Consider the following 115,343-nt stretch of genomic DNA (forward strand, 5'->3'; position numbering starts at 1 on the left):
CCATCTACAACGAGGCGGCCGAAGCCATCATCGCGCATCGCGACGGCAAGCCTGCCCCCGAAGGCGTCATCTATCCCGGCATCGAAGAGGGCCTGGCAGGCGTCGCCTTCGTCACCGCCTGCGTCGAATCTTCCAAACGCGGCGGCGCATGGGTCAAGTTCGGAAATTATATGAAGCGGTAGCAGCACGTACGCAACAGCGAAGCGGGCGGCGATTCCATTCTTCCCGGGACCGGTCTTTGTCGGGATGTACCGCGGCAGCTCTATAACGGATGCCACGGCAAGGGCTTTGCAAGACGGGTTTCAAGCCCATTGCCGCCCCGCTCGCTCGGGGCGGGATTCAGTCTGACGGCTTGCATGGCCCGGGTGCGTAGGAGCGGATGTTCCGATTGAACTCCTATGTCGAGGCAATTCGAAGGGCTCCCACCGCCAGTCTTGTTCTCTGGCCTTATCCCCGTGGGTTCAAGGTGCCTGTTCCTTCATGAAACCGTCGAAGAAGGCTGCCAGTTGGTCATGGGCATCGAGCGGCAGGACATGGGCGACATACTGGTCGGGGCGCACGATCACCAGGCATCCCTCGCTTCTGTCGATGCCGCGCATATCGAAGATGTTCGGGCCCTGCTTGAGATCGGGGCAGAACATCTTCTCGTAATCGACAAGGCCGAGGCTGCCCTTTTGCGGCTTGAGAAAGGCCGGCAGCGCTTCAAGCGCAAGCTCGTGCGTGCCCTGCTGGAAGATCGCGCGGACATCGAACACCGCATCGATATCCTGGTCCGGGCGGGTGAAGCGGCGCACTGGCGATGCGGGATCTTCAGACAGGAAGCGGCACAGCCGGGCAATCGCCGAACCGGCCGATGACGGATCCTCATTGGGACAAAAGGCAAAGAGCCGCCAGCGCGCGTCCGCGTGGACGACATGGCCGAGTTGAACCGGCTTGGCGTCGGCGAGGCGGACGACGGGGGCGGAATGGAACCGCGTGCCGATCTCGAAGCCGGTGGCAAGCGATTGCCACCGGTCGCCGCCGGTCAGCCGCGATTCCCCGTACCTGACCGACATGCCGGCGGTGTAACGGCCATGCTGGATAAAGTAGCGCTGGAACCGCGGCGCCTCGCCGTTGTCGCCGTCGCCGGCTTCTGGTGGCTCGCTCATGATGCGCGACCACTCCCGGTCGAAGTCGATCAGGTCCTGCGCCACTGCCTGCCGCTCGGCGGAATAGCTGTGCAGGATGTCCGCGGGACAGAGACCCCGCAACACCGAGGCCAGTTTCCAACCGAGATTGAACCCGTCGCCCATCGACACATTCATGCCCTGACCCGCCTTCGGGCTATGGGTGTGGCAGGCGTCACCGCAGATGAAGACACGCGGCAGGCGGGAGCCAGCTTCGCTTTCGGGAACATCGTCAAACTTGTCGGTCAGGCGCTGGCCGATCTCGTAGACCGACCACCAGACCACTTGCTTCACGTCGATCGAATAGGGCCGGAAGATGCGTTGCGCAGCGGCGACCAGATGGTCGACGGTGATGTTGCGGCTTGCCACGCGTTCATCGGATTTAAGCTTGTCGAGCTCGATGTAGAGCCGGATCAGATATCCACCCTCGCGGGGGATGATGATGATGTTGCCCTCGCTGGCTGACTGGATCAGCGTCTTGCAGCGGATATCGGGGAAGTCCGTGACCGCCAGCACATCCATGACACCCCAGGCCTGGTTGGCCGAATCGCCTTCAAGCTTGCGGCCGATCGCCTTGCGCACGGCGCTGCGCGCGCCGTCGCAGCCCACGACGTAGCGCGCCTTGAGCTCGACCGTCTCGCCTTCACGGCCGGGATCGAGCCTTTCGAGCGTGGCCGTCACCGGGAAGTCGCCAGCCGCCGGATCGACGGTCAGTCCGGCAAGCTGGAGGGAATAATCGGGCTCGAGCCGGGAGGGCGAATTGCGCATGACCTCAAGATACATGTCGTGCACGCGGGCCTGGTTGAGAATCATGTGCGGCATTTCCGAGAGGCCGTCCTCGACGTCCTGGATGCGGCCATTGCGGACGATCTGTTCTGGCGCCCGGGGATCGGGTTTCCAGAACGTCGTCTCGTTGACCCAGTAGCCCTGTTTGAGGATCTTTTCGGCAAAGCCGAAGGCATTGAACATTTCCATCGAGCGGCAGGAAATCCCGTCAGCCTGTCCCTTGTCCATTGGACCGGACCTGCGCTCGACAATCCGTGTCGTGATTTCCGGGAAGGCGGCGAGCTGGGCGGCAAGCGTCAGCCCCGCAGGTCCGGAGCCGACGATCAGGACATCGACAGGCGCGTCAAAATCCGGATCGGAAACCGGCCGGCCCGCAGCGGCATCGGACACTTCGGGGTCCCCGGGGCGAAATCCGTCGAGATGGTACTGCATGAACGCTCCTCCAAATTAATATGTAGACTTACTATTATCCCGAAAATGCCCGCAAGGCAAATAGTATGTGTAATTATCAATTTGGGGTAAGCTGGCGCCGGGCGCGCCGGTGCCGATGCCGCGTTCCGATGTTATGCGAAGAAACGGAGAGACGATGACACATGTATCGAGAATGCCCGGACACCTGATCCGGCGGCTGCATCAGATCTCGACCCATGTCTTCATGACCCGCACCAGGGAGGCGGGGTTCGACCTTACGCCGGTGCAGTTTGCCGCTCTCGATGCGATCCGCGAGAGCCCCGGGATCGACCAGGCCGGACTGGCCGATGCGGTGGCCAAGGACCGGGCAACAATCGGCGCCGTGGCCGACCGTCTGGAGCAGAAAGGTCTGGTCAGCCGGAAGGTGAATGCGCAGGACAAGCGCGCGCGCATCCTGGCACTGACGGACGAGGGAGAAGCCCTGGTCGCGGCGCTCAAGCCGCTGGTGGAGGAGCTCCAGACCGACATTCTCCCCGGCCTCGACGAGACCGAATACCAGCTGTTCGTCGAGCTTGCCGCCAAGGCGGCCAGAACCGCCGGCAGTGTCGGGTAGGGTGTTTCGCCAGCCTACCGGAACATCGCCGAGGGGATCGTCAGCGCGATCTGCGGAAAGACGATGACCGCCAGCAGGCAGACGGCCATTGCGACCCAGAACGGTATCACGCCGCGGAAGATCGTGGCCATCGGCACGTCCTGGGCGACGCTCTTGACCACGAAGACATTCAGCCCGACCGGGGGCGTGATCATGCCCATCTCGATGACGATGACCGCAACCACGCCGAACCAGATCGGATCGAACCCAAGGCCGGTGATGATCGGAAAGAAGATCGGGATCGTGACGACCAGCATGGCCAGGCCGTCCATGAACATGCCGAGCACCAGATAGGCGATGATGATCAGCAACAGGACGCCGTAAGGGCCGAGACCCGCCGATGTCATGGCTTCGCCCAGCATGGCCGGTACGTGGGTCAGCGCCAGGAACGGGTTGAGCACGCTCGCGCCGATGACGATGAGATAGAGCATGGCCGTGGTGCCAACGGTGTCACTGACGGCCTGCTGGAGCATGCGCCAATCGAGCTTGCGCATGCCGATTGCCATCAGGATGACCAGCCCGGCACCGATACCGGCAGCTTCGACGGGTGTGAAGACACCGAGATAGATGCCGCCGATGGAAACGATGATCACCGTGACCAGCGGCAGGGCGCGCATCAGGGCACGCATCCGCATCGATATCGACACCCATTCCCCGCGTGGACCGGCTTCAGGGTCTTTCAGCGTGACCAGCGCCACGGCTGCCATGAACAGCGCGGTGAGCAAGAGCCCGGGCAATATGCCTGCCATGAAGAGCTGGCCGATGCTTTCCTCGGTCAGGATCGCGTAGAGCACGAAACCGGTGGATGGCGGGATGAGAAAGCCGAGAGTGCCGCCCGCGGCAATGGCGCCCGTCGCCAGCGCGTCGGAGTATCTGAAGCGCTTCATTTCGGGCAACGCAACCTTGCCGATGGTCACGGCTGTCGCCACGGACGAGCCGCTGACCGCCGCGAAAGCGGCACATCCGATGATCGATGCCGAGGCCAGTCCGCCGCGCAGAAAACCGACCCAGGCAAAGGCTGCCTCATACAGACGGCTGCTGAATCCGGCGACGGAGGCGATGTTTCCCATCAGGATGAACAGCGGAATCACAGTCAGACTGTAGTTTGAAGCGGCCGAGAAGGTTTCCGTAACGAGCAGCGCGTTGGCCGACCGGGCGCCGCTGATCAGGACGGTTCCGAAATAGCCGGCGGCCAGCATGGCCATTCCCACCGGCATGCGGAACACCATGAGGGCGAACATCATCGCAAGGCCACCGAGCCCGATCACCAAATCACTCACTGCGGGCCACTCCTGACCGGATGATGTCCACGAGCTGGATTGCCAGCACGAGGGCGTAGAGGGCCGCTCCGAGGACCAGCAGTCCGTAGAAGGGCCAAAGCGGGATGCTGAGCATGTTGGTGGCGTCGCCATATTCGGCGGCGTCGGCAAGCTTTCCCCAGGAGCGCCAGCCCAGCAGCGCCAGCAGGTAGATCGAGATGCCGCGCGCCAGGATGTCGCCGGCAAACCGGCCGAAGGCGCCGATCATGCCGTCAAACACATCGACGCGGATATGCAATTCCTTCTGTGCCGCGCTCGGCATCGCCAGCATCACCAGCACGACCGAAGCCATCTCGATGATTTCGTTGTTGCCGAGGATGGGAGCATTGAAGGCATAGCGCATGACGACACCGGCAAACGTCACCACCAGAAGCACGGCCAGCGCCAGCGACGATGCAAGGGTGAGCACGCGGACAGTCCATTCGACGGATGTCGAATGGACCAGGTCGGTTCGCGCGTTTTTCACGACTTGCTCACATGCTCTTCAGGGCGTCGACAAATGCCTTGGCCTTGATGCCCGCGGCCTCGGCCTCGCCGATCACCGTGTCGACAACCGGCGCCGATGCGGCGTTGAACTTCGCCGCCTCGTCGGCGGAAAGCGTGATCACTTCCTTGCCGTCTGCAGACGCGAAGCCGGCAAGCGCCTTGTCGGCGATGCCGAGCCAGGCCTGGTTGCCGTTTACGGAGGCTTCACGGCCGGCTTCCAGCACGACTTTCTGCTGGTCTTCGCTCAGATCGCCGAAGCTGTCGCGGTTCATGATCAGGAAGAAGCTCGAGATCGTGGTTTCCATGCCGGTGGTGATGAACTGCGTCACTTCGGCGAGCTTGAACGCGCCGAGCGTGGTGGCGTCGGTCATGGCGCCGTCGATGACGCCGGTCTGCATCGCGTTGTAGATGTCGGGAGCCGGCATCGATACCGGGGTTGCGCCCCAGCCTTCAACCACGAGGCCGGCATTGCGCGACGGGACCCTGATCTTGAGACCCTTGAGGTCTTCAAGCGTGCGGACCGGCTTTGATGCCGTGAAGATGACATTCGGCGCATTGTTCCAGATGCCCACCAGCGCCACGCGCTTGTACTCATCCGACAGCATGTCGATGTTCTTGAGGATCTGCGCCGTGCCCGTGTCTGCGGAAATCACGCCGGGAAGCTCCGTCAGCAGCGTCTGGGGGAAGTTCGATGCGGTGTAGCCGGGCAGGCCGAAGGCGATGTCGGTGACGCCGTCGACGGCACGATTGTACTGCTCTCTCGGGCCCGGGCCGAGTTCGCCGCCCATGAAGACGCTGACCGTCACTTCGCCATTGGTTTCCTTTGCGATCTTTTCCGCAAACGGCTTGTAGACCTTGTCGACGACGAAGTGGGTGGGCGGCTGAAAATCAGCCAGTTTCAACTCGGCCGCCGAGACGGCTCCGGTGATGATGCCCAGTACAGCGACGGCACCGGTGATGGTTCTGGAAACAGACATTGCATTCCTCCCTGAGAGACATCCAGCCATTGACCCGGCTGCTCGAAATGTCTCCGATTTCTACAAGTCCGCCGGGAGTGAAACCATTTCAAAGACGTGCGGAGGCCATAATTAATGGCTATAGCGAAGGTCTGTAGTTACTGACCAGATCGATCAGCGTGGCTTGCGAAGCCGTTGGTTTCCAGCCGCGGCGGGTGGTTATTCCGATCGCCCGCGCGGTGTCCGGCAATTCAAAATCGATCCGTGCAATTCTGCCGGCTTCTATCTCGGCCTCTGCCTGGAGGGCGGAAACGCAGCCGAGGTGGTCGCTGTTTAACAGCAATTCGCGAATGAGAATGTGCGACGCGGTTTCGACAATCCGATCGGGCACCGTGTGGCCGGTACCGGTGAACATGTCCTCAAAATGCTTGCGCGTCGGTGTGCCCGCGGCGGCCACAGCCCATGGATAGTCGAGCAGGTCGCCGACACCGATGGATGATCGCCCCACAAGCGGATGGGCGGGACCGGCAACGATTGCGAGCGTGTCGTCAAACAGCGGCGTCTGCTCGATGTCGCCAATCGGGGCCGGATCGCGCAAGGCGCCGATCAGGAAATCGACTTCGCCGTTGCGCAAGCCGGAAATCATTTCGTCGTAGGGCCCGTCAAGTATGCGCAGCGGCAGTCTCGGCCATGCCTGCCTGAACCGGGCGATGACCTTTGGCAGGAGATAGGCCCTGGACAGAGGCATGGCGCCGACCACGATGCGGCCGGTTTCACGGCCGAGCGCTTCGGCGATTTCCATGTCCGCCTGCATCAGTTCCGCATCCATCAACCGCGCTGCACTGGCAAGCAACTGCCCGGCCCGCGTAGCGACAATGCCTGTGGACGTTCGCTCGAAAAGCGGCCGCACCGCTTCTTTTTCGAGCTGGCTGACGGCCCGGTGAACGGTTGGCTGGGCGATCCCAAGCCGCCTGGCAGCAAGAGTGAAGTTGCCGGTTTCGCGAACCGCAATCAGGGCTTCGAGCTGCGACGCCGTCGCCGTAACCCGCAATCGCGGCGCAACCGATGCGAACGCCTCGTCGATGAGGGACAAGGCCCGGCCGATGCGCTCCGCGTGGAGCCTGCCCAACGCGGTGGCGAAGACGCCCTGTGGCGTGCGGTCGAACAGCGCCGCATCGAGTTCCGCCTCGATCTTGTTGATCGCCTGGGTGACCGCCGGCTGGGACAGGCCGCAATCGCGGGCGGCCTTGCTGATCGACGCCAGGTTCGAGACCGCCAGGAAGATCCGCAAGTGGCGAATATTGTGCTTCATGGCACAGGCTTGTCCGAAAGAATGGCATTCAGGATGCGGTCGGCACGCTCACCGACATCGGCGCTGCCACCGGCCAGCCCGAGACCGGCGATCTCGGCCTGCCAATCGGTGATCGCGTCCGACATGCGCGACGGCAAACCCTGCTCGGTGACGGTGCGGGCCACTTCCCGCATTTCCGCGGCCCGGCGTTCGCCATGAACCATCATGCGCTCGAGATTGTAGGCCGACCGTTTTGCCCAGTCGATGCCCGGATCGGACGCCTGCAGGGAGTGTAGCACTTCGGCTTCGACACCGGCCCGCCGCGCCGCAAGCAGGCATTCTGCTGTCAGGGCCTCAAACCCCTTGATCATGACCGAACGAAACATCTTGATCGCCGAGGCCTGCCCCACCGCGTCGCCGGCATGTCGCGGCTGCATGTCCAGCGCCTCGAGCAACAGCATGGCATCGACCGCCCCGGGGCCGGAGACCAGCAGCGGCGTCCGGTGCCGTTTGGGATGAACCGGCGCCATCACGGCGACATCGACATAGATGCCTCCCGCTGCCTCAATCACCTCTGCTGCCTGCCGCTTCGTTCCCGGCGAACAGGAATTGCAATCAAACCAAACCGTGCCGGCGGGGATGTGCGGCGCACAGTCTTGCGCCGCCACCAGGGCCTGGTCGGCTGTAACCAGGCTGAAAACCGCCTGGGCGCCCGCGAGCGCTTCGGCTTGCGAGCCGCAGATCCTGACGCCCAGCCTGTCTGCCCTGAGCTTTAGTGTGTCCCGCTCTCCCGGCTTGCCGATTTTCAGATCGTAGCAGGAGATCGCGCCATCGTTTCTCTCGCGCCAGCCGGACACAAAGGCTTCCGCAGCCTCCCCGAATCCGATGATCGCCACTCCGCTGCCGAGATTTGCCATGGTTCCGCTCTCTTGCCTTTCAGTGGCCGGAAGTCTGGCAGAACGCCTGCGGCCAATCCACCCACTATAGCAATTTCTTATGTGATGCGCGCCGCATTGAAATTGCCCAAGACAGCGTGAATGCGCAAAATTCGCGCAACCGGATTGGAGAAAACCCGATGTCAATGAAGAAGACCGCGCTGGTCATCAGCGCTCACGCGGCCGATTTCGTCTGGCGCTGCGGCGGCGCCATCGCCGCGCATGCCGAGCTTGGATACGACGTCACCGTGCTCTGCCTGTCGTTTGGCGAACGCGGCGAGAGCGCCAAACTCTGGAAACAGCCGGGCATGACCCTGCAGGCGGTGAAAGACGCCCGCCGCAAGGAAGCCGAAGAGGCGGCGAAGGCGCTGGGCGTGCATGAGCTGGTGTGCCTCGATCTCGGCGATTATCCGCTGGAGCTTTCCCGCGACGACAAGAACCAGGTGGTCGACGTCATCCGCAAGGTCCAGCCGGCCTTCATGCTGTCGCACTCGAAATACGACCCGTACAACACCGATCACAGCTACACGACACAGGTGGCGCTCGAGTGCCGGATGATCGCCCAGGCCTGGGGACACAATCCGGGCGAGAAGGTGCTTGGCGCGCCGCAGCTCTACCTGTTCGAGCCGCACCAGACCGAGCAGATGGGATGGAAGCCGGACACGTTTCTGGACATCACCCCGGTGTGGGAGAAAAAGCGCGCGGCGATCGAGTGCATGCAGGGCCAGGAGCATCTCTGGGAGTATTACACCCGCGTGGCGCAACAACGCGCCAATCATTTCAAGCGCAATTCCGGCGGTCAGTCCGGTGGCCGCGACTGCAAATATGCCGAAGGGTTTGAATCGATCTTCCCGCGCACGGTGGACGAGCTTTGATGTCAGGATTTCGCGGCGGACCTGAAATCACTGGAGTATCCCATGTCTGAACCCTGCTTCGACATCGCACACCTGGCCCATGTCGAGATGTACACGGACAGGTTCGAGGAAAGCCTCGACTTCTTCACACGGGTCTACGGCCTGACCGTTTCGGGCCAGGACGAGACCTCGGCCTATCTGAGGGCCTGGGATGATTACGAGTTTCACAGCCTGAAACTGACACGGCATCACACCACTGGTGTCGGGCATATCGCCTATCGCGCCTCTTCGCCCGAAGCCCTCAAGCGGCGGGTCGTCGCCATCGAGGCAAGCCGCTTCAAGAGCCTCGGATGGGTGGATGGCGATCTCGGTCACGGCCGGGCCTACCGCTTCGAGGATCCGTTCGGCCATGTGTTCGAGATCTACTGGGACACCGTCAGGTACCGGCCGGATGCAGCGCATAAGCCGGCGCTCAAGAATATGGCAAGCCGGTTTCACGCCACCGGCGCCTGTCCGCGCCGCATCGACCATCTCAACCTGCTGGCGACCGATGTGTCCGAGTTCCGGGAGTTCATGGAAACATGCCTGGGCTCGCGTGTGACCGAGATCATCCAGCTCGACAATGGCCGCCTTGGCGGCTGCTGGTTCACCATCAACAACAAGACCTATGACCTGGCCTGCACCGAAGAGCATGGCGGCGGCAGCGGGCGCCTTCACCACGTCACCTACGCCACCGATTCCCGCGAGGACATATTGCGCGCCGCCGACATCTTTCTCGAGAACGGCGTTCACATCGAAACGGGACCGCACAAGCACGCCGTCCAGGGCACGTTCTTTCTCTATGTCTGGGAGCCCGCGGGCAACCGCGTCGAACTGGCGAACTCCGGCGCCCGGCTGATCCTGCAGCCCGATTGGGAACCGGTGGTCTGGACCGAGGCCGACCGCAGGAAGGGCCAGGCCTGGGGCCTGAAGACAATCGAGAGTTTCCACACCCACGGAACCCCTCCGGTCAAGAAGGATCATTGAAGTGCCAGTTGTCAGACAGACTATCGATCGCGCCGACGCCGAGCTCATCAGGCGGCTGGGCGAAGCCGGCGTCGCCACCGTGCACGAGGCGCAGGGCCGCACCGGGCTGATGAAGCCGAACATGCGCCCGATCCAGCAGGATCTCGCCATCGCCGGATCGGCGGTGACAATCTCCGCCGCACCCGGCGACAACTGGATGATCCATGTGGCCATCGAGCAATTGCAGGAGGGCGACATCATGGTGCTGGCGCCGACCGCCCCCTGCGACATGGGCTATTTCGGCGACCTGCTGGCAACCTCCGCCATGGCCCGCGGCTGCAGAGCCCTCATCATTGATGCCGGCGTACGCGACACGCGGGATCTTCGCAGGATGGGGTTTGGCGTCTGGTCGACGGCGGTTTCGGCGCAGGGCACGGTCAAGGAGACATTGGGCAGCGTGAATGTGCCACTCGTGTGCGCCGGCGCCCTGGTCAATCCGGGCGATATCATCATCGCAGACGATGACGGGGCCTGCGTTGTTCCCCGTGCCAATGCCGAAACCGTCATGGCCGCCACCGCGAAGCGGCTCGATGCCGAGGAGGCAAAACGCGCGCGGCTTGCCGCGGGCGAACTCGGCCTCGACATCTACGACATGCGTCCGCGGCTTGCCGAAAAGGGCCTGAAATATGTCTGACGGCATTGCCTGCCTGTGGATGCGCGGCGGCACCTCGAAAGGTGCCTATTTTCTCAAGCGCGACCTTCCCGACACTCCGGCCGAGCGGGATGCGCTGCTGCTCAGGATCATGGGTTCACCGGATCCGCGCCAGATCGACGGCATTGGCGGGGCTGATCCGCTGACCTCGAAGGTCGCCATTCTGTCGCCCTCCACGCGCGCGGATGCTGATGTCGACTACCTGTTTCTCCAGGTCTTTGTCGATCAGGCGCTGGTGTCCGATGCGCAGGGCTGCGGCAATATCCTGGCGGCGGTCGGCCCGGCAGCGATAGAGCGAGGCCTCGTCGCGGTTTCCGGCGAGACCACGCCGGTGCGCATCCACATGCTCAACACGGGTGAGGTCGCCACCGCCCAGATTTCGACACCCGGCGGCAAGGTGAGCTACGAGGGGAGTGCCGCCATCGACGGGGTTCCCGGCACCCATGCGCCGGTTCCGCTGATGTTTAACAACATTGCCGGATCGATGTGCGGGACCCTGCTGCCGACCGGCAACAATGTCGATGTCATCGACGGCATCGAGTGCACGCTGATCGACAACGGAATGCCCTGCGTAATCATGCGGGCCTCCGATCTGGGTGTCACGGGCGGCGAGACGAGAGAGGAACTCGACGGCAATGCAACTCTGAAGGCCCGACTTGAGGCGATCCGGCTTGTCGCCGGCCCGCTGATGAACCTGGGGGACGTCAAGGACAAGTCCGTGCCGAAGATGACCCTGGTCTCTGAAGCCCGCTCCGGCGGCGCGATCAGCACCCGTAGTTTCATTCCGCATAGGTGCCATGCCACGATCGGCGTCTTCGCCGCCGTCAGCGTCGCAACCGCGTGCCTGCTCCACGGATCTCCGGCTCACGCGTGCGCGTCCATTCCGTCCGACGGGCGATACGCAATCGAACATCCGACAGGTGTGACAGAAGTCCTGATAGAGCAGGACGCAACGGGCGGCGTATCCGGTGCAGGCATATTGCGGACGGCGCGCAAGCTCATGGATGGTCGGGTCTACCAGGTATGAGCAATTAACAGCTTGTGCTCATTCTGGCGGAGGCGACTGATGCATTGCGCGGATGCGGACGCAAGGCTACGCGTCAACCGGGAATGTCTGGGGCAGGGGCCGGGGGCGGCTGTCTGCCAGGCACTGTCATCCTTGCGCCGAACAGGCCTTCTGGATGTAGTCGCGCAACCAGCGATGAGCCGGATCATGGGTGAAGCGTCGATGCCAGACGATCTCATGCGAGATCGGCGCGATTTCCAGCGGTATGGGGATCACTGCCAGCTCGTAGTTCTCGGCAAAGTAATCCGCGGTTCGCTTGGTGAAGACACCCACTTGATTGCTGTCGCGCAGAAGATGCGGTACCAGGGTGAAGTTGGTCAAGGCCGTCTGCACGTGCCGCGCATGGCCGAAGCGGGACAGAATCGCATCAAAGGCCGCGTGACGTCCGCCGCCCGAGCGGACCACCAGATGCGGATAGGACAGAAGCGACTGGAAATCGGCGGCCCCTTCTGCGCGCAGGATCGGGTGTCCCTTTCGGCACAGGCAGACCAGGTCCTCGGAAAACGCAACCGAGCGCAACATGCTCGTCGGCAGATCATCGAACCAGCCCAGGGCAAGATCGATTTCTCCACTGGCCAGCAGGCGGATCGAAACATCCCGGTCGGACGTTCGCAGATCAAGCCGCATGTTCGGGGCGATTGCGTGCATCGTGCGCATGACCGGCAGGAAGATTGGCAGGCTCAGCCGATCAGGAGCGCCGATCACGAAATGCGAACTGTCGGTTGCCAGATCGATTTCTGTTTCCTGCCGGAGGCAAAGCTCGACCCGCCTGACGATCTGCTCGACTTCGGGTGCCATGGCTTCCGCCCGCGGGGTCGGTACAAGACCGGCGCCTTCACGCACAAACAGCGGATCGTCCAGCGCATCCCGCAGACGCTTGAGGGAATTCGAGATCGCCGACTGTGTGCGGCCAAGCCGCTCTCCGGTCCTTGTCACACTGCGCTCTTCCATCAGCGTGTTGAAGACCAGCAGCAGGTTCATGTCGAAGGTTCTCAGCATGGCATGCCACGTCCACTATCATTTGAAATGATGATAATAACATACAACAAAAATTTGCCAAATGTACACTTGAAACCTACGGTTCCATGATCCTTGCTGAGGAGGCAAGGCGTCGCCCACGGGTGACATTGAGGAGGAGTATAGATGATGCATTACCTGCACGGCCGGTTTGCATGAGTGTTTCTGATTTGGGGGCTGCAGGTTATCTGTCCTATTGCGCCACTCCAAAGCGTCCCGATTTCCGGGTGCCCGAGGGCGCGGTCGATGCGCATTGCCACGTATTCGGACCGGCAACGCGCTTTCCCTTCGCGCCCGAGCGGAAGTATACACCGGTCGACGCTCCCAAGGAGCAACTGTTCCGGCTGCGCGATTATCTCGGTTTTTCACGCAACGTGATTGTTCAGGCCACATGCCATGGCCGCAACAATGACGCTCTCGTCGACGCGCTTGCCACCTCCGATGGACGGGCCCGCGGTGTCGCCGTTGTCGGCGCCGACGTCACCGATCCGGAACTCGATGCCCTTGACCGGGCCGGCGTACGCGGCGTGCGGTTCAACTTCCTCAAGCGGCTGGTCGATGATACGCCGCACGCGGTGTTTGAACGGATCGCGCAAAGAGTTCAGCCGCTCGGCTGGCATGTCGTGGTCTATTTTGAGGCGCAAGACCTCGCAACCGTCGCACCGCTTCTGGGCCGGTTGCCGGGCAGGATTGTCGTCGACCACATGGGACGCCCCGATGTCACAAAGGGCGCCGACGGTCCCGAGTTTGCCCGTTTCATTGAACTCATGGAGCGCAATCAGCAGATCTGGGTCAAGGTTTCCTGTCCGGAACGGCTTACCGTATCCGGTCCACCCTATGACGATGTCGTGCCCTTCGCCCATCGCCTGGTGACAACGTTCCCCGACCGCGTCCTCTGGGGCACCGACTGGCCTCATCCGAACATGGAAACGCACATGCCGGACGACGGGGTCCTGACCGATCTCATTCCGCGCATCGCTCCCACGGAGTCCCTGCAACAGGCCCTGCTTGTCACCAACCCGATGCGGCTCTACTGGCCCGAGGAGATGCAGCCTTGACCCCCGGTGCACAGGCCTCTTCGTTGAACCGGATTCTCGTCGCTGGCCTGGCGAGCACAATGATCGTCGCCTGCATCCTTTGGAACATCAAGGCCCCGACACGTCTGGGTCTGGCGATCCTCCCGCAGCAGTACATGGCCTTCCAGCTCGGCATTGCGCTGGCGGTCGCCTATCTGCGTTTCGGGTTCAATGGACAGGACAAGACGCGGGTTGGCTGGGTCGACGGCACCATTGCCGCGATCGCCTTTGTCACGCTGATGTATGCCGCCTGGGACTTTGCCTGGCTGCTGCAGGAACAGGCCTACCGGCCCTGGCAGATCACTGTGATCGGCACCGTCGTTACCCTTGCCGTTCTGGAAGGCGTGCGCCGCCGTGCGGGACTTATGCTGTTTTCGATTGTCAGCCTTTTTCTTGTCTATGCGCTCGTTGCCGACAAGGTGCCGGGACGGCTGATCGGCAAGGAACTGAGCCCGGAGCGGCTGGTCCAGTATGCGGGCTTCGATCCCAACGCGGTTTTCTCCACACCGCTGGCGGTCGGCACGATCGTGGTGATGCTCTTTGTCTTCTTCGGCCAGTTGCTCTTAGCGGCGGGCGGCGGAAATTTTTTTACCGACCTGGCGATGGCTGCTACCGGGCGGACGCGCGGCGGAAGCGCCAAGATCTCGGTCGTCGGGTCAGCGCTGTTCGGCTCGATCTCAGGCTCGGCGGTCGCAAATGTCGTCACCACCGGCGTCGTCACCATCCCGCTGATGAACCGGGGCGGCTATTCCAAGCGCGATGCCGGCGCGATCGAGGCCGTCGCCTCGACTGGCGGCCAGCTGACGCCGCCGATCATGGGAGCCGCCGCGTTCCTGATGGCCGAGTTTCTCGATATCCCATACCTGGCCGTGGCCGGCGCAGCCCTGCTGCCGGCCGCACTCTACTATCTCGCTGTTTTCACCCAGGTGGATCTGATAGCCGCGCGTGACAAGATTGCCTCCGCGGATACTGATGGGCTCACACCCCGGCAGGTGCTGCGCGAGGGCTGGCATTTCATCCTGCCCTTCGCCGTATTGCTGCTGGCATTGTTCGTCTGGCGAATGGATCCCGAGGAGTCCGCTCTGCTCTCCTCCGTCGCGATTGTCGGCGTCGGTTTCCTGCGGGGTTATCGCGGCGAGCGGCTCACACTGCGCACGCTGGGTCGGGTCTTCGTCGACACCGGTATCGCCATGATCAACCTGATCCTCGTCGTTGCCGCCGCGGGCTTCGTCATCGGGGTTCTCAACATCACCGGCCTCGGCTTTGCGCTGACCCTGGTTCTTGTCGACACGGTGGGGTCCAATCTGAGCCTGCTGCTCATCGCATCGGCAGCGATCTGCATCATACTCGGCATGGGCATGCCGACCTCGGGGGTCTACGTGCTTCTGGCCGCGCTGGTCGCACCTTCGCTGGTCCAGGCCGGAATCACGCCGATGGCCGCGCATCTGTTCATTCTGTATTTCGGGATGCTGTCGATGATCACGCCGCCGGTTGCGCTGGCTGCTTTCGCGGCGGCGACGATTACCAGGGACGACCCGCTTCTGACCGGCGTTGCCTCGATGCGCATCGGCTGGGCAGCTTTCATCATCCCTTTCCTATTCGTGGCCACGCCGGAACTGCTGATGGAGGGGGAGACGGCACGGATGGGGCTGATGATGGCGCTCTCCGTCATCGGCATCATCGCCGTCACGAGCGGGATCGTCGGCTACTGGAGCGGGCCATTGAACCTGCCGTTGCGCGGGCTTGTTGTGGTGCTCGGTCTCTGCACCCTGCCACTCGGCTTCCTGCCGGCCGGCGACATCTTTCACGAAATAGCAGCCGGGCTCTGTCTCGTCCTTGCCCTGCTGCTCGCCTTACGGGGCAGGTTCCATCATGAAAACACCAAGGGAGGAATTCAATCATGACCAAGTTCGTTAGCCTGATTGCCGCAGGCGCCATCAGCATCGGCCTCGCCAGTGCTGCCAGCGCACAGGTGGTGACCATCGCCTCGGGCGCACAGGGCACACTGGCCTACAACACCGGGCAGGCGGTCGCCAAGGTCGCCAACGATGCTGGAATTACCGGTCGCACCCAGCCGCTTGTCGGCTATCTGCCGCTGATCAGCAATGGCGAGGTCGACTTCGGCTTCTCAAACCTCATCGAAACCGAATACGCGGTCACCGGGACCGGGAATTACGACCGGGCCAGCCCCGACATTCAGCTTGTCGGCACCATGTTCAACCTGGTCACCGGCATGATGGCGCCTTGTGATCTTGGGCTCGCCACCATCGCCGATGTCAAGGCACGGGCCGCCGATCTGCGGATTGCGTCGGAATACACGTCCTCGACGATCATCAAGTTCTACATCGCCGGCGGGCTGGCGAATGGCGGGATGAGCTATGACGACTTCCAGCAGGTACCGGTGGCGAGTTTCGTCGCCGGCATCGACGCGCTGGGCGACGGGCTCGTCGACATCGCCCTTGTGTCGCTCAATGCGGGCGCGGGGCAACAGGCTTCGGTCAAGCTGCAGGACCGGGGCGGGCTGTGCTACATCTCCCAGGATTCATCCGAAGCAGGTACGGCCGCATTCAAGGAATACCTCCCTGCCGGCAAGCTCGTGTCCCGCGAGCAGAACGAAAAGGTCAACGGTTTGCAGAACCACCCGGCCAACCTGATGAGCATTCCCTGGGTGCTGATGACAAACAACAAGGTGGACGAGGATCTCGTCTACCGTCTGACCAAGGCGATCGCCGAGAACAAGGAAGCCTTGAAGGCATCGTTCGGCGCCTTCGGGGGCTTTGACCCCAAGACGATGGCGCCGGCGTCTTCCGTGCCCTATCACGCAGGCGCCCTGCGCTATTTTGCGGAAGCCGGGATTTCTGTCGGCAAATGACACCGTGGTGTGCGCCCTCTCTTGCGAGGGGGCGCAAATTCTTGAGAAGGACCGACTGATGATGACGCAAACAAAGGCTGCAGACGGCCATCTTTTCGATTGCTGGATCGAACCCGCAAAAAGCGAACGCAAGGGAGGAATCGTCATCCTCCAGGAGATCTTCGGCGTGACCGACCAGCTCAAGGGTGTGGCCGCCATTTATGCCGCGCTCGGCTATGAAGTGGCGATCCCGGCATTGTTCGACCGCCAGGAACGCGGTGTTGTCGTGCCTTTTGACAAGGGGCCGAAGGGACGCGATCTGATGCTGGCCGCCAAGCTCGACGAGACCATGGTGGACGTCGCCGCAGCCGTCGCCGCGCTCGCGAAAAATGGCGGCAAGGTCGGCGTGATCGGCTTTTGCTGGGGCGGCGGCCTGGCCATCCGGGCGGCCCAGACGCTGGATATCGCCGCTGCGGTCGCCTTCTACGGCACCCGGCTGCCGCAATACCTGGATCGTCCGCTCAAGGCGCCGATGCAGGGCCATTGGGGTACTCAGGACGATCATGTCCCCGCCGAGATGCTGGCAGAGGCCCAAGCCTATCTGCCCCAGATGGAGGTCCATACCTACACGGCAGGGCATGCCTTCGCCAATGATGCGCGCCCATCCTACGTTCCCGACGTGGCGGCGAAAGCCCACGCTCGAACCCAGGCCTTCCTGCAGAAGCACCTCGGTTGAGCATGGTTTGAGGCATGTCTTCGCCAACCCGTTTGTTGAACGGTTGTCGAAGACTTAAACAAGATCCGCTGTGCCGGGTATTTAGACACCAGCACGGCGCACGCACCAATGACGTCTGTGTTTCCTTGCCACGAACCCGCGTGCCACACTTTTCATGACCGGCCTTGGGCCAGGAACACTCGAATCCGGCACCCTCCATGCTGTACGGCTCGTCCTCGGTCACACAAAACCCAAAGCACTTTGCGCTGTCTTGGTCTGGATGATGAGAACACCCGCGTGAAGACGGGAAGCCAACGCGGCTTGTCTCAAGAACCAGCCGACGCGAAAATGCTTTGTTTGCTATCCGGTGCGCATGCTGAGGATCCATAGATCTGGAATACAAGGAGGAGATCTCTGCAAGTGGGTGGCTGCGTGGAGGCGTTGCGACTTTCAAGCCGTAAGACATCAAGCTCACATTTCGTCGCTTTGGCCCAACAGGCATCTGCACCGCAAAAAGGTGGGCACAACGGATGCGGGTTATCTTTCTGAAAAGGAGCGTTTGGCCGAGGGACTGCGCGTTTTAAGCATATGCACTTGATGTGCCGTGATCTCTTCCCTGATTGTACCCACGCATAGGTAGTCCGACGCGGTCTGGCTCTTGTTCGGTCTGCCGCATCCAGCGGAGCGCATCGGTGCGTGTTTGAAAGTGTTTGCAGCGGGGATCATGGCCAGTGCGTCGAACATGTGCCTGCCACTTGTCATTGCGTTTTCGTAGGAATGCCACGTCGGCAATTCCTGTCAGTGTGATCAGATTGTGACCGGTGACAAAACAGGACTGTTCCAGGGCTTGCTCGTCCGTGCACAACCCATTGTGTTCGTTAGGTTGTGAAATGGCGCACCCGACAGGATTCGAACCTGTGACCTCTGCCTTCGGAGGGCGCAGGAATGGTGTTGTTTGCCGTTCTTCTGGGTTTCTGCGTCTTTCCTAGCTATTGAAAATAAAGCATTATTACATAAATGTATTTTACTGTGGCTGCTTCGGTTTGCCTCAGATTACCAATATGGTGTTAGCCCGGTGTTAGCCTGAGGGGAATTGCATGGAAAACTTCAAACTCACGAAATCCTTAGTTGATGCGTTGAAGCCTCAGACCGAGCCTGCGAAGGACTACATCGCATGGTGCGGCGAACTGCGTGGCTTTGGGTGCCGTGTACGCAGGACAGGTGCTAAAAGCTTCGTCGCCATGTACCGTGTTAAAGGTGCAGGTCGCAGCGGCAAGCCGAGGATGGTAACCATTTGCAAGGTTGGTGAACTGACACCAGATCAAGCTAGGAAGAGGGCCAAGGAAACACTTGCGAGAGCAGCACTTGGCGAAGACGAAGCGGTCGAAAAGGCACGAAAAAGGGCGGAACTAACTGTAACCCAACTTTGCGATGAATACCTTGCTGAAGGCTGCGACGCGAAGAAGGCGTCCACGGTTGCAACCGATCGTGGCCGTATTGCGCGTCACATAAAGCCTCTTATGGGCAAAATGCGCATAGGCCAAGTTAGGCGCGGTGATATCGAACGCTTCATGCGCGACGTTGCCACTGGGAAGACTGCGGTGGTGGAGAACGGACGCGCCGTCGTAACTGGCGGCAAGGGAACCGCCGCTCGGACAGTGCGTTTGCTTGGTGGCATCTTCAGCTATGCGGTGGCGCGTGGATACATCGAAACTAACCCGCGTTTCGGCGTGAAGGTTTATGCTGACGGCAAGGGCGAGCGCTTTTTAACCAAGGAAGAAATGCAGCGTTTGGGCGAAACGCTTCGTGAAGCTGAATTTGTCGGTCTACCTTGGAATCTTAATGAAGAAAAAGATGCCAAGCATTTGCCCACAAAAGATGAAGACCGGCGTGAAATCGTTTCACCGTATGCCGTCGCCGGGATCCGCCTTCTAATGCTCACAGGGTGCCGCGTGGGTGAAATCTTGGGATTGCGCTGGTCAGATGTCGATTTCGAACGCGGCGTTTTTAACCTGGCGGATTCCAAGACAGGTGCAAAGAAAGTTCTGCTTGGAGCGTCTGCGCTTGAAGTGCTGGCGGAACTCCCGCGAACAGGGGAGTACGTGATTGCCGGTGCCTTGCCCAATAAACCGCGTTCGGACCTCAAGCGCCCGTGGGAACGTATTAAGCGACACGCCGGGCTTGAAAGCTTGCGATTACATGACCTTAGGCATTCGTTCGCGTCGGTTGGTGCAGGCGCGGGAATGGGGCTTGCGATCGTAGGCAAGTTGCTTGGTCACGAATCGCCCTCTACAACGGCTCGTTACGCCCACTTGGCTGACGATCCTTTGCGCCGTGCATCGGAGAGCATATCAGGCATGATTGCAACGGCAATGAGTGGAAGCGATCAGGGCGCGGCTACACCAATAAAGAAACTCGGAGATTGACCATTGTGGGCAAGATGTCGTGGGAACAAACATTTAGAGATACGGTTGAGGGGCGTCCAGGACTTTTCACAGCAGAAATCTCCGCTGATAACGGTCTCCTTGGGGTAAACAAACCAATTTCCAAGGGCGCAAAACCACAGCCACATTTGGTTGTGGAACTGCTGCGCAGCGATATTCCGCTAACAAAAGAACTGCGAGCGATTATCGCGGACTTTCTGGACCCGAACGCCCAAACAGCATTTTGGTTCAAGCCTTTTGGTCGCCGAAACAAAGGACGTCATCCGGATTGGAAGACCTGGCACATGGACGCGGCGATCTTTGTCGAAAAGAATTCCGAGGATCGGGGTACTTTTGAGGCTGCAGTTCAAGGTGCAATGCAAAAATACGGCTTGCAGAGATCCCAAGTGACAGACGCATGCAAAATACTAAAAGAAGTGAGAAAATATGAGCGCAGCCTTCGCGAGGAAGACCTGTAGTCCGGCTAATTCGGCCCATTAGGTGGACCGTTAAGATTTTGTATTAAAATCGTAAATGTGAATATTGATTGCCATTCCGTGCGTTTGACATGGTTGATTTAGGATGGCATCAATGACCCAATCGACATTCCTTCGCCGCGACAAAGCGGCTGCGTACCTTCAAGAGCGCTTCGGCGCATACACTACCAACACACTTGCAAAGCTTGCCTGTGTTGGAGGCGGGCCGAGATTTCGCAAGCTTGGGCCGTTTCCCGTTTACTTGTCCGAAGACCTTGACGAGTGGGCGAAGTCACGCATGTCGCGCTCTGTTTCCAGCACATCGGAATTTGGTGCAAGCGACAGGCGGGAAACCGAATGAAACGGTTGCAGTACGACAATTCAGTTGCAAACTTACACAACGCTTACGAGGTATTGTCGTGAGCGCTGGGGGTGAAACGAGCGGGGCTGGCGATAGAGGGCACGGTGGCACCTCTCACCTCCATAGGGCTAGGCCAATTCATGAACCGGGAATGCTTTCGCAGATTCAGCGTGGCGTTCGCGATGCTTTCCGGCTTGCATGCGTTCAAAATGGCTGGAGTCCGGTCCCGCTGCGGGCGTCAAGCCCCTTGGACAACGAAGGCACTTGGGCGCACGGAAGTAAGCTTCCATCGATTGTAGGCTGGCAAGCTGTCAGGCGTGTCACCGAAGATGACGTCAATGAATGGCTGTCGGATGAATATTCGGCTGGGCTTGGGACGGGGGTAAGAACCGGGCTGCAAGTTTGCGACGATGGGAGCAACGTTTGGGTTCACACCATCGACGTAGATGTGGACGGAATGCTTGGTTCCTTGAGAGGTGCACGGCTTGACGAGGCCGAAAAGAAATACGCGATTGTAAACAATGTGGTATTTCTCGCTCGGCAATTTCTGGGTGAGGACGTGATGATCCGGGAGGGCCGCTTTGGCCGCGTTACTATTGTTGCTATCAGTCGTGGCCTAGTCGATTTTGGAAATGCTCTTCACTTTGGGTTGGACAGCGAAGGCCACCATGATCACATCGATTTCCGGTGTGCCGATGGACAGCAGATCGCCTGTCAGGGTGTCCACCCATTTGTATATCCCGATGGAACCCAACACTGCTACGCATGGATCGGCGATAGATCACCGGCAACGGTCAAGCTGACCGACGTTTGTTGTATTACGCAACAGCAGGCTACCGCGTTTGTAGATGCGCTAGCGGATCGGCTCAAGCCGTTTGGAATTACAAGGTCGCCGCCCCCCGGAACCGCCAACACCCAAACAGGTGACGCTATAGAGACGGGCGGCTCATACGATCCAATAATCAGTGCTAATAGCGGACTGATTACAGGGCGGCGCGATCTCTATATCCATAGAATCGCGGGTCAAAGTCTTTTCGTGTTGAGCATACAGCAGAGCAACCCGCCAAGCGCTGCGGATACGCCCCTCATTGACAGGGCAGCGAACGAGGCCTTTGCGAAGATTTCGACAAACTGCGAGATGGCGGACGCGGGCGGCAAGACCATAACGCTGGAACGTGTTCGAAAGGCCGTCGTGAAGGCTATCCCCAGAACCGTGCGCGACTGGAAGGCAAGGAAGGCATCCAGCGCCGATGGGGCCAGGATCTATCAGCAGAGCCAAAATGCACAGGCGGCAAAGTTGGCTGAACACGCAAAGCAGAAAGGATCCGAGGGGCAGTCGAGCGCATTCGATTATGTTCCACTGCCTCCTGCTGAAACACGCTCTCTCGCAGAATTGAGAAGTGTGCTCCATGACGGCATCAGCGGATTTATCATTCCGACCTTGGCCAACATGTATCTCACCTACGGGTTGGCAGAACGCAGGCTTCGTATTGCCCGCGCGCAAGCTGGGATTGGGAAAACGCACGCAACAATCGAAATTCTACCTAAGGCCATTGTGGCTGACAGGGCGTTGGTTGCAGGGAGCCTTAAACGCTGGGAAAGTTGGCGGCTCCGTAGGGAGATTTTCAGAGCAGGGAACCCAGACGTCCGGTTTGAAGAAGCTGAACCAGATCGGGACATGCAACCCATGCGGTTCCTGTTCACAGCGCCGCCGCACAAGCTCTTAATGCAGACGGAAGACGGTCTGCTGAAATCCCTCAAGGAAGCCGGTGTCGATGCGTCTGTGCTGCGCTGGGTTTCGCAAGTCCACAAAGACCCGGTGAACCGTGACGGTGTGACCTACCACCCATGCAGGATTCCTGAGGTGGTCATAAAGGTCAAGGAGCGTGGGGATTCGCCACTGCAAGCCTGCATGTCGAAGCAGTTTTTAAGCAAGGAGCAGTATGCTTGGTTTGTCGCCAACAAGGAAGCGGATCGGCAAAAAGCTCTTTATATGAAACTGGTGAGAATCGCAGCCGATAAAACCCGAGATCATGCGGAGAAGGTCTCGGAATTGCGTGGGGCCAATGTTCAACTTGAGAAGGCTCAGCGCGACGGCGATGTTGATGCAATCAAAGACGCGAAAGCAGAGGTCCGGAGGTGCACGGGCCCGTTTGAGCGAAGCAAGAATACCAAAGACCGGCTGGATAGACGCGTTCGCCAGACGCTGAAGAATCAGAGGATTGTGAAACGGCAAATGGCCATCCATGGCGCACACAGCCAGGAATTTCATCCGTCGCTTGAGGATCGGATCAAAGGGCAAAAGGCCGTGCCGCCTCCTGTGGATGTCTTCGCTGGAAAGAAGCCACCGACTGGGACCATTTGCAACTGCCCATACGCGAAGACTTGCGCCTATGGCTCGCAATTGGCAATCGGGCGTGATGGGAAGCCAGGTCTGGAACTTGGCGAAATCCTAATCAACAAGCGCGACCCGGACATTTTGCTGGCCACCCACAACATGACCACGAAGCCCGGAGGGCATCTGATTGAGGCGCGAAAGCGCGGCATGAATATCGTAGATGAGAGCCTTTTAGATGTCAGCGTCAGCGGCGATCCGACAACCGTTGATATGGGGCAGCTTTCGCTCGTCGCGCCTCACTTGGCAGGGGCAATTCACCTCTATCTGCGTGCGTGCGGTGGCGAGCTAGGGGATAATTTTGGAAATATTAACGTGCCTTTTCATCGTGATCTTTTGCACGCATCCTATGATTGTCAGGATATGCACGTCGCAGGCGGGCCGCCAGAGAAAATATCGAGAAGCCGTGTCATATCAGAAATCCAAGACGGGTTGAAACGGTGCAATGAGATTCTGAAGTCGCGGCCTTCATTCATCAAGGCACCCAACTGGAGTAATGAGATCCAAGACGCATCCGATTTGGCGTCTTTCGAAAGTGGAATGCTCCAGAGGCTCGCCCGTGTTCTTGTCGAGTTATTACGGTTCGCCGGAGGGAAACAACAGTTGTCAGCGGGTTTGACCATTGCGCGAAAATCCGGAGAAACTGGCGTCGCCTTAGAATTTCGAAGTCTCATGAGACTGCATCCAAGCTGGTCTGCTCGCACCACCACAAAGGGCGAAGACACAATCACGCACTGGTTTCCGATTTTGATGCTCTCCGCGACACCCGGAGAAGAACGACATCTGAGTGCCGCCACTGGAATAGCCGATATAGAGACGATAATTGACTTGCCGGATATCCCATTCAAGCAGGGAACGCGTGTTGTTTGTGTGTCTGGTGTTGGCGACAATCGAACCAAAATCCGCGAAGAGATTTCCGACAATTTCGAATTTCCTCGAAACGCAAAACATGAGTGGTTTCGCAAGTTTATGGAGCGCGATTTGAAGGCTCACGGGAAAACTTACGACCCGGCCAAAGCTGGCTTGGTGACGACACTAGATGCGCTCCCCAAGATCAGAGACCATTACCTGGTGGAAGGCAGCGAGAACTATGTCACCTACGGCGGCGCTATCGGGAGCAACAAGCTTGAGGACGTGCCGGTGCTGGTCATATATGGACGCCACGGGCCGCGCGACGATGACATTATACGCCTGTCAGAGCTGATATTCGGTAAGCGCGTCGAGGAGCCACTGACTGCGCTAGAGTTGTCGATGCTTCCCGCCGTTGATGAAAACGGCAACACGATTGGGCGTCCTGAGCCATATGTTGTGCGTGACGAATACGTAGACCTGAACAATGTGGATGTGATTGCTGAACTTACTGCCCTTGGGGCCACCCGGTCTGGTCGTATGTTTTTTCAGCGGTTCCAAGTTAAGCATGAAACACGGGGCGGTATCGTTTCCCCATATGTGCGAGAACACCATGATCCCGAAATAGCTGCTATATCTATTCACTTTTTTGAGGACGCAACCCATCAAGATGCGATTTATCGTGCCCGCCTCGGCAATCGAAAAGATGGTCACGAATGTACGGTTTACGCCTTCACGGACATGTATCTCCCGCAAGCAACAGAACTTCACAAGCTTGATGATTTGAAGACGCAGGATGACCTAACCCGCACGGGGGTATTCTGCATATATTGGCGCTGGCTGGTTGCAACAAGACCTGATCAGTTCAAGGACAAAAAGAGCGTCGATGCGAAGTTAGACACGCGGTGGCACGCTGTGCCGTCTGCTCCAGACGGCTGGGTAAGGCACAACATCTGTTTTGATGGGAGCAGCGAGCCATTTGAGGTTTACGTTGACCCGTCAATCGACGACCACGAAGCTGCAATTCGGGCGGAAGTAGCAGAATTATATGTGATATTCACAAGCCGAACCAAGCGCGGCGCGAAGCTCAATGTGCCCTTTGAATAATATTCGGGGCTGCGTGTCTCAACTCCCTAGCCGTGATCATGATAAAGGGGCTATATATCGTGGGCACGGCTAGGGAGTGACATTTGCCCTTTTCGTTAGAGTTTTTTGTCCGCTGCAATGACGAGAGCGCCAGTTAAAGGAGACAGGGCCGAACAACACCGAAGTTGTGTTGTTCGTGACGGGATCGAACCACAATGAGTGCACACGTTGGCGCGGTGCAGGGTAAGATCCGGTGGGCTCATGGAATGGGCGAGCGTTGAAGTGGTTTGGAGGCCATTCACTCGGCCATTTCAAATTGCTCAATAAAGAAATCTACCTTCGCCTGTTCGCGCAGCTTGCACATGATGTTCAACCATGGAGTAGCGCGCGCTCATGCGGCCTCCTCTGCCTCGTCTGGCGGGTATAGGTCTGCGAGTCTCTGGTGGAGTGATTGGACCGCACCGAAGCCGATCTCGTCACAGACATCCCGAATGTCGTAGTCGCGGCAAAAGGCGATGTCGCTGGCCGACATATAGAACTCTTTCACCAGCACCTCTTCGATCTGCTGGGCATCGTCGGTGTATTCGCGTTCCTCGGCATCTTGCGAGGCGATCAGGAAAGCCTTGTAGCCCTCGCCGATGGTCGGGGCGCTGTGGCGCTGGATTTCCTCTACCGTGCGAAAGACGTCGCGCACCTTCCGGGCCAGTTCGTCTTCGGAGTTGAAAAAGATGTTGCCGTTGGCGTGGGCGGTGTCGTTGCGTTCGTCCACCAGCTTGGCATAGGTGCCGATCTTGGCGTTGTCGCACTGGATCAGCTTGAGGAACCGTAACACCGACCGCTCATTCACCGCGCTGAACACGAAGGGCGAGGTCGCATCCATCAGGTTTTTCTCAACATCCTTGCTGAACCCAACCATTGCTGTCTCGAAGGGGCCAGGGCGGATCAGCCTGATCTGCCAGATGTTGAAATAGACAAAGCTCATCACCAGCATGTGGTAAGCGAGGAAGGCGAACTGGTATTTGCCATGCTCGACATTGGTGTCGAAGGCCTCCCAGAGGAAGCGGACATAATCGCGCTCCTTGGTCGTGCGATAGGACAGCGGCAGATAGGTTTCCAGCTGGGCGGCCTCTTCAATCATGTGGCCCTCTCACCCTTGGCCACGCCCCAGACCCGGGCGATAGCGGCATCGATCTTTTTCTCGAAGCGAGCGATCAGGTCACGATTGCCATTGACAAGGGCTTGCTCGGCTTCGATTTCGGCAACGATGGCACTTTGCATGTCAATGGATGGCAGAGGGACTCGAAACTCTCTCAGGGCTTTAAGGGAAACTGTCTTCTGCGCCACGCCAGTTGCGGCTTCATCTCCCTGTTTCTTCCCCGCCGGTGAGCGTAGGTAATGCAACAGATAGCCGCTCATAACTTGGTTCGAAGGACGCAAGAGTGCGATGTGGCGTTGGAAGCAGAACTCGCGGCTGCCAATCACTGGAACGACGACACCGTATGAACCAGTAACGGAATATAGCAAGTCGCCAGCAATCGGCCGCCGCGTCTCCTTCAGCGCGTTGAAATATTCACGAGGGACGAAGAATGTCTTTTCGAATTTAACGCCATCGGTTTCGTGCAGATTGGAAATCGTCACGAATGGTATGCCCTCGTCTGCTTTAGGCGGAGGCTGGTGGTCGCCGTCTGTGATGGATGTGCAGATGTCGCCCATCGCAGCCACAGGCCAGTCAGGGTCAACAGGGATGTGTGGGCGGTAGTTGTCGATGACGGCTCGGGCACCGTCGATGACACGCTGATAGCCCTCGATCTCGGCCACTATCTCGCGCTGCACCTCAATCGGTGGGAGGGGAATTTCAAAGCCTTCGACGAATGAACGGGGAACCCGTTGCAGTCCCCCGGTTCCCGTCATTTGTGGAATAGCTTTGGCGCGGAAGACTTCGTGCGTCACGCAGCGATAAACCCATTCGGCAAGCACGTTTTCACAGGGCCGCAGTACGTAAAATTCGCTGGACCCGAAGCCGACGCCGTTGCGCAAATTGCGCGCGATGCCCGCCTTCCCATTCTCAAAGCATGGAGTGACCTTCGCCAAAAGAACATCACCGTTAGCGAAATAGGTATAGCTCGCGCCGACCTCAGCCAGCGTCTTGACCTCTTTGGCTTCAAAGCCGATACGCCACTCGTTCAAGTCAGCCATAGGTACAAAAGAAACTTCGGTTTCAGGCAGGAGGTCCGAGAGTTCCTTCTTGGGAGGGTTTAACGTGCACACCTCGGCGATACGGACACGTGGGATTTCGTGCTCTTCTGCCGTCGCAAGTTTATAACGTTCGCCACTCAGGTTGTAGTCGCCACCTTCTGCAAGCTCTTCCCGAGAAACGGCAAACCCAAGTTCACTTTCCAGCTCCTCACCGACGCCAGCCCGTGCCGCCAACAACCACGCCCCGAGCGCGGCTTTTACCTGCGCCAGTTGCGATCCCTTCACCGCCTTGCGCTGTGCGCCAAGGGCGAAGCCGTCATTCTCGATCTTGAAGAAGGCGACGTGCTGACTGGCCTTGGCCACCGCCCGGTCGAGGATCAGGATAGACGTCTTGACGCCCGAATAGGGATTGAACACGCCTGCGGGCAGCGAGATGACGGCAGCAAGGTAGCCATCCACGAGCATCTTGCGCAGCGCCACATAGGCGCTCTGGCTTTGGAAGATGATGCCCTCGGGCACAATGATGGCGGCGCGACCCTGTGGCGTCAGGTGCTCGGCCATGTAGTCGACAAACAACACTTCGCTGCGCTTCGACTGCACCTGAAACCGGGTGTGCGGCTTGATCCCGCCCTTTGGCGACATGAAAGGCGGATTAGCAAGGATGACATCGGCCATCTCCGTCCATTTCTCCTCGCTGGTCAACGTGTCGTATTCCTCGACCTTCGGATCAGCGAAACCGTGCAGATAGAGGTTCACAAGGCTGAGGCGCACCATGTCGGGCGAAATATCGTAGCCCTTGATGTTGCGCGCCAGTTGTTTGCGCTCTTCGGGCGTCAGCAGATCACCGGGATAGCGCAGCGGGCTTTCCAGCGCCTGCTCGGCGGCATCCGTTTCCTGCCCCTTGCCGTTGCCGTTTGCCACATGAGACGAGTTGGCCTTGAGGATATGCTTGTAGGCCGAAATCAGAAAACCCGCCGTGCCACAAGCCGGGTCCATGATGATTTCGGACTTCTTCGGGTCGATGATCTCGACCATGAAATCGATGATGTGGCGCGGCGTGCGGAATTGGCCTGCGTCGCCTTGGCTGCCGAGAACCGACAGCAGGTATTCAAACGCATCACCGAGCTTTTCGCTGTGGTCATAGGTGAAGTGGTTGATCTCGCGTAGGAAGCTTCGCAACGTCTCGGGGTCGCGATAAGGCAGATAGGCGTTGCGAAAGATCGACCGGAACAGCTCTGGCAACTGGTCGTTCTCTACCATCTTGGTCAGTGCTTCGGAGTAGGAGTTGAGCATTTCCTGACCCGACACGCCCGGCGCGACCAGCCTTGCCCAGCGGTAGCGTTCATAGTCTTTGGTGAAGAATTTCCGTTCGCCGCCCAGCTCCTCGGACTCGAGGTCCATGTCGTCCATGAATTTGTAGATCAATGCGACCGTGATCTGTTCGACCTGGCTTTTCGGGTCGGGAACCTTGCCCACGAGGATATCGCGGCAGGTGTCGATACGGCGCTTGGTGTCAGTGTCGAGCATGCGGGTCTTTCATCAAAGGAACGGGTTCAGGGACACATAGTCCTTGATATATTCGGGGATGCGCCTGCGCCATGCGGCTGGCACCTCCTTGAGGTCGCGAGTCGTGAAGGTCGGGTTTACATTGAGGTCTCCGAAATGTCCCGCGTCAACCAAGGCGCGGACCTTGGCGTCACGGATATAGGCTTCGAAGAAATAGCGCATCTGGGCAACGCGGTCGGCTTCCTCGGGCTTTTGGTCAAGCAGAAACTTCTGGAATTCATCGTCGATCAGTTCGGCCTTGCTCTTGAATTTGGGAATGAAGCCGAACGCCTTTTCGATCAATTCGCGGATCGTGATGCGACGATCAACACCAGCCGCGCGGCGCAGGCGTTCCAGGTTGAAATATTCATCGGGCTTGTCGAACAGTTCCTCAATGACATGCCGGGTCGCCGTCTCCCAATTCTGCTGTTCAACCAGTTCGGCAAGCCGCTTGTCGGACCGCGCCATGTCCTCGAATTTCTTGAAAAGCTCCCGGTCGACGCGCATTCCCTCCGGCCCGATCTGCTGCTCGAACTGGTAGACAACCTGATCGGGCTCGAGGAACTCGTAAAAAGCCGCGGCGGTGGTCGTTGTCGTTGTTGTGTCGCCTCCGGAAGTCAGCGGCATTGCGGCGGGCTTGGGAAGCTTGAGCTCTTGATCGTACTGAAATTCCTCTTCGAAAAATTCGCAGTTGGCGAAGAAATCGAACAGGCGGTAGGCCGTTTTCTGAACATCGCCAAGCGCTGTCTTCTGCGCCGGATCGAACATTTCCTCGGAGAAATTGTGCTTGCGGGTGCCACGGCCCTTCATCTGGACAAAATCAGACGGTGAGAAAATCGGCCGCATCAGCGCAAGGTTCAACAGATCGGGGCAATCGTAGCCTGTGGTCATCATGCCAACCGTCACGCACACCCGCGCCTTGCTGGTGCGGTAATTCTCCAATCCGTCACTGTGGCCAGCCAGATTGTTGTTGGCAAAGTTGATTGTCATCTTCTGTGCATGGGTGACGTCGCTGGTCACCTGCATGGCGAAATCGGATTGGTAGCGGCCCGGCCAGAGCTGATCGGCCAATGTGTTCAGGATCTGTGTGATCTTTGCAGCATGATTTTGGCTGACGGCAAAGGCAATGGTCTTGCCGAACTCGCCCGAGATCGGATCCCGCATGCCATGTTCAAGCAACGCCCGGCAGAAGACTTGATTGGTCGCCTCCGCAAAGAAGCGCTTCTCGAAATCGCGGCCAGCGAAGGCTTCCTTCAGCTCGGTTCCGTCCTCGGCGGTCGTTTCGACCGTGAACCCCTCTTCTGACAGCAGTTGGGTGGTGACGCCTGTTCGCGCATCGACGACATAAGGATTGATCAGGAAGCCATCACGCACGCCATCCAGCAGCGAATAGCGATAGGTTGGATCGCCAGACTCGCAGCCGAAGGTCTTGTAGGTATCCAGCATCATCCGCCGTTCGGACTCGCGCGGATCTCTTTCGGAGGTTTTTCCTTTCACGGATTGCTTGAGATAATCCTTGGGCGTTGCGGTGAGCCCCAGCTTGTAGCCGATGAAATATTCAAAGACCGCGCGCGCGTTGCCGCCAATCGACCTGTGGGCTTCATCCGAGATTACCAGATCGAAATCTGTCGGTGAAAACAAACGGCGGTACTTGTCGTTGAAGAGAAGGGACTGGACCGTGGTGACAACAATGTCCGCCTTGCGCCAGTCGTCTCTTTGTTCCTTGTAGATGATCGAGGTGAAATCATTCTTGAGAAGCGCCTTGAATGCCTTGTCCGCCTGGGTTTCTAGCTCCAGCCGGTCGACAAGAAACAGAACTCGCTTGGCATTGCGCGTTTTTAGAAAGAGCTTGACCACAGCGGCTGACGTGAGCGTTTTTCCGGTTCCGGTCGCCATCTCGAAAAGGAAACGGGTGGCGCCTTTTTTCGCTTCCTCTTGGATACGTTCAATTGCGCGCTGCTGGTACTTGCGGAGAAACCGCAGCTTCTGCTTTTCGATGAATGCCGGTCGCTCGGCTTCGTTCTTCCAGGCCGCCTCATTGGCATAACCGGGCATCTGCGTAAGGGCGATAAAGTCCAGCCCTACCGGCTCAGCCGACAATCTGCCTGCATTGGGCTCGAAGGCGTAGTGGTTCTTGATGTCATCGGGACCCGGGAATTTCGAAATGACGCTGGGATTGCCCTGCTCAAGATCCCAAAGAAAATGCATGATGCCATTGCTGAGGATCACGAAACGGGCGTTCTGCGAACGCGCATATTTGCGGGCCTGCTCTTTGGCAGAGAGCGGATGCTTTTCCTCAGATTTTGCTTCCAGAACGATGAGCGGTTTGCCGTCCGCGTCCAGCAACAGGAAATCGATAAAGCCATTTTTGGCTTTCTCGAAATTTGTCCCGAGCGCTTCAATGTCGGTGTTTTTTAGCTTCACGTTCGGTTCAAGAACGATATTCGCCGGACCGCGCTCGCTTTCGAAAAACCGCCAGCCTGCTTCCTCGAGCAACTTGTTGATCTTGATCCGTGCGGTCGCTTCTTTGTGGGCCGACAAAGCTCGTCCTCTGCTCAAACCGGGCGTGAAATCAATACCCTAGAGTTGCATAGAGGATTTGGACCGAGTTGTGTAGGTGGTGTTAAGCGAATGCGGCGATATGGGGTGTGTCGAGAGTGCTTCGGCGGTGATCCCGAACCAACAAATCCTTGGCGTTTCCTGCCTCAAAGCAACTGGTCGGTTGGTGTTGATTGGCCTGCTTTGGGTGGCGACAGGCATCCGGTATTCTGAAGGGTAAAGCCTATGCGTATAGGTCGGCACAGTGAAGCGGTGGTTGAACCATGCAAGGGGTATGCAGCCCAAATTCCTGGTCATCAGGCGCTACGGGAGGGCTGGGCGGCGCATAGGTCACCGGGCAAGGGCGGCGCGTGTCAATCGGCAGGAAATTGAACAGCTGGGCAAGGCGGCTGGTCGCTATGATCTGGTCAAAATGAGGTGGGCAATGGTGGCAGAAGCTCATTCGGACAAGCATTGACATGGCTTTGAGCCTATTAGCCTCCTTCGGTATATGGCTTGTCATGGTGTTTTTGGTCCATAGTCGACCTTTGTGGGGACTGTGCAATGAATGAAGCACAGCGCCCTCTGGGAGATAGACAAAGTACCCTGCCTTGTTGCATTCGTCACATCACTACCTCTAATAGCCATAACTCTTCAGGAGACTTCATGATTGCCAACCAACGCCTTTTTCCCAAAATCATCAATGGAGCATCCCAGTTTGTAATTCCTGTTTTCCAACGTGACTATAGCTGGTCCGAAGAGAACTGCCGGCAGCTTTGGAAGGACATCGTCACGGTCGCTGAAGCCCCCGTGGAACGCGGCCATTTCATCGGATCGGTCGTTTATATCCAGACAGGGGATAGCTCAGCGGGCTTTACCCGGTGGTTGTTAATTGACGGCCAGCAGCGAGTCACGACGCTTACCTTGCTGCTTACCGCGCTGCGCGACCAAATTCGCGAGACTGGGTGGACGGGGAGCGAGGATGGACCGACCGCAAAGCGGATCGAGGCGTATTTTCTGCGTAATTTGCAGGAGGAGGGTGAGCGCGAAATCAAGCTTAAGCTTCGCCGTCATGACGACGCCACCCTTCAGGCGTTGATCGCCGGGGATAGCCATCCGGCAAATCCTTCGCCGCGGATTCGCGACAATTACGAGCTGTTCCGGGACCTTCTACAAGATTCTGACCCCGAGTTGATCTATCGAGGCATCAACCGCCTTCTCCTTGTTGATGTGACTCTCGAGCGCGGTATCGATGATCCCCAATTGATTTTTGAAAGCCTCAATTCGACTGGAGTTGATCTTAGCCCTTCTGATCTGATTCGAAATTTCATCCTTATGAGTTTGCCAGAGAAGGATCAGACCCGCCTTTACAATACTTATTGGGACCAAATAGAGGTCCTATTCCGCGGCAGTGAGCGCGTTTTCGACAACTTTATCCGTGATTTCCTTGCTCTACGCTCCCGATCAACCAAACTTGAACGGTCCGACAGAGTCTATGCGGCCTTCCGCCGTGTATTCAGTAATATCGGGGACAACACCGAAAAACTGGAGGATTTGCTAAAGGAACTCCTTAGGCGCGCGCGCCAATACGCTGCTTTCGCTATCGGCGGCGGAACCGATGAATTGGCAAGGGCTTTTGCTGACCTTCGACGCCTTGGTGACGTACCGGCCATTCTGATAATGCGTCTTCTCGAGGTGCACGAAACTTCGAGAACCTTGAGCGCAGCAGAGCTTTTGGAGGCGACCCGACTTTTGGAAAGCTATCTTTTGCGCCGTGCCGTCATCGGGGCACAGACACGGGGCTATGGGCTCGAATTTGCCAAACTGGCCTATCGGATCGACGAAAACCATCCGCTTCCTTCGCTGAAGGCTGCGTTAACGCGGCTGCCTACGTCATATGCCTTCCCAGAAAATTTGGCTTTCGAACATGCGCTTCTTGAAGGAGATATTTATCATAAGAGAGTCTGCTCCCATCTCCTTGAGGCGCTCGAAAACCGTGGCAGCAGGGAGCAAAGTGACACGAGTGACTATAGCATCGAGCATATTCTGCCCCAAAATGAAAATCTAAATGAGGCATGGCGGACGATGCTCGGTGATGACTGGCGGCAGGTCCAAAAGACCTGGTTGCATCGACTCGGAAACCTAACCCTCACCGGGTACAACAGTACCTACAGTGATAAAGCCCTCCACACGAAGCAGACTATCCCCAAGGGATTCAAAGAGAGTTCAGTCCGCCTCAATCAAGATGTTCGAGATGCGTCCTGCTGGACTTCACATGAGATCCGGGAACGTGGTCAGCGGCTCGCCAAACGAGCTTTGGAAATATGGCCACGTTTAAATGCAGACCCTACCATGATTAGGGCCATGGAGACGGCAGAACTCCAAGCTCGAGCTGCTCGACGGAGCGTCGATGAGGTGCCGATGACTGAAGAGGCGATGGAAATGTTTAAGGTCCTACAGTCCCGGCTTCGAGCTGCCTTTCCTGACGCCATCGAGATGGCCGAAACTCGATCGATCAGCTATCACGACCCAGAGTTCTTTCTCGAGGTGATCCCACGCAAACGCGGCCTCGGCCTCCTCATAGCCATCGATTACAACGAGGTCGGGGAATTAGAGGGGGCCGCACAAGACACATCTGACTACACTTTCATTGTCAATGCCTCATATCAGGGCGGCGTGCTGATCAATGTGCGCGATGAAGCACTGATCGACAGAGCGGTCGTAATTGCAAGTCGGGCGCGGAACCTTCTTTCTTCAGGATAAATAATTGATAATATTATCATATTTATGTTCGTGCGTATTGTCCTCCACTGCAGGAGGTGGTGGGCTGTTGTTGCCTCAACTCCTTAGCCGTGATCACGATAAAGGGGCTATATATCGTGGGCACGGCTAGGGAGTGACAATTGGCCTTTTCGTCGAGGCTTTTATTTTTTTGCCATTTCAATGACGAGCGCGCTCAGCAACCGAGATGAAGCCGCACAACATCGATGCTGAGGTGATCAGCGGCGAAGCTTATTGATCGGCGATGAACTTAATGCGCGCATAAATGGTGAAATAATAGCGACGACCCGTTCGGCCTGCTAATACATGGACGGCGCGCTGGCCACCACTTAGTTGTTCCGTTTGGTCCATAGTTCGGCCATGTCTATACCCGGAAGCGCGTCCTGCATTCGGCGCAGAGCATTGTCTGAGAAACACGGAATTTTCTGCGCACCGAATTCGAAAATGTGGCAGCAGTCAGCATCATCGTCAATGCCGAGATGAGCGCGTAGCACCTTCGCCTTTGGTGCGCTGAGGCCAATCTTCTCAGCAAGTTCCGTCCGCTGCATATGGAACTTCTTCCGCAGGTCGACCTCTCGGACAGCCGCTGAAGCTGTGGGATCATCGCCACCGACGTAGTGGACCGGAGCGCCTTGCTTTTTCGTGAAGTGAACAACCAAGTTGACGCCTTCACCCTCCGTAGTCGTTCCTACCATAGCGAGGCGCGGGAAAACTGCGGTGAACTCGGTGCCGCCCCGCATTGCTCTCTCAATACGGTCTATGTCGCGCTCTGATATCTCAACCTCATCGGTTACAATCGCTTCCATCGCAAGCATTGTACGAATCCTCGCGCGTGCCTCGTCGCGAGCGCGACGTCCTGGCTGGAGTAACTCATTGATGTAGGTGAACTCCTCGTTCACGAGGAACTCGAAGTCGCCCGGCGGCTTGGTTGAGATCGGCAGTACGCGTGGCGGGATGTATTCATGCAGCGTAACGCCCAGCTTGCGGTTTAAGTAGGCGTCAAAAGCGGTGATGAGAGCCCGCATCTGCATGTAGAGCAGATCCTCGGAAACGTAGACAAACCAATGTTGGGCGGCGTCGCGCTGGGCGTCGATCGCACGCATGATGCCAGCCTCCTCAGCGGTTAGCTGATGATGCGCGAAACACAAGCCGAGGCAGCGCTCGAAGCCGATCGCCCTACCGGTCCCCTTGTCGAAGACCTTTGCTCTGCCCTGCACGAGCACAGCCTTAAGCAGCATCTCACAGGCGTGCTGGGAATGCATCAAAACCATCGTGACGCGACCGGCGTCGTCGTAGCTGTTGAAGGCCGCCATGGCCGTCCGAAGGGACTCGATGGCTTTTGTCTTAAGCGTTCGAGCATCGCGTATCAGTTTCATCTCGCCCCCCAATTGTTCAATTCAGGGTTATGTTAACCCAATACACTTGCCTCTGGTAGCATGAGACAGAGCCGGGTAGTGTCTACTCGATCAATGACCGCCTTGCGCCTTCAGTTGGGACACCCAGTCAAGCCTTGTTTTCACCCAAACGTCGAAGTTTCATTAGATACCCGCTTTAAGGAGTTCGGGCGTGAAGATTCAGCAATGGGTTAGGATCGGAGTACGGCTTCGATCTTCTTCCATTCAGGAATCTTGTCGAACTGGTATTTTCGTAGTCCCGGCAGTTTAGTGAAAATGTCGAAAGCGTGTAGCACCCTCAAGATCATCAGGGGCGCGTTGTACGATGCCATTACGATGCCTTGAAGGGCTTGCTTCCGCTCCGCTATCATAGCGTCCAGAACTGCTCTCTCTTGAAGAGGGTCCACAATCCAAGCATCGTTGTCAGGAACGAAGGTCACCCTCACAGATTCTGCTGCGGGATGAACGATCTCACAGAGATCTGCGTAAAACGCTTTTACGCCTACGATCTTCATCCGCTCGACCATGTTAATGTATTGGAAGGCCTGCATCGCCTTATGGCTGTCTGGGGCCGTCTCGGTCTTGCCGACCTTCCTAGCGTGCGTAAAATGAATGAACGAGTTCTCAAGGTCCTCGGAGAGGATCATTGTCTCTCCTGCCTTGCCTGAAATCTCCGCCTTGACGGCATCTTTTATTCCAGCAAGTGTAAGCGCGACGGGATTTAGGCTGTGACCGATGTCGCCTGCAGATTCGATAAGGCTTCTGCAGGCTGAGGCGCAACCATAGAGGCTCCCCGCGTCATGCTCGCGGATTGCAACCTGGATCCATCTCGTCGTTCGGAATATGGATGCAACAGATGACATATGGGCCCGGCATAGCATCTCGGTCCAGTACACCCGCCCGGTGTATTCCCGGCCTGTATGCTCATCACGAGACTTCCGTTCGAACTCCGAGATGTCTTCGAACGTATATCGCTCTTTGATCAGATCATGCGCGATGTCGTTGACAATGCGACCGTATATTTCCGTGCTTTTGCCGAATAATGCGGACATTTTTTTAGTGTCCAGCTCAAGTGGGGAGTCCGAAGACGAGCTAGCGGCCATGTTGCTATCTATACCTTTCACAAGTTTCGAGCGGCTGATCAGACTACCCTAGCAGATCGCTTTGTGAAGGTGGTCAGACGGCTGATCTAGAACCAGGTGCTTTCGCCCATTTCGGTCATTTATGTCCGACGCAGCGAACTTCCACTCCGCCCGAAGCGGAGTTCGTTTCATGTGACCGATTATGGAGGCAGGCTTTGATGCGGTACCGCTGATCGCGCTGACCTTGGCGTGTTGTTTGCCTCAAGACGAGTAGAAGGGTCAACGGTGTTTGGCGATCGGCGGCGGTGACTATTCGGTGTCAGGTATTTTCGACCAGCCAGAAGTGGTTCGATCTGCTCGCCCGCATCATGCGAGGGAATTTGAGTATTCACTTAAAGGCGATATGAGCCACAACGCGCTGTACGGCTGCGCATGACAGGTGGTGCGGTAGTATTATGCCGCACACGACTTGAGACAGAAAATTTGCGAAAATTCCATGTATACCTGACGTCTTGAGCAGAAAATGGAACAAAACTGAACCCATTTTCGCGATCTTTCGCAATCTACCAAAATGTTTCAAATTTCTAGCACCTTCCTCAAAAGACACCGGAGACAAGCGACCCAAAATGGTGCAGCGCTCAGGGCACTGGTGTCGCGCTTGAAAATTCAGATCGAGTCACGGCGCAGAGTCACAACCATCAAACGCCGAGAAATAGCCATGGAACTACCATCCGATCCAACTGACAACGCCGAACCGTCTGCCCCTGCTGGCATGAGCGGTATCCCTGACCACTTGGTTTCCGGCCTTGCAGGTGGCGGCATGTTCACAGTCAAGCCGTCCGACCGCACCATCCAACTTAAGATTCTGGCTGACCGTCGCCGCCTCGCTGAACAGTCCCAATGGACCGCCGATCAAATCGCGGCGGTGACCGGGCCGAACGGCGATCCAACGGCACTTGGCGCTGCGAAGGCAGGTCGCTTGCAAGCACTCGAAGCTCAACGGATAAAACTCGAAGCTGAGAACTACCGCCTGACCTGTCTTGACCTGCAAACACGGGCCGGTGACCAGGAACGCGAACGGCGCAGCGAAGCGAAGAACAAAGCCAATGTCGTCATGCACGGTCTCGTGGATAATGCTCTTGCCACCATCGCAGCCATCTCGATCAACCCGATGGCGTCGGCATCACAGTTGGCGGCAAACCGCCTGATCTTGAGCATCGCCGTTGGCGAAGAATTTGCCGCAACCATATCGCACATGGTCGATTTCTCGCATTGCGAAACGACGGCGCAACGCATGTCTTATGTGACTGACCTTTATTCGCGTGGCCTGATCTCAGCTGATGAGCATTCTGTGTTGTTCAAGGGCCTTGCGGCAGAGTCGGGCGTGATCAAAGCAGAATTGGCTGACAGATTGGCTCAGTTGGAGCTATCCGAAAGCGAAATGAATGCCGCCGACAGAGCCCGCACGATCGAGCATCGTGTCTGAGATACTGCCCCGGCATCCCCTGCCGGGTGCCAACTACTCAACGGAGAACGCTCATGTCGAATGCCACCATGCTCAAGCGTATATCGGCGTTGGAATCTCGTAAAGCTGAACGGGCGAAGAAGGCCGCTGGGTCGGGTGTCGTTGATTATGAAATCTGGCAGCTAAACGATGAGGAAATTCACCCAACGGCCAGGTGTGTTTTACCGCCAGAAGGGACAGCCCACGCCCATCACGTTGTCATGCAGTCCATACCTTCGAACCGCTATATTGATCCGGGCAAGTCCATACTCCCATTCTGGTGTCGTTCCAGCGTGATCGATGATCAAGCCATGATTGACGACCCTGCTTGTCCGGTGGTGGGCAGCTTTCAATTCTGTGCCAGAGGCCCGAATCTGGTCCCGCTGAGAGGCCCGCTCACAACGCTTGAAATCAACAACGGTGGTCGACAGGTTGGCAGCCATGAGGATATGACACCAGCGGCCAGATTGGCTGCTCTTGAGCCGGGACATGACGATGTATCCGATGTTGAGGCGGCTACGCCGTTGGTTGAAAGTGATGAGGTTCGGGCTGATCAGTTTACGCGGCAAAAGCGGATGATGGACGAGTTGATCCGGCTTCAATCTCACGGGTGCGAAGTGATAATCGACCTTGCAGTTTTGGGCGGTCGGTCCCTGTCAGACCCTGATGGTTTTGCCGATGCGGTCACTGTTTCCGGTAGCTCCCGTGCTCCTGCCGTGACGCTGGTGTCTGACCAGGTTGACGACACCACGGGCGACAATGCCAAGGGTGAGGCAGCGCAGGCAGCTGACGGGGCGGCTAAAGGCTGGGAGGGCGATGGAGACCAGTGGTCGAGCGACGACTTGGCGCGTGCCCTTGGTTTCGAGCAAGACGATAGGTCACATTCGACATCGGACGATGAAATGACCGCTGGCGTCGAAGAGCATCTGGCCAGCCTCAGGGCCAAGCCCACCGACCAGACAGGCACTGTATCCACCAGACCTACCCCCTATGGCACAGCCAACCGCTTCGATGACAGATGAAAAATGGCCTGAACTGACCAAGGCGGAAGCTCCGGAGCTGCATTGATGGGGTAATCTTAAGGCTTGATGGAAATCTCGACAAATAGAGCATATTCGTGAGCGGTGTTAGCCCGGTGTTAGCCTAGCGTTTTCGTGGTGGCTTATGAAGAATCTAATTATTTGAAATTATTGGCGCACCCGACAGGATTCGAACCTGTGACCTCTGCCTTCGGAGGGCAGCACTCTATCCAGCTGAGCTACGGGTGCATCCGTGGCGCCTGGCGGGCCGGTTCAGCCCCGAGGGGCCCGAACATTGCGTCGCGAGGCAGCTGATATCCGGTCTTCTAGCCGATCACGCTCGGCGCATCAACGTCGAAAATGCGTTCCCGTGAGGGAAACGACGGTGGCGGGAAGGGGTCTGGCAAGCCGCTCGGCACGATATGGTCTGTGCCGCGGCTTTGCGCCGCTCACTGGGGCTGAAATCCTTTGCGCAATCCCGCGCCGTGGGGCATCAGGCGACCTTGCGCCAGGGTTCCTCGCGGACGAATGCCATCAGCTGTTCCGAGGTCATGGGACGCGCCAGCGCATAGCCCTGCAACGTGTCGCAGCCGATATCGCGCAGGATGCCGGCATGCTCCATGGTCTCCACACCTTCGGCCACCACCTTGATGCCGAGCGACTGGCCGATATCGATGATCGACGCCACCAGGTTGCGCTGGCTGGGAGATGAAACCAGCGGCGAGATCAGCTGCCGGTCAATCTTCAGCCGTGTCGGCTTGACCTGCACGAGGCTGACGATCGAAGCAAAGCCGGTGCCGAAATCATCGATCTCGATATCGATGCCCAGGGATTTGAGGTGGGCGATGTTGGCGACGATGGTTTCGTTCTTGTCATCGAGAAAGATCGATTCGAGCAGCTCGAACGACAGCGTGCCGCGCTCGAAGCTGAGCCCGTTGAGGCTTTCGATGAGATCGTCGTCATAAAGCCGGCCGGCGGAAACATTGACTGACATCTTGGGAATCGAGATCCCGGCGGCCTTCCAGCGCGTTGACTGCCACAAGGTTTGTTCCAGGATGGCGCGGTCGATCAGCGGAACCACGTTGAGTTCCCCCGCGGTCTTCAGGAATGCATCCGGCGAAAGCACGCCTTCGCTCGGATGGATCCAGCGGGCGAGCGCTTCCACGCCAATGATATCGAGTGTCCTGGCGTCGAATTGCGGCTGGAAAAAGGGCACGAACTCGCTGCGGTCCAGGCCGTTGAGAATGTCGTCGGCGACCCGCTTGTTGCGGATGATCTCGGCCTTGAGCGAACTGTTGAAGAACTCGCACCTGTTCCGGCCGTTGCTCTTGGCACGGTAGAGAGCGATGTCCGCGTCAATCAGCAATCTCTTGCCGCAATGCTTGTTGCCTGGTTCCGCCATGGCAACGCCAATGCTGACCCCGAAGCGGCATTCATGGCCCTCATAGGGAACCGGTTCGCGCATCTTGGTGATGATCCGGTTGGCGAGCGATTCGAGTTCCGCCTCGCCGGCCTCGGAAGTCGTGGCGATGATGAATTCGTCGCCGCCGATGCGGGCAACGAAATCGTTGGCGCGTGTGCTCGCCGACAGCACCGATGCGGCATGGACCAGCATCGCGTCACCGGCTGCATGTCCCAGCGTGTCGTTGATCTGCTTGAACCGGTCGAGATCGATATGCAGCAACGCGGTGACCCTGTTTCCGGCTGCGCCATCGTTCAGCATTTCATCGAGAAAGCGCCGGTTGGGCAGACCGGTCAGGCTGTCGTGAAGGGAGTTGCGCTCCATCTGGGCGCGTGCCTCTTCCAGTTCCTGGTTGCGCGCCTCGGCGCTTTGCTTGGCCGCCAGCAGGCTGGCGTTGAGTTCGACATCCGCGGACACGTCCCAGACCACACCGATCAGGAATCGTGATCCGTTTCCATCAGCGTGGACCGCTCCGATGGAGCGTACCCATCGGGTTGTGCCGTCAAGCGAGCGGATCCGGAAATTCGAGTTGTAGTCGCCGCCCGTTGATACCGCGTCTTCAAACTCTTCAGTGGCCTTTGCAAGGTCATCGGGATGGACCGCATTGGCCCAGGTTTCCTTTGTAATCCGCTTGATGTCATCGGTGAGACCGAAAAGCTCCCGGATCCGTGTGTCCCAGTTGATTTCCCAGGTGTCGAGGTTGACTTCCAGAACGCCTATTTTCGATGTTTCCAGCGCAAGCTTGTGCCTCTGCGACAATCGCTGGAGCTGACCTTGCCGGCGGTTGATCTCCTGAATGTGCGTCTGGCGAATATCGTTGAGATAGCCCGCGATCAGGATGGGCAGTATGACCAGCAAGCCGGCAAGCAGGATCACCGACCGGATCTGCCAGGCATTGTCAGGGGTTGTCGACCATCCGCCAGCGGGGACGGCCGCGATCTGCCAGCTGCCGCTCGGCAGGGAGACCTGCGAAGTGACCGGCTCGTCGCCGAAAATGCCTGGGTCGCCGAAGAACACGGCTCCGGTCTCGCCCGTGGCGTCTTGACCGCGAATGGCTATCTTCAGAGGCAGGTTGAGGTCCGACAGGCCACTGGCCGCATAGAGCCGTTCAGTGTCAACCACCGCTGCAACCAGGCCCCAGAGATGCCGGTCACCGGACTGGTTCTCGACAAACACCGGAAAACGCCCGACAAATCCTTGGCCGCCCTGCAGCAGGTTGACCGGTCCGGCCAGCACCATCTGCTTGGATGCGACCGCGCGCAGCGCTGCTTCCCGTTGCATTTCGTTCCTGCGATAGTCGAGGCCGATGGCCTTCTCGTTGCCTTCGACCGGGTACATCAGGCTGATGACCATTCCCGGAGCACCGGCGATGTTGCGCAGTTGCGAATGTTCGCCCACAAGCCCGGCTGCGATCTTGCTGAACTGGACCTGGTCCATAGCCGGTTGCGTGGCGATAACCGAGACAAGCCCCCGGACCAGCTGGATATTGCTGGTGATGTTGCCTTCCAGTTTCGCCCGCACAAGGCCGAGTTGCTCGCTGACCTTTACCCTGGCACCCTGATGATGGACGATGCGGTTCTGGTACTCGGCGAACACGCCGGTTGCCACCGTGACCGCAAGCGCAATCCCGGCAGCAAGAACAGTTGGCCGTGACAGCAGGTGCGGGCGCCTGGGTTTGGGGTTTGAATTGCCTGGCATTGCTGTCTACTTGTCGCTGTTCTCGAGGTCTGTAAGTTCTGCGACGGCATGAGGCCGCCGCCGTGCTTCAAAAAGAATGCTAATTCAGAAGTGTGTAATAAATGCCTAAGGCCGTATTGCTTCCGATATCGGTTTGAAGTTTTGTTCTTGTTAAGCTTTCGTGGGAGCAACACTGGTTCTTGTCGACTGCGATGTCGGGCAAACAGGGCCGTAGAAGGTCATGTCCTGCGACAAGCTTGCAGAGCTTGTTAATGGGTAACACCGCTGCTTGAGCTGACTGCGTCGGTTTTTCCCGAACGCGCATGACAAACCATTTCCCAGATGATTTAATGAGTTCGCCGGCGTGCAACCGATCAGGGAGAAGGATCGGAAGTGGAGGTCGCCGGCACCACGGGGCGCGCCGATGAAAGCGCTTCCATTTTGGAATTTTCGGGAGGAAAGAATGCTTAGATTGAAATCCGTAAAGACGTTGGTGATTGCTTCCGCGGTCTCGCTTGCCGCGGCGACTGGCGCTCTGGCGTTTCCGGACAAGGCGATCGAATACATCATCCCGTTCGGCCCGGGCGGTGAATCCGATATTTCCGCCCGCTTTCAGCAGCCCTTCTTCAAGGACAAGTTCGGCCAGGATCTGGTGGTTTCCTACAAGCCGGGCGGCGGCGGTGCCGTCGGCTGGGCACAGCTCAACTCGATGGCCGGCGATGGCTATACCATCATGGGCATCAACCTGCCGCATATTGTCATCCAGCCCGCCCAGAAGGATGTCGGCTACACGACGGAAGACATCAACGCCTTCTACATGTTTCACTACACACCCGATGCGATCGTCGTGACTGCTGACAGTCCTTACCAGGCGCTTGAGGACCTGATCGCCGACGCCAAGGCCAATCCTGGCGCGCTGACCATGTCCGGCTCGGGCAAGGCCACCGCCAATCACCTGGCGCAAATCCGCTTTGACAAGATGGCCGGCATCAAGACCACCTATGTGCCTTTCAAGGGCACCGGCGCGTCGACCACCGCCAACCTCGGCAAGCAGGTCAAGGCGCAGTGGGGTTACACCACCGTTGGTGCGGCCCAGGGCGACGCGGTCCGGATGTTGGCGGTGGCCATGGAAGAACGCCATCCGCTGTTCCCCGATGTGCCGACCTTCAAGGAACTTGGCTTCGAGATGGTTGGCGGTGCCTATCGCGGCATGGCCGTCCCCAAGGACACGCCGGCTGATACTGTCAAGGCATTGTCCGACATGTTCGGCGAAATCAACGCCGACGAGGCATTCCGCAAGCAGATGCTCGACGGCGGGTTTGCCCTGCTCGATGTCGGTGCCGACGGCATGGCGGAGTTCATGAAGGCCCGCAAGGACGAATATGTCGAGGCGGCAACGGAAGCGGGCCTGCTCAACTGATCCATCGCCTTGCGCCCGGGCCGGGATGGCCCGGGTGTTTCTTGCGGGCAGTGTGACACGAGCCAAAGAGGCGACCGCTCGCCATAGGGCAGTATCCTTGGGCGCTCGCACTCGAGCTGAATGGACAATCCGACATGGATTTTGAACATCTGGCCAATGCGCTGACATTGACCAATCTGGCGCTTGCGCTGTTCGGCGTTGTCGCAGGCACGGTCATCGGATCGATCCCGGGCCTTTCTGCCACCATGGCGGTCGCGGTGCTGGTGCCGATCACCTTTGCCATGACACCGGCTTCGGCGCTGATCCTTCTCGGCGCGATCTACACCGGCGCAATCTATGGCGGCGCCTATTCCGCCATCCTGCTCAATACGCCCGGCACGCCATCGGCCATCGGCACCACCTTTGACGGCTATCCCATGGCCAAGCGCGGTGATGGTGACCTGGCCGTCGCCATCGCCTGCTATGCCAGTGTTTTCGGCGGCATGATCGGGGCACTGGCGCTGCTGCTGCTGGCGCCGCCGCTGTCCTCGGTCGCGCTTGCGTTCGGGCCGGTCGAGTATCTCTGGCTCTCGATCTTCGGCCTGTCGCTGATCGCTTCGCTGTCGACCGGCAATGTGCTCAAGGGGCTGGCGGGCGGCGCTTTCGGCCTGCTGCTGTCCTGCGTCGGGGTTGCCGAGATTTCCGCCGACATCCGGCTGACCTTCGGCAGTCCCACCATGATCGGCGGCATCGAAGTTGTCGGCGCGCTGATCGGACTTTACTGCATACCGGTGCTGATTGATCTTGTCGCAACGCCGGAGCGCCATCTCAAGGTCGACAAGGGCGGCCGGGCGGTCCGGTTCCGCGAAGGCGCGATCATAGCCTGGCGCTCGAGGTTCAACCTGTTGCGGTCCTCGATCATCGGAACGCTGATCGGGATTCTTCCGGGAGCGGGCGGTTCCGTCGCAGGCCTCGTTGCCTATTCCGAAGCCAAGCGTACCGCCAGACCCGACCAGAAATTCGGCGAGGGCGAACCCGATGGCATCATGGCGACGGAAGCCGCCAACAACGCCACCGTCGGCGGCGGTTTCATCCCCACGCTGGTGCTCGGCATTCCAGGCACGCCGCCGGATGCGGTCATCCTGGGCGCGCTGCTGGTGCAGGGGGTTCGGACCGGGCCGACACTGTTCGAGGGCGGCGGATCGATCGTCTACACCTTCATTTTCGGCCTGTTCATAGCCACCATCCTGATGCTGCCCACGGGCCTCTTGATCGGCCGCTATGCCTACAAGACGATCGTGACCATCCCCAAGACCATCCTGGTTCCGTCGGTTGGCTTCATGACCATCATCGGCACCTTCGCCATCCGCAATTCGATTTCCGATGTTATCATCATGATCGTGCTGGGGACGGTCGGCTGGGTTCTGTCGCGCTTCGGCTTTGCCGCGTCCCCGATCGTGCTGGGGCTGATCCTTGGTCCGATCGCAGAGCAGGGCTTCGTCCAGGCCTGGATCATCGGCGAAGCCACCGGCAATCTCGCGGGCATGTTCTTTGGCCGGCCGATCTCGCTGGCGATCATCGCCTTCACCATCCTGTCGCTGCTCTACCCGGTCATTCAGGGCAGGCGGGCCAGGAAACTTCTCGATATGCAGGCGGGTTCTAATGCCAAGACAGACGATTGAGTTATCATCCAGAACCGGCAGGAAAGACATCGGGACACTGATCGTCGCGAGTGTGTTCATCTGCCTGGGTCTGATAACGCTCTACGACGTGACGACCTATTCGGACACCGATTCCGTGGTTTTCCCGACCTTTGTCGCCTATGCCCTGATCTTCTGTTCGGTGCTGGTGATTATCGCGTCCTGGCTCAGGCCGAGCCAAAGCAACGGGTTCGGAAGCGGCGACTGGTGGCGCAGGCTGCTGCTGGTGGCAACCATGCTGGTTGCCTGCCTCATCATGCCGGTCAGCGGTTTTCTGCCGGCAACGGCAATCGCTTTCGCCGGTGGGCTGTTCGCCGCGCGCCACGAGGGTTGGGATACCCGGAGCGCGGTGGTTTTCGCGGCGTCGGGCATCGCGATCATGGCTGGTTTCTATGCCCTCTTCCGCTTTGCACTGGGCGTGCCGCTGCCGTGATCCGGCGCGCGTGGCTTCTCGGCCTCACGTCACATGTTTGCGCCAGTCGTGCTCTTCCTTGAAGCCCAGCATCTCGCGGATCTTGCGGTTTGAATAAAGCGCTTCATGCTCGCCCATCTCGCGGGTCAGCGGCACGCCAGGGAAGAACCGCTCGGCGATCTCGGCGGTCGGCATGTCGACCGAATTGGTGTCGTTGCCGGCGTTGAACACCTGGTAGCCGAGGCCGTCGGTCTTCAGGCAGCGGTCGACGATCTGGCCGAGATCACGCGCGTCGATATAGCAGAAGATGTTGCGGCGGCGGACGCCCGGATCGGCGAAGAAACCGGGGAACCGGTCATACTCATGCGGCTCCATCACATTGCCGATCCTTAACGCATAGATATCGAAGCCTGAGCGGCGCTGGAAGCTGCGTGCCGTTTGTTCATTGACGACCTTGGACAGTCCATACGAGTCCATCGGGTTGACGTCCATGTCCTCTTCGACCGGCAACGACGCCGGGCTGACTTCGCCATCGGCGAAGCAGACGCCGTAAGTGGTTTCAGAGGAGGCGATGATGATCTTGCGGATGCCGAGCTTCACCGCAGCCTCGATGACGTTGTAGGTGCCGACCGTGTTGACGCGGAAGGTCTCATTGTCTGGACGGATGAGAATTCGCGGCACGGCGGCGAAGTGGACGACGGCGTCGAACTTCGGAACGCCTGTTCCGGGCTCCAGCTCATCGAAATTGGCGTAGCTGGTCAGGACGTTGAACATCTGCCCGGAATCGGTGATGTCGGCGGTGAGATTGTCGACGCCGGGATGGTTGAGAGGCGTCAGGTCGACATTGACCACCCGGTGCCCCTGGTCGAGAAGATAGGGAACCACATGTTTTCCGGCCTTGCCGGAGCCTCCGGTGAACAATATGCGCATCGTTGTCTCCTCCATCTTTCATGCTCTTGATGCAGCGCGTCAGACGCTGCGTCCGGCGGCGGCCCCGGAGGACCACGCCCATTGAAAATTGTGCCCGCCGAGGTGGCCGGTCACGTCCATCACTTCGCCGATGAAGTGCAGACCGGGAACCAGCCGGCTTTCCATGGTCTTCTGGTTTAGCTGGTTTGTATCGACCCCGCCAAGGGTGACCTCGGCTGTCCTGTAGCCCTCGGTGCCGCCGGGCACGATGCCGAAATTCCGGATGCCGGCGACGATCTCTTCTATCGCGCTGTTGCTCAGGTCCGCCAGCCGCGGCGGTGTTGTGTCGGCCTCGCTGCCCAGTTGCTGCGCCAGCCGCTTGGTCAGAACGTCGCCGAGAACCGTCCAGACCGATGCCTTGGGTCGCGTCGTCCGTCCGGCCTTGATATGGGACGCCAGGTCCAGACCGGGCGCAAGATCGATCGTGACCGTGTCACCCTCGCGCCAGTAGGAGGATACCTGCAGCATCGCAGGGCCCGAGAGCCCCCGATGGGTGAACAGCATGGCTTCGTCAAACGCGGTGCCATTGCACGATGCATGGACATCAAGCGCGACGCCCGAAAGGCTGCCCCAGCTCTCATGCATGTTGGAGGCCCAGGTGAACGGCACCAGCCCGGCCCTGGTCTCGGTCACATCATGACCGAATTGCCGGGCGAGTTCGTAGCCAAGCCCTGTGGCGCCCATCTTGGGGATGGACTTGCCGCCAGTAGCCACGACCAGTGAACGTGACTGCCATGTGCCGGCGCTGGTGCGTGTCTCAAAGCCGCCGTCCACCTGCGTGACCTTGGTGATGTCCGTCGCCAGTTCCAGCCGGGCCCCGGCCTCGCGCATGTCACTGGTCAGCATGGCGATGATCTCGCGCGCCGACCCGTCGCAGAACAATTGCCCCAGTGTCTTTTCGTGAAACGCGATGCCGCGGGTTTTCACGCGGTCGATGAAATCATGCTGGGTGAAGGATTTGAGCGCAGAGATGGCGAAATGCGGGTTGTTGGAAATGAAATTTTTCGGCGTGCAGTGCAGATTGGTGAAGTTGCAGCGTCCGCCGCCGGATATGCGGATCTTCTCGCCCGGCGCCTTGGCATGGTCGATCACCACGACCGAGCGGCCGCGCTGCCCGGCTTCGATGGCGCACATCATGCCCGCGGCACCCGCGCCCAGAACGACGACATCCGTTTTGGTGATGGCTGACATTGAGGCTCCGGATTGTGGCTGCCCGGCAAGACCGGCAGCCTGGGCATGAGATCGATCCCAATACCAGACCGTTCGGCCGCGACAAACCCCGCAGATCCGAGAATTCCGCCCCAGTCTCGGCAGTTGCCAGCAGCGCATCGCTGCCTGTAGGTAGATTCAGGACTTCAGCGGGATTGACCATGGCCACTTACTCCTTCGACCTCGATCCCGTTTCCGTGAGCATCGACCTGAGCGTCGGCCATATCGCCGAACTGAAGATCCGCGATGGAAACCGCATATTGTCCCCGCTTCACCGGGCCCCGTGGGTCGATGACCCGGAAGCGGACTTTCCGCCCGACACGCCGGCCAACGTCCGAAGGTTGTCGGGCGATTTCTTCTGTGCCCCCTTTGGCCGCAACGATATAGAGGAAGGACCTCCGCACGGCTGGAGCGCTAACAGCGCCTGGGATCACATCGAAACCACCCGGCAGGAGAACCGGTTGACGGCTGTCTTCCGGCTGCAGCGGAAGGTTATGGGAGCGATCGTTGAAAAGCGGATTTCGCTGATCGCCGGGCATCCGTTCATCTATCAGGAGCACAGCCTCACGGGCGGAGAAGGGGCAGTCTCGGTTGCCCATCATGTGATGGTTCACATGGCAGGTGGAGGAGATCTGGCGATCTCGCCGAAACGGCTGGCGCAAACGCTGCCGGAACCTCTGGAGACAGATCCCGCACGCGGCCGCTCTCTCCTGGCAGCCGGGACCGAGACGGCCGACCTCGCATGTTTTCCGCTCGCCGATGGGGGGGGGGCGGACCTGACCGCGTACCCGTTGGGCGATGCGCATGAGGATTTTGCCGCGCTGGTTGAACGACCAGGTCATTCGCTGGGCTGGAGCGTTGTAAGCCGCAAGCTTGAGTGCGACCGGGTCATTGTGCTCAAGCGTCCCGACACGCTGCCGCTCACCATGCTCTGGATGAGCAATGGCGGACGCCACTATGCGCCGTGGTCCAGCCGTCATACCGGTGTCCTGGGCATCGAGGACGCACGGGCGTCACCACTTGGTCACGCCGATTCGTGCCGGGAGAACAGCTTGAACCAGAGAGGCATTGCAACGGCATTTCAACTTGAAGAGGGAATGGCGACAACAGTTCGCCAGATCATCGGAGCCTGCGCGTCCGGGAAGGATGGCGATTCGATTCGCGATGTAACGGCGGAGACAGACCGATTGATTTTGAGGTCACAGGATGGTCGGGTCGGCACCCTAGCCTATGATCCGGCTTTTCTGTCTGCGTGAAAATGATCGGGATGAAGTTGATCGGGCATCTGTTCATCTGCGGTCGGGAATAACGGGCCGAACCAGTTTCCGGTGATTCGATCATGGCACCGGAGAGAATACGCAGCCTCCCTCATCAGAAAGGAGGCTGCGCGAGGTGTTACAAGCCTTGGCCTGATCAGCAGGGCGCTTCGTAGACGCGGCCATAGGCGTCGCGATAGCGGCACATGCCGGGAGTGGTTGCTGCACCGATGAGAGCCCCGGCGGCACCGCCAATCAGGGCGCCGCCTGCGACATTGTTGCCCGTCGCTGCGGCGATCAGGGCGCCGGTGCCGGCTCCGACAGCCGCGCCGCCTGCGGCACGCTTTTCGGTGGTGGTGCAGCCGGCGGCGGCCAGAAGGGATACCGCGGCGAGGGTGGAAAGAACGAGTCTGGTCATCAAAGGCTCCATCTTGATGCATGAACTACAAACGGACGCAAACTCACTCGAACGAGGATTGATGCTTCCGGGCCACGGTCTCATTGTACAGGATAACGATGGCTGACACCATCATGGCGATGCTCATCGCAAGTGCAAGCGTTGAAATCAACATGGTCAGTCCTTTCGGGTCATCTTTCATTCGTTTCGTCTAGTAAACGCTGATGAACCGGATTTGGTTGCATTGCTCCTCAAGATATTTTGCGCCGGGTCCTTTCTGGCGGAATCCGCGAGGGCAGGGGTCTGGTGGAACAGATCCCGGCAACACGCCCATCCATGATTTTGAGAGCCCACCACGCGTGGTCCTTCGGGATGCAGCCTGAAACGGATGATTGCCTTGGTGTATCGAGGCGGGCCTACTGGCGGTTCATGCCCGAGCGATGTGCCCATCCGGTCATGCGCATCTCGAGCCATGCCATAAGCGCGTACATGACGATGCCTTCGATGGCGAGCATCACCAGTCCGGCAAACACCAGCGGCACGTTGAATTGGCTCTGGGCTGCCAGCATCATGTGCCCCAGGCCGGAATTTGCCGCCACGGTCTCGGAAATCACCGAGCCGACGAAGGCAAGTGTGATGGCGATCTTCAGCGAGCCGAAGAAATAGGGCATCGACCGCGGGATGCCGACCTTGAGCATGATGTCGAGCTTCTTGGCGCCAAGCGCCCGCAGCACGTCTTCCATCTCAGGCTCGATGGTGGCAAGGCCGGTTGCGACATTGACCACGATCGGGAAGAAGGCGATCAGAAACGCGGTCAGGATGGCCGGCACCGTGCCGATGCCGAACCAGATCACCAGGATCGGCACGACCGCGACCTTGGGAACGGCGTTGAAGCCGATCATCAGCGGATAGAGGCCCTTGTAGATAAAGCGCGACCAGCCGACGAGCAGTCCGAGCGCCAGTCCGCCGGCGACCGCCAGGGCAAACCCCACAAGGGTGGTGTAGAGCGTTTGCAGCGAATTCTTCCAGATTGCCGGCCAGTAGTCGACGATCGACTGGGCGACAACCGACGGCGCCGGGAGGATGTAGACCGGCAGGCTGAGGCCGCGCGATGCAGCTTCCCAGAGTGCAAACAGCGTGATGGTATAGATCCACGGCGCAAGGTCGGTGAAATCACGTTTGGGTCGGGCCTCGGCCATCAGACTGCCTCCGCCTGTTGCGCCCGTGCCGTGGCGATATGGCCGCGCAGATCGTGGACGACATCGGTAAACTCGGCTTCGAACATGATTTCCAGATCCCGGGGGCGCGGGAAATGCACCTCGCGTTCAGTGATGATCTTGCCCGGACGGGCGCTCATTACGAAGATCCGGTCCGCCAGGAACACCGCTTCGCGCAGATCGTGGGTGACAAGCACCACGGTGACATCGGTTGAAAAATGCAGGTCCCGGATCACGCACCAGAGTTCTTCGCGGGTAAAGGCGTCGAGCGCCCCGAACGGCTCGTCCAGCATCAAGAGGTCCGGCTCGTGGATCAGCGCCCGGCATAGGCTGGCGCGCTGCTGCATGCCGCCCGAAAGCTGCCAGGGATACTTCGAGCCGAAGCCCTTCAGCCCCACGGTCTCAAGCAGGTGCTCGGCCTTTTCGGCATATTCCTTGCGGTGGGTGCGGATCCGGCCGCGATGCTTTTCCACGATCTCGAGCGGCAGCAGGATGTTGTCGAGTGTCGTCCGCCACGGCAGCATTGTCGGGTTCTGAAACGCCATGCCGACGATCGAGACCGGCTCGGTGACCCGCTCTCCAGCCACGCTGACGGTGCCTGTCTGGGGAATGTAGAGACCGGTGACCAGTTTCATGAGAGTAGACTTGCCGCACCCTGACGGTCCGACGACGGCTGCGAATTCACCCTTTTTCACGGCCATTGTCAGGCCTGAAACCGCCAGCGTTCCTTCAGCGCCGCCGTAACGCATGTCGACATTTTCAATGCCGACCATCGGCACGGCAGAAGGATTGGTCATGGTCTGGTCCCGCCTGGCCCGCTGCTGTCAACGCGCCATTGTCCTGTGCAGCGGGTCCCGGTCACGGGACCCGCGGTTGAAAGCCCCGTGTCAGGGAAGCATACGCTCTTCTTTCGGCGCAAGGTAGGAGCTGTCGAACACCTTGTCCGCAGCCGGCGGGTTGGCAACGCCCATTGATGTCTTGAGGAACTCCATCGACTGCGTCAGCTTGGCAGGATCGATGCCGCCAAAGCCGTTGGCAACCACCGCGGGCGTCTTGATCGACTGGGCGATCGCCATGTTGAGGCGGTCAAGCTCGACGTCCTTGTTGAGCACTTCATTGCGCGGGATCACGAACCCGACGGCTGCTTCCGGGTCTGCGACCGTGTCCTGGAAGCCCTTGGTCAGCGCCTTGATGAAGCCCTTGACCGCATCGGGATTGGCTTCGGCGAAATCGGAATTGACCATCACCACGTTGCCGTAGAGATCAAGCCCGTTCTCGGCCATCATGATCAGCGCGATGTCGTCCGGATCGACCCCCTGGGCCTTCAGGTTGATCACCGAGGAAAAGGAGAAGCCGAAGATCGCGTCGACCTGGCCCTGCGCCAGCATCGGCTCGCGGACTGGGAAGCCAACGTTTTCGATGGTGATCGTGCCCGTGTCGATGCCTGCGACGGAAGCAAAGGCCGGCCACTGGCCGAACGCCGCGTCCGGTGGAGGCGCGCCGAGCTTCTTGCCTTCGAGCGATTTCGGATCCTCGCTCACACCGAGGCTCTTGCGTCCGATGACGGCAAACGGCGGGCGCTCATAGGCCATCATTACCGCCTTCACCTTGCCGTCCGGGTTTTCCTCGAGGAACTTGATCAGAGCATTAACGTCGCCAAAGCCCATGTCATAGGCGCCGGTCGCCACCCGCGGGATCGATTCGCGGCTGCCGGCGCCGCTGTCGATGGTGACGTCCAGGCCTTCATCCTTGAAGTAGCCCTTGTCGAGCGCGATGAAGAATGGCGCGGAGGGCGCCTCGAATTTCCAGTCGAGTGTGAATTTGACGGCTGTTTCTGCCTGGGCCGCGCTGGCCGAGATTGCGAGTGCAGCGCAAACACCGAGAATATGACGCATGATTTTCCCCTGTGGAGGTTTTTCGGTTCTTGTTGGGCTGCATCCTGAAAAGCAAATGATGAAAAATCAAGCGGAAAAATCGAATGGCAAAAAAATAAGCAGTATGCCAAAATATTGATCATGAAATCGCGATATCTGATTGTTTAACAGACCGAATTTTGCCGATGCGGCCTTGCGTTACCTGTGGTCTTTTCAGATGATCGGGCTCGACACGATCAAAGGGCGCCGATGACTTCCCTGTATCCTCTTCCCAAGGCCGAAGGCGGCATGGCCATGCAGCGGACCCGCGGCGCAGGGCGCCTGTCGGTCAAGCTGTCCGCCGGTCAAAGCCGCATCGACCGGCTTTTTCAGGAAGGTTCCGCCCGTATCCGTCTCCCGCGCGTGGCCCGAGGGGCCCCGCTTGAGGCCGTACTGATCAACACCGCGGGCGGCCTGACCGGTGGCGATCGCATGGAATGGCAATTCGAGGCAGGCGAGGGCGCGGCGCTGCTGCTTGCCACTCAGGCCTGCGAGAAAACCTACAAGGCGCAGGGCGACAGTGAAGCCCGGGTCTCTGTGCAATTGAAGCTGAATGCCGGAAGTTCCTTGGCCTGGTTGCCGCAGGAAACCATCCTGTTTGACCGGGCGCGGCTGGCGCGAAGCATAGAGGTGGATATGGCTCCCGGAGCCCGACTGCTGATGGTGGAGCCGGTGGTCTACGGCCGCCTCGCCATGCGGGAGGCCGTTACCGAGGGCCAGTTCCATGACCGCTGGCGCATCCGCGAGGCAGGGCACCTGGTTCACGCCGAGGACATGAGGCTTGGGCCGATGATTGCCAAAGCCTTGAGCCGTCCGGCAGTGGCAAATGGCGGGCTGGCGATGGCGACCGTGCTGATGATCGCGCCGGATGCGGAGGCCAGGCTGGCCGACGCACGCCGGCTGGTCGGCGGCTGCGGCGGCGCCAGCCACATGATGATTCCTCCGGGTGCCGGCCAAGGCGCCGGAACTGGCAAGCTTCTTGCTCGCATTGTTGCAGGCGACAGCTATGAACTGCGCAAAGTGCTGGTACCATTGATCCGCCTGCTCAATCCTGCGGGCGGCATGCCGAAAGTCTGGTCGATTTGAGAGAGGCGCCATGAACCTGACACCGAGGGAAAAAGACAAACTGCTCATCGCCATGGCCGCCATCGTGGCGCGCAAACGGCTGGAGCGGGGCGTCAAGCTCAACCATCCCGAAGCCATCGCGCTAATCACCGATTTTGTCGTCGAAGGCGCGCGCGACGGCCGCCCGGTGGCCGATCTGATGGAGGCCGGCGCCCATGTGGTCACCCGCGACCAGGTGATGGATGGCATCGCCGAAATGATCCACGACATCCAGGTCGAGGCAACGTTCCCCGACGGCACCAAACTGGTGACCGTGCACGAACCGATCCGCTAGGAAAAGTCCGGTGAATCCGAAATCTCCCCTCGACGCCGCCCTTTTGTCAGAGCAGTATTTGCAATGCACGAAAGTGCTTCATCCTGACGGCGTGACCAATTGAGGGCGCCGCGTTGACCACAAGAGGAACTTCACGATGATCAAACGCTTTTTCATGACGACCGCGGCCCTTGTTGCCGCTACGGCTCCGGCCTTTGCGCACCTCGATCCTGCCGAGCATGGCTCGTTCGCGGCGGGTATTTCGCATCCGCTCTTCGGTCTCGACCATGTCTTGGTGATGCTGGCTGTTGGCCTCTGGGCGGCTTCGCTCGGTGGACGCGCCATGCTGGTCGTCCCCGCAAGCTTCGTTGGCGCGATGGGGCTCGGGTTTGCCGCCGCGATCGCTGGCGTGCCGCTTCCCTTCGTCGAACCGGTGATCTTGGCCTCGATCATTTTCATCGGCATCATGGTGGCCTTGGCGCTGCCTTTCTCGGTTGCCGGAATGGCGGTGTCGGTCGGCTTCTTTGCGGTATTTCATGGCCATGCGCACGGCGGTGAACTCGGCCAGGCCGGGGCGGCAAGCTTTGCCATCGGCTTCATGCTTGCAACCGCGGCGCTGCATGCCACCGGCATTGCGCTCGGCCTGGGTTTCTCCCGGCTTCAGGCATCTGCCGGGAAGGCCTATTTGACCCGCTCGGCAGGTCTTGCAACTGCCGCTGCCGGGTTGGCGCTGGCATTCGCCGGCTGATCGGAACAGGCTACGGAGAAATGACAATGGTCCCAGGTGAAATCATTACGAAAGAAGGCGATATCGAACTCAACGCGGGCGCGGCCACGGTCACGCTCAAGGTCGCCAACACCGGTGACCGGCCGGTGCAGGTGGGCAGCCATTATCATTTCTTCGAAACCAACGAGGCCCTGAGCTTCGACCGTGAAAGGGCGCGTGGCCAGAGGCTCGATATAGCCGCTGGCACCGCTGTCCGGTTTGAACCGGGCCAGGAACGCGACGTGACCCTCGTGCCGCTTTCGGGCGGCCGTGAGGTCTATGGATTTCAGCAGAAGGTGATGGGGAAACTCTGAAGGTTTCGCTGCGCCTGAACAGGGGGAAGGAGAACCCGTATGTGCCATGTATGCGTGATCAACAACGTCAAGTCCTCAATGCTGTCGCGCCGTGATTTCTTCCGCAAATCCGCGGCCGCCGGGCTCGCTGCCACGGCGGCGGGCGCTGTTTCCGCCCGCCCGGCCCTGGCCCAGGCAACCGGCAAGGTGGTCGATCTCACCCACACGCTTGACGGCGATTTCCCGACATTCGATGGCAAGCCTGGAATCCTTTACACCGAGAACGTCAATTTCGATGCTTCCGGCTACCAGCTCTGGGAACTGACCATTTTCGAGCACTCCGGCACCCATATCGATGCGCCGCTGCACTTCTCCAAGGACGGCACATCGGTGGCCGAACTCGATCCGCAAAACCTGATCTGTCCGCTCTGCATCATCGATATCAAGGCCAAGGCTGCCGACGAGCCGAATTCGATGGTCGAGCCCGAAGACATCGAGGCCTATCTCAGCGCTCACGGCGACATCCCCGAAGGCGCCTGCGTGGCCATGAACTCAGGCTGGCAGGACAAGGTCGGCGATGCCAGTTACCGCAACAACGCGGAAGGCAATTTCGCCTTTCCGGGCTTTTCCAAGGCTGCGACTGACATGCTGGCCGAGATGGGCGCGGCCTCGATCGCGGTTGACACGCTTTCGCTCGATCCGGGCAATTCGGCGGATTTCGCCGTCCATTACTCATGGCTCCCGGGTGGACGTTTTGGCATCGAGAACATCGCCAATCTCGATGCTCTGCCCGCGAGCGGGGCCACCCTGTTTGTCGGTGCTCCAAAGCACCGCAACGGCACCGGCGGTCCCGCCCGCATCATGGCCATGGTCTGATGGCCCGCAAACCCGCAAATCCCATCGAGATATGGCGAGCCTATGCCGGTCTCGGCATGCTCGCCCTGGAGGCGCAGGCCGTGGTGGGCATGCGGCTGCTTGGGATGAGTGGCGCCTGGCCGGTCGGCAAGAACGAGAACCGGAAAATGCTGTCGGAAAAGCCGCCGGCGTTTTCCAAGGCGGCCACCGCGGCGGCCAGAAAGGCGGCGTCAGGCGCAAGGCCGGATCAGGTCCTCTCGGCTGCCGTCAAGCCGCTGGCGCAAACCGCACGGGCAAACCGCAAGCGTCTCGCCGCCAAGGCGGGGTTTCGCGGGACGAAAGCATGAGCCGATTGAAGAAGATCGTTCGAAAAGGGTTGGGATTTGGTCTGGCCGGCCTGCTGGCGACCTCCACGCTGGCCGATGACAAGCCCGATTGCATCGATCCGCAGACCCAGATGGAAATGACCTATTGCGCCAGTGTCGACTATGAGGATGCCGACGCCGATCTCAATGCGCTCTGGCCCGATGTAATCGCCGCTGCAAAACTCAACGACGAATATGTGGCCGACATGGCGCGTGAACGCGGCGTGCCGACAACGGTGGAAGCCCTGCGCGATGCCCAGCGCGCCTGGATCAGGTTCCGCGACGCTCAATGCGAATTCGAAGCCTATGAAGTCTTCGGCGGCACCATGCAGCCGATGGTCGGAAGCCTCTGTCTGGCGCGGCTGACCCGAGAACGCATCACGTTGCTGTCCCAGGCACTTGAGAGCCGCTGATGGCCCGCTTTTTGCATGCTCGACTGACTGAGTGCTAAACCAACCGAGGATCACCGATGCCCGCCAAGATCTCCCGCTCATCCTACGCCGCGATGTATGGTCCGACCGTCGGTGACAAGGTCCGGCTTGCCGACACCGAGCTCTTCATCGAGGTCGAAAAGGACTTCACCACCTATGGCGAAGAGGTCAAGTTCGGCGGCGGCAAGGTGATCCGCGACGGCATGGGCCAATCCCAGGTCACCCGCGCCGATGGTGCCGTCGATACGGTTATCACCAATGCGCTGGTCGTCGATCACACCGGCATCTTCAAGGCCGATATCGGCTTGAAGGATGGCCGCATCGCGTCCATCGGCAAGGCTGGCAATCCCGACACTCAGCCCGGCGTCGACATTATTGTCGGCCCCGGCACCGAGGTGATTGCAGGTGAAGGCAAGATCCTCACCGCTGGCGGTTTCGACAGCCATATCCACTTCATCTGCCCGCAGCAGATCGAGGAAGCCCTGATGAGCGGGCTGACAACCATGCTCGGCGGCGGCACCGGCCCCGCGCACGGCACGCTGGCCACCACCTGCACGCCCGGCCCCTGGCACATCGGCCGCATGATCCAGGCCATGGACGCGTTCCCGATGAACATCGGCCTGTCGGGCAAGGGCAACGCCTCGAAACCGAGAGCGCTCGAGGAAATGATCCTCGGCGGCGCCTGCGCGCTCAAGCTGCACGAGGACTGGGGCACCACGCCGGCGGCCATCGACAATTGCCTCGCCGTGGCCGACCAGTATGACGTCCAGGTGATGATCCACACCGACACGCTCAATGAAAGCGGCTTTGTAGAGACCACTGTCGATGCCATCAAGGGCCGCACCATTCACGCCTTTCACACCGAAGGCGCCGGTGGCGGCCATGCACCCGATATCATCAAGGTCTGCGGGCTGCCGAATGTCCTGCCGTCCTCGACCAACCCGACCAGGCCCTACACGGTCAACACCATCGCCGAGCATCTCGACATGCTGATGGTCTGCCATCATCTGGACAGCTCTATTCCCGAGGACATTGCCTTCGCCGAAAGCCGCATCCGCAAGGAGACCATTGCCGCCGAAGACATCCTTCATGACATCGGCGCCTTCTCGATCATTGCGTCGGACAGCCAGGCGATGGGCCGCGTCGGCGAGGTGATCATCCGCACCTGGCAGACCGCCGACAAGATGAAGCGCCAGCGCGGCGCCTTGCCCGAGGAAACCGGCGACAATGACAATTTCCGCGTCCGCCGCTACATCGCCAAATACACCATCAACCCGGCGATCGCCCAGGGGGTGTCGAAACATATCGGCTCGATCGAGGTCGGCAAACGTGCCGATCTTGTGCTGTGGAATCCGGCCTTCTTCGGCGTCAAGCCCGACATGGTCTTGCTCGGTGGCATGATTGCCGCCGCCCCGATGGGCGATCCCAACGCCTCGATTCCGACCCCGCAGCCGGTGCATTACCGCCCCATGTTCGGTGCCTTTGGCAAGGCGCGGACGGAATCCTCAGTGACCTTCGTCAGCCAGGCGGCGATCGAGGACGGGCTTGCCCACAAGCTCGGTACCGCCAAGCAGCTCTGCGCGGTTGAAAACACCCGCGGCGGGATTTCCAAGTCATCCATGCTGCTCAACGACGCGCTGCCTCACATCGAGGTCGACCCGGAAACCTACGAAGTCCGCGCCGATGGTCAGCTGCTGACCTGCGAACCGGCGACAGTCGTGCCGATGGCGCAGCGCTATTTCATGTTTTAGATATGCCGCATGGCTGCGGACAAATACCTGCGGTCTCTTCAGTCCCGTTGATGCTCGTCAAGCCATGCAGCATCATTTTTGGCTTATACTTGACTTCTGAACGTCAGAAGGGAGAAGCCAATGTCCGGTATCAGGTTGAAGCACAAGGGGTGGGTTTTGATTGTAGACGGCGAGAAGGCATTGTTTCTGGAAAACACCGGCACTCCGGATCACCCGGAACTGCATGTGGTCACCGCGTTCGGGCAATCCAACCCCAGAACATCGGCACAGGGTGAGGATCGTCCCGGACGCCTGTCCGACGGGATGGGCAGCGCGCACCGAAGTGCGGTGCAGGAAACCGATTGGCACCGCTTGGCCAAACACGAATTCGCCCATAAGATCGCATCGCTGCTCGAGCAGGAAGCTCAGGCGGACCGCTTCGACCAACTCGTCATCGTGGCGCCGTCGGTGATCATGGGTGAATTGCGCAAGTCGTTGTCTGGCCGTGTTTCAGACCGGATTGTTGCGGAAGTGGCAAAGGATCTCACCAAGCACCCGGTGCCTGAAATTGAAAAGCTGCTTTTCGGATAGGGATACGCATGAATCTGCTGACGGTCACATCAGTCACAAGGACGTTTGAGAATCCCGTCGCAACCATTACCCTGGATGAAACCGCACGGCATCGACGCCGCATGCGGATGGTCTCCGACCGCATGGAGAACGGCGCCACCATCGCCTTCCTGCTTGACCTGCCGCAGGCGCAGCTGTTGCGCCATGGTGACGGTCTGGTGCTCGATGATGGCCGCGTCATCGAGATTCGCGCGGAACCCGAAAGGCTGATGGAGGTGAGGGGCAGGGATGCCCGGCATCTGCTGTCGCTGGCCTGGCAGATCGGCAACAGGCACCTGGCTGCTGAAATCTCCGAAACGGCAATCCGGCTGAGAACCGATCACGTGATCCGCGACATGCTGATCGGGCTTGGAGCTTCGGTTGAGGACATCGAAGCGCCGTTCGATCCCGAGGGCGGCGCCTATGGCGGGGCGCATGCCAGTAATCATCACGACCACGACCACGACCACGACCGCGACCACGACCACGGCCATGAACATGCGCATGGTCATGAACACGGGCACACCCATGACTAGAAACCACGATTGGCATGGCGATCAGATCACCAGGGATACGGTCATTGATGCAGCCTACCGGAATACCCAGAATGTACGCCGCTTCTTCCTGTCCGAGATTGGTGAAAGGTTCAAGTTCGATCGCCCCTTCATGGAGTGGATGAGAACTCACCGGGGAGACAGGATGTCAGACGCCGTTGCCGAATGGCTGCGCCGCGAGGCCGCGAAATGAACGATGCAACGGCGCTTTTGCGGCTGATGAGCTGGCTCTCGCCGGTGTTTCCCATTGGTGGATTTGCCTATTCCGCCGGGCTGGAGCAGGCGGTGCACGCGGGCCATGTCGGCGACCGCGAGTCGCTCGCCGCCTGGGTCGAGGTTCAACTCACCCAGGGCGCGCAATGGAATGACGCCGTCATGCTGGTGGAAGCCCATCGCGGCGCCGGTGACAGGGATGGACTTGCTGAACTGTCCGATCTTTGCCGGGCGCTCTGTGTCGGCCAGGAGCGTCTCAACGAAACGGTGGGGCAGGGGACGTCGTTTCTTCAGGCCGTGTCCCATTGGGTCAGTCGCGATCACTTCCCCGGACGGGAGACGCCCTTGCCGGTGGCTGTCGGAATTGCGGCAGGTGTCGACGGCATAGATCCCCGCCTGGCTGTCGGCGCCTATCTGCACGCCTTCGCGTCCAACCAGCTGCAATGCGCCATCAGGCTCTCCGTCCTGGGCCAGGATGGTGCCGCCGGAGCGCTGGCCGGCCTCGAGACGATCATCGGCGAAACAGCCGGGCGCGCCGCGAATTCGACACTGGAAGATCTTGGCGGCGCTGCCTTTGTTGCCGATATTGCCTCGATGAACCACGAGACCCTCGAACCGAGACTGTTCCTGTCATGATCATTGTATCGGCCCTGTTCATAGCGCTTGTGCTAGGACTGACCTCAGCCCTGCATTTTTACTGGGCCGCGGGCGGCATGTGGCCGGCCAGAGACGAGCAGAGCCTCGCTCGAACCGTCATCGGTGGCAACGGCATCGCCGGAATGCCCGACCGGCGGCTGACCATTGCGGTGGCAAGTTGCATAGCGCTTGCCGCGGTCTGGCCGATGCTGTGGCTCGGCTGGATCGTCACACCGGCACCGGATTGGCTGTTGACGGCCGGCATGGCAGTTCTGTCTATCGTGTTCATTGCCCGCGGCATCGCCGGATTTGTTCCTGCCGTAAAGAAAAGGAACAGTGAAGAGCCCTTCGCGACGCTGAACGCGCGCTATTTTTCGCCATTGATCGTGCTGCTTGGCTTGATTTTGACAGTACTCCTTCTGACAGATCCGAGGGTAACCCCATGACATCATCGAACGGCCCCCTGCGCATCGGCATCGGCGGCCCGGTTGGCTCCGGCAAGACTGCCCTGACCGACAAGCTCTGCAAGGCGATGCGCGACACCTACTCGGTCGCGGTGATCACCAATGACATCTACACCCGCGAGGACGCCGAGGCGTTGGTGCGGATGCAGGCACTGCCGTCCGACCGGGTGGTTGGCGTCGAGACCGGCGGCTGTCCGCACACGGCAATCCGCGAGGATGCCTCGCTCAACCTGCGTGCCATCGATGCGCTGAACGAGCGCCATCCCGGTCTCGACATCATCTTCATCGAGTCCGGCGGCGACAATCTCGCCGCCACCTTCTCGCCGGATCTCGCCGACCTGACGATCTATGTCATCTCTGTGTGCCAGGGCGAGGAGATCCCCCGCAAGGGAGGTCCGGCGATCACCAGGTCGGACCTGCTGGTGATCAACAAGATGGATCTCGCTCCCCATGTCGGTGCCGATCTTTCGGTCATGGAACGCGATGCATCGGCTGGCCGCAAGGGGCGTCCGCATTTGTTTACCGATATGCGCCGCGGCGCAGGGATCGAGGATGTGGTGGCCTTCATCGAGGAGACCGGCGGGCTGCGCGCCGCCACGGCGGCGCAATAACCGGCCGGTAAGCGCCCCGGTTCAGTCCCGCTCGAAATCCGGCAGGCTGTTGAAGGCCGAGCGCAACGCATCGGACCACCCGTCGGAGATTTTCCGGTAGTAGGGATCGGTGGACTGGATTCGCTTCTCGTAGCCTTTGGTCAGGCTGTCGCGCTCGTAGTATTGAAGATCGAGCGGCAGACCCACCGACAGGTTCGATTTCAGCGTCGAATCGAACGAGACGTAGAGCAGTTTGGTCGCCATTTCGAAGCTCATTTCCGGATCATACGCCCGCACCAGGATCGGCTTTCCGTACTTGTGCTCGCCGATCTGGAAAAACGGATTGTCGTCCGTCGCCTCGATGAAATTGCCTTCCGGGTAGATCAGGAACATCCGCATCGCGCCGCCGGCGACCTGGCCGCCGAGAATGAAGGTGGCGCTGAAGGTGGATTCGCTCTGGTAGCCGCCGTCCGACGCAGTCTTGATCACGTCGCGCACGGTCTCGCCGACCAGGCGCGCAACGCCGAACATCGAGGGCACTTCCATGATGTCCGGGTGCCGGTCTTCGGCGGCCTTGGTATGTTCTTCCAGCATGCTGACAACCGTCTGCGTGGTCGCCAGATTGCCCGCCGACAAAAGCGTGATCAGGCGTTCCCCGGGCTTGGACCAGGTGTACATCTTGCGGAAGGTGGAAATGTTGTCGACGCCTGCATTCGTCCGGGTGTCGGACATGAACACGAGGCCCCTGTTGAGGCGTAGCCCGACACAATAAGTCATGATTCGCGAATCAGCCCCGAAAATTAAGCAGGATTCTTATTGCTCCACTGTGATCCGGACTGCAAGCTGTTCTTCGCCGGTGCCGGTGCGCACACCTGATATCGGCGCGGCATCCTTGTAGTCGAGGCCATAGGCGATGTGGACATAGCGGTCATCGGGCGAGATATCGTTTGCCGGATCGAAGCCGACCCAGCCGAGGCCGTCGACATGGGCTTCCGCCCATGCGTGGCTTGCGGCCTGGTTGGGCGTATCCTCCATCATCAGGTAGCCCGACACGTATCGTGCCGGGAACCCCATCACGCGGGCGGCTGCGACAAAGGCCTGGGCGTGATCCTGGCAGACCCCTTTTCCGGAGGCCAGCGCATCTTCCGCCAGCGTCTGGGTCTGCGTCGCCCCCGGGACATAGGCCATGGCCTGATGCAGCTCGGTCTTGAGGCTGTGCAACTGGTCGAGCGGCTTGCCCTTCTCGATGCCGCGTGCCAGCTCGCGGATCAGTTTGCCCGGTTTCGTCAGCGCTGAATCCCGTTGGTAGAGCCACAACGGCATGTAGGCCTTGTGCGGGCCCGATACGCCGATCTTGTCGTAGGTCTCGACAATGCCGGAAGCCACGACCTTGATGGCTTCGGTGTCACGGCTCGCACTCACCAGTTCCACCATGTTTCCGAAATGGTCGACATAGCGTGCTTCCACCGTGCCGCCTTCAACCTCTGTGTTCCAGGAATGCACTGTCTGCAGTGGGCTGTTCTGCGGGGTCAGTCTGAGGCGCTGCAGCGCATACCGGACCGGCTGCGCATAGGCATATTCTGTCACATGGGAAATCTTGAGCTGCATCAGGTCAGTCCTGGTAGAACCGGTAGGCTTCGGAGATTTCGGCAGCAACCCGGCTGTTCTGGCTGATGAAACCCTGAAGAAATTCGTGAAGACCGGTATCCATGATCGACTGGATTTCCCGCTCCCGCAGCATCCCCAATGTGGCTGCCGCGGTCTCATGGCAGCTTTCCCGTGCGCCATATTCCCGCTCGAGGTAGGAGAGGTTGGCGTTGATCTTGTCGTAGCAATAGGCAAGCGATCGCGGCATGCGGCCATTCAGGATCAGAAAATCCGCGATGTTGGACGGCTTGTAGTCGTCGTCATAGACCCATCCGTACGAGCGGTGTGCCGACACCGACCTCAGGATCGATTCCCACTGCACATTGTCGAGCGATGAGCCGACATAGGAAACCGCAGGCAACAGCACATAGTACTTCACATCCAGAATGCGCGAGGTGTTGTCGGCGCGCTCGATGAAGGTGCCGATGCGCGAGAAATTGTAGAGCTCGTTGCGCAGCATGGTGCCGTGAAAGGCGCCGCGTATCAGTCCCGTGCGCTGCTTGATGTTGTCGATGATCCCCGGCATGTCCGCACTTGAAGGCTTGCGCGCCAGCTGTGCCTTGATGTCGAGATAGCATTCGTTGGTTGCCTCCCAGGCCTCGCGGGTGAGCGCCGTTCTCACCATCCGCCCGTTGTTCCTTGCAGCTTCGATGGCGCAAAGAATGCTCGACGGGTTGGACTTGTCGCGCAGCAGATAGTTCACGGCATCGGCGCTGGTGACTTCGGGATTGGTCTCGCAATAGGCGCTGTAGACCCCCGAACTGCGCAGCACCGATTCCCACTCCTCCTCGTGCCCATGCATGCGGGTGAGCGACATGCGCAGGCCGGCATCGATCAGTCGTGCCGTGTTCTCCGCGCGCTCGATATAGCGGAACATCCAGAACAGGCCGTTTGCGGTTCTTCCCAGCATGTTCAGTCCTCCAGCACCCAGGTGTCCTTGGTGCCGCCTCCCTGACTGGAATTGACCACCAGCGAACCTTCCTTCAGCGCCACCCGCGTCAGTCCGCCGGGAATGATCTGGATCTTGTTGGAAACCAGCACGAAAGGCCGCAGGTCGACATGCCGCGGCGCAAGTCCCTTCTTGACCAGGATCGGCACGGTGGACAGCGAAAGCGTCGGCTGGGCGATGTAATTGCCCGGCTTGGCCTTCAGTTTGGCAGCGAACTCCGTCCGCTCGCGCTTGCTTGCGGCCGGTCCCACCAGCATGCCGTAGCCACCCGAGCCATGGACTTCCTTGACCACCAGCTCGGCGAGATTGTCGAGCACGTATTGAAGCGTGTCGGCTTCCGAGCAGCGATAGGTCGGAACGTTCTCGAGGATCGGCTTCTGGCCGGTGTAGAACTCGACGATCTCGGGCATGTAGGAATAGATCGCCTTGTCGTCCGCGATGCCGGTGCCGGGTGCATTGGCAATCGTGATGTTGCCCGCGCGGTAGACATCCATGATGCCGGGCACCCCGAGGGTTGAATCCGGGCGGAAAGACAGCGGATCGAGATAGTCGTCGTCGACACGGCGGTAAAGCACGTCTATCGCCTGGTAACCCCGGGTGGTGCGCATGGCCACCTTGCCGTCGATCACCCGCAGGTCGGAGCCTTCGACCAGTTCCACGCCCATCTGGTCGGCGAGATAGGCGTGCTCATAGAATGCCGAATTGAAAATGCCGGGGGTGAGCACCGCAATCCGCGGCTTGCCCTTGCATCCGGGAGGCGCCACCGCCGCAAGGCTCTGGCGCAGCAGTTTCGGGTAGTTTTCGACCGGGCGAACCTTGTTGAGATGAAACAGTTCGGGAAACATCTGCATCATGGTTTCGCGGTTTTCCAGCATGTAGGACACGCCCGATGGCGTCCGCGCATTGTCCTCCAGAACGTAGAACTGCCCTTCGCCGGTGCGGACGATGTCTGTGCCGATAATGTGCGTATAGACCCCGCCCGGCGGACGCATGCCGATCATTTCAGGCAGGAATGCGTCGTTCTTCTCGATCAGCGCCCGCGGCACGCGGCCCGCCTTGATGATTTCCTGCTTGTGGTAGATGTCGTCAAGAAAGGCGTTGAGCGCCATCACCCGCTGTTCGATGCCTTGCGCCAGCTTGCGCCATTCCGATCCGGAGATGATCCGCGGCACAATGTCGAAGGGGATCAGCCGTTCCGAAGAGTCTTCCTTGCCGTATACGGCAAAGGTAATGCCGGTCTTTCGAAAGATGGTTTCGGCATCGCGGGACTTCTTGATGAGATCGGAAGTCTTCTGTTCCGAATGCCAGTTGAAGTATCCCTTGTAGGGTGTTCGCGGAAGGCTGTCCGCAGTCAGCATTTCATCGAAAGGCACGTGTTTGGTGCTCCCCTTTTGAGATCATAAGATCGCATCACGGCTTAGAAAGCAAGAACCGTGCAGAATTTCTATTGTTCCGTAAGGACTGCGTTTTTTTTGCCTTGTGTTGCAATCCTGTCTCAATCCGGTTGGGCCTACCGCGGTGTGAGGACCGTTGATCTTGCTTCTCGCAAAGGCCGGGTTTAACGCTCCCCTGTCTCGTCAGTGCCGGTATTCTCATTATCGGTGCTCAACAGGTTTGGATCCGCTTCATGACCCTCGATCGCATCGCTCCGGCCCTGTTCGTCCTGCTCTGGTCAACCGGTTGGATCGTGGCCAAATACGCGAGTCCGCACGCCGATCCGCTTACCTTCCTGAGCCTGCGTTTCACGCTTGCCGCCGTGCTGTTCGCCGTCATCGCCTTCGTAAGCCGTGCCGCCTGGCCATCGTCCCGATCCGGCTACCGCCACGCCGTTGTTTCCGGGGTGTTTCTGCATGGCATCTATCTGGGTGGAGTCTGGTGGGCGATTTCCCAGGGCGTGCCTTCCTCGGTGTCGGGCCTGATTGCGGCCCTGCAGCCGCTGTTGACGGCACTTGCCGCTCCGGTGATCGTCGGCGAACGGCTCAGCGGCGCGCAAAAGCTCGGTGTTGTGCTTGGATTTGCCGGGCTGACGGTCGCCATCCTGCCACGCCTGATGGCGCTCGAATCCTCCATGCTGCAGATCGCCCTGTTGCCCTTGCTGGTCAATGTTTTTGCCATGGCATCGGTGACGGCGGGCACGCTCTACCAGAAGCGCTATCTGCAGGAGGGCGACCTGCGCTCCATCGCGTCGCTGCAGTATGTTGGCGGGTTTCTGGTGGTCATGCCGATGGCATTGCTGATCGAGCCTCTGCGGATCGACTGGAATCTGGAATTCGCGCTCGCCATGGGCTGGTCCGTCCTTGGGCTTTCGCTGGTCTCGATCATGTTGCTGCTCTATCTCATCCGGCGTGGCCAGGTTTCGCGTGCGGCGTCGCTGACCTACCTGGTGCCGCCTGCCGTCGCGATCGAAAGCTGGATCCTCTTCGGTGAGGTGCTGACTGTCCCGATGATCATCGGGACACTGATCGTCGTCATTGGCGTCTGGCTGACCAATCGCAAGACACGGGTCATCGTCTAGGCGGACTCGCAAGCAAATAGGAGAGTGTCATGGTGCTCGAAAATCTGACGATCCGGCCAGCGACCATCGCCGACGAAGCCATGGTTTCGGGAGTTCTTGCTGAGAGCTATGCCAGTCTCTGGCAAGACCATTACTCCCGCTCAGATCTTGATGTGCTGTTGCCGTTGATAACCCGGGCCCAGCCGCAGCTGCTGGAGTCTGGCCGGTTTTTTGTCGCCATCAGCAACAGACAATGCGCCGGTTGCGGTGGCTGGAGTCTGGCCGTTCCCGGCAGGACGGATGAAATAATTCCCGGCACCGGACATGTCCGCCATTTCGCGGTCCATCCGGATCATCTGCGCAAGGGTGTCGCCAGAGCGCTTTACAGCGTCTGCCTGGCGCAGGCCAGGAACCTCGGCCTGGTTCGCATGGAAGCCTGGTCGTCCCTGCAGGCTGTACCGTTCTATGCCGGTCTGGGCTTCCGCGAGATCGAGCCGTTGACGATCGATTTTCCCGACGGCATTGCCCTCCAGTCGGTCCGGATGATTGCCGATCCCGCGTGATCAGAAATCGGTCGGCACGCCGCCTTCCAGCTTGCGCCTGGCGACAAAGGCATCAAGCTCTTCCACGATGGCTTCATCGAGTGCCGGAGCCTCGAAACCCGCGAGTGTTTCCTTCCACACCCGATTGGCATGGTCGTAGGTGGTGGGCTGGCCGGCAAGGCTCCAGCTTTCGAAATTGCGCCAGTCCGAAAGCATCGGCGAGTAAAACGCGGACTCGTAGCGCGACAAGGTGTGCGCGGTGCCAAAATAGTGACCGCCCGGGCCGACATCCGCAATCGCATCCATGGCCAGCGCTTCCGGGCTGGTGTCGAGCGGTGCCAGGAATTCGGCGACCATTTGCAGCATGTCGACATCCATCACGAATTTCTCGAAAGAGGCCGTCAGACCGCCCTCCATCCAGCCTGCGGCATGCATGATGAAGTTGCCGCCGCCCTGAACCAGTGCCCAAAGCGACATCATCGATTCGTAAGCTGACTGGGCGTCGAGCGTGTTGGCCGCGCAGGTGTTGGACGTCCGGTATGGCAGTCCATAGCGGCGGGCCAGCTGTCCCCCCGCCATGACCGCTTTCATGTATTCCGGGGTTCCGAAGGCCGGTGCCCCCGATTTCATATCGACATTCGAGGTAAAGCCTCCATAGATCACCGGCGCGCCCGGCCGGACCAGCTGGGTAAAAGCGATCCCGGCGAGAGCTTCGGCGTTCTGCTGCACCAGCGCTCCGGCTATGGTGACCGGCGCCATCGCGCCCGCCAGCGTGAACGGCGTGATCACCACGACCTGATTGCGCGATGACATCTCTATGATGCCCTGCAGCATCGGGGCGTCGTACCGCAGCGGCGAGGAGGCATTGATGATCGTGAACAGGGAAGGTTCCGCTTCGAGCTGTTCGGCTGACACACCGCGGCCGATGCGTACGATCTCCAGTGCATCAAGATTGCGCTCTTTGCCTAGGGAATAGGCATGGAATGGCTTGTCCGTGAGCTTGACCAGATCCGACAGGCAATCGAGGTGCCGCACCGAGGCGTGCAGGTCGGTCGGTTCCACCGGGTAGCCGCCGGTCATGTGGATGACGTCGAAGGATTGCGCCAGTCTTATCAGGTTGCGGTAATCTTCCTGTGTTCCGGTCCTGCGGCCATTGTCCTTGTCGGAGCAATAGGGAGCCGATGCAACCTGAGCGAAGGCGAGATTGCGTCCGCCGATGTTGACATTCCGCTCGGGATTGCGCGCATGCAGGGTGAACGGGCCGGGGGCCTGCCTCACCAGGTCCAGCACCAGCCCGCGATCGAGCCGCACCCGCTCGGTGCCTGCAACGACATCAGCGCCCGCTGCGGCAAGCCGGTCCCGCGCCTCCTTGAGCATGAAATCCATCCCGATTTGCTCAAGCACGGCAAGCGATGCCTCGTGGATGGCTTCCAGTCCCTCCTCGGACAGAAGAAGCGATGGCTCCTGTGTATTGAGTATCGAGCGATAGCGCAGAGTGGCCGGGCCTTTCCTGCCCTTGCCCCGGTCTCCGCCGCGTCCCCCGCCTGCGCGCCTGCGCCTTTCCGGTGCTCCGGCGGTGTTTTCGATCGCCGTAGCGACAATGTCCTCAAGCTTGCTCATGGGAGTGCGCCTTGTGCGGTTTCATCCGACGCTCTGCCTGGCAGCGATGGATCGGCCGCAGGCTGGTCGGCAAAGACGCTATGCCGGACTTTGCCTTTCGGCAAGCGGCTTTGAGGTCGTTAAGTGGCTGCGTCCTGGCAGCAACCCCGGCGCGAAATACAGCTTCGCGAAAGCCGCCGGGTCTAAAGCGTAATTGATGGTTAACGCTTTATTCAAAGCCAGTGTGCAGACTGGGCATGCAGAATCGGGCGATTGCTTGCATCTATGGGGACTGCCGGGTGGATGAAGTGGAAAGTAACGAGGGCGACGACTCGCTCGCCAAAGCCTGTGCACAGGTCTCCCGCGATTCCAATCCGGCTTTCGTCAAGGATTCGGAGCTCCGCTATCTTGCGGTCAACACAGCCTATGCCGAATTGTGGGACTGCCAGCCCGCGGCCCTGATTGGCCAGCAAAGCCATCAGCATTTTGAATCCGCCGAACAGAACGACCGCGACGAGAAGGAGCGCCGTACCCTCGTGTTCGGCAAGGATCAGGTGGCCCTGTTCACCCATCCTCTCAAGGGTGGGCGCTACCGGATCCGAATCCAGCGCGAGCGGCGCGCCTCGGGCAAGACGTTTATCGTCGGGCATTTCGAGCCGATCGCGGGCGTGCGCTTTGAAACCGTTGAGGCGGAAAGAACCACGCCCTCAGCTTTGCATGGGTCGGCTCCGGGGCAGCCAGTATACGGCAATGGTGCGGAGGCTGCGTCCCCCAAGGACATGACGGTACCGGATCTGCGGATCTCTGTCAGCGACGAGAACGCCGACCAATCGCTTCTCGACCGCTTCAACGAGATATTCGACTGCATGGATGTTGGTATCGTGCTTTACGATCCCAATGACGTGCTGATCTACGTCAATCCGGCAATGGATGCCATGACATCGCCGGACTACACGCTCGATGTCGGAAAATCGCTTCGCGAGGTCCTCGAAGTCACCTGCAGTTTCAGCGAGGCCGAAGAGCCCGAAGCCCGCAAGGACTGGATCGAAAACCGCATTGCGGTGCATCGCGACTATGGAAAGGCAACGGTCGAGCGGCTCAAGAATGGCCGCTGGATCAGGATCATCAACCGTGGCCTCAAGGATGGCTACACCTTGGGTTTGCGCGTCGATGTGACCGCATTGAAGGAACGCGAGGCCGCGCTGGAAACCAAGGTGGCGGAAAACCAGTTGTTCCGCGCAATCCTCGACGAGATGCCGATTTCGAGCTTCGTCAAGGACGAGGATTACCGTTACATCTATGTCAATCGCGCCCACGGCGAACTGACCGGCCTGTCCGGAAAGGATATGCTCGGCAAGGATGACTTCCAGGTCTTTGGCGAACAGGGCGGCCCGCTGCGGGAAGCAGATACGGAAGCGATGAACGGTCTCGGCCTGATGGAACGGGAAATCGAGCTGGACAGCGCAAGAGGCGAAACCCTCAAGCTGATCGATCGGAAGGTTGGCTTTACCGGCCCGGCCGGACGGCGCTACCTGCTCGGCACGACCATCAACGTTAGCGACATGAAACGCCGCGAGCGCGAGGTGTATGAGGCCCAGCGCCGTGCCGAACTCCACAAGGCCGACCTCGAAAGCGTGATCGAGGCCATGTACATGGGCATGGTCGTCGTTGACCGCGACACCAATGTCGAACTGATCAACGGAGCGTTCTTCCGCATCTGGAAAATCGCGTCCCGTGACGACTACATCGGCGCCCCCTTCCGTGCGCTCATCGATGTCAATCGCGAGAACGGCATCTATCAGGTCGCGGAGGAAGACTTCGAAGATTACGTCGAGGCGCGTCTGCAGGAAATCCGGGCGGGCTACGTCGAGCCGCGGGAATTCTCCCGCGCCGATGGGCGCACCATGATCTACTCTGTCCGCTCGCTCTCCGAAGGCAAGCGGATGATATCCTATTTCGATGTCTCCGAACTCAAGCAGCGTGAACAGGAACTCGATCTCGCCAGAGCCGAGATCGAGCGCGCCAGCGAGCTTCTGCGCGGAGCGGCCGGAGCCATGGCACAGGGCTTGATGGTGACCCAGAATGCGGTCATCCAGTTCGCAAACGATGCCTTCTACGAAATGCTCGAGGTGCCGCGTGAGGTTGCCGCGGTCGGCAAGGACCTCAATAACTTCTTCGATTTCTGTCAGCAGCGCGGTGATTACGGCAGCGATGAAAAGGCCGAGGCCACCCGGACAAGTGTCAATGATTACCACAGGAAAATGGTGCCGCACACAATCGAGCGGCAGACCAGATCCGGTCGCTGGCTCCGGATAGACGGCAAGCCGACTGACAGTGCATCGATGATCATCACCTACACCGATGTCACCGACGCGAAACATCGCGAGGAAGAGCTGCAGCATCTGGTGGTCAAGGCAGAAATGGCCGATCGTGCGAAATCGGAGTTTCTGGCCAATATGAGCCACGAGATCCGCACCCCGATGAACGGTGTTCTGGGCATGGCCGAATTGCTCGCCCGGACCGAACTGGACACCCGCCAGCGCACCTTTACCGACATCATCGTCAAATCCGGCAATGCGCTGCTGACCATCATCAACGACATTCTCGATTTTTCAAAGATCGATGCTGGCCAGCTCGTTCTTGATCAGGCCCCGTTCGATCTCTCTGAGACCGTCGAGGACGTGGCGTCGCTGATTTCAAGCCGTGCGGTCGACAAGGACATCGAACTGATCGTCCGCATCGATCCTTCCCTGCCGTCGCGGGTGGTGGGCGATGTGGGCCGCCTCCGGCAGATCATCACCAATCTGGCCGGCAACGCCATCAAGTTTACCGAATCCGGGCATGTTCTTATCGAAGTCACTGGTGCGGTCAGCAGCTCGGACATGCTCGATCTCGCAATTCATGTGCACGACACCGGAATGGGCATTCCGGCAGACAAGCTGGAAGCGGTCTTCGAGAAATTCTCGCAGGTCGATACATCCTCGACCCGCCGGCACGAGGGGACCGGCCTCGGGCTGGCCATCACTTCCCGGCTGGTCGATCTGATGGAAGGCCGGATCCACGCTGAAAGCGAGGTCGGCAAGGGCTCGGTGTTCACGATCGAAGTGAGCCTGCCGGTCGATCACAGCACGGTCGAGCGCGTCCGCATTGCGCCGATCGATGTCTCCGGAGCGAGGGTCCTGGCGATCGACGACAACCCCGTCAACCGGTCCATCCTGATTGAGCAGTTGACCGCCTGGGGGTTTGATTCCTGTGCCGCTGTCTCCGGTCAGGAGGGGCTCGAGGTGCTTGCGGCAGCAAACAAGTTCGCGGTCCCGGTCGATGTCGTCATCCTCGATTATCACATGCCCGAGATGGATGGCGTGATGACGGCGCGGAAGATCCGCAACAGTTTCGGTCCGGACAAGCCTGCAATCATCATGCTGACTTCGATGGACCTCAGCGCATCCGATGCCGATATCCGCAAGGGTGCGGTGCAGGCTGCCTTGATGAAGCCGGCGCGCTCTTCGCTGCTGCTTGAGACCATCGTCGACGTGTTGCAGGCCGCAGCACATAACCAAAGGGCCAGCCATGTGGAAGCCTCGGCTGGGGCTGATACCGAGCCGGCGGGGCAGGTTCCGCTCGCTTCGCCGCGCACGCCCGTGATGTCCGCGCCGCCGCCGCATCGCTCCGCTCAAACGCCCTCGGCGGAAAAAGCACGGGGCGGCCAGCGTCTCGAACTGCTTGTCGCTGAGGACAACGAAGTCAACCAGATCGTCTTCACCCAGATCCTTGACGAGATGGGACTGAACTACCGGATCGTCGACAATGGTGGCAGCGCTTACGACACTTGGAAGAGCCATCGCCCGGCGATGATCCTGATGGATGTCTCCATGCCGGTCATGAACGGCCATCAGGCGACCCAGGCCATCCGCAAGGCGGAGGCGGAAGATGCGGACCTTGGCCATACCCCGATTGTCGGCGTAACCGCGCATGCCTTGACCGGTGACATGGAACGCTGTCTCGATGCGGGCATGGATGACTATCTTTCCAAGCCTATCAGCCCGGAAAAGCTGGAAGCCAAGATCAGGGAATGGTTGCCCGAGGAGATTGCGGCTCGCATCAAGCACGGGTGACCGGTCTCCCATCGTCCGGACTTTGGAAAGCCTCAGTCCGCAAGCGGTCCTTCTGGGCTGCGGGGTTGGCCGGTTTCCAGAATGCCGATGCTCATGTCGCGCTTGCCGGCATGGCCCGGGCGTTTCTCCACGGTAAATCCTGCGGCCTGGAGGTTCCGCCGGACCCATCCGGCGGCCGAATAGGTGGCAAACGTCCCGCCTTCGCATGTACGGCTGGCGACAGCCTGCATGAGTTCCTCGGACCACATCTCCGGATTGCGGGCCGGTGAGAACCCGTCGAGATACCATGCGTCCGCATCAAACTTTGCCTCCCGCACCTCCGTCAGGGCGAGCCCCGCATGGATATGAAGACTGATGGAGTTTTTACAGCTTTCGATATCGAGCCTGATGTCTCCTTCGGGCTGGTCTGGCCATCCGGCGGTGAGTCGCTCCGCTCTCGGGCCGAGATCCGGCCATGCGGCCAGTGCGCGGATCATGTCTTGACGATCAAGCAGGCGCAGTTCGAAGGAGTGAAACTCGAGCCGCGCCCCAGGAGCGGCGGCACGCTCCCATGCAGACCATGTCTCGATGAAGTTCAGGCCCGTGCCAAAGCCCAGCTCAGCGATCACGAAGTGCTGCCTTCCGGCAAAGCGTTCGGGAAGCCGGTTGCCGCTTAAAAATACGTGACGGCATTCCGCCCGGCCATCCGCGCGCGAATAATAGAAGTCGCCAAACTCCTCTGAATAAGGCATATCGCCCGCATGCCACGACAGCGGCGCGCGCTGGCGCGGAGTATCGTCATCTGGTTCAGGGGGATCGATCATGGCTGTTGCCGATAAAGCCGCATCGCCTGCCGGTCAAGCAACGCCTGATCTGCTGATCGCCGGGGCAGGGGTTTCGGGATTGTGGCTTGCGCTCAAGGCGACGCGCGCCGGCCTCTCCGTCACGCTGGTCGAGCGGGGAAACCCCGGCGGTGGTGCCAGCGGCGGCTTCCTCGGCGCACTGATGCCGCACAGTCCCGAACGCTGGAACGGCAAGAAGGAATTCCAGTTCCGCGCCCTCGTTGACCTCGAAGACGAGATTGCAAGGCTTGAGTCCGAAACAGGTGTCCCTTGTGGCTACCGAAGGGTCGGCCGGATCCTGCCATTGACCTCGGAACGCGGTCGCATCACTGCCATAGAACGGATCCCCGAAGCCCAGGCCAATTGGGGCGAAGTGTTCGGTTATACAGTGCACCATACCCCTGACAGGGGAGACTGGCCCAATATCCTGCGGGCTCCCCATGGTGTCGTGCACGAAACACTGTCGGCGCGGATATCCCCGCCCGGGTTGCTCGAGGCGCTCCTGACCGGTCTCGCCGTGATGCCGAACTTCGATTTCCGGCTCGGTGTCGAGCTGGTCGAGTTGTCCGCAACCGGCAAGTTGGCAAGACTGTCGGACGGATCGACCGTCGGCTTCGGCCATGCGGCGCTGGCAAACGGTATCGATGCATTCCCGATGATCGCCCGGCTGGCCGGGCTTCCGGCTCATTCGGTCGGGGGCGGCGTCAAGGGGCAGGCTGCGCTTATGGATGCCGGCGCGCCGCCGGATCTGCCTTTGGTCTATGATGACGGTGTCTACGTGATCGCCCATGAGAATGGCCGCGTCGCCGTGGGCTCGACCAGCGAAAACCGGTTCGATGATCCACAGGCAACCGATGAGCGGCTCGATGAAGTCATCAAGCGGGCCCGCAAGCTTTGCCCCTTGATCAAGGATGCGCCGGTTATCCGCCGTTGGGCCGGGGTGCGGCCCCGGGCTGTCGGTCGTGATCCCATGCTCGGACCTGTTCCTGGTGCGCCGGGCGTCCTGGCCATGGCGGGCGGGTTCAAGATCAGCTTCGGCATTGCCCACCGCATGGCTGACTGCCTGGTGGCTGAAATCACCGGGGAAGCCGGGCCGGAGACGCCGCAGAGCTTTGCGGTCACCAGCCATCTGGCCAAGGCGGCCGAACAACCGGCCAAGTCATAGATCACCAAACATCGCTAAAGGTCGTCAACCGGTTGGAATCGCCGCAACAGTTTGCGGTTTTTCTTCAAAGTCCGGGTATCGACATTTGCCGTCGTGCTGCTACCGTTCGGCCTCTATCAGGATGGACTGGACAATGAACACAATACCTTATCCCCGCGATCTTGTGGGCTACGGCCGTACCTCGCCTGACCCGAAATGGCCCGGGGGCGCCCACTGCGCCGTTCAGTTCGTGGTCAACTACGAGGAGGGGGGTGAAAGTTCGATCCTCGATGGTGATCCGGCGTCCGAAAGCCTGCTGTCGGAAATAGTCGGTGCGCAACCCTGGCCCGGCCAGCGTAACATGAACATGGAATCGCTTTACGAATACGGCTCTCGCGCCGGGTTCTGGCGGCTGTGGCGGATGTTCACCGAGCGCAACATGCCGGCAACGGTCTATGGAGTGGCCCTTGCTATGCAGCGCAACCCCGAAGCGGTGGCGGCGATGAAGGAAGCGGACTGGGAGATTGCCAGTCACGGTCTGCGCTGGCTTGAATACAAGGACTTCTCCGAGGAGGAGGAGCGACACCACATCGCCGAATGCGTGCGCATCCATACCGAGGTGACCGGCTCGCGGCCGCTCGGCATCTACCAGGGCAAGCCGTCGGTCAACACCTTGCGCCTGGTGATGGAGGAGGGCGGTTTTGTCTACTCGGCCGATTCCTATGCCGATGAGCTTCCCTTCTGGGTGGATGGTCCGAACGGCCCGCACCTGATCGTGCCCTACACGCTCGATGCCAACGACATGCGCTTCGCCACGCCGCAGGGTTTCAATTCGGGCGATCAGTTCTTCAGCTACCTCAGGGACACGTTCGATGTGCTGATGGCAGAGGGGGCTGCCGGCAGCCCCAAGATGATGTCTATCGGCCTGCATTGCCGCCTGGTCGGCCGCCCCGGCCGGGCTGCGGCGCTTGCAAGGTTCCTCGATTACGTCGCGTCCCATGACAAGGCTTGGGTGACCCGCCGCATCGACATTGCCAACCACTGGCATCAGCACCACCATCCGGAGAAGACGACATGAGTGACCGCGACGAGTTTGTCGGCCGGTTCGGCGGTGTGTTCGAGCATTCGCCGTGGATCGCCGAGCGCGCCTGGGACCACGGCCGTATTGCTACCCCTTTGCATTCCGGTTCTGTCCACAAGGCCTTGTGCGCAGAGTTCCGCGCAGCCAGCCATGCCGAGCGCATGGGCGTGCTGCGCGCCCACCCGGATCTGGCAGGCAAACTGGCGATCGCCGGAGAGCTGACCGAGGAATCGAAATCAGAGCAGGCCGGTGCCGGTCTCGACCGGTTGAGCGCGGAAGAACACGCGCGTTTCACCGCACTCAACAGCCGCTACATGAGCGATTTCGGCTTTCCGTTCATCATTGCGGTCAAGGGTCACGACAAGGACAGCATTCTTTCTGCATTCCAGTCCCGTGTCGCAAATGACCCCGAGACCGAGTTTGAGACCGCCTGCGCCCAGGTGGAAAGGATCGCCGGCTTCCGGATTGCCGCGATCCTTCCGGAAACCTGAGCAGATGACGCGCGAACTCAAACTCGAAACTCTGACGGCCGACGCCTTTGCGCCCTTCGGCACGATGATGGATATCTCGGCATCCGAATTGCGCCTGATCAATGGCGGCACCACCGAGCGCTTTCATGGGCTCGCCATGGCCGACACCGAGACCGGCGGCGGCCGCACGATCCTCTCGCTGTTTCGCGGTCAGCCGCGTGTGTTTCCTTACGCTGTCGACATGATGGAGCGGCATCCGCTCGGCAGCCAGGCATTCTTCCCGGTCACCGAAGCCGACTGGATTGCAGTTGTCGCCCCCGACGTTGATGGTCGCCCGGGCCAGCCAAGGGCGTTCCTTGTTCCCGGCCATATCGGTCTCCAGTACGACCGCAATGTCTGGCATCACCCGTTGATTGCCGTGGGCCGTGTCAGCGATTTTCTGGTGATGGATCGCGAGGGCGATGGCGTCAATCTCGAGGAAGCCAGCTATGATGAGCCCTATCTGATCGCCCGACCGGCCAACTGATCCAAGGAGACGCCAATGTCCGCCCAACCACTGCCCACCGGAACCGGTCGCTTGACCACGCACGTGCTCGACACCGCGCGCGGCAAGCCAGCTGCCGGACTGGTCATCGAGCTTGTCCGGATCGAGGGGATCGACCATCACCTCATCAAGACCGTCAGCACCAACAGTGATGGCCGGGTCGATGCCCCGCTGCTGTCGGGTGCCGACCTCACCCGGGGGGTCTACGAGCTTCGGTTCCATGCCGGGGATTACCTCCGCTCGACCGGAGACGATCTGCCAGATCCGGCATTCCTCGACGTGATCCCGATCCGCTTCGGGATCGCCGACACGTCCGCGCATTATCACGTGCCGCTGCTGATCTCGGCCTATGGCTATTCAACCTACCGCGGCAGCTGATTCCAGCCGCGTTTCAGCATTGCGTTCTTGCGCGCGCGTGTTGGCCGCGTACCGGCAACGCGCGCGGCATGGGGATGGACCCGAAAACCGGGACAGGAGCGGGGAGTTGTCCGGAAAAAGCAAAAGCCGCGTGGCAGTACATCCGTGCTCACGCGACTTTTTAAAGCGATCCTCTAAAGGACCACTGCTGATCCACAGCTTGCATTAAGGTCATTAATGAAGAGTTAAGACGGAAATATGACATCGGTGGAAAAAGTGGCGCCATGGCACGTGCAACTACAGATGAACCGCCTCGCCAGCAACATAGACATGGCGGACTGACCGATCATCGCCCATTGTTTGCATCAGGAACAGTTCTTCTTCCAGGGTGGTGACCGTTTCCATCCGGATGGCCATCGCCGGGGTCGCGCAGGCGTCCAGCACGATGATGTCGGCATCGCTCCCTGGCTCTAGCGTGCCGATCCGGTCCACCAGACCCAACGCCTCTGCATTGCCGCGGGTGGCCTGCCAGTAGCTCTCGATCGGGGGCAGGCGGTGGCCACGCAATTGCTGGATCTTGTAGGCCTCGTCGAGTGTTCTGAGCAGTGAGTAACTCGACCCGCCGCCGATATCGGTGGCAATCGCGGTCCGGACGCCGTGCTGCTTCAGGCGCTTCAGATCAAACAGTCCTGATCCCAGAAACAGGTTCGAGGTCGGGCAATGCACCGCCACGGATCCGGCTTCCGAGATGGCGTGCATTTCCCGGTCCGACAGATGAATGGCATGGCCGAGCAGCATCTTGTCGGTCAGCAGCCCGTACCGCGCATAAACGTCGGTGTAGTCCTTGGCCTCGGGATAGAGCTCGAGCGTATAGGCAATTTCGGCATCGTTCTCGGACAAATGCGTCTGGATCAGAAGGCCGGGATGCTCGCGCGCGAGCGTACCGGCTGCTTCCAGCTGGGCCGGGGTCGAGGTGATGGCAAAGCGCGGCGTGATCGCCACGTGATTGCGCCCCTTGCCATGCCAGTCGGCAATCACGGCCTTGGTATCGTCATAGCTCGATTGCGCGGTGTCGGTCAGTGCTTCGGGCGCGTTGCGGTCCATCATCACCTTGCCGCCGACCATCAGCAGGTTACGGCGCTGCGCTTCAGTGAAATAGGCGTCGGCCGAGCCCTTGTGCACCGAGCAATAGGCTGCAGCGGTGGTGGTGCCGTGGCGCAGCAATTCATCGAAGAACAGTGTTGCGAAACGGGCGGAATGCGCCGCGTCGGCGAAGCGTTGTTCCTCGACGAAGGTGTAGGTGTTGAGCCATTCGAGAAGATTGGCGGCGTAGCTGGCAGTCACCTGCATCTGCGGGAAGTGAATATGCGGATCGATCAAGCCGGCCATCAAGAGAAGTGGCCGATGATCGATGACCTCAATACCTGCGGGCGCCTTCGATGCCACCTCCGCATAGGAGCCGGCCGCCGTGATCATCCCGTTTTCGACAAGCAACGCGCCGTCAGTCTCATAGATGTAGCTTGCCTCATCGTCGCGCGCCTGCGGCCGCGACTTGAAGCTCAGCGTCCTTCCCCGCAGCAGCCTGGCTGTCATTGCCCTGTCTCGCCCGCTGTGGGCGTGCCGGCGACAGCCGATTCATACCAGGCAACGATCAGCGCCCGCTCTTCCGGCTCCACATAGGTGATGTTGCCCGGCGGCATGGCATGGCTGCGGCCGGCCTGGATATAGATTTCGCGCGCATGACGGGCGATTTCTTCGGTGGTCTCGAGCTTCACGTTCTTGGGGGCGTGTGCCATGCCTTCCCACAATGGCTCAGCGGCGTGACACATCGAGCAGCGCACCATCACGGTCTCGCTGACCGCCTCGAAATGGGCGTTGGTGACAAAACGCTCGTACACGGGTGCCAGCGACGCCTCTTCGATCACCTCGTCGGCGCGCGGAATGCTCGACAGCCACACGATGGCCAGGAACAGGGCCACAGTCGCAGCCCAGGTCCAGTGCGGCTTGCCCTTGCGGGCGTGTACCGTGTTGAACCAGTGCCGGATCGTCACGCCCATCAGGAACACCAAGGCTGCAATCAGCCAGTTCCACTGCGTGGCGAACGCCAGCGGGTAGTGGTTCGACAGCATCAGGAAGATCACCGGCAGGGTGAGATAGTTGTTGTGCAGCGAACGCTGCTTGGCGATGCGGCCATATTTTGGATCCGGCGTCCGCCCGGCCTTCAGGTCGGCAACGACGATCTTCTGGTTCGGAATGATGATCATCGCCACATTGGCGCTCATGATTGTCGCGGTGAATGCGCCCAGGTGCAAAAGCGCCGCCCGGCCGGAAAACACCTGTGTGTAGCCCCAGGCCATGGCCACCAGCACCGCGAACAGCACCAGCATCAGTCCCGTCGTGTTCTGCCCGATCGGCGACTTGCACAACAGGTCATAGATGATCCAGCCGAACACGATCGAAGCCAGCGAAATCGAGATCGCGATGGCAGCCGAGACATCGAGCACCGTGGTGTCGATCAGGTAAAGTTCCGCGCCGGCATAGTAGACCACGCACAGCATGGCGAAGCCTGACAGCCAGGTGACATAGCTCTCCCACTTGAACCAGGTCAGATGCTCGGGCAGCCGTTCGGGCGCCACCAGGTATTTCTGGACATGATAGAAACCGCCGCCGTGAACCTGCCATTCTTCGCCATAGGCGCCCTCGGGCAAACCCGGCCGCTGCACCAGGCCCAGATCGAGCGCGATGAAGTAGAACGACGAACCGATCCAGGCGATGGCCGTGATCACATGCAGCCAGCGCACGGCAAAGCTGAGCCACTCCCACAGGACTGGGTACTCGTAGAGAAAATCGGTCATCCGTGCCCCTCGCACTTCGGTTTGTTTTTGCAGTGCACATGATGCGCAATGCAACACGGATTGGAAAGCCCGCTTTCATTTGCCGCGATACGAATCAGCTGCTGGTTTTTCCTGATAATGAAGGTCTGTTTCCAGAAAGCTCCACATAATGACATCCGGCCAATGTCCCGGCGGCAATTGCCGTGGTCCCGTGGGTCCGCCATGGCGCTGTGGATTGTCATCAAACTGAATCAAAATCGTCACGGGACTGAATCATGCTCGCTCTATCCCCGCCTCTCTAGGGACACATGAAATCCCGGAACGAACAATGGAGCAAACCAATGCTTAAAAAGAATCTACTTGCAGCCGCATCGATGGCGCTGGGCATGACCCTCAGCTCCGCGGCTTTCGCGGAAACCCAGATCACCTGGTGGCACGCAATGGGCGGCGCTCTGGGTGAAGCGGTCAACGAGATCGCCACGGACTTCAATGCAAGCCAAAACGAATTCAAGATCACGCCTGTGTTCAAGGGCACCTACGAAGAAACCCTGACCGCCGGCATCGCCGCATTCCGCGCCGGCGAGCAGCCCAATGTCATGCAGGTGTTCGACGCCGGCGCCGCAACCGTGATCGGCGCCAAGGGCGCCACCGTTCCGGTGCAGGACCTGCTGGCCTCCAACGGCATCGATTTCAACATCGAAGATTACATTCCAGGCGTGCGTTACTTCTATGCCGACGCAGACGGCAAGATGATCGGAATGCCCTTCAATTCCTCGACCCCGATCATGTATTACAATGTTGAGGCTTTTGAGAAGGCTGGCGTAACTCCGCCGAAGACCTGGGAAGAGTTTGCAAGTGTAACAGCGCCTGCCCTCAAGGAAGCCGGTTACATCCCGATGGCGCAGTCGCACCTGCCGTGGATCTTCACCGAAAACTTCTTCTCGCGCCACAACCTGCCTTTCGCCACCAATGACAATGGCTACGGCGACGGCGAAACCAAGATCCTGGTCAACACGCCTGAAATCAAGGCCATGTTCACCGCGCTCAAGGACTGGAAAGACCAGGGTTTCTTTGAGTGGTACGGAACCGGCTGGAATGACAACCAGAAGCCTTTCGAAGAAGGCAAGATCGGCATGTGGTTCGGTTCGTCGGGCTCGTTCGGCGGCCTGCAGCAGACCGCGGCCATGCCATTCTCGGCGACCCTGCTGCCCTATTGGGAAGCTGTGACCACCGAGCCGACACAGACCTTCATCGGCGGCGCCGCCCTGTTTGCAATGTCCGGCAAGTCGGATGAGGAAAACAAGGCCACCGCCGAGTTCTTCCGCTTCCTCGCTTCCCCTGAGGTGCAGGTCAAGTGGCACAAGGACACCGGGTATGTTCCGATCACCAATGCTGCCTACGAGCTTGCAACGGCTCAGGGCTACTACCAGGAAAAGCCTGCCGCTGAAGTCGGCGTGCTCCAGCTGCTGCTGCCTGCCGGTGACAACACCAAGGGTTACCGCATGGGCTTCTACGTCCAGATCCGCGATGTGATGAACCGCGAATATGGCCGCATCCTGACCGGTGAAACCACCGTCGACGAAGCCTTCGCAACCATCGAGAAGGAAGCCAACGAGCTTCTCGAGCGCTTCAACAAGACCCAAGGCTAAGCCTAGCTCTTCTTGTTGAACACGGGCAATTCAGTGGCCGTCATTTCTGGCGGCCGCTGGTTCGATCTTTAGGGGATGCCGCCATGAAGCGCGCCGGTTTCAATCAGCTTGGGTTGCCAGTAATGCTGCTGCTTCCACAGCTCATCATCATTGCCGTCTTTTTCTACTGGCCTGCCGTTTTTGCAATTTACTCGTCTTTTTATCTGCAGGATCCGTTCGGCTTTGGCTCAACCTTTGTTGCCCTCGAAAACTACACCGGGCTTCTGTCATCCGCCGAATACCGGAAGGTTGCCGTTTTCACTGTGGTTTTCTCGCTGCTCGTAACGTTCCTTTCACTGTCGATCGCGCTGCTGCTTGCCGTCAAGGCAGACAAGGTGATCCGCGGCGCCCGTACCTATCGCACGCTGTTGATGTGGGTCTACGCGGTTGCGCCGCCGGTGGCGGGATTCATGGGCGTGATGATGTTCAACCAGGGCACCGGGCCGATCACGGAGTTTCTTGCCCTGTTTGGCTGGGAGTTCAAGCTTGGCGTGAATTTCAACGACACTGCCCTGGCCATGGTCGTGGTCGCGGCGTGGAACCAGATCCCGGTCAATTTCATCTTCTTCCTCTCGGGGCTTCAATCCATTCCCCAGTCGGTCAAGGAGGCGGCGATGATCGACAACAGGTCTGGCGTTCGCCGGTTCTGGGACGTGACCTTTCCGCTGTTGGCGCCAACGGCATTCTTCCTTCTGGTCATCAACATCACCTATTCGTTGTTCGACACATTCGGCACCGTCGACACCCTGGTCAAAGGCGAGCCCGGCAACAATCCGATGACGCTGGTCTACAAGGTTTATGTCGATGGATTCCGAGGCAATGATCTCGGTGGCTCCTCGGCTCAATCGGTTATCCTGATGGTCCTCGTGCTTTTGCTGACCGTATTCCAGTTCCGGCTTATCGATCGCCGGATTCACTACACGTAGGATATCAACAATGGCTGTCATGACTGATACGGACAGAACCGTCGCTCGCACCGGACGACCGGTGCGGTGGTCTGTGGTGATCGATCATGCGATCCTGATTGCCGGATCGCTGATGATGATACTTCCTGTCTTTGCTGTTTTCATCTCGACAAGCATCAGTGACGTGGAGATCTACCGGGAGGGACTTAACCTTTCGCTTGGCCCGCATATGGCCGAAAATTTTGACAAGGCCCTTTTCCTCAAGGGCGGGTTCACCGGAGAAATCACCGGTTCGAGCATGCTGATCAATTCGTTCATCCTCGGCATCGGGTTCGCTTTGGGCAAGATCCTGATCGGAATGACGGCGGCCTATGCGATCGTCTATTTCCGGCTGCGGTTTGCCACCTTCGCCTTCTGGATTATTTTCACCACGCTGCTGCTGCCGCTCGAGGTGCGGATCCTTCCCACTTACGAAGTGGTCCAGGGTCTGGGGCTCGCCAACACCTACACGGGCCTGATCCTGCCTCTGGTCGCCTCAGCCACGGCGACCTTCTTCTTCCGGCAGTTTTTTCTGTCGGTTCCCGAAGAGCTCGTCGAAGCCGCTCGGATAGATGGTGCAGGACCGGTGAAGTTCTTCATCGACATCCTGGTTCCGCTGTCGCGGACAATGGTTGCGGCGATCTTCATCATCATGTTCGTCTATGGCTGGAACCAGTATCTCTGGCCCACCCTGATCACCACCGATGAATCGCTTTTCACCCTCGTCCGCGGGATCAAGCAGATCATCCAGAATCTGGATGGCGCCAACGTTCCTGAATATGGGCGCGCCCTGGCTCTGGCCATCATCGCCATCCTGCCACCGGTCCTGGTGGTCGTCATTTTCCAGTCCTGGTTTGTCAAGGGACTGGTTGAATCAGACAAATAGAGGTTTCCCATGGTCCACGTTTCGCTCGAGAGCATTTCGAAAGTCTATCCGAACGGCGTCCGTGCGGTTCAGCCGACAAGCTTCAACATTGAAAAGGGCGAGTTCATTGTTCTCGTCGGTCCCTCGGGCTGTGGCAAGTCCACATTGCTGCGCATGATGGCAGGGCTGGAGGAGATCACCGAGGGCGACCTCTCGATCGCCGGGCGGGTGGTCAATGACATCGATCCCGCCGAACGCGACATCGCCATGGTGTTCCAGAACTATGCGCTCTACCCGCACATGACCGTCTACAACAACATGGCCTACGGCCTGCGCAATCGCGGCATGGGCAAGACCGAGATCGACAAGGCGGTGAAGGAGGCGGCAACCATGCTCAATCTCACCGAATATCTCGAGCGGCGTCCCAGCCAGCTCTCAGGCGGGCAACGCCAGCGCGTTGCCATGGGCCGTGCCATCGTGCGTAGCCCTTCGCTGTTCCTGTTCGATGAACCGCTATCGAACCTTGATGCCAAGCTTCGCGGACAGATGCGCATCGAGATCAAGGCTCTGCAGCGCCGGCTCGGGGTCACTTCGGTCTACGTGACCCATGACCAGGTCGAGGCCATGACAATGGCCGATCGCATCATCGTTCTCAATGGTGGTCGGATCGAGCAGATCGGCACCCCGGCGGAAGTCTATCACCAGCCCGCCAGCACCTTCGTCGCCAGCTTCATGGGCGCACCGCCGATGAACCTGTTGCCGGCCCGCTACAACGGCAATGGCCGGGTGCATCTTTCCGAAACCGTGCACATCGAGGCCCCAGGCCAGGCTAACTATTCGGGTGACATCAGGCTTGGCGTAAGGCCCGAGAATGTCGGCATCGTCGGCGCCTCCCACCCCGACGCCCTGCGGTTCGATCTCGAATTCGTCGAGGAACTTGGCGCCGGGCGGCTGCTTCACGGCAAGGTCGGGGAAAGCGGACTGATCGTCCATATCCCCCATACCGACCCGATCCCTTCCGATGAGGTCTATGTCGATCTGCCGAAGTCGGCGCTTTTGATGTTTGATCCGGCAACCGGAGCCCGGTTGTGAACGCGCTCGGTGATCGGGCGGGCTTTCACACCCGCACGGTCGATGTGTTGCCCCGTGTCACGCCCGAGCAGCGCGAGGCGATCCTGACCGCGCCGCGCACCACCGAGATGCATCGCGCCTTCATGGCCGACATTCCGGCGATGAGCATGGTCGAAACCGGCGGCGCCGCGACTGACGCCACCGTCCCGCAGGTCTTCACCGTTGCCGCCTGGAACCTGGAGCGGTGCCTGTTCCCAGAAAAGAGCGCCGCGCTGCTGGCCGGTCAGACTCCGGATGTCGTGCTGCTTACGGAAATGGATTGCGGCATGGCGCGCACCGGGCAGCGCCATCCCACCGCCGAACTGGCCGCTGCCCTGGGCATGCATTACTCCTATGGTGTGGAGTTCTTCGAAATCGGCCTCGGCGGTGAAACCGAACGCCCTTACTGCGTAGATTCAGGCAACCGGATCGGCTGGCACGGCAACGCTGTCCTGAGCCGGGCGGCGCCGGTCTCCTCGGTCCTGATCCGTCTGGATGACCACGGACATTGGTACATCGACGGCCCCTTTGCCTGGGACCGGAACCAGCCACGCATCGGCGGAAGAATGGCCATCGCCACCATTCTCCCGGCCGGCACCGGCAATCTTTGCGTCGTCTCCGTTCATCTGGAAAGCAATGCGGATTCCGCCCACCGCGGCGCGCAGATGGAACGGTTGATCGATGCCGTTGAAAAGTTTGCGCCCGACCACCCTGTGATCATTGGAGGCGACCTCAACACCGGCAACAGCAAGGACAGCCCTCACTGGCAGGATGAAAGCCTGTTCGATGTTGCCCGTGTGCATGGATTTTCCTGGGACAACAATGCCGAGGGCATGACCACCCGGCGCAGTTATCTGACGCCTCATCCGACGCGGTCGATGAAGCTTGACTGGTTCGCGTCACGCGGTTTGTCGATGGATGGCGCCCGGATTGTGCCGGCGCTTGATCCCAATGGCGAACCGCTGTCGGATCACGAACTGATCGTCGGCCATTTTGCCATCCCCTGATGGGTCGCCGCGGCGACAATCCTCAATCCATATGGGCGGCGGTCGGCGCTGTTCCTGCTTGGACGGCTCTGGGTTTGCGCAACATCAGTGCCAGCGGAATGGCAAACAGTGTCACCATCATCATCAGCTTGAAATCATTATTGTAGGAAATCATCAGCGCCTGCTGGTTGACCAGCCCATCAAGCGTTTGCAGCATCGCCGGATCGGTCACCGCGCCCGGGAGCAGGTCCTGCAGAACCGGGTTGAACGGATTGATGAAGGCGCCGAGTTCCTGGTGATTGATCTGGACATTGCGCGTCAGGTACAGCGTCACCACCGAGATGCCGATCGAGGATCCCAGATTGCGCACCAGGCTGAACAGGCTGGCAGCATCGGTGCGGTACTGAACCTCAAGCGTAGCGAAGGCCACGGTCGACAGCGGCACGAACACCAGGCCCAGCCCCAGCCCCTGAATGACCCCGGTGGAGATCACCGGCCAGCTGTCCATTTGCGGCGAAAAGCCGGTCATCAGGTAGAGTGAGCTCGAGGTCAGCAGCAGCCCGGCAATCACAAGGTAGCGCGCATCGACGACACGCAGCAGGCGCCCCACAAGGATCATCGAGATCATGGTTCCCACCCCACGCGGCGCCATCACCAGTCCGGTGGTGATCGTCGAGTAGCCGAAGACGTGCGACAGCATCGGTGGCAGCAGCGCCAGGCTCGCCAGCAGCACGATGCCGACGATGAAGATCAGCACCAGCCCGGTCACGAAGTTGCGGTCGGCGAAGATCTTCGGATCAACGAAGGGATCGTGGGCCGTGGCCAGGTGCACCGTGAAGATCCAGATGCCGGTGATCGCCAACCCCAGCTCGATCCAGATTTCCCAGGCCGAGAACCAGTCCACTTCACCGCCTCGGTCGAGCATCAGCTGCAACGCACCGACGCCGAGCGACAGCATGGCGAAGCCGAAGAAATCGAACCGGCGCAGCCGCCGGGCGACTTCCGGCAGATAGGCGGCGCAGCCCATGAAGGCGATGATGCCGACCGGCAGGTTGATGAAGAACACCCAGCGCCAGTTCAACGCTTCGGTCAGCCAGCCGCCAAGCGTCGGGCCGATGATCGGGCCGACCATGATGCCCGCACCCCAGATCGCCATGGCCTGGCCGTGGCGCTCCTTCGGATTGATGTCGAGCAGGAATGTCTGAGACAGCGGTACGATGGCCGCGCCGAATAGCCCCTGGAGAATGCGGAACAACACCATCGTTTCGAGGCTCGGCGCCAGCCCGCAGGCCATCGAGGTGGCGGTGAAGCCGACAATCGTGGTCAGGAACAATTGCCGCCGGCCAAACCGGTCCGCCAGCCATCCCGTCACCGGCGTCATGATCGCCGCGGCCACAATGTAGGAGGTCAGCACCCAGGTGATGGTGTCCTGCGACGCGTCGAGATCGCCGGTCATCGCCGGCAACGCCACATTGGCAATCGTCGTGTCGAGCACCTGCATGATTGTCGCGAGCATGATCGAAACCGTGATCAGGCCCCGATGCGGCACTCTGTGCCCGGGTTCGTCGGTCATGCTCATTGTCTCGGTTTCCCGGTGCCGGCCTACTCGGAAGCCCTTGCGCTGCTGAACAGGTCACCGAAACTGCGGCTTGCCCCTGTGTCCACGGTCACGGTGGCGCTCAAACCGGAACGCGCAAGGATCCTCGCTTCGGAATTGTCGAGCTTGATCCTGACAGGAATGCGTTGCGTGACCTTGACCCAGTTGCCCGTGGCGTTCTGTGCCGGCAACAGCGAGAATTCCGCTCCGGTGCCCGCGCCGATCGAATCCACCTTGGCCTTGAATGTCCTGTTCGGGTAAAGGTCGAACACCACTTTCGCCGGCTGATCGGGCTTCATGTGCGCCAGCTGCGGTTCCTTGAAGTTTGCATCGATCCAGGGATCTGTCGTCTCGACAATGGTAAACAGCGATGCGCCGGGGGTGACATACTCGCCGGCCCTGAAGGACGAGGCCTGGTAAACCAGCCCGTCCGCCGGCGCCCGCACCGTGGCAACCGAAAGATTGTAGGCGGCCTTGTTGCGCGCGGCCTTTGCGGCCACCACCAACGGGTGATCATCGATTGCGCCATCCAGGCTGTCGGCCAGTGCGGCTTGTGCGGTCGCAACCGCCTGCTTTGCGGCAACGAGGCCCTGTGCGGCTTTCTGGGCGGTGTGGCGGGCGTCGTCCAGCGAAGAGTTCGTCGCCACGCCCTTGGCGGTCAGCGCCTTTTGCCGGTCGAATGTATCCTGATAGAAGGCGGCATCGTCGGCGGCGATCTGTTCCTGGGTCAGCGCCTGGCTGTAGCCGGCCTTGAGTTCGATGACTTGCAGCCGGGCGCTTTCAACCGCGGCATCGGCCTGGTCGAGTGCGATCTTCAATGGTTGGGGATCGACCTGGAAAAGCACGTCTCCCTTTTTGACAAAGACATTTTCCGCGACGTTGACACTGACCACGCGCCCCGCGATCTCGCTGGCAATCGTGATCCGTGCCAGCCGCATGTTGGCGTTTTCGGTTTCCTCATAGCGTCCGCCGGTGATCCAGGCATACAGGCCGCCGGCGATGAGCAGGCAGGGCACCAGCAGCATCAGCACGTTGCGGCGAAGCCTGGAAGGTTTGTTTGCCTTTGCCAGTTGCGCAGGTGTTTCGGTGGGGTTTGGCTGAGTGCTCATGATGCCGCCTGCTTCTCGACGTTGGAAGAAGTCGTTGCTGTCTCGTCCGAGGAAAGATTGTTGACCATCACGACCAGTGCCGACATCAGCGCCTGGCGCTGGTCCTCGCCCACGCCGGTCAGGGCTTCTTCAAACACATCCGCCGCAACCGCCTTGATGGTCGAATAGGCGGCAAGGCTCTTGTCGGTGGGAACCACCCGGTTGACCCGTCGGTCGGTTTCATGCGCGCAGCGCTTCACCCATCCGCCCTGTTCCATCCGGTCGACCAGCCGCGAAACGCTGATCGGCTCGATTTCCATCAGCTCCGCCAGCCGGGCCTGGGTGGGGTTCTGTTCGCGTACCACCCGCACCAGCAGCCGCCACTGCGCCGAGGATAGGCCATGTTCCTGGCCGCGCTTCTCGAAATTTCTGCGCAAGAGCCGACCCACGTCGTGGATCAGGAATCCCAATTGATCGATTGCCGTTTTTTTCATAAGCTCAATATATTATAAGCATGCTTATTAAACAAGCGCGTCGTCGCGGCAACTGTGTGAACACTGCGTCCATGGCTTGATCGAATGTCGCACCTCAGCCAGCCGGTGGCGTTGCAAATCCATTGAACGTCGCAGGCAAATGTGACAACGCTTGCGCATCAAACGGCCACCCCCGAAGCAATCCAAGAGCATCCCGAGAGCAATCCATGGACAACCCGGATTTCATCATCATCGGCGCCGGTTCATCCGGTTGTGTCATGGCCGAGCGGCTCTCGGCGTCCGGCCGCCACAAGGTCCTGGTGCTTGAAGCCGGTGGAGACGACCGCCGCTTTTTCGTGCAGATGCCGCTTGGCTATGGCAAGACCTTCTTCGATCCTAAGGTCAACTGGATGTACCGCGCCGAACCCGATGAGGGGCTCGCCGGCAATGTTGATCACTGGCCGCGCGGCCGGGTGCTGGGCGGCTCCTCCTCCATCAACGCCATGGTCTGGGTGCGCGGGCACCGTGCCGATTTCGACGACTGGCGCGACGCCGGCAATCCCGGCTGGGGTGCTGACGAGATGTGTTCGGCCTTCCGCGATGTCGAATGCGCGATCGTCGGCGATGACAGCCTGCGCGGTCGCAAGGGCCCGCTCAATCTCTTCGTTCCCGGCAAGACGACCCATCACCTGACCCGCAAGTGGTTTGAATCGGCGCAGGCCCTCGGCCTGCCGCTCAATCCCGATTTCAACGGCGAAAGCCAGGAGGGTGTGGGCCTGTTCGAATTCACCATTCATGGCGGCCGCCGCCTGTCGGCAGCACGGGCCTTCCTGCGACCGGCGATGAAGCGGCCCAATCTCAGGGTGATCACCGGCGCGCAGGTGACGGGCCTGACGTTTGACGGTGGCCGCGTGACCGGTGTCACCTACACTCGCAAGGGCAGGAAGCAGACGGTCAGCGCCGGTCGCGAGGTGATCCTCAGCGGCGGATCGGTCAACTCGCCGCAGCTCCTGCAGCTCGCAGGCATCGGGCCCGCCCGGCACTTGAAGGATCTCGGCATCAATGTCCGCATCGACAACCCGAATGTGGGGCGCAATCTCGAGGACCATATCGGTATCAACTACACCTATCGCGCCAACTGTCCGACCATCAACCAGCAGCTCGGTCCCTGGTGGGGCAAGCTCTCGGCAGGCCTGCACTATTTGTTGCTCCGCGACGGCCCGCTGTCAGTCAGCCTCAACCAGGCCGGCGGCTTCATCCGCACATCGCCTGATCGCGTGCGGCCCAACATGCAACTCTATTTCCAGGCCTTCTCGACGGTCATTCCGCGACCGGGCGAGCGCCCGATCCTCAGCCCCGACCCGTGGCCCGGTTTTTCCATCGGCTGGTCAAACTGCCGTCCGAAGAGCAGGGGTGAAATCATGATCCGCTCTGCCGATCCGTCACAAGCGCCGCGCATCACCCCCAACGCGCTTTCTCACGAAGAGGATGTCGCCGAGATGCTGGCGACAGGCAAGATCGTGCGCGCCATGGCCGCCGCCAGACCACTCGCCGATTGCATAGAGGCGGAATTGCTGCCGGGGCCGGACATCGCCTCCGACGAAGCGCTCATTGACGATATCCGCCACCGCTCCGGCACGGTCTATCATCCGGTCGCCACCTGCCGCATGGGCCCGGACCCGACGACATCGGTTGTCGACGCGAGACTGCGCGTCCACGGGCTTGAGGGCCTGCGCGTGGTCGATTGCTCGATCTTTCCCAACATCGTCACCGGCAACACAAATGCCGCCGCCATCGCCACGGGATGGCGGGCGTCGGAGATTGTGCTTCAGGACAATGCCTGAGACGTGTTCGCGCGCCAGTCCGCGAGCGCCATAATGATCTCCGCCGCAACCGTGGCGGCGATCACCTCGGGCCGCTTGTCGGCGATCTTGTAGCCGATCGGGCAGACCAGCTTCGAAAGCTGCGCGGTGTCGCCGCCCTCGCGGACATACTGATGCTCGAATGTCGCCCGCTTGGTGTCCGAGCCGATCATGCCGACCTGGGCCAGGTCATTCCGCTTGAGCGCCGCCGAGACGATCAGGAAATCGAGCGCGTGGTCATGGGTCAGCACGATCACCGCGCTTCCCGGCGCAATACCGGCAACCAGGCTCTCGGGCAGGGCGGTGAGATGCCGTTCCGCGCCCTCTGGCGTGAGATCCAGCTCCTCCGTCCGTGTCTCCGCCACATGCACCTTGACCGGCAACAGCAGCAGCGCGTTGGCCAGCGCCCGGCCGACATGGCCGCCGCCGAACAGCCAGACCTCGGGATCGCTTGCGTCCTCGGCCTCGACCATGGCCTCGATCTCGCCGAACCGGGCAGGGGGAATCACTTCGAACGACAGCGTCACATGCCCGCCGCAACATTGCCCAATAGCGGGTCCGAGCGGCAGCGCCAGCGGCTCGGCCGCGGCGCCGGCCAGCACATCGCGGGCGCGGTCGATGGCCTCGAGCTCCAGCCGTCCGCCGCCAATCGTTTCAAAGGCCGCGGCTTGCGAAACCAGCATCCAGGCATCGGTGTTGCGCGGCGTCGACCCTTTGGCTTCAACCACCCGGACCAGCACGAACCCGGCCTGCGCCAGTGTTGCGGCAAAATCCCGATAGGCCTCAAGCCGCGCCATCAGGCGTCCGCCCCGTCCTCTCCCGGCATCCCGGCATCCGCCACAAGCGCCTTCAGCCGCTCCACGGCCATCAGCACCCGCTCCGGCGTTGCCGGTGCGTCGAGTTTTGGCGAGACCTGGTAGTCGGCAATGGAGGCAACCGCCATGCCGAGCGCTTCCAGCACCGAGATCGGCAGCATGAACGGCGGCTCGCCGACAGCCTTCGAGCGCCTTATCGTCGGCTCGCGGTTCTCGGCCCAGTCGGCCAGCTTCACATTGAAGATCTTCGGCCGGTCGGAAGCCAGCGGAATCTTGTAGGTTGACGGAGCGTGCGTCCTCAAACGACCCTTGTCGTCCCACCACAATTCTTCCGTCGTCAGCCAGCCCATGCCCTGGACGAAGGCGCCTTCGATCTGGCCGATATCCAGCGCCGGGTTGAGCGAGCGTCCCGTGTCGTGCAGCACGTCGACCCGGTCGACCTGGTATTCGCCGGTCAGCGTGTCGACCGAGACCTCCGACACCGCCGCGCCATAGGCGAAATAATAGAACGGCCGCCCCTTGCCGCTGGCGCGGTCCCAGTGGATTTCCGGCGTCTTGTAGAAGCCCGCCGCAGAAAGCTGGATCCGCGCCTGGTAGGCAAGCTTGATGAAGTCGCCGAACGCCATCAGCTCGTTGCCGATGCGCACATGGTTGGGGATGAACTCCACCTGTTCGGCCGGAACGCTGAATTTCTCCGAGGCGAAGGCGATCAGCCTGGTCTTGATCTGCTGCGCCGCATTGGCCGCCGCCATGCCGTTGAGATCGGTGCCGGAGGAGGCCGCGGTGGCAGAGGTGTTGGGCACCTTGCCGGTGGTGGTGGCGGTGATCCGGATCGTGTCGAGATCGACCTGGAACTCTTCGGCCAGCACCTGCGCCACCTTGGTGTTCAGCCCCTGGCCCATCTCGGTGCCGCCATGGTTGAGATGGATCGATCCGTCCTGGTAGACATGCACCAGCGCGCCCGCCTGGTTGTACCATGTGGCGGTGAACGAGATGCCGAACTTGACCGGGGTCAGCGCGATGCCCCGCCGGACCACCGGGCTGTTTTCGTTGAAATCGATGATCTCGGCCCGGCGCGCCTGATAGTCCGAGGAGGCTTCCAGCTCCTCGACAATCCGGCCGATGATGTTGTCTTCAACCGTCTGGTGGTAGGGCGTCACGTCCCGGCCCGGTCCGCCATAGAAATTCGCCTTGCGGATTTCCAGCGGATCGCGCCCCAGCGCATAGGCGACATCCTCGATCATCCGCTCGCCGCCGAGCATGCCCTGCGGCCCGCCGAAGCCGCGGAAGGCGGTGTTGGAGACCGTATTGGTCATCATCGGTTTTGAGACCAGCCGTACATCCTGGTAAAAATAGCAGTTGTCGGCATGAAACAGCGCCCGGTCGGTAACCGGTCCGGAAAGATCGGAGGAAAATCCGCAGCGCGCCGCAAATGTCGCGTCAACGGCATGGATGACGCCGCTCTCGTCATAGCCGACATCGTAGTCGACGACGAAATCGTGCCGCTTGCCGGTGATGATCATGTCGTCGTCGCGGTCCGGCCGGATCTTCACCGCACGGTTCAGTTTCTTGGCCGCGATCGCGGCGATGGCTGCGAACTGATTGGACTGGGTTTCCTTGCCGCCGAAGCCGCCGCCCATGCGCCGCACCTGCACGGTGACCGCGTTCGACACCGTGCCGAGCGCATGTGCCACCATGTGCTGCACCTCGCTCGGATGCTGCGTCGAAGACCAGACGGTGACCTCATCATCCTCGCCGGGAATGGCGAAGGCTATGTGGCCTTCGAGATAGAAATGGTCCTGCCCACCGATCCGCATCTCGCCCTTGAGCCGCTTGGGTGCTGCGGCAAGCCCCGCCTCGATATCGCCGCGCTCGAGCTTCAGCGGGTCGGTGACCAGCGGGTAGTCTGCTTCCATGGCCGCGCGCACGTCGGTGACATGCGGCAGGTCCCCGTAACCGATCACTGCCTTCTTGGCAGCACGGCGCGCCAGTTCCCGGCTTTCGGCGATGACGGCAAACACCGGCTGGCCGTGAAACAGCACCTTTCCTTCGGCAAGCACCGGCTCGTCGTTGCGGCCGCTCGGCGAAATGTCGTTGACGCCCGGCACATCGGCGCCGGTCAGAACGGCCACCACGCCTTCCGATGCACGCACCGCGTCGAGATCGAGCGAGGTGATGGTCGCGTGCGCCCGGTCGGTCAGGCCGAGATAACCGTGCAGCGTGCCCGTGGGTTCGGCCATGTCGTCGATGTAGTCGGCGCTACCGGTGACGTGCTTGTGGGCAGAATCATGTTTGCGCGGCGTGTGCGCGCCGCCTGAAATCTCGGTCCGGCTGCGGGAAGGGGAAGTGTCCATTTTCATGCCTCCGCCAGTGCCGGATGGCGTTCGATGCGCGCCGGCGCACCGCAGCTTTCCAGGAAGAACCGGATCATCAGGTTCTGCGCCGCCAGCATCCGGTAGTCCGCACTTGCCCGCCAGTCCGACAGCGGCTGGTAATCCTCGGCAAGCGTCAGCCGCGCCGCCTGGATGGTGTCCCAGCTCCACGGCTGGCCGGTGAGCGCCGCCTCTGTCGCTGTTGCCCGCTTGGGCGTACCCGCCATGCCGCCAAAGGCAATCCTTGCCGAGGTCACCAAGCCTTCGGCGTCGGTGATGACGTGGAAAGCGCCGCACAGCGCCGAAATGTCCTCGTCGCGGCGCTTGGAAATCTTGTAGACCGCGAAAAAGGCGTCTTCCGCAAGCGCCGGCACGAAGATGCTCTCGACAAACTCGCCCGGCTGGCGGTCCTGCTTGCCATATTCGATGAAGAAATCGGCAAGCGGAAGCGTGCGGCGGCTTGAGCCCTTGCGCAGCGTCACCGAAGCACCAAGCGCGATCAAGGGCGGCGGCGTGTCGCCGATCGGCGAGCCGTTGGCGATGTTGCCGCCGACGGTGCCCATGTTGCGCACCTGCTCGCCGCCGATCCGGTCCCACAATTCGGCCATCTGCGGGAACAGCGACACAAGGGCGCCGCGCGCTGAAGTATAGGAGACGCCCGCACCCAGCGTAATGCCGGCATCATCGATCGAGATCTGCTTCAGTTCCTCCAGGTGACCGATGTGGATCACCGGAGAAATGTCACGCATGTGCTTGGTCACCCACAGCCCGACATCGGTCGAACCCGCCACGATCGTCGCCTTTGGATGCGCTTCGTAAAGGGCGGCCAGATCGTCGAGATCGCCAGGCACGAAGCTGGTGCCCCGCTCGTGTTCGATGGTCACCAGCGCACCGTCGGCAAAGCCTGCAAGCGCTTCGGTGGTCGCGTCATAGGCCGCCACAAGCCGGTCATTGTCGGCGTCCGGAATGGTTGCGGCAGCAGCAATCGCCGCCTTGACGATCGGCTCGTAGCCGGTGCATCGGCACAGGTTTCCCTGCAGTTGACGCTCGATGTCGGCCTCCGACGGATTGGGCTCGGCAAGCCACAGCGCATGCAGCGACGCAACGATGCCCGGCGTGCAGAAGCCGCATTGCGAACCGTGATTGTCCACCATCGCCTGCTGCACTGCGCTCAACTCGCCATCGGGGCGGTTGAGATACTCCACCGTGACCACGTGCGTGGCGTCGAGCGAACCGACCAGCCGGATGCAGGCATTCACCGTCTCGTAGCTCAGCAGCCCGTTGTCGATCCGGCCGACGAGCACGGTGCAGGCGCCGCAATCGCCCTCGGCGCAGCCTTCCTTGGTGCCGGTCAGCCGCCGGTCGAGCCTGAGCCAGTCGAGCAGCGTCAGGTCGGGCGCAAATCCGGCAAGCTCGACCGTCTGGTCATTGAGCCGGAAGCGGATCGATGTGCGGTCGGTGTGAGCCATGTCACCTCTGTGATTTTGAACCAATTGGACAAAAACTAACCCAGTCCGGTGCTCTGCGAAAGAGCGATAAGCGCATGCAACAGTTTCAGGCAAAGCCGGTCAATCGCTGCCACTTTCAGCCAAGGCGGGGGCATCCCGCGTCTGGCTGCCATCCTTCCTGCGCGGGCCGGGCAGCCCCAGATACTGGCTTTCGAGGTCGACGGTCGAATTCTTGCCAAGCGCGTCCCGGTTGGCTTCGAGCCATCTGTCCGCCTCGAGCCGCCCGCGATCGCGCAGATCGGTGAGGAACGACCAGCGGACGTCGAACTTCGAGGACACCGGAAGATCGAGCAGGGCCTCGTCGGCTCGCACCGAATGCACCAGGATGTGGCGCAGGCGGTTCTTGTACTCGTCCTTGAGCCAGTCCTGTTCGATCAGGCGGGTGACGAAGTTGATCGCGCGCATCTCGTCAAGCAGCGACGAATTGAACGAGATCTCGTTGATCCTGTTGAGAATGTCCGGTGCCGTCTTCGGCACCTCGTCGCGCTCCATCGGATTGATGTGAACAATCATCACATCCCGGCTTTCGCAATTGTAGAAGAACGGAAACAGCGCCGGATTGCCGACGTAACCGCCATCCCAGTAATGATCGCCGTCGATCTCGACTGCCTTGAACAGGAATGGCAGGCAGGCTGACGCCATCACAACGTCCGCGCTGACCTCCGGGGTTTCGAAGACCCGCACCCTACCGCTGCGCACATTGGTGGCGCTGATGAACAGCTTGGTATCACAGTGTTGGTGCATTGCATCGAAATCGACGCTCTCCGACAGAAGGTCATGCAGCGGGTTGACGTCGAAAGGGTTGAATTCATAGGGCGAGAAGGTGCGTGTCATGGTGTCGAACGCAGCGTAGGTCGCGGCCGAGAGAAACTCCATGCCGGGAATCACCCCTTGCGGCAGGGCGTTGACCGGCGACCAGACCGAGCCTCCGCGGCTGGACCGGCGCCAGAAATCCTCAAGCGCCGCCTGGCCGCCGATGCGGCCGCCTTCCATCAGCCCGTGCGCCAGCACAACCGCGTTCACCGCACCGGCACTGGTGCCCGACAGCCCTTCGAACTCGATGTCGGGCTCATCCAGCAGCCGGTCGATCACGCCCCAGGTGAAGGCGCCATGCGCGCCCCCGCCCTGCAGCGCCAGATTGATCCGGCGAATGCCATTTGTCTTGGCTCCAGCTACGTGAGCGGATTTCGCCCTCACGGCCGGTTTCCGGACGCTCATTGCGCTGTCCATCCGCCGTCCATCGGCAGTGCGGCGCCGGTGATCTGGGCGGCCTGGTCCGAAACGAGGTAATTTGCGAGCGCCGCAATCTGGCCCACCTGCACGAATTGCTTGGTTGGTTGCGCCTTCAGGATCACCTCGTTGATGACCTCCTCTTCGCTCATGTTGCGCGCCTTGGCGGTGTCGGCGATCTGGCCCGAAACAAGCGGTGTCTCGACATAGCCCGGGCAGATGGCGTTGGCGGTGATGCCGAACTCGGCGCCCTCGAGTGCCACGGTCTTGATCAGCCCGAGAACGCCGTGCTTGGCCGCCACATAGGCGCTCTTGTAGGGGGAGGCGACCAGCCCGTGCGCGGATGCGATGGCGATGATCCGGCCAAAGCCGTTCTTCTTCATGCCCGGCATCGCCGCACGGATCAGGTGGAAGGCGGAGCTCAGATTGATGCCGATGATCGCGTCCCATTTGGCGACCGGAAAGTCCTCTATCTTCTCGACATGCTGGATGCCCGCGTTCGGCACGATCACGTCGACAGACCCGAACGCCTTCTCCGTCGAGGCCACCAGGTCGGCGATTTCCTCGGGTTCGAGCATGTTGGCGCCGTGGAAAATGACCTCGCCTGCGCCAAGGGCAGCTAACCGCGCCCGGGTTGCCTCGATTTCCTCGGACTTGCCAAGCCCGTTGAGAACCACATTGTGTCCCGCCAGCGCAAAGCTTTCGGCGATTCCCAGGCCGATGCCGCTGGTGGAGCCGCTGATGATCACGGTTTTCATGGATCCGTCCTTTCAGATTGTTGCAATGCACAAATAAGCATGAAAGCCGGAAGTTCCAATCAAGTTTCGCTTACCGGAGCGGATAATCCGTTGATGGCATGGCCTGCGGGTTGTCTCTCGCGCCGTTCGGGTTCATGGAGAAGCCGTAACGCTTCAAACCTCACTTGCAGTCGCTGGCCCATGTCTCACTCAGCTCAGTCTTCCGCCACCGGATCGGGTCCGGATCGCCAGATCCTGACCACGGCCCTGGCCGGTGCGGTTGCCATGTCCGTGGCGATGGGACTGGGGCGGTTCTTCTACACTCCGGTGCTGCCGGCCATGATGGCGGGGCTGGGGCTCGGACCGACCGAGGCCGGGTGGATCGCCTCGGCCAATTATGCCGGCTATCTTCTCGGCGCCGTTCTGGCCGCCTATGGCTGGGCCGAAGGCATCGAGCGCAAGGTGGCCCTGACCGGGCTGGTGTCCACGGCTCTGCTCCTGCTGGCGATGGGCATGTCGAGCGATTTCATCGTTCTCGCCGTTATCCGCTTTCTCGCCGGGCTCGCCAGCGCCTTCGTCATGGTTTTCACCTCCGCGATTGTCCTGTCCCACGGACTTGCGTCTGGCCGGGCCTGGGTCCAGTCGACCCATTTTGGCGGCGTCGGTTTCGGCATCTCCGTCTCCGCCGTCATGTTCGGCCTGATCATTCTTGCCGACAGCGGCTGGCGCATGGCCTGGATCATGGCGGCACTGCTGGCTTTCGCGGGTCTGGCAGTGGTGAGCCGCTTCCTGCCGCGGGACGTCGTGCGCATCGGTGCGGCGAAGAAGGAGCCGCCCCTGGTCTGGACCCGGGAACTGCTTGCTTTGACCCTGGCCTACGGAATTTTCGGGTTCGGCTACATCGTCACGGCAACCTTCCTCGTTGCCATTGTCCGCGACGGCGGCGGCTCATCGCTGTTTGAGGCCGGTGTCTGGCTGGTCACCGGTCTGGCGGCCGCACCTTCGGTGGCCTACTGGATGCCTGCCGTCAGGCGCGTCGGCCTTGTCAATGTCTTCGCGCTTGGCTGCCTCGTCGAGGCGCTCGGCGTTGCGGCAAGTGTTCTTCTGCCGCTGCCTGCCGGTCCGGTGATCGGCGGCGTACTGCTTGGCGCCACCTTCATCATGGTCACAGCCTTCGGCCTGCAGGCCGGCCGGCAACTGGCCGCGCAAAGCCCGCGCCGGGCGCTGGCGCTGATGACCGCGGCCTTTGGAACCGGTCAGATCCTCGGCCCGGTTGTTGCCGGTTACCTGGCAGACTGGTCGGGCAGCTACACCTGGGCGAGCCTGGCCGCAGCCGCCGGATTGCTCGCCTCGGGTGCCATCGTGCTCGTCTTCTGCCGGCCGCGGACGGCTTGAAGCCGGTCACGGGCCCCGTTCGGCCGGTGAAAGCAAAAGCCATGGTTTCAGCACAATGGCGTGATCGCTAATGGGTCCGGATTGCCGTATTTCTCCCGGTGTCCTAGGTATCGCAACGACCCAAGACGAATCACGTCCCGCACCGCAGGACACAGTTCAGGATCCCGCCCGTGTTTGAATCCTTTTTCCCGAAACCGAAAGTCTTCTTCCCCTCGGTCCTGCTCTGGGCCGGTCTGGGAATTCTTGTCTGGTACGGGGCAGGTGATACGCTCGGTGCGGCCGTGGGCTTTGCCCTGCCCGAACCCGAAGGCGAGCCAATCGTCGGTCTGAGCTATTTCTACACCCAGTCCTTTCTCTGGTTTTATGTCTACTACACGGTCTGGTCACTGGCCTTTGCGGCCTTCTGGTTTTTCTATTCGCCCCACAAATGGCAGCTCTGGTCGATCCTCGGCTCGGTCTTCATCCTGTTCACAACCTATTTCGGCGTGCAGGTCTCGGTCGCTCTCAACAACTGGCGCCGCCCCTTCTTCGACCAGTTCCAGCAGGCGCTGACCGGGGACGGATCGGTGTCGCAGGCAGATCTCTACGGCCTGATCCTGATTTTCGTCCAGATCGCCTTTATTTCGACCGCTGTCTTTGTCGTCACCCGTTTTTTCGTCAGCCACTACGTCTTTCGCTGGCGCACGGCGATGAACAATTTCTACATGGAGCGCTGGCCCCGGGTCCGCAACATCGAGGGCGCCTCGCAGCGTGTGCAGGAAGACACCATGCGCTTCGCCTCGATCATGGAGGGGCTCGGCGTTGCCTTCGTCGATGCGGTCATGACCCTGGTGGCGTTCCTGCCGATCCTCTGGGCGCTGTCCCAATACGTGACCGAACTGCCCGTGGTCGGGGAGATCCCGCATGCGCTGTTCATCGCTCTGCTGTTCTGGGCGGCCTTCGGCACCGGCCTTTTGGCGCTGGTCGGCATCAAGCTGCCTGGGCTTGAATTCCGCAACCAGCGCGTCGAGGCCGCCTACCGCAAGGAACTGGTCTATGGCGAGGATGATGCGTCGCGCGCGCAGCCGCCGACAACGCGCGAGCTTTTCGAGAATGTCCGGAAAAACTATTTCCGGCTCTATTTCCACTACATGTACTTCAACATCGCCCGCGGCTTCTATCTCCAGGCCGACAACATTTACGTGCACATCCTCCTGGTGCCGACCATCGTGACGGGCAAGATCACGCTCGGCATCTGGCAGCAGATTCTGACCGCTTTCGGCCAGGTCTCGAACTCGTTCCAGTTCCTGATCAATTCCTGGACGACGATCGTCGAGCTGATTTCGATCTACAAGCGCCTGCACGCTTTCGAAGCCGTTTTCCGCGGTCAGGAACTCGATGAGATCGAACGCAACTATCTCGCCCGGCAGGGCGGTGGGTTTGCCCAGCCGATACCCAATCCGTCCCCCGGAGAAGGCGGCCCTGATGCGGTGCAGACGCTGGAAGATCCCAAGCGGCCCTAGAGCCGACCGCCTTCAGCTGGAAGCGGACTGATGGACGGCATTTTTCCTATCAGTGAGGAAAGATCGCAAGCGCGATGCAGCGCATCGTGCGAGGATTTTGACGACGCCGGTGCGAAAAAGGCATCCAGGCCTGGCGAAGACGAGCAGTTCGACCAGAACCAATCCACCAAATCTGAAGATGATCGGCTCTAGCAGCTCAGCTTGCCGAGCCATCCGCAGGCTTCAGCCGCCTCATGGCTTCCTGATAGGTCACACAGGCGACCTCCGGCTGTCCGCAGACCTCATTGGCGAACCGCTCGAGAGCGTTCCAGTAGGCCCCGCCATTCATCTCGACGAAGTGAAAGCCCAGCTGCAGCGGCCGGCGTTCTCCGGTGTACTCGGCATCGAAGGCCGAGCGGAACGCATCGAGCGCCCGCGCCTCGAACTCTTCGGACTTCGACGGGGTTTCAATACCGGCGGAATGCCGGACGAAAAGGTTGTAATCCATTCCGATGATCGGCCGTTGCCGCGGCCCTTCCGGGATCAGGGGCAGCGCGAAGCGCGCCACCGGCCCCTCGAGCTCGGGCGGTACCGGCCCGTTCGAGACCGCGCTGGCATCATAGCTCAAGCCGTGAGCACGCATCGCCGCGTAAAGCCCTTCGCCAGTCGAAAGATAGGGTGCGCGAAACCCCTTGATGCCGGTCCGGGCAAACCGGGTCCAGCCGGCGGGTGGTTCAGCGCCGTTGCCGGCCCAGGCGTTCTCCAGCGCGGCGTCGAACTGGTTGAACTCACTCATCCAGTCCGCTTTGCTCCAGGATTTCCCATCAAAATGCCCGCATCCATGATTGCCGATCTCATGGCCTGACTGGTAGGCGGACCAGATATGGCCAAGCCGGGTGAGCACATCTGCGGTGTCTTGGGCAAAACCGACATTCGAACGTCCTGCCGAATGACCGGGCGCCTTGTAGGCCTTCCGTTCGTCCTTGCTCATCAGGAAGGTGCAGGACAGGAAATAGGTAAAGCGTGCGCCGCTGCGGTCGGCCATCTCCAGGCTTCGCCGCCACAGCCGGTTGTCGTGTGCGCCGTCAAACGAAATCAGCACCAGCTGTTCTGGCCGCTCGGAAGCCTGGGCTCCTGTACCCGCCAGGACGCTCAACCCCGCAGCCAGAGCGGCTGTCACGGCAATAGTCACCGACACGGCTCTTGTTGCTTTTGAAAGGGCAGGGCGGAAAACGGCTGATTTCATGATGCTTGCGATCCGGTGTTACGCGTGACAGGCGGCTTCGCGATCTGTGTCGCTCAAATGAGGCACTGGTATGAATGAGACCTAACCGGAGGCGCAGCGAACGTATTTCTCCGCCATCGGATCGATCTCCAGCCGCTTGTCGGGAATGGCTTCGCCGCAATTGCTGCACCAGCCATAGTCACCTTCTGCCAACCGCCGTTCCGCCATCTCGATGCGCACCAGATCGAGTTTGCGCGCCCGCTCCTGCGCCTCGGCCATGGCTTGCTGCTGCATGGCGTCCATGCGCGAAAGCCTGCCGACCGACTGTTGATCCAGCGTGACCGGGGCACGCGCCGCCTGGCTCATCGCCGACATGCGCTCGAGATCGCGCCTTTTTTCATCAAGCCGCCTTCGCGCGGCATCAAGATCCGGTTCCATCTCGCCACCTTGGACCAGCCTGTGCCGCAAGACAAATACCCGCGACACAAATTCGCTTGTTCGCTGCTTCTCATGAAATGCCGTCCGGGCTATGGTCGCGGCCGCAGGGCTGATGAGAGCCGCAATGTGAAATTGGAGAAGAAGAATGATCTGGCTCATTGTCGGACTGGTCGTGTTTTTGGGTGTTCATTCGGTCCGCATCGTTGCACCGGAGTTCCGCCAGTCGCAAATCGATCGGCGGGGTCTGAATGCCTGGAAAGCCATCTACGCGGTTGTCTCGATCCTGGGTTTCATCATCCTTGTATGGGGCTATGGCATCGCAAGGCAGGATCCGGTGGTGTTCTGGGTCGCGCCGGCCTGGATGAGCCACGTCGTCGCGCTTCTGATGCTGCCGGTCATGATTTTCCTTGTCGCGTCGCAAGTCCCGGACGGACGGATCAAGGCCGCCGTCAAGCATCCGATGCTGCTCGCCGTCAAGATCTGGGCGGTGGCGCATCTTCTGGTCAATGGCGATCTGGCGTCGGTGCTGTTGTTTGGAGGATTTCTCGCATGGGCCGTCGTCGACCGGATTTCGGAGAAGAAACGGCTGCGTGCGGGCCTGACCAGCAATCCCGTGGCCGGACCGGTGAAATGGGATATCATCTCCGTGGTCGGCGGCCTTGTGGCCTATGTGCTTTTCGTCGCGGTGCTGCACAAACTGCTGATCGGGGTGCCGCCGATCATCGGAATGTGACCTGACAGGACGGGTGGCGTGAAGCTTTCGGTGGCCTACCCCCTTACACAGGCCATAAAATCGGCTAGAAGGCCCCACATAACGCCGCACGCGGCAAGATTTTGAGAGGACCGGTTCCCACCGGTGACGCGATGACCGACGACAATTCAACATTCATCCGCGAGGTCAATGAGGATCTGCGTTCGGATTACATGAAAGCGCTGTGGAAGCGGTTCCGTTTCGTCGTGCTTGCCGTTGCGATCGGCATCGTCGCCGTGACGGCAGGCCTGCGTGGCTGGCAGTACTGGAAAGAGACCACGGCGGCCAGGTCCGGCGATGTTTTCCTGGCGGCGCTTGAGAAGGCCCGCAGCGGCGACACCGCCGCGGCTCTTGCAGAGTTCCAGGCGCTCGAGCAGACCGGCTATGGTTCCTATCCGGTGCTGGCGCAGATGCGCGCGGCAACGGTGCTCGCAGACAATGGCGACACCGCTGCGGCGATTGCGGCATTTTCAGCCATCGGCAAGAACGTCTCGCAGCCGGTAGCCATCAGAGATGCGGCGCGTTTGCGCGCAGCCTACCTTCTGATCGACAACGGCAGCTATTCGGACGTTTCGGCCGAGGTTGAGGTGCTTGCGGTTCCCGGAAACCCGGCCCGGCACTCTGCCCGTGAAGCGCTCGGCATCTCCGCCTACAAGGCCGGTGACATGAGCCAGGCCGCGCAGTGGTTTGGCGACATTGCCGCAGACAGTGAGACACCCAGGGGTGTGAGTAGCCGTGCGGCCCTCATGCTGGACATGATCGCCGCCCGGGGCGGCACGTCCTGACCGCGCGACCACCCCGGACCGAGACGATGCCTTCGGGCAAGGATCCATCATGACCATTACCCTTGCCATTGTCGGACGTCCCAATGTCGGCAAGTCGACATTGTTCAACCGGCTTGCCGGCCGCAAGCTGGCGCTTGTCGACGACACGCCCGGTGTGACCCGCGACCGCCGTCCAGGCGATGCCCGTCTGGTCGATCTCAGGTTCCGCATGATCGACACCGCCGGTCTCGAAGTCGCGGGGCCCGATACGCTGGAAGGCCGCATGCGCGCCCAGAGCGAGGCGGCCATGGACGAGGCCGACGGCGCACTGTTCCTGATCGACGCCAAGGCCGGGCTTACCCCGGCCGACGAATTGCTGGCCGATATCTTGAGAAAGCGCGGCAAACCGGTTGTTCTGGTTGCCAACAAGGCCGAATCCAAGGGCTCTGAATCGGGCATGTATGATGCCTTCCGGCTGGGCCTGGGCGAACCCTGTCCTATTTCGGCCGAGCATGGCGGCGGTATGCTTGACCTGCGCGATGCGATTGTCGAGGCCTTTGGCGAGGAACGCTGTTTCCCCCCCAAGCACGATCCGCTGGCTGAAGCCGTCACCGATGTCGACATCCCCATGCCCCTGGGCGCCGACGATGAGGACGAAGGTCCGGAGTATGACGAGACCAAACCGCTCCGGGTTGCCATTGTCGGACGTCCCAATGCCGGCAAGTCGACCCTGATCAACCGGTTTTTGGGCGAGGAACGGCTTTTGACCGGCCCCGAGGCCGGCATTACCCGCGATTCCATCGCCGTTGATTTCGAGTGGCAGGGCCGCAAGATCAAGCTGTTCGATACCGCCGGTCTGCGCCGCAAGGCCCGCGTTCAGGAAAAGCTCGAGAAACTCTCCGTCGCCGACGCGCTGCGCGCCATCCGTTTTGCCGAAGTGGTGGTGATCGTGTTCGATTCCACCATTCCCTTCGAAAAGCAGGATCTGCAGATCGCCGATCTGGTGGTCCGCGAGGGCAGGGCGCCCGTGATCGCCTTCAACAAGTGGGACCTGATCGACAACCGCCAGGAAAAGCTCGCCGAATTGCGGGAGATGACCGACCGGCTGCTGCCGCAGATCCGCGGCATTCGTGCCGTCACCGTGGCCGGGCAGACCGGCGACGGTCTTGACCGGCTGATGGAAAACATCGCCTTCGTCCACAAGGTCTGGAACAAGCGCATCTCGACCGCCAAGCTCAACCGCTGGCTCGATCACACCCAGGGGCACCATCCGCCGCCGGCTGTGTCGGGACGGCGGCTCAAGCTCAAATACATGACCCAGATAAAATCGCGCCCGCCGGGCTTCATGATTTCCTGCACCAGGCCCGAGGCCGTGCCCGAATCCTACACCCGGTATCTGGTCAACTCGCTCCGCGCCGATTTCGACATGCCGGGAATTCCGCTGAGGGTGGTCTATCGCAGCGGCGACAATCCCTACGCGCCCAAGGACGGCAAGCCCAAGCGGGCTTCGGTGATGCCGAAGAAATCTACAAGGCGCACCGTATCGGGCAAACTGGCGCCCAAGAAGCGCAGTGGATAGCTGTTTGCGTCGGCGTAGACCGGTGCCTGAACAAGCCTGCACTGACCGGTTTTCAGGACCGCTGTAGGTCTCGCTCTTTTTCAGGGTCGCTCATTAACGCTCCATCAAGGTTAATGCTCCATTCTCGGGAACAGTTTCGTGTAAGTGTATCCTGTGTTCCGGAGTTGTGGTTTTGCGTCAGAAGCGTCGTTCGTCCGGCACCGGCCATTCGTGGTTTGCCAGCCTGTCCGCGCCCATGGTTTTTGGCCTTGCGGCATTCCTGTCAACACCGACGGTCACCTCTCATGCCGACATGGCGACCATGCTCGCCGGCAGTGATGGCGGGGATGCCCGCTGGAAGACATTCCTGACTGCTTCGCCGGCCGGGTCGATCCAGGCCGCTGAGCTGGAGTTTGCCGATCCCATCCTGACCTCCTCGATCGCTTCGGGCGCCGGCGTGACCCTACCCAATGGTGACAAGATTGCCTTCCAGGGCAAGATCGGTGCACCCGATCCGCGCCCGGATGCCGAGCGGGTCACCCGCCATCTCAAGCAGGGGCGTGTCATCGCTGTTGCACCCGTCCAGCCACCCAAGGATTTCTCCGCCGGCACCGTGCTGGAACGCCAGTCGAGCCTGTTGCGTCCGGCTGCCGATCTCGAAAGCGCCATGGCGTTCCTGAAGCCTTCGATCAAGGGCAAGGAAATCGAGATCGCCAAGGCCTTTTACGCCTCCGGCAAGCGCGAGAGCGAACCCCAGGTCCCTGCGATTCTGGCAAGCCTGGTGACCAACGACAACCCCGACATTCTGGCCACCGCCTATGCGCCCCCGGCGCCCGATTATGCGAAGCAGTCGCCGTTCAGCTCTGTGCTGCGCGAAGTGCCGCAGCGTGGCCGCTTCATCCCGCCGGTCACCAAGGATGATCACGACTGGGCCGCGACCGCCCTTCCGGCAAAGACCTTCTCTGAGGCCGAACAGCGCTGCCTGGCGGCGGGCATCTACTTCGAAGCGCGCGGTGAGAGCGTCAAGGGGCAGGCTGCTGTCGCCCAGGTGATTCTCAACCGCGTGCGCAATCCCACCTATCCGAACACCGTCTGTGGCGTCGTCTACCAGAATGACAATTGGCGCAACCGGTGCCAGTTCTCCTTCGCCTGCGATGGTATCAAGGACCGGGTGCGTTCGCCCAAGCACTGGGACGTGGCCGAGGAAATCGCGCTGGCGACGACCGCCGGCAAGATCTGGCTTAAGGAAGTCGGGTCCTCCACCCATTATCACGCCACCTATGTGCGCCCGCCCTGGGCAAAGAGAATGCGCAAGGTCGGCAAGATTGGCCTGCATATCTTCTATGTCACCTACGGCGGCGGCTGGTCCTGATCTCTTGGCGATCGACAGGTGATGCCAGACCGGCTCGCCGTCGGCAATTTCAGCCGCCCGGTGCGCCGCCGTCTGCGTGAGTCTGACGCAGATGGCCAAGTTTTTCTGATACTTCTGTAGCGGGTCCCGGCGACGTCGATCCAAGTAATTGAATTATTTGAAATAATCGGCGCCCTACGATGGGCTTTCCGCGCCTTGACTATGGTCAGCCCTAAAACTATGTTGCGCCCGACTTCGATACGGACTTTTTCCGGTCGTCGCTGGCGGGTCAGGGGAGCGCATCCATGGATGAAAAGCGCGGATCTGGCGCCCCGGGTTCACCCGGGAACAGCGGAGATGCGGACGGAGCCGGTTCGGAAAGCCTGGACGCCCGTCGAAAGCGCCTGGACACCGAACTTTCTGCCCGCCGCAAGGTGGCGCCTGAAGGTGGGTCCAGCAGGGAAGCTTCGAAGGGCTACGCGCTTGCGGTCAAGCTGTCGAGCGAGTTCATCGCCGGCGTGATCGTGGGAGTGCTGCTGGGTTACCTGTTTGATCGGTTTCTGGGCACATCGCCCTGGGGATTGATCGTGTTTCTGCTGCTTGGCTTTTGTGCCGGCGTGCTAAACGTGCTGCGCTCCACCGGGGCGGTCGCCCAGCCGAAACCGGCAACGGGCAGCCAGACGGGCCCGCGCGGCGAAGACGACGGAAAATAATGTCCGGCATGGCCGGGTAGCGAAAAAGAGGTTCTAGGTGGCAAACGATCCGATTAGTCAGTTTCAGATCAAGAATATCGTGCCGATCGAGATCGGCGGGCTGGACCTGTCGTTCACCAACTCTTCCCTGTTCATGGTGGCAACGGTTGCCGTTGCCGCGGGCTTCCTGTTTCTGACCACCGCCAATCGTGGGCTGGTGCCCTCGCGTTTGCAGTCGATATCGGAAATGTCCTATGAATTCGTGGCGTCTATGCTGCGGGATGGCGCCGGGTCGCAGGGCATGCGCTTCTTCCCGATGGTGTTTTCGCTGTTCATGTTCGTTCTCGTGGCGAACCTTCTGGGCATGTTCCCCTACTTCTTCACCGTCACCAGTCATCTGATCGTCACCTTTGCGCTGGCCATGCTCGTCATCGGCACCGTGGTTGTGTACGGTTTCTGGAAGCACGGTCTGCATTTCCTCCAGCTCTTCGTGCCCTCGGGCGTTCCCGGCGTGCTGATGCCGCTTGTGGTCATGATCGAGGTGATCTCGTTCCTGTCGCGTCCGATCAGCCTGTCCGTACGTCTTTTCGCCAACATGCTGGCGGGTCACATCACGCTGAAAGTGTTCGCCGGCTTCGTCGTGTCGCTCGGCAGCCTGGGCGCGCTTGGCATCGGTACGGCAATTCTGCCGCTTATCATGACCGTGGCGCTGACCGGTCTCGAATTCCTCGTTGCCTTCCTTCAGGCCTACGTCTTTGCGGTGCTGACATGCATGTACCTCAACGACGCCCTGCATCCCGGCCACTAGGATCCACTCACCGGCGGTCCGCCGCCAGCAAGTTCGCATCCATCCCATTCCAAAGGAGTTTTATCATGGAAGCAGAAGCAGCAAAGTACATCGGTGCCGGCATCGCTTGCCTCGGCATGGGCGGCGCAGGCATTGGCCTGGGCAACATCTTCGGCAGCTACCTTTCGGGCGCTCTGCGCAACCCGTCGGCAGCTGACGGCCAGTTCGGCCGTCTGATCTTCGGCTTTGCCGTGACCGAAGCTCTGGGCATCTTCTCGCTGCTCGTCGCTCTCCTTCTCCTCTTCGCCGTCTAATCGACGTCAAGAGAGTCAGGCTTGCCACGCCGGATGTCCGGCGTGGCATTTCATCTGGAGGTGACCATGTTTGTTGTGACCCCGGCCTATGCCGAGTCCAACCCCACCGAAGGGACCCATTCGGAAACCGGCGCACACGGTGGCGATGCCGCAGGTGGCGGTGTCTTCCCGCCCTTTGACTCATCGACCTTCGCATCGCAGCTGTTGTGGCTGGCGATCACCTTCGGCTTGTTCTATCTGCTCATGTCCAAGGTCATCGTCCCGCGCATCGGCGGTATCTTGGAGCACCGGCGTGACCGGATTGCCCAGGATCTCGATGAAGCCAATCGCCTCAAGGAAGAGGCCGACAACGCCATTGCTGCCTACGAGCAGGAATTGGCGGATGCACGCAAAAAGGCTTCGGCAATCGCCGAGACCGCGCGTGAAAAGGCCAAGGCCGCGGCGGAAGCCGAACGGGTTTCGACAGAGGCTGAACTCAACACCAAGATGGCCGATGCCGAAAAAAGCATCGCAGCCATCAAGACCAAGGCTTTGGCTGACGTTGACACCATTGCCGAAGACGCGGCGACCGATCTGGTCAAGCATCTTCTTGGCGGCGCCGTGACCAAGACCGAAGTTGCTGCGGCAATCCGGTCGGCGTCGGGCAAGTAAGCAGGGAAGACGATCATGGACGCTACATTCTGGGCATTAGTCGGTCTCCTCATTTTTATCGGTATCATTGCCTATGCAAAGGTACCGGGGATGATCAGCGGCGCGCTGGACAAGCGCGCCGACCAGATCCGAAATGAACTCGAGGAAGCCAAGAAACTGCGCGAAGAAGCTCAGCAGCTGCTCGCCGAGTATCAGCGCAAGCGCAAGGAAGCCGAATCCGAAGCCGAGAGCATTCTCAGCGCCGCCGAGCGGGAAGCCTCCGCTTTGCGTGAGGACGCCAAGGCCAAGACCGAGGAATATGTCAGCCGCCGCACCGCGATGGCCGAGCAGAAGATCCGGCAGGCCGAAGCCGATGCGATCAACGAGGTTCGCGCCTCCGCGGTCGACCTGGCGATTGTTGCAGCCGAAAAGCTGATCGCCTCCAAGGTTGACAGCAAGGCCTCGGGTGAGCTGTTCAAGGCTTCGCTCGGAGAACTCAAGGCACGTCTCAACTGAGACCCTGCTTCAGAGTATGAAATCAAGGGCCGGGAGCATCTCCCGGCCTTTTTCGTTGGCGGCAATAAAGTAAACCTGCGGGCTTGAACTGCCGCCTGAGTCCGGTTTCTTGAATCCGCAGAAAATTGTGGCCCCGAGCGTCAGGCCTTGCGCATCGGGCGGAATGTCATCCGGTGCAGCGGGCAGGGGCCGTGCTCGGCGATCGCCTGGAGATGGCGCTTTGCCCCGTAGCCCATATGCGTTTCAAATCCATACTGGGGATAGACCACCACGGCGCGGGTCATCATGCGATCGCGTGTCACCTTGGCGATGATCGAGGCCGCGGCAATGGAAAGCGAGCGTGCATCGCCCTTGACCAGCGCTCTCGCCGCGCAGCCGAGCCCGGGTGGAATGTCCCGGCCGTCAATAAGCGCATAGTGCGGTTTGACCGGCAGCGCACACAGCGCCCGCCGCATCGCTGTCAGGCTCGCAACCCTGATGTCCGTGGCTTCTATTTCGCGCGCCGAGGCACTTGCGACAGCCACCAGCGATGTAGCCAGAATGGTGTCGAACAGGAAATCACGTCGTGCCTTGCTCAGCGCCTTGGAATCGTCGAGGCCTTCGGGGATGCAATCAGGATCGAGAATGACTGCCGCGGCCACCACCGGCCCCGCGAGCGGGCCGCGTCCGGCTTCATCGACACCGGCGACAACGGGTAAACCGTTCTGCATGGCATGCTGCTCGAAGCGATAATCGGGTATCGCGGGATAGTCTGGAAACAGCGAATCGGGCGGGGTGCGAGCCATATTGCGGCGAAGCTCGCACACCCGCCCGATCCTCTGCAAGGCCCGGCGGCTGGGGACGGGATGCCGCACGAGCGCCGGACCGCGATATGGGGCGGGTCACGGTCCGGATTTCCGGCTGCGCCAAAGGCATGATCTGCCGGTGGCGCAGCGATACTTGCCAAGACACCCACTACTTGAGGTGCTTGAAGCCGTGGTTGCTTCCGCCCTACAGCAGGCTCAGCTGCACGCCCTCTCCATGAGGCGGCACGAAGTGATCGGTCCGCAACGGCGTTTTTCTCGCATTGAGCCCAAGCCGTTTGGCGGTCAGGTCGAAGCGGCGGGCGATCTGCCAGGCATAGGGTCCGGTCCCGCGCATCCGCTTGCCGAACTCGGCGTCATAATCCTTGCCGCCGCGCATCGAGCGAACCAGCGACATCACATGCCGGTAGCGATCGGGGTAGTGCCTGAGCAGCCAGTCCCTGAACAAGGGACTCACCTCGATCGGCAGACGCAGCATGACGTAACCCGCAGCATCCGCGCCTGCAGCCTTCACCGAATCGAGTATCCGCTCGATCTCGTGATCATTGAGACCGGGAATGACCGGCGCCACCATCACCGAAACCGGGATGCCGGCATCCGAAAGGGCCCTGATGGCTTCAAGTCGCCGTTCCGGTGTGGCTGCCCGGGGTTCCATGGTGCGCGCCAGCTTGCGATCGAGCGTGGTGACCGAGAGCGCCACCCGGGCCAGTCCCTTCGAGGCCATGCGTGACAACACGTCAATATCGCGCATCACCAGCGCCGACTTGGTGACGATGCCGACCGGGTGCCCGGCTGCCTCCAGCACCTCGAGCAATTGCCGCATGATGCGCCATTTCTTTTCGACAGGCTGGTAGGGGTCGGTATTGGTGCCGATGGCGATCGGCTGGACCTTGTAGCCCGGGCGGGACAACTCGCGTTCAAGCAGCCGCGGCGCATCAGGCTTGGCAAACAGCCGGGCCTCGAAATCCACACCCGCCGACAGCCCCATATAGGCATGGGTCGGTCGGGCGAAGCAGTAGACACAGCCGTGTTCGCAGCCGCGATAGGGATTGATCGAGCGGTCGAATGACAGGTCGGGTGACTGGTTGCGGGTAATGATAGTGCGCGGTTTCTCGATCTGTACCTCGGTCTTGAACGGGGCCAACTCCTCGATGCTGCTCCAGCCGTCGTCAAAGACTTCCCGTGTATTGATCTCGAAGCGGCCTGACATGTTCAGCCCGGCGCCGCGGCCACGCACGCGGTCGTCGGCGACCCGAATGCCACTCGCAGCCATCAGCGCATCGGCCTCGGCCGATCCCAGGCCGGGTGCAAGGGCAGTCTGTTTCAGTGTTGCAAGGTTCGGCATGAAACCTCCATCAGCGCCGGGTTCGAGTTGGTCATCGGCCGCTGTTCATGATTATATTCCTAACGCATGGAAGAGAACGAAGCAAGAACAAAAAGGAGAAACACCTACGAATGTCCGGGAAAACCCGGGAGAGCCTCATCTGGCATATCCACCGCGCATGCAGTAAAAGGCGTCATGATCAGTGTTTTGATTGAATGCAAAGACCAGGAACAAGCACTTGCCGTGACTCTTGCGTCTCTGGTTCAAGGCGCGGTTGAGGGCATTGTCGCCGAGGTCGTGATTCTTGATCGCGGCTCCCGGGACGGCACAGCCTTGCTGGCCGATGCCGCAGGCTGCCGGTTTCTGGAAGATCCGGATCTGCGTGATGTCGTGCGATCCGCGCGCGGGGACTGGCTGTTGCTGATCGAGCCCGGCGCCAGGCCGCTTCTTGGTTGGGTCGATCATCTTGGCCAGCACATGGTTGCGGGCACCATGTCCGCCCGGATGCGGCCGTCGCGGGAATACCGGCTGCCGTTCTTTCAGCGGTTCCGCCGCCGCGTTTCGGCGCTCGAGCACGGCGTGCTGATCCCGAAGCGGCAGGCGATCGCCAATGCGAAATCAGGCCATTCGCTGGAAAGCCTTGGGCGCGGGCTGGCGATGACCCGTCTGAAATGCGAGATCGTTCCAGCCTCTGTCCTCGCCCTGCGCTGACCGGCGATATGGACTTATCAGGTCGCCGTGAGCGTCTTTGTGGCGGCGATGAACCAGTCCGGCTGGTCTTGCTTCAGTTTCTGCGCAGCCGCCAGTGCTTCCGCGGCATCGGCAAAGAGCCCGAAACAGCTCGCTCCCGAGCCTGACATGCGCGCCATCCGCGCACCTGCGGTCTCGAGCGCCGAAAGGCATTGGGAAATTTCCGGCACCATCCGTTGCGCTGCCGGCTGGAGGTCGTTTCTCGCCTGCCGCAACCAGGCGATGAAATGTTCCCTGTCGCCAAGCCCTTGCGGCTTCGGCAGCGGCGGGTTCTCCCGGCATTCAAGCGCGTGGAACACCTTGGGTGTCGACACACCGACACGCGGATTGACGATCACCATGTCGAGCGGGAAGCCAAGCTCAACCGGCGTCAGTGCTTCACCGATGCCGCGGGCAATCAGCGGACGTCCGTCAAGGCACATGGGGACATCCGCACCCAGATCGAGCGCGATCCGCGAAAGGGTCTCAGCGCCGGGATGATAGTCCCAGTGCTGGCAGAGAAGCTTCAGGGCCGCGGCCGCATCGGCCGAGCCGCCTCCAATTCCGGAGGCGACCGGAAGCCGCTTGTCGAGACAGATTTGGACAGGAGAGAGGTCCCGCGCCGATCGCATCGCGTCAGCCCGCAACATGTCGCGGGCCCGTACAACCAGGTTGTTGCCGGCATCCTCGCCTGCAAGCACCTGTGACTCCTGGCCTTCGAGCCTGAAAACGTCGTCGCCGGAGGTTTCGACCGAAACCCGGTCGCCCAGTTCGGTAAACACCACAAGGCTTTCGATCAGATGGAAGCCGTCGGCGCGCCGTCCCGTGACATGAAGCGCCAGGTTGATCTTCGCCGGCGCGTCAATGCCGGTCATTGATCCTCTGGACCAAACCGTCTGCGCTGGCGGATTGATGGAATGACCTGTCGAGCAGGGCATGCTCGGAGCCTGGTGTGACGAGACGAAGACCGCTCTTCTTGTCGTCACCGGCGCCGCTTTCCGTTGCTGCCGGTGCCTTGCCCTTGTCCGCACCATTGGCTGTTGCCGGCACAACGCTTTCCGCCTCGGGCAAGCCTTCGCTCAGCTTCCGTTCGATTTCCGGCTTGAGGTCTTCCGGCGGATCATTACTGAGCGCCCGCTTCCACTGGAAGGTGGCTTCCAGTTCACGGCCCACCTGCCAGTAGGCGTCGCCGAGATGATCATTGATGGTCGGATCGGCGGGCCTGAGTTCAACTGCCCGCTCGAGTTCGCGGACCGCATCCTCATATTCGCCCAGCCGGTAATGCGCCCACCCCAGCGAATCGACGATGTAGCCGTCATTGGGCCTGAGATCGACCGCGGCACGAATCAGATCCATGCCCTCTTCGAGATTGATGTTCATGTCGATCCAGGAGTATCCCAGATAGTTCATCACCTGCGGCTGGTCGGGGAACAGCTCGAGCGCGCGCTTGAAAAACGCCTCCGCCTTCGGCCATTGCTTCAGCCGCTCGTTGGCAATGCCTGCCTGGAAGAACAGGTTCCAGTCGTTTCGTGTCGGCGCTGGTCCGATAACCGAGATGGCGGTCTCGTAGGTGAGCGCCATTTCGACATAGTCCTTGTCCTGCGACAGCACGCTGCCATAGGCGAGGTAACTGCGGATGTCCCTCGGATCCGACGCGATCAGCGCCTTGAGATGATCCTTGGCCTCGCCATTGCGGCCAAGATCGGCCAGAGCAAGCCCGAGCTGCAATTCCGACACCCGGCGCATCGGCGAATTCTCGGGCACGGCCTCGTAGATCTCGATGGCTTCCTCGGCGTTGCCAAGTCGTTCCGTCAGGCTGCCGAGGATCACCAGTGTTGCGGCGTCGTTGGGATCCAGCGTGCGTGCAAACTGGAGGTAAACCGCCACCGTTTCTTCCGCGCCCTCGCGGTTGAGCGCGCTGCCCAGCGTGAACAGCACCGCTGCCGATCCCTGTTGCGCGGTCATCACACCGGGATTGGGCTTGCCGTCTTCTTCGATGACCTGCCTGAGCGCGGCCAGGGGTGCGTAGCTCGGAGAAAAGTCCTCGCCAGCCGACAAGGCATCCAGTGCGGCGCGCCGGTTTCCCTCGCGCGCTTCCAGCCCCGCCAGCGCCATCACGGCGCGGATATAGGTGTCCGGCGCCGCGGACCCCGACTGGGGATCGGCAATCAGGTCGGTGAAATGCTTGCGGGCTTCGGCTTTCTTGCCCATGGCCTGCGCCATCGCACCGGCATGATAGCGGGTGAAAACCGGGTACCAGGGCGGCCCTTCGAGCGCCAGGATGTTGTTCAGCGCCGTTTCGCCCTTGCCATCGCCGAATTCCGCCCAGGCATTCATGAGCGTGTTGAGCAGGCGGTCGATCGGATTGCTTTCCTCGACGGAAAGCAGCTTGGCGGCCTTGCGGTACTCACGCTTGCTGGTCGCCTCCACCATCAGCGCCAGTCGTGAGATCTGCGCGACGGCGGGATCTTCCTTCAATTCGCGTGCCAGCACCACGCCTTCCGAAAACCGGCCGCCACTGAACAGGGCCACCATCAGGCGCTGTTTGACTTCGGTGTTGCCCGGATCGAACTCCAGCGCCTTGCTGTAGAATTCAATTGCCCGTTGGGTGTCGTTGTCGATATCGGCGGTGCGTCCGGCGAGATAGGCGCCCGCGAAGCCCATGAAATTCGGCTGGGCTGCCTGCTCCTGAGTGGTTGTTGCCTGAGCATTGCCGCTTGCGGGGCTGATCAGGGCGGTGCCCAACGAAAGGAACACACCCAGCGTTACGCTGGCCGCAAACCGGGCTTTCATATTTCGCCGCATCAAGTCTTGCCTCATGTTCGAACTGGCCATGCGCCGGCCACCTGCCGAAGCATATTTAACCCACACAATGGCTTTTTTGGCGCAGGGCGGCAAGGCTTCAGCATGCCGCAGCGATCGGGCGGGTTGCGCCGGTGATCAGCTTGCCCGGTTGACGCAAAATGCGATCACTTCCAGAAGGGCGGCCTTCTCGGGCGAATCGGGCAGCGGCGCCAGCGCGTCACGGGCAATCGAGGCATAGTGCTCGGCCCGCGCGGTGGTGTCCTTCAGGCTGCCATACTTGGTGATCAATCCCATCGCCTTCTCGAGCGCCTGATCGTCGCTCTTGCCGCCCTCGATGGCCTCGCGCCAGAAAGCCCGTTCCGATTCGGACCCGCGCCGGTAGGCGAGCACCACCGGCAGGGTGATCTTGCCTTCCCGGAAATCGTCGCCGACATTCTTGCCGAGATCACGCGCCGATCCACCATAG

Annotated in this window: 102 protein-coding genes, 1 tRNA gene and 1 pseudogene (1 of these 104 running past the window's edge); 60 read left to right on the forward strand and 44 right to left on the reverse strand. The window is 60.4% G+C overall.

Annotation, left to right across the window (positions count from 1 at the left end; translation table 11 throughout):
* Positions 1-182: pseudogene (locus GTW23_RS14905) on the forward strand (gfo/Idh/MocA family oxidoreductase); the annotation flags it as partial.
* Positions 183-461: 279 nt separating this feature from the next.
* Here GTW23_RS14905 and GTW23_RS14910 read toward each other — a convergent pair.
* Positions 462-2,384, reverse strand: a complete 1,923-nt coding sequence (locus GTW23_RS14910) for an FAD-binding monooxygenase (protein WP_252916334.1) — start codon at positions 2,382-2,384, stop codon at positions 462-464.
* Positions 2,385-2,538: 154 nt separating this feature from the next.
* On the opposite strand from GTW23_RS14910, the gene GTW23_RS14915 reads away from it, so the two are divergent.
* Entirely contained in the window at positions 2,539-2,976 is a 438-nt protein-coding gene (locus GTW23_RS14915; RefSeq protein ID WP_252916335.1) for a MarR family winged helix-turn-helix transcriptional regulator, read from the forward strand.
* Between the two features lie 14 nt (positions 2,977-2,990).
* Here GTW23_RS14915 and GTW23_RS14920 read toward each other — a convergent pair whose 3' ends face one another.
* From GTW23_RS14920 to GTW23_RS14940, 5 genes are all read right to left on the reverse strand, one after another.
* Complete coding sequence (locus GTW23_RS14920) at positions 2,991-4,295, reverse strand: TRAP transporter large permease (RefSeq protein WP_252916336.1); 1,305 nt, start codon at positions 4,293-4,295, stop codon at positions 2,991-2,993.
* Positions 4,288-4,800, reverse strand: a complete 513-nt coding sequence (locus GTW23_RS14925) for a TRAP transporter small permease (RefSeq protein ID WP_210385786.1) — start codon at positions 4,798-4,800, stop codon at positions 4,288-4,290. The genes GTW23_RS14920 and GTW23_RS14925 overlap by 8 nt, the downstream gene beginning before the upstream one ends.
* Positions 4,801-4,807: 7 nt before the next feature.
* Positions 4,808-5,797, reverse strand: a complete 990-nt coding sequence (locus GTW23_RS14930; RefSeq protein WP_152009726.1) for a TRAP transporter substrate-binding protein — start codon at positions 5,795-5,797, stop codon at positions 4,808-4,810.
* 118 nt (positions 5,798-5,915) lie between these two features.
* Positions 5,916-7,088, reverse strand: coding sequence for a LysR family transcriptional regulator (locus tag GTW23_RS14935; RefSeq protein WP_252916337.1), 1,173 nt, complete (start codon positions 7,086-7,088; stop codon positions 5,916-5,918).
* A complete protein-coding gene (locus GTW23_RS14940; protein ID WP_252916338.1) occupies positions 7,085-7,984 on the reverse strand; it encodes an NAD(P)-dependent oxidoreductase in 900 nt (299 codons plus the stop codon). The genes GTW23_RS14935 and GTW23_RS14940 overlap by 4 nt, the downstream gene beginning before the upstream one ends.
* Before the next feature lie 158 nt (positions 7,985-8,142).
* Here GTW23_RS14940 and GTW23_RS14945 point away from each other — a divergent pair, with 158 nt between their 5' ends.
* The 4 genes from GTW23_RS14945 to GTW23_RS14960 are packed head-to-tail and all read left to right on the forward strand — an operon-like array spanning position 8,143 to position 11,600.
* On the forward strand, positions 8,143-8,877 hold the full coding sequence (locus GTW23_RS14945) for a PIG-L deacetylase family protein (protein WP_252916339.1): 735 nt from the start codon (positions 8,143-8,145) through the stop codon (positions 8,875-8,877).
* A 42-nt stretch (positions 8,878-8,919) separates the two neighbouring features.
* Complete coding sequence (locus GTW23_RS14950) at positions 8,920-9,882, forward strand: VOC family protein (RefSeq protein ID WP_252916340.1); 963 nt, start codon at positions 8,920-8,922, stop codon at positions 9,880-9,882.
* 1 nt (position 9,883) lies between these two features.
* Entirely contained in the window at positions 9,884-10,555 is a 672-nt protein-coding gene (locus tag GTW23_RS14955; RefSeq protein WP_252916341.1) for a 4-carboxy-4-hydroxy-2-oxoadipate aldolase/oxaloacetate decarboxylase, read from the forward strand.
* Positions 10,548-11,600 carry a 4-oxalomesaconate tautomerase gene (locus tag GTW23_RS14960; protein ID WP_252916342.1) on the forward strand — a complete coding sequence of 351 codons (1,053 nt, stop codon included), beginning with the start codon at positions 10,548-10,550 and terminating at the stop codon, positions 11,598-11,600. The genes GTW23_RS14955 and GTW23_RS14960 overlap by 8 nt, the downstream gene beginning before the upstream one ends.
* 126 nt (positions 11,601-11,726) lie before the next feature.
* Here GTW23_RS14960 and GTW23_RS14965 read toward each other — a convergent pair whose 3' ends face one another.
* A complete protein-coding gene (locus GTW23_RS14965) occupies positions 11,727-12,638 on the reverse strand; it encodes a LysR family transcriptional regulator (RefSeq protein WP_252916343.1) in 912 nt (303 codons plus the stop codon).
* Between the two features lie 173 nt (positions 12,639-12,811).
* Between GTW23_RS14965 and GTW23_RS14970 the strand changes: the two genes are divergently transcribed.
* The 7 genes from GTW23_RS14970 (at position 12,812) to GTW23_RS15000 (ending at position 24,909) form a co-directional block, all read left to right on the forward strand.
* Positions 12,812-13,714: an amidohydrolase family protein gene (locus GTW23_RS14970; protein ID WP_252916344.1), complete on the forward strand. Its 903-nt coding sequence runs from the start codon at positions 12,812-12,814 to the stop codon at positions 13,712-13,714.
* The gene (locus GTW23_RS14975) at positions 13,711-15,636 is read left to right on the forward strand and encodes a TRAP transporter permease (RefSeq protein WP_252916345.1); all 1,926 of its coding nucleotides are present in this window, start codon (positions 13,711-13,713) and stop codon (positions 15,634-15,636) included. Before GTW23_RS14970 ends, GTW23_RS14975 begins: the two co-directional genes overlap by 4 nt.
* Positions 15,633-16,604, forward strand: a complete 972-nt coding sequence (locus GTW23_RS14980) for a TAXI family TRAP transporter solute-binding subunit (protein WP_252916346.1) — start codon at positions 15,633-15,635, stop codon at positions 16,602-16,604. Before GTW23_RS14975 ends, GTW23_RS14980 begins: the two co-directional genes overlap by 4 nt.
* Before the next feature lie 58 nt (positions 16,605-16,662).
* Positions 16,663-17,319 (forward strand): dienelactone hydrolase family protein, encoded by a 657-nt coding sequence (locus tag GTW23_RS14985; RefSeq protein ID WP_252916347.1) that lies wholly within the window; start codon positions 16,663-16,665, stop codon positions 17,317-17,319.
* A gap of 1,076 nt (positions 17,320-18,395) precedes the next feature.
* The gene (locus GTW23_RS14990; protein ID WP_252916348.1) at positions 18,396-19,724 is read left to right on the forward strand and encodes a site-specific integrase; all 1,329 of its coding nucleotides are present in this window, start codon (positions 18,396-18,398) and stop codon (positions 19,722-19,724) included.
* Entirely contained in the window at positions 19,721-20,200 is a 480-nt protein-coding gene (locus GTW23_RS14995; protein WP_252916349.1) for a hypothetical protein, read from the forward strand. Before GTW23_RS14990 ends, GTW23_RS14995 begins: the two co-directional genes overlap by 4 nt.
* 509 nt (positions 20,201-20,709) lie before the next feature.
* Entirely contained in the window at positions 20,710-24,909 is a 4,200-nt protein-coding gene (locus GTW23_RS15000; RefSeq protein WP_252916350.1) for a bifunctional DNA primase/polymerase, read from the forward strand.
* Between the two features lie 370 nt (positions 24,910-25,279).
* Here GTW23_RS15000 and GTW23_RS15005 read toward each other — a convergent pair whose 3' ends face one another.
* Genes GTW23_RS15005 through GTW23_RS15015 form a run of 3 tightly spaced genes read right to left on the reverse strand, consistent with a single transcriptional unit; the run spans position 25,280 to position 31,170 of the window.
* A complete protein-coding gene (locus GTW23_RS15005; RefSeq protein ID WP_252916351.1) occupies positions 25,280-26,026 on the reverse strand; it encodes a hypothetical protein in 747 nt (248 codons plus the stop codon).
* Positions 26,023-28,611, reverse strand: a complete 2,589-nt coding sequence (locus GTW23_RS15010; protein ID WP_252916352.1) for an N-6 DNA methylase — start codon at positions 28,609-28,611, stop codon at positions 26,023-26,025. The genes GTW23_RS15005 and GTW23_RS15010 overlap by 4 nt, the downstream gene beginning before the upstream one ends.
* Before the next feature lie 12 nt (positions 28,612-28,623).
* Positions 28,624-31,170: a DEAD/DEAH box helicase family protein gene (locus tag GTW23_RS15015; RefSeq protein ID WP_252916353.1), complete on the reverse strand. Its 2,547-nt coding sequence runs from the start codon at positions 31,168-31,170 to the stop codon at positions 28,624-28,626.
* A gap of 663 nt (positions 31,171-31,833) precedes the next feature.
* Here GTW23_RS15015 and GTW23_RS15020 point away from each other — a divergent pair.
* Positions 31,834-33,930 (forward strand): DUF262 domain-containing protein, encoded by a 2,097-nt coding sequence (locus GTW23_RS15020; protein WP_252916354.1) that lies wholly within the window; start codon positions 31,834-31,836, stop codon positions 33,928-33,930.
* A gap of 347 nt (positions 33,931-34,277) precedes the next feature.
* On the opposite strand, the gene GTW23_RS15025 is transcribed toward GTW23_RS15020, so the two are convergent.
* The gene (locus GTW23_RS15025; RefSeq protein ID WP_252916355.1) at positions 34,278-35,324 is read right to left on the reverse strand and encodes a hypothetical protein; all 1,047 of its coding nucleotides are present in this window, start codon (positions 35,322-35,324) and stop codon (positions 34,278-34,280) included.
* Positions 35,325-35,533: 209 nt separating this feature from the next.
* Positions 35,534-36,394 carry a hypothetical protein gene (locus tag GTW23_RS15030; protein WP_252916356.1) on the reverse strand — a complete coding sequence of 287 codons (861 nt, stop codon included), beginning with the start codon at positions 36,392-36,394 and terminating at the stop codon, positions 35,534-35,536.
* A 688-nt stretch (positions 36,395-37,082) separates the two neighbouring features.
* On the opposite strand from GTW23_RS15030, the gene GTW23_RS15035 reads away from it, so the two are divergent.
* Both GTW23_RS15035 and GTW23_RS15040 read left to right on the forward strand, forming a co-directional pair.
* The gene (locus tag GTW23_RS15035; RefSeq protein ID WP_252916357.1) at positions 37,083-37,910 is read left to right on the forward strand and encodes a hypothetical protein; all 828 of its coding nucleotides are present in this window, start codon (positions 37,083-37,085) and stop codon (positions 37,908-37,910) included.
* 53 nt (positions 37,911-37,963) lie between these two features.
* Entirely contained in the window at positions 37,964-38,950 is a 987-nt protein-coding gene (locus GTW23_RS15040; RefSeq protein WP_252916358.1) for a hypothetical protein, read from the forward strand.
* A 169-nt stretch (positions 38,951-39,119) separates the two neighbouring features.
* Here the strand turns inward: GTW23_RS15040 and GTW23_RS15045 are convergent.
* Together GTW23_RS15045 and GTW23_RS15050 are read right to left on the reverse strand one after the other, a co-directional pair.
* Positions 39,120-39,196: transfer RNA gene (locus GTW23_RS15045), tRNA-Arg, on the reverse strand.
* A 244-nt stretch (positions 39,197-39,440) separates the two neighbouring features.
* The gene (locus tag GTW23_RS15050) at positions 39,441-42,107 is read right to left on the reverse strand and encodes a bifunctional diguanylate cyclase/phosphodiesterase (protein WP_252916359.1); all 2,667 of its coding nucleotides are present in this window, start codon (positions 42,105-42,107) and stop codon (positions 39,441-39,443) included.
* Between the two features lie 442 nt (positions 42,108-42,549).
* Between GTW23_RS15050 and GTW23_RS15055 the strand changes: the two genes are divergently transcribed.
* The 3 genes from GTW23_RS15055 to GTW23_RS15065 all read left to right on the forward strand — a co-directional run bounded on the left by GTW23_RS15055 (position 42,550) and on the right by GTW23_RS15065 (position 45,618).
* Positions 42,550-43,506 carry a tripartite tricarboxylate transporter substrate binding protein gene (locus tag GTW23_RS15055; protein WP_252916360.1) on the forward strand — a complete coding sequence of 319 codons (957 nt, stop codon included), beginning with the start codon at positions 42,550-42,552 and terminating at the stop codon, positions 43,504-43,506.
* 134 nt (positions 43,507-43,640) lie between these two features.
* A complete protein-coding gene (locus GTW23_RS15060; protein ID WP_252916361.1) occupies positions 43,641-45,167 on the forward strand; it encodes a tripartite tricarboxylate transporter permease in 1,527 nt (508 codons plus the stop codon).
* Positions 45,148-45,618: a tripartite tricarboxylate transporter TctB family protein gene (locus GTW23_RS15065; protein ID WP_252916362.1), complete on the forward strand. Its 471-nt coding sequence runs from the start codon at positions 45,148-45,150 to the stop codon at positions 45,616-45,618. The genes GTW23_RS15060 and GTW23_RS15065 overlap by 20 nt, the downstream gene beginning before the upstream one ends.
* A gap of 24 nt (positions 45,619-45,642) precedes the next feature.
* Here GTW23_RS15065 and GTW23_RS15070 read toward each other — a convergent pair whose 3' ends face one another.
* Together GTW23_RS15070 and GTW23_RS15075 are read right to left on the reverse strand one after the other, a co-directional pair.
* Entirely contained in the window at positions 45,643-46,527 is an 885-nt protein-coding gene (locus GTW23_RS15070) for an NAD-dependent epimerase/dehydratase family protein (RefSeq protein ID WP_252916363.1), read from the reverse strand.
* A gap of 39 nt (positions 46,528-46,566) precedes the next feature.
* On the reverse strand, positions 46,567-47,757 hold the full coding sequence (locus GTW23_RS15075; protein ID WP_252916364.1) for a BaiN/RdsA family NAD(P)/FAD-dependent oxidoreductase: 1,191 nt from the start codon (positions 47,755-47,757) through the stop codon (positions 46,567-46,569).
* A gap of 179 nt (positions 47,758-47,936) precedes the next feature.
* Here GTW23_RS15075 and GTW23_RS15080 point away from each other — a divergent pair, with 179 nt between their 5' ends.
* Complete coding sequence (locus GTW23_RS15080; RefSeq protein WP_252916365.1) at positions 47,937-49,031, forward strand: hypothetical protein; 1,095 nt, start codon at positions 47,937-47,939, stop codon at positions 49,029-49,031.
* A gap of 157 nt (positions 49,032-49,188) precedes the next feature.
* On the opposite strand, the gene GTW23_RS15085 is transcribed toward GTW23_RS15080, so the two are convergent.
* From GTW23_RS15085 to GTW23_RS15100, 4 genes are all read right to left on the reverse strand, one after another.
* Entirely contained in the window at positions 49,189-49,452 is a 264-nt protein-coding gene (locus tag GTW23_RS15085) for a hypothetical protein (protein ID WP_193217315.1), read from the reverse strand.
* A 392-nt stretch (positions 49,453-49,844) separates the two neighbouring features.
* Positions 49,845-50,627 carry an ABC transporter permease gene (locus tag GTW23_RS15090; RefSeq protein WP_252916366.1) on the reverse strand — a complete coding sequence of 261 codons (783 nt, stop codon included), beginning with the start codon at positions 50,625-50,627 and terminating at the stop codon, positions 49,845-49,847.
* Positions 50,627-51,442, reverse strand: a complete 816-nt coding sequence (locus tag GTW23_RS15095; RefSeq protein ID WP_244615217.1) for an ABC transporter ATP-binding protein — start codon at positions 51,440-51,442, stop codon at positions 50,627-50,629. Before GTW23_RS15095 ends, GTW23_RS15090 begins: the two co-directional genes overlap by 1 nt.
* Before the next feature lie 90 nt (positions 51,443-51,532).
* A complete protein-coding gene (locus tag GTW23_RS15100; RefSeq protein ID WP_152009706.1) occupies positions 51,533-52,540 on the reverse strand; it encodes an ABC transporter substrate-binding protein in 1,008 nt (335 codons plus the stop codon).
* A 228-nt stretch (positions 52,541-52,768) separates the two neighbouring features.
* Between GTW23_RS15100 and GTW23_RS15105 the strand changes: the two genes are divergently transcribed.
* The 14 genes from GTW23_RS15105 to ureG all read left to right on the forward strand — a co-directional run bounded on the left by GTW23_RS15105 (position 52,769) and on the right by ureG (position 61,463).
* Positions 52,769-53,644, forward strand: coding sequence for an urease accessory protein UreD (locus GTW23_RS15105; protein ID WP_252916367.1), 876 nt, complete (start codon positions 52,769-52,771; stop codon positions 53,642-53,644).
* A gap of 10 nt (positions 53,645-53,654) precedes the next feature.
* Positions 53,655-53,957, forward strand: coding sequence for an urease subunit gamma (locus GTW23_RS15110; RefSeq protein ID WP_252916368.1), 303 nt, complete (start codon positions 53,655-53,657; stop codon positions 53,955-53,957).
* 136 nt (positions 53,958-54,093) lie between these two features.
* Entirely contained in the window at positions 54,094-54,684 is a 591-nt protein-coding gene (locus tag GTW23_RS15115; RefSeq protein ID WP_252916369.1) for a HupE/UreJ family protein, read from the forward strand.
* Between the two features lie 26 nt (positions 54,685-54,710).
* Positions 54,711-55,016, forward strand: coding sequence for an urease subunit beta (locus GTW23_RS15120; protein WP_252916370.1), 306 nt, complete (start codon positions 54,711-54,713; stop codon positions 55,014-55,016).
* 39 nt (positions 55,017-55,055) lie between these two features.
* Positions 55,056-55,871, forward strand: a complete 816-nt coding sequence (locus GTW23_RS15125) for a cyclase family protein (RefSeq protein ID WP_252916371.1) — start codon at positions 55,056-55,058, stop codon at positions 55,869-55,871.
* Entirely contained in the window at positions 55,871-56,197 is a 327-nt protein-coding gene (locus GTW23_RS15130; RefSeq protein WP_252916372.1) for a hypothetical protein, read from the forward strand. The genes GTW23_RS15125 and GTW23_RS15130 overlap by 1 nt, the downstream gene beginning before the upstream one ends.
* Positions 56,194-56,628 carry a lysozyme inhibitor LprI family protein gene (locus GTW23_RS15135; protein WP_252916373.1) on the forward strand — a complete coding sequence of 145 codons (435 nt, stop codon included), beginning with the start codon at positions 56,194-56,196 and terminating at the stop codon, positions 56,626-56,628. The genes GTW23_RS15130 and GTW23_RS15135 overlap by 4 nt, the downstream gene beginning before the upstream one ends.
* Positions 56,629-56,684: 56 nt before the next feature.
* Complete coding sequence (gene ureC / locus GTW23_RS15140) at positions 56,685-58,397, forward strand: urease subunit alpha (RefSeq protein ID WP_252916374.1); 1,713 nt, start codon at positions 56,685-56,687, stop codon at positions 58,395-58,397.
* Between the two features lie 120 nt (positions 58,398-58,517).
* Positions 58,518-58,967, forward strand: a complete 450-nt coding sequence (locus GTW23_RS15145) for a baeRF12 domain-containing protein (RefSeq protein WP_252916375.1) — start codon at positions 58,518-58,520, stop codon at positions 58,965-58,967.
* Between the two features lie 8 nt (positions 58,968-58,975).
* Positions 58,976-59,521, forward strand: a complete 546-nt coding sequence (locus tag GTW23_RS15150; RefSeq protein WP_252916376.1) for an urease accessory protein UreE — start codon at positions 58,976-58,978, stop codon at positions 59,519-59,521.
* Positions 59,514-59,732 (forward strand): DUF6434 domain-containing protein, encoded by a 219-nt coding sequence (locus tag GTW23_RS15155; RefSeq protein ID WP_252916377.1) that lies wholly within the window; start codon positions 59,514-59,516, stop codon positions 59,730-59,732. The genes GTW23_RS15150 and GTW23_RS15155 overlap by 8 nt, the downstream gene beginning before the upstream one ends.
* The gene (locus GTW23_RS15160; RefSeq protein WP_252916378.1) at positions 59,729-60,388 is read left to right on the forward strand and encodes an urease accessory protein UreF; all 660 of its coding nucleotides are present in this window, start codon (positions 59,729-59,731) and stop codon (positions 60,386-60,388) included. The genes GTW23_RS15155 and GTW23_RS15160 overlap by 4 nt, the downstream gene beginning before the upstream one ends.
* A complete protein-coding gene (locus tag GTW23_RS15165; protein WP_152009695.1) occupies positions 60,385-60,834 on the forward strand; it encodes a DUF3995 domain-containing protein in 450 nt (149 codons plus the stop codon). Before GTW23_RS15160 ends, GTW23_RS15165 begins: the two co-directional genes overlap by 4 nt.
* On the forward strand, positions 60,831-61,463 hold the full coding sequence (gene ureG / locus GTW23_RS15170; protein WP_152009694.1) for an urease accessory protein UreG: 633 nt from the start codon (positions 60,831-60,833) through the stop codon (positions 61,461-61,463). The genes GTW23_RS15165 and ureG overlap by 4 nt, the downstream gene beginning before the upstream one ends.
* A gap of 21 nt (positions 61,464-61,484) precedes the next feature.
* Here the strand turns inward: ureG and GTW23_RS15175 are convergent, their stop codons facing one another.
* Genes GTW23_RS15175 through GTW23_RS15190 form a run of 4 tightly spaced genes read right to left on the reverse strand, consistent with a single transcriptional unit; the run spans position 61,485 to position 65,396 of the window.
* Positions 61,485-62,219: a proteasome-type protease gene (locus GTW23_RS15175; RefSeq protein ID WP_152009693.1), complete on the reverse strand. Its 735-nt coding sequence runs from the start codon at positions 62,217-62,219 to the stop codon at positions 61,485-61,487.
* Positions 62,220-62,255: 36 nt separating this feature from the next.
* Complete coding sequence (locus GTW23_RS15180) at positions 62,256-63,050, reverse strand: transglutaminase family protein (RefSeq protein WP_252916379.1); 795 nt, start codon at positions 63,048-63,050, stop codon at positions 62,256-62,258.
* Positions 63,051-63,054: 4 nt separating this feature from the next.
* Complete coding sequence (locus tag GTW23_RS15185; protein ID WP_252916380.1) at positions 63,055-63,999, reverse strand: alpha-E domain-containing protein; 945 nt, start codon at positions 63,997-63,999, stop codon at positions 63,055-63,057.
* 2 nt (positions 64,000-64,001) lie between these two features.
* Positions 64,002-65,396 (reverse strand): circularly permuted type 2 ATP-grasp protein, encoded by a 1,395-nt coding sequence (locus GTW23_RS15190; protein WP_193217435.1) that lies wholly within the window; start codon positions 65,394-65,396, stop codon positions 64,002-64,004.
* Between the two features lie 269 nt (positions 65,397-65,665).
* Here GTW23_RS15190 and GTW23_RS15195 point away from each other — a divergent pair, with 269 nt between their 5' ends.
* Both GTW23_RS15195 and GTW23_RS15200 read left to right on the forward strand, forming a co-directional pair.
* Positions 65,666-66,553 (forward strand): DMT family transporter, encoded by an 888-nt coding sequence (locus GTW23_RS15195; protein WP_252916381.1) that lies wholly within the window; start codon positions 65,666-65,668, stop codon positions 66,551-66,553.
* Positions 66,554-66,582: 29 nt separating this feature from the next.
* Positions 66,583-67,095 carry a GNAT family N-acetyltransferase gene (locus GTW23_RS15200; protein WP_252916382.1) on the forward strand — a complete coding sequence of 171 codons (513 nt, stop codon included), beginning with the start codon at positions 66,583-66,585 and terminating at the stop codon, positions 67,093-67,095.
* On the opposite strand, the gene GTW23_RS15205 is transcribed toward GTW23_RS15200, so the two are convergent.
* A complete protein-coding gene (locus GTW23_RS15205) occupies positions 67,096-68,694 on the reverse strand; it encodes a trimethylamine methyltransferase family protein (RefSeq protein WP_252916383.1) in 1,599 nt (532 codons plus the stop codon).
* Between the two features lie 287 nt (positions 68,695-68,981).
* Here GTW23_RS15205 and GTW23_RS15210 point away from each other — a divergent pair, with 287 nt between their 5' ends.
* A complete protein-coding gene (locus tag GTW23_RS15210; protein ID WP_252916384.1) occupies positions 68,982-72,788 on the forward strand; it encodes a PAS domain-containing hybrid sensor histidine kinase/response regulator in 3,807 nt (1,268 codons plus the stop codon).
* A gap of 32 nt (positions 72,789-72,820) precedes the next feature.
* On the opposite strand, the gene mnmC2 is transcribed toward GTW23_RS15210, so the two are convergent.
* The gene (gene mnmC2 / locus GTW23_RS15215) at positions 72,821-73,591 is read right to left on the reverse strand and encodes a tRNA (5-methylaminomethyl-2-thiouridine)(34)-methyltransferase MnmC2 (RefSeq protein WP_252916385.1); all 771 of its coding nucleotides are present in this window, start codon (positions 73,589-73,591) and stop codon (positions 72,821-72,823) included.
* On the opposite strand from mnmC2, the gene GTW23_RS15220 reads away from it, so the two are divergent.
* The 5 genes from GTW23_RS15220 to uraH all read left to right on the forward strand — a co-directional run bounded on the left by GTW23_RS15220 (position 73,590) and on the right by uraH (position 77,226).
* Positions 73,590-74,774: an NAD(P)/FAD-dependent oxidoreductase gene (locus GTW23_RS15220; protein WP_252916386.1), complete on the forward strand. Its 1,185-nt coding sequence runs from the start codon at positions 73,590-73,592 to the stop codon at positions 74,772-74,774. The two genes, mnmC2 and GTW23_RS15220, sit on opposite strands and share 2 nt — an antisense overlap.
* Before the next feature lie 133 nt (positions 74,775-74,907).
* Positions 74,908-75,831, forward strand: coding sequence for an allantoinase PuuE (gene puuE, locus GTW23_RS15225; protein ID WP_252916387.1), 924 nt, complete (start codon positions 74,908-74,910; stop codon positions 75,829-75,831).
* Positions 75,828-76,325: a 2-oxo-4-hydroxy-4-carboxy-5-ureidoimidazoline decarboxylase gene (uraD, locus tag GTW23_RS15230; protein ID WP_252916388.1), complete on the forward strand. Its 498-nt coding sequence runs from the start codon at positions 75,828-75,830 to the stop codon at positions 76,323-76,325. Before puuE ends, uraD begins: the two co-directional genes overlap by 4 nt.
* A 4-nt stretch (positions 76,326-76,329) precedes the next feature.
* Entirely contained in the window at positions 76,330-76,830 is a 501-nt protein-coding gene (locus GTW23_RS15235) for an ureidoglycolate lyase (RefSeq protein ID WP_252916389.1), read from the forward strand.
* Between the two features lie 15 nt (positions 76,831-76,845).
* Positions 76,846-77,226 carry a hydroxyisourate hydrolase gene (gene uraH, locus GTW23_RS15240; RefSeq protein ID WP_252916390.1) on the forward strand — a complete coding sequence of 127 codons (381 nt, stop codon included), beginning with the start codon at positions 76,846-76,848 and terminating at the stop codon, positions 77,224-77,226.
* A 276-nt stretch (positions 77,227-77,502) separates the two neighbouring features.
* On the opposite strand, the gene guaD is transcribed toward uraH, so the two are convergent.
* The 3 genes from guaD to GTW23_RS15255 all read right to left on the reverse strand — a co-directional run bounded on the left by guaD (position 77,503) and on the right by GTW23_RS15255 (position 80,303).
* Positions 77,503-78,798 carry a guanine deaminase gene (gene guaD, locus GTW23_RS15245; protein ID WP_252916391.1) on the reverse strand — a complete coding sequence of 432 codons (1,296 nt, stop codon included), beginning with the start codon at positions 78,796-78,798 and terminating at the stop codon, positions 77,503-77,505.
* A complete protein-coding gene (locus tag GTW23_RS15250) occupies positions 78,795-80,060 on the reverse strand; it encodes a urate hydroxylase PuuD (protein ID WP_252916392.1) in 1,266 nt (421 codons plus the stop codon). The genes guaD and GTW23_RS15250 overlap by 4 nt, the downstream gene beginning before the upstream one ends.
* Positions 80,061-80,135: 75 nt before the next feature.
* Complete coding sequence (locus tag GTW23_RS15255; RefSeq protein WP_193217310.1) at positions 80,136-80,303, reverse strand: hypothetical protein; 168 nt, start codon at positions 80,301-80,303, stop codon at positions 80,136-80,138.
* A 77-nt stretch (positions 80,304-80,380) separates the two neighbouring features.
* On the opposite strand from GTW23_RS15255, the gene GTW23_RS15260 reads away from it, so the two are divergent.
* From GTW23_RS15260 to GTW23_RS15280, 5 genes are all read left to right on the forward strand, one after another.
* Complete coding sequence (locus GTW23_RS15260; RefSeq protein WP_252916393.1) at positions 80,381-81,688, forward strand: extracellular solute-binding protein; 1,308 nt, start codon at positions 80,381-80,383, stop codon at positions 81,686-81,688.
* 83 nt (positions 81,689-81,771) lie between these two features.
* A complete protein-coding gene (locus GTW23_RS15265) occupies positions 81,772-82,653 on the forward strand; it encodes an ABC transporter permease subunit (protein WP_152009676.1) in 882 nt (293 codons plus the stop codon).
* A gap of 19 nt (positions 82,654-82,672) precedes the next feature.
* Positions 82,673-83,557: a sn-glycerol-3-phosphate ABC transporter permease UgpE gene (ugpE, locus tag GTW23_RS15270; protein ID WP_152011589.1), complete on the forward strand. Its 885-nt coding sequence runs from the start codon at positions 82,673-82,675 to the stop codon at positions 83,555-83,557.
* 9 nt (positions 83,558-83,566) lie between these two features.
* Positions 83,567-84,628, forward strand: a complete 1,062-nt coding sequence (ugpC, locus tag GTW23_RS15275; protein WP_152009675.1) for a sn-glycerol-3-phosphate ABC transporter ATP-binding protein UgpC — start codon at positions 83,567-83,569, stop codon at positions 84,626-84,628.
* Entirely contained in the window at positions 84,625-85,653 is a 1,029-nt protein-coding gene (locus tag GTW23_RS15280; protein ID WP_252916394.1) for an endonuclease/exonuclease/phosphatase family protein, read from the forward strand. The genes ugpC and GTW23_RS15280 overlap by 4 nt, the downstream gene beginning before the upstream one ends.
* Before the next feature lie 22 nt (positions 85,654-85,675).
* Here GTW23_RS15280 and GTW23_RS15285 read toward each other — a convergent pair whose 3' ends face one another.
* From GTW23_RS15285 to GTW23_RS15295, 3 genes are read right to left on the reverse strand one after another with little or no spacing between them, the layout of a single operon-like run.
* Positions 85,676-87,211: a DHA2 family efflux MFS transporter permease subunit gene (locus tag GTW23_RS15285; RefSeq protein WP_252916395.1), complete on the reverse strand. Its 1,536-nt coding sequence runs from the start codon at positions 87,209-87,211 to the stop codon at positions 85,676-85,678.
* A 23-nt stretch (positions 87,212-87,234) separates the two neighbouring features.
* Positions 87,235-88,338, reverse strand: coding sequence for an HlyD family secretion protein (locus GTW23_RS15290; protein ID WP_252916396.1), 1,104 nt, complete (start codon positions 88,336-88,338; stop codon positions 87,235-87,237).
* Positions 88,335-88,811, reverse strand: coding sequence for a MarR family winged helix-turn-helix transcriptional regulator (locus tag GTW23_RS15295; protein ID WP_252916397.1), 477 nt, complete (start codon positions 88,809-88,811; stop codon positions 88,335-88,337). The genes GTW23_RS15290 and GTW23_RS15295 overlap by 4 nt, the downstream gene beginning before the upstream one ends.
* A 206-nt stretch (positions 88,812-89,017) precedes the next feature.
* Between GTW23_RS15295 and GTW23_RS15300 the strand changes: the two genes are divergently transcribed.
* On the forward strand, positions 89,018-90,634 hold the full coding sequence (locus GTW23_RS15300) for a GMC family oxidoreductase (protein ID WP_252916398.1): 1,617 nt from the start codon (positions 89,018-89,020) through the stop codon (positions 90,632-90,634).
* Here the strand turns inward: GTW23_RS15300 and xdhC are convergent.
* The 5 genes from xdhC to GTW23_RS15325 all read right to left on the reverse strand — a co-directional run bounded on the left by xdhC (position 90,619) and on the right by GTW23_RS15325 (position 97,335).
* Positions 90,619-91,449 (reverse strand): xanthine dehydrogenase accessory protein XdhC, encoded by an 831-nt coding sequence (gene xdhC / locus GTW23_RS15305; RefSeq protein ID WP_252916399.1) that lies wholly within the window; start codon positions 91,447-91,449, stop codon positions 90,619-90,621. The genes GTW23_RS15300 and xdhC overlap by 16 nt on opposite strands.
* Positions 91,449-93,821 carry a xanthine dehydrogenase molybdopterin binding subunit gene (gene xdhB / locus GTW23_RS15310; RefSeq protein WP_252916400.1) on the reverse strand — a complete coding sequence of 791 codons (2,373 nt, stop codon included), beginning with the start codon at positions 93,819-93,821 and terminating at the stop codon, positions 91,449-91,451. The genes xdhC and xdhB overlap by 1 nt, the downstream gene beginning before the upstream one ends.
* A 2-nt stretch (positions 93,822-93,823) precedes the next feature.
* Entirely contained in the window at positions 93,824-95,308 is a 1,485-nt protein-coding gene (gene xdhA, locus GTW23_RS15315; protein WP_252916401.1) for a xanthine dehydrogenase small subunit, read from the reverse strand.
* Between the two features lie 99 nt (positions 95,309-95,407).
* Positions 95,408-96,544 carry a patatin-like phospholipase family protein gene (locus GTW23_RS15320; protein ID WP_252916402.1) on the reverse strand — a complete coding sequence of 379 codons (1,137 nt, stop codon included), beginning with the start codon at positions 96,542-96,544 and terminating at the stop codon, positions 95,408-95,410.
* Between the two features lie 17 nt (positions 96,545-96,561).
* On the reverse strand, positions 96,562-97,335 hold the full coding sequence (locus GTW23_RS15325) for a 3-hydroxybutyrate dehydrogenase (RefSeq protein ID WP_252916403.1): 774 nt from the start codon (positions 97,333-97,335) through the stop codon (positions 96,562-96,564).
* Positions 97,336-97,515: 180 nt separating this feature from the next.
* Here GTW23_RS15325 and GTW23_RS15330 point away from each other — a divergent pair, with 180 nt between their 5' ends.
* Together GTW23_RS15330 and sbmA are read left to right on the forward strand one after the other, a co-directional pair.
* A complete protein-coding gene (locus GTW23_RS15330) occupies positions 97,516-98,709 on the forward strand; it encodes a YbfB/YjiJ family MFS transporter (protein ID WP_252916404.1) in 1,194 nt (397 codons plus the stop codon).
* A gap of 170 nt (positions 98,710-98,879) precedes the next feature.
* Positions 98,880-100,211: a peptide antibiotic transporter SbmA gene (gene sbmA / locus GTW23_RS15335; RefSeq protein ID WP_324288426.1), complete on the forward strand. Its 1,332-nt coding sequence runs from the start codon at positions 98,880-98,882 to the stop codon at positions 100,209-100,211.
* Between the two features lie 196 nt (positions 100,212-100,407).
* On the opposite strand, the gene GTW23_RS15340 is transcribed toward sbmA, so the two are convergent.
* Both GTW23_RS15340 and GTW23_RS15345 read right to left on the reverse strand, forming a co-directional pair.
* Positions 100,408-101,436: a polysaccharide deacetylase family protein gene (locus GTW23_RS15340; protein WP_252916405.1), complete on the reverse strand. Its 1,029-nt coding sequence runs from the start codon at positions 101,434-101,436 to the stop codon at positions 100,408-100,410.
* 81 nt (positions 101,437-101,517) lie between these two features.
* Complete coding sequence (locus tag GTW23_RS15345; protein WP_252916406.1) at positions 101,518-101,853, reverse strand: TraR/DksA family transcriptional regulator; 336 nt, start codon at positions 101,851-101,853, stop codon at positions 101,518-101,520.
* 145 nt (positions 101,854-101,998) lie between these two features.
* Between GTW23_RS15345 and GTW23_RS15350 the strand changes: the two genes are divergently transcribed.
* From GTW23_RS15350 to GTW23_RS15390, 9 genes are all read left to right on the forward strand, one after another.
* The gene (locus tag GTW23_RS15350) at positions 101,999-102,586 is read left to right on the forward strand and encodes an NnrU family protein (protein WP_252916407.1); all 588 of its coding nucleotides are present in this window, start codon (positions 101,999-102,001) and stop codon (positions 102,584-102,586) included.
* A gap of 131 nt (positions 102,587-102,717) precedes the next feature.
* Positions 102,718-103,389 carry a tetratricopeptide repeat protein gene (locus GTW23_RS15355; protein WP_152009659.1) on the forward strand — a complete coding sequence of 224 codons (672 nt, stop codon included), beginning with the start codon at positions 102,718-102,720 and terminating at the stop codon, positions 103,387-103,389.
* Between the two features lie 49 nt (positions 103,390-103,438).
* The gene (der, locus tag GTW23_RS15360; protein ID WP_152009658.1) at positions 103,439-104,947 is read left to right on the forward strand and encodes a ribosome biogenesis GTPase Der; all 1,509 of its coding nucleotides are present in this window, start codon (positions 103,439-103,441) and stop codon (positions 104,945-104,947) included.
* A 172-nt stretch (positions 104,948-105,119) separates the two neighbouring features.
* On the forward strand, positions 105,120-106,298 hold the full coding sequence (locus GTW23_RS15365; RefSeq protein ID WP_375589135.1) for a cell wall hydrolase: 1,179 nt from the start codon (positions 105,120-105,122) through the stop codon (positions 106,296-106,298).
* Positions 106,299-106,582: 284 nt separating this feature from the next.
* Positions 106,583-106,990: an AtpZ/AtpI family protein gene (locus GTW23_RS15370; RefSeq protein WP_252916408.1), complete on the forward strand. Its 408-nt coding sequence runs from the start codon at positions 106,583-106,585 to the stop codon at positions 106,988-106,990.
* A 37-nt stretch (positions 106,991-107,027) separates the two neighbouring features.
* On the forward strand, positions 107,028-107,777 hold the full coding sequence (locus tag GTW23_RS15375) for a F0F1 ATP synthase subunit A (protein ID WP_152009656.1): 750 nt from the start codon (positions 107,028-107,030) through the stop codon (positions 107,775-107,777).
* Positions 107,778-107,842: 65 nt separating this feature from the next.
* Positions 107,843-108,070, forward strand: coding sequence for a F0F1 ATP synthase subunit C (locus tag GTW23_RS15380; RefSeq protein ID WP_007196430.1), 228 nt, complete (start codon positions 107,843-107,845; stop codon positions 108,068-108,070).
* Between the two features lie 66 nt (positions 108,071-108,136).
* On the forward strand, positions 108,137-108,721 hold the full coding sequence (locus GTW23_RS15385) for a F0F1 ATP synthase subunit B (protein ID WP_252916409.1): 585 nt from the start codon (positions 108,137-108,139) through the stop codon (positions 108,719-108,721).
* A 15-nt stretch (positions 108,722-108,736) separates the two neighbouring features.
* Positions 108,737-109,216, forward strand: coding sequence for a F0F1 ATP synthase subunit B (locus GTW23_RS15390; RefSeq protein ID WP_252916410.1), 480 nt, complete (start codon positions 108,737-108,739; stop codon positions 109,214-109,216).
* A 140-nt stretch (positions 109,217-109,356) separates the two neighbouring features.
* Here the strand turns inward: GTW23_RS15390 and GTW23_RS15395 are convergent, their stop codons facing one another.
* Positions 109,357-110,001, reverse strand: coding sequence for a ribonuclease HII (locus GTW23_RS15395; protein WP_152011587.1), 645 nt, complete (start codon positions 109,999-110,001; stop codon positions 109,357-109,359).
* Positions 110,002-110,206: 205 nt separating this feature from the next.
* A complete protein-coding gene (locus GTW23_RS15400) occupies positions 110,207-111,364 on the reverse strand; it encodes a PA0069 family radical SAM protein (RefSeq protein ID WP_252916411.1) in 1,158 nt (385 codons plus the stop codon).
* A gap of 174 nt (positions 111,365-111,538) precedes the next feature.
* Here GTW23_RS15400 and GTW23_RS15405 point away from each other — a divergent pair, with 174 nt between their 5' ends.
* On the forward strand, positions 111,539-112,054 hold the full coding sequence (locus GTW23_RS15405) for a glycosyltransferase family protein (RefSeq protein ID WP_152009652.1): 516 nt from the start codon (positions 111,539-111,541) through the stop codon (positions 112,052-112,054).
* Positions 112,055-112,071: 17 nt separating this feature from the next.
* Here the strand turns inward: GTW23_RS15405 and GTW23_RS15410 are convergent, their stop codons facing one another.
* From GTW23_RS15410 to GTW23_RS15420, 3 genes are all read right to left on the reverse strand, one after another.
* Positions 112,072-112,947, reverse strand: a complete 876-nt coding sequence (locus GTW23_RS15410) for a 4-(cytidine 5'-diphospho)-2-C-methyl-D-erythritol kinase (RefSeq protein WP_252916412.1) — start codon at positions 112,945-112,947, stop codon at positions 112,072-112,074.
* On the reverse strand, positions 112,934-114,877 hold the full coding sequence (locus tag GTW23_RS15415; RefSeq protein WP_152009650.1) for a tetratricopeptide repeat protein: 1,944 nt from the start codon (positions 114,875-114,877) through the stop codon (positions 112,934-112,936). The genes GTW23_RS15410 and GTW23_RS15415 overlap by 14 nt, the downstream gene beginning before the upstream one ends.
* 135 nt (positions 114,878-115,012) lie before the next feature.
* On the reverse strand, positions 115,013-115,343 hold the 3' end of the coding sequence (locus GTW23_RS15420) for a polyprenyl synthetase family protein (RefSeq protein ID WP_152009649.1). Its footprint extends 686 nt past the window's final position; only the last 331 of its 1,017 coding nucleotides appear in the window; the start codon falls outside the window, past its right edge; it ends in the stop codon at positions 115,013-115,015.

This window comes from Parahoeflea alexandrii (assembly GCF_024105735.1).
GTDB classification, from domain to species: domain Bacteria; phylum Pseudomonadota; class Alphaproteobacteria; order Rhizobiales; family Rhizobiaceae; genus Hoeflea; species Hoeflea alexandrii.

Excerpts from the sequence above, each read along its gene's own strand:
- GTW23_RS15000 (WP_252916350.1), top strand. The coding sequence starts at position 20,710 with ATGCTTTCGCAGATTCAGCGTGGCGTTCGCGATGCTTTCCGGCTTGCA.
- GTW23_RS15050 (WP_252916359.1), bottom strand. The coding sequence starts at position 42,107 with ATGCCAGGCAATTCAAACCCCAAACCCAGGCGCCCGCACCTGCTGTCA.
- GTW23_RS15115 (WP_252916369.1), top strand. The coding sequence starts at position 54,094 with ATGATCAAACGCTTTTTCATGACGACCGCGGCCCTTGTTGCCGCTACG.
- GTW23_RS15200 (WP_252916382.1), top strand. The coding sequence starts at position 66,583 with ATGGTGCTCGAAAATCTGACGATCCGGCCAGCGACCATCGCCGACGAA.
- GTW23_RS15295 (WP_252916397.1), bottom strand. The coding sequence starts at position 88,811 with ATGAAAAAAACGGCAATCGATCAATTGGGATTCCTGATCCACGACGTG.
- GTW23_RS15070 (WP_252916363.1), bottom strand. The coding sequence starts at position 46,527 with ATGCGCATATTGTTCACCGGAGGCTCCGGCAAGGCCGGAAAACATGTG.
- GTW23_RS14980 (WP_252916346.1), top strand. The coding sequence starts at position 15,633 with ATGACCAAGTTCGTTAGCCTGATTGCCGCAGGCGCCATCAGCATCGGC.
- GTW23_RS14960 (WP_252916342.1), top strand. The coding sequence starts at position 10,548 with ATGTCTGACGGCATTGCCTGCCTGTGGATGCGCGGCGGCACCTCGAAA.
- uraH (WP_252916390.1), top strand. The coding sequence starts at position 76,846 with ATGTCCGCCCAACCACTGCCCACCGGAACCGGTCGCTTGACCACGCAC.
- uraD (WP_252916388.1), top strand. The coding sequence starts at position 75,828 with ATGAGTGACCGCGACGAGTTTGTCGGCCGGTTCGGCGGTGTGTTCGAG.
- GTW23_RS15165 (WP_152009695.1), top strand. The coding sequence starts at position 60,385 with ATGATCATTGTATCGGCCCTGTTCATAGCGCTTGTGCTAGGACTGACC.
- GTW23_RS15410 (WP_252916412.1), bottom strand. The coding sequence starts at position 112,947 with ATGACCGGCATTGACGCGCCGGCGAAGATCAACCTGGCGCTTCATGTC.
- GTW23_RS14985 (WP_252916347.1), top strand. The coding sequence starts at position 16,663 with ATGATGACGCAAACAAAGGCTGCAGACGGCCATCTTTTCGATTGCTGG.
- GTW23_RS15175 (WP_152009693.1), bottom strand. The coding sequence starts at position 62,219 with ATGACTTATTGTGTCGGGCTACGCCTCAACAGGGGCCTCGTGTTCATG.
- GTW23_RS15025 (WP_252916355.1), bottom strand. The coding sequence starts at position 35,324 with ATGAAACTGATACGCGATGCTCGAACGCTTAAGACAAAAGCCATCGAG.
- GTW23_RS15330 (WP_252916404.1), top strand. The coding sequence starts at position 97,516 with ATGTCTCACTCAGCTCAGTCTTCCGCCACCGGATCGGGTCCGGATCGC.
- GTW23_RS15120 (WP_252916370.1), top strand. The coding sequence starts at position 54,711 with ATGGTCCCAGGTGAAATCATTACGAAAGAAGGCGATATCGAACTCAAC.
- GTW23_RS15110 (WP_252916368.1), top strand. The coding sequence starts at position 53,655 with ATGAACCTGACACCGAGGGAAAAAGACAAACTGCTCATCGCCATGGCC.
- der (WP_152009658.1), top strand. The coding sequence starts at position 103,439 with ATGACCATTACCCTTGCCATTGTCGGACGTCCCAATGTCGGCAAGTCG.
- GTW23_RS15290 (WP_252916396.1), bottom strand. The coding sequence starts at position 88,338 with ATGAGCACTCAGCCAAACCCCACCGAAACACCTGCGCAACTGGCAAAG.
- GTW23_RS14940 (WP_252916338.1), bottom strand. The coding sequence starts at position 7,984 with ATGGCAAATCTCGGCAGCGGAGTGGCGATCATCGGATTCGGGGAGGCT.
- GTW23_RS14970 (WP_252916344.1), top strand. The coding sequence starts at position 12,812 with ATGAGTGTTTCTGATTTGGGGGCTGCAGGTTATCTGTCCTATTGCGCC.
- GTW23_RS15390 (WP_252916410.1), top strand. The coding sequence starts at position 108,737 with ATGGACGCTACATTCTGGGCATTAGTCGGTCTCCTCATTTTTATCGGT.
- GTW23_RS15020 (WP_252916354.1), top strand. The coding sequence starts at position 31,834 with ATGATTGCCAACCAACGCCTTTTTCCCAAAATCATCAATGGAGCATCC.
- GTW23_RS15125 (WP_252916371.1), top strand. The coding sequence starts at position 55,056 with ATGTGCCATGTATGCGTGATCAACAACGTCAAGTCCTCAATGCTGTCG.
- GTW23_RS15155 (WP_252916377.1), top strand. The coding sequence starts at position 59,514 with ATGACTAGAAACCACGATTGGCATGGCGATCAGATCACCAGGGATACG.
- GTW23_RS15130 (WP_252916372.1), top strand. The coding sequence starts at position 55,871 with ATGGCCCGCAAACCCGCAAATCCCATCGAGATATGGCGAGCCTATGCC.
- xdhB (WP_252916400.1), bottom strand. The coding sequence starts at position 93,821 with ATGGACACTTCCCCTTCCCGCAGCCGGACCGAGATTTCAGGCGGCGCG.
- GTW23_RS15010 (WP_252916352.1), bottom strand. The coding sequence starts at position 28,611 with ATGCTCGACACTGACACCAAGCGCCGTATCGACACCTGCCGCGATATC.
- GTW23_RS15300 (WP_252916398.1), top strand. The coding sequence starts at position 89,018 with ATGGACAACCCGGATTTCATCATCATCGGCGCCGGTTCATCCGGTTGT.
- GTW23_RS15065 (WP_252916362.1), top strand. The coding sequence starts at position 45,148 with ATGCCAAGACAGACGATTGAGTTATCATCCAGAACCGGCAGGAAAGAC.
- GTW23_RS15285 (WP_252916395.1), bottom strand. The coding sequence starts at position 87,211 with ATGAGCATGACCGACGAACCCGGGCACAGAGTGCCGCATCGGGGCCTG.
- GTW23_RS14930 (WP_152009726.1), bottom strand. The coding sequence starts at position 5,797 with ATGTCTGTTTCCAGAACCATCACCGGTGCCGTCGCTGTACTGGGCATC.
- GTW23_RS14950 (WP_252916340.1), top strand. The coding sequence starts at position 8,920 with ATGTCTGAACCCTGCTTCGACATCGCACACCTGGCCCATGTCGAGATG.
- GTW23_RS14990 (WP_252916348.1), top strand. The coding sequence starts at position 18,396 with ATGGAAAACTTCAAACTCACGAAATCCTTAGTTGATGCGTTGAAGCCT.
- GTW23_RS15355 (WP_152009659.1), top strand. The coding sequence starts at position 102,718 with ATGACCGACGACAATTCAACATTCATCCGCGAGGTCAATGAGGATCTG.
- ureC (WP_252916374.1), top strand. The coding sequence starts at position 56,685 with ATGCCCGCCAAGATCTCCCGCTCATCCTACGCCGCGATGTATGGTCCG.
- GTW23_RS15180 (WP_252916379.1), bottom strand. The coding sequence starts at position 63,050 with ATGCAGCTCAAGATTTCCCATGTGACAGAATATGCCTATGCGCAGCCG.
- GTW23_RS15350 (WP_252916407.1), top strand. The coding sequence starts at position 101,999 with ATGATCTGGCTCATTGTCGGACTGGTCGTGTTTTTGGGTGTTCATTCG.
- GTW23_RS14935 (WP_252916337.1), bottom strand. The coding sequence starts at position 7,088 with ATGAAGCACAATATTCGCCACTTGCGGATCTTCCTGGCGGTCTCGAAC.
- GTW23_RS15380 (WP_007196430.1), top strand. The coding sequence starts at position 107,843 with ATGGAAGCAGAAGCAGCAAAGTACATCGGTGCCGGCATCGCTTGCCTC.
- ureG (WP_152009694.1), top strand. The coding sequence starts at position 60,831 with ATGACATCATCGAACGGCCCCCTGCGCATCGGCATCGGCGGCCCGGTT.
- GTW23_RS15385 (WP_252916409.1), top strand. The coding sequence starts at position 108,137 with ATGTTTGTTGTGACCCCGGCCTATGCCGAGTCCAACCCCACCGAAGGG.
- GTW23_RS15080 (WP_252916365.1), top strand. The coding sequence starts at position 47,937 with ATGGCCACTTACTCCTTCGACCTCGATCCCGTTTCCGTGAGCATCGAC.
- GTW23_RS15250 (WP_252916392.1), bottom strand. The coding sequence starts at position 80,060 with ATGACCGATTTTCTCTACGAGTACCCAGTCCTGTGGGAGTGGCTCAGC.
- GTW23_RS15095 (WP_244615217.1), bottom strand. The coding sequence starts at position 51,442 with ATGACCAATCCTTCTGCCGTGCCGATGGTCGGCATTGAAAATGTCGAC.
- GTW23_RS15005 (WP_252916351.1), bottom strand. The coding sequence starts at position 26,026 with ATGATTGAAGAGGCCGCCCAGCTGGAAACCTATCTGCCGCTGTCCTAT.
- GTW23_RS14965 (WP_252916343.1), bottom strand. The coding sequence starts at position 12,638 with ATGCTGAGAACCTTCGACATGAACCTGCTGCTGGTCTTCAACACGCTG.
- xdhC (WP_252916399.1), bottom strand. The coding sequence starts at position 91,449 with ATGGCGCGGCTTGAGGCCTATCGGGATTTTGCCGCAACACTGGCGCAG.
- GTW23_RS15135 (WP_252916373.1), top strand. The coding sequence starts at position 56,194 with ATGAGCCGATTGAAGAAGATCGTTCGAAAAGGGTTGGGATTTGGTCTG.
- GTW23_RS14945 (WP_252916339.1), top strand. The coding sequence starts at position 8,143 with ATGTCAATGAAGAAGACCGCGCTGGTCATCAGCGCTCACGCGGCCGAT.
- puuE (WP_252916387.1), top strand. The coding sequence starts at position 74,908 with ATGAACACAATACCTTATCCCCGCGATCTTGTGGGCTACGGCCGTACC.
- GTW23_RS15030 (WP_252916356.1), bottom strand. The coding sequence starts at position 36,394 with ATGTCCGCATTATTCGGCAAAAGCACGGAAATATACGGTCGCATTGTC.
- GTW23_RS15205 (WP_252916383.1), bottom strand. The coding sequence starts at position 68,694 with ATGAGCAAGCTTGAGGACATTGTCGCTACGGCGATCGAAAACACCGCC.
- GTW23_RS15345 (WP_252916406.1), bottom strand. The coding sequence starts at position 101,853 with ATGGAACCGGATCTTGATGCCGCGCGAAGGCGGCTTGATGAAAAAAGG.
- GTW23_RS15145 (WP_252916375.1), top strand. The coding sequence starts at position 58,518 with ATGTCCGGTATCAGGTTGAAGCACAAGGGGTGGGTTTTGATTGTAGAC.
- GTW23_RS15105 (WP_252916367.1), top strand. The coding sequence starts at position 52,769 with ATGACTTCCCTGTATCCTCTTCCCAAGGCCGAAGGCGGCATGGCCATG.
- mnmC2 (WP_252916385.1), bottom strand. The coding sequence starts at position 73,591 with ATGATCGATCCCCCTGAACCAGATGACGATACTCCGCGCCAGCGCGCG.
- ugpE (WP_152011589.1), top strand. The coding sequence starts at position 82,673 with ATGACTGATACGGACAGAACCGTCGCTCGCACCGGACGACCGGTGCGG.
- GTW23_RS15325 (WP_252916403.1), bottom strand. The coding sequence starts at position 97,335 with ATGAAAACCGTGATCATCAGCGGCTCCACCAGCGGCATCGGCCTGGGA.
- GTW23_RS15055 (WP_252916360.1), top strand. The coding sequence starts at position 42,550 with ATGCTTAGATTGAAATCCGTAAAGACGTTGGTGATTGCTTCCGCGGTC.
- GTW23_RS15340 (WP_252916405.1), bottom strand. The coding sequence starts at position 101,436 with ATGAAATCAGCCGTTTTCCGCCCTGCCCTTTCAAAAGCAACAAGAGCC.
- GTW23_RS15040 (WP_252916358.1), top strand. The coding sequence starts at position 37,964 with ATGTCGAATGCCACCATGCTCAAGCGTATATCGGCGTTGGAATCTCGT.
- GTW23_RS15400 (WP_252916411.1), bottom strand. The coding sequence starts at position 111,364 with ATGCCGAACCTTGCAACACTGAAACAGACTGCCCTTGCACCCGGCCTG.
- GTW23_RS15075 (WP_252916364.1), bottom strand. The coding sequence starts at position 47,757 with ATGTCAGCCATCACCAAAACGGATGTCGTCGTTCTGGGCGCGGGTGCC.
- ugpC (WP_152009675.1), top strand. The coding sequence starts at position 83,567 with ATGGTCCACGTTTCGCTCGAGAGCATTTCGAAAGTCTATCCGAACGGC.
- xdhA (WP_252916401.1), bottom strand. The coding sequence starts at position 95,308 with ATGGCTCACACCGACCGCACATCGATCCGCTTCCGGCTCAATGACCAG.
- GTW23_RS15190 (WP_193217435.1), bottom strand. The coding sequence starts at position 65,396 with ATGCTGACTGCGGACAGCCTTCCGCGAACACCCTACAAGGGATACTTC.
- GTW23_RS15090 (WP_252916366.1), bottom strand. The coding sequence starts at position 50,627 with ATGGCCGAGGCCCGACCCAAACGTGATTTCACCGACCTTGCGCCGTGG.
- GTW23_RS15150 (WP_252916376.1), top strand. The coding sequence starts at position 58,976 with ATGAATCTGCTGACGGTCACATCAGTCACAAGGACGTTTGAGAATCCC.
- GTW23_RS15060 (WP_252916361.1), top strand. The coding sequence starts at position 43,641 with ATGGATTTTGAACATCTGGCCAATGCGCTGACATTGACCAATCTGGCG.
- GTW23_RS15195 (WP_252916381.1), top strand. The coding sequence starts at position 65,666 with ATGACCCTCGATCGCATCGCTCCGGCCCTGTTCGTCCTGCTCTGGTCA.
- GTW23_RS15265 (WP_152009676.1), top strand. The coding sequence starts at position 81,772 with ATGAAGCGCGCCGGTTTCAATCAGCTTGGGTTGCCAGTAATGCTGCTG.
- GTW23_RS15160 (WP_252916378.1), top strand. The coding sequence starts at position 59,729 with ATGAACGATGCAACGGCGCTTTTGCGGCTGATGAGCTGGCTCTCGCCG.
- guaD (WP_252916391.1), bottom strand. The coding sequence starts at position 78,798 with ATGACAGCCAGGCTGCTGCGGGGAAGGACGCTGAGCTTCAAGTCGCGG.
- GTW23_RS15260 (WP_252916393.1), top strand. The coding sequence starts at position 80,381 with ATGCTTAAAAAGAATCTACTTGCAGCCGCATCGATGGCGCTGGGCATG.
- GTW23_RS15185 (WP_252916380.1), bottom strand. The coding sequence starts at position 63,999 with ATGCTGGGAAGAACCGCAAACGGCCTGTTCTGGATGTTCCGCTATATC.
- GTW23_RS15220 (WP_252916386.1), top strand. The coding sequence starts at position 73,590 with ATGGCTGTTGCCGATAAAGCCGCATCGCCTGCCGGTCAAGCAACGCCT.
- GTW23_RS15395 (WP_152011587.1), bottom strand. The coding sequence starts at position 110,001 with ATGGCTCGCACCCCGCCCGATTCGCTGTTTCCAGACTATCCCGCGATA.
- GTW23_RS15235 (WP_252916389.1), top strand. The coding sequence starts at position 76,330 with ATGACGCGCGAACTCAAACTCGAAACTCTGACGGCCGACGCCTTTGCG.
- GTW23_RS15100 (WP_152009706.1), bottom strand. The coding sequence starts at position 52,540 with ATGCGTCATATTCTCGGTGTTTGCGCTGCACTCGCAATCTCGGCCAGC.
- GTW23_RS15405 (WP_152009652.1), top strand. The coding sequence starts at position 111,539 with ATGATCAGTGTTTTGATTGAATGCAAAGACCAGGAACAAGCACTTGCC.
- GTW23_RS15415 (WP_152009650.1), bottom strand. The coding sequence starts at position 114,877 with ATGCGGCGAAATATGAAAGCCCGGTTTGCGGCCAGCGTAACGCTGGGT.
- GTW23_RS14910 (WP_252916334.1), bottom strand. The coding sequence starts at position 2,384 with ATGCAGTACCATCTCGACGGATTTCGCCCCGGGGACCCCGAAGTGTCC.
- GTW23_RS15370 (WP_252916408.1), top strand. The coding sequence starts at position 106,583 with ATGGATGAAAAGCGCGGATCTGGCGCCCCGGGTTCACCCGGGAACAGC.
- GTW23_RS14915 (WP_252916335.1), top strand. The coding sequence starts at position 2,539 with ATGACACATGTATCGAGAATGCCCGGACACCTGATCCGGCGGCTGCAT.